Consider the following 115343-nt stretch of genomic DNA (forward strand, 5'->3'; position numbering starts at 1 on the left):
CCCGCGGCGGGGCGGACCTGGTGGCCTTCGGCGCCTCGCGCACCGTCTCGCGGGCGCTGGTCGAGCTGTTGGCCCCGGGACCGGCTGGAATGCCCGGCCACGATCGGGATACGCTCTAGGTTCGCCATGCGTGCCCGCACGGCCGCACCGCTGGCCCACTTTCCCGCACCACCTTGAAGGAACACACACATGGAAGTACTGATCGCCGCCACCGCCGAGGAAGCCGCGAAGTTCGCCGCCGAGGCGGTGCTTGACGGGCTGCGTTCGCGCACCGAAGGCAACACCGTCCTGGGCGTGGCCACCGGGTCCACCCCGCTGGGCCTGTACGGCGAACTGGCCAAGGCAGTGGCCAGCGGCGAGGTCGACTTCGGCGACACCCTGGCCTTCGCGCTGGACGAGTACGTCGGCCTGGAGGGCACCCACGAGCAGTCCTACCGACAGACCCTGGTCCGCGAATTGTGCGAGGTCATCGGCATCCGCGAGGAAAACCTGTTCACCCCCAACGGCTTCGGGGACTCCGAGGAGCAGATCCGCGCGCAGTCCGCCGCCTACGACGCGGCCATCGGTGCCGCAGGGGTCGACGTGCAGATCCTGGGCATCGGCGCCAACGGCCACATCGGCTTCAACGAGCCCGGTTCCTCGCTGCGCTCCCGCACCCGGATCAAGCGCCTGTCCTCCAAGACCCGCGAGGACAACGCGCGCTTCTTCGACGGGCTCGACGCGGTCCCCACGCACTCGGTGACCCAGGGCCTGGGCACCATCCTCGAGGCCCGCCGCGTGGTCATGGTCGCCACCGGCAGCCACAAGGCCGCCGCGGTGGCCACCGCGCTGGAGGGCCCGCTGTCCTCGGCCTGCCCCGGCTCGGTGCTGCAGCTGCACCCGGACGCCGTGGTGGTGCTCGACGAGGCCGCCGCCGCGGGCCTGAAGAACCGCGACTACTACGACGACTCGGCCGCCGGCCTGCAATTCGGCATCTAGCACTCCGCCCGGCAGCACGCGCAGGCGCCCGCCGTTCCCCGCTTTTGGGGCCCGTCGACGAAGCCCGCCACCCCCGTGGTCCAGCCACGGAGGCGGCGGGCTTTTGACTGCCCGCTGCCCGGCGGTCTCACGGGCCGCTGCGCCAGGTCCCGGCCGCTGCGCTACGTCGCCGGTTGCTCCTTGGGCAGCGCGTCGAAGTCCAGGTAGCCGGCGGCCTGCCAACCCGGGTCGGTGCGCGGGCGCAGCACCGGCAGGCCGGCCTCGGCCACGATGAGCGCACCGGCCGCCCAATCGAACTCCTGGGTGCCGTACTCCGCATACGCATCGAGCGTGCCGTCGGCGACCAGGCACAGATCCAGCGCGGCCGAGCCGATGCGCCGCACGTTGGCGAAGCCGGGCATCAGTCCCAGCAGCGCGCCGACCTGGAACTGGCGGCGGTCCGCGTCGTACCCGAAGCCGGTGGCCAGCAGGCGGCCGGCTTCTTCCTTGTCGCCGCCGGCCAGCCGCTGCGCCCGGGTCGCGCTGCCGCCGCGGCGGGCATCGGAGCCCACGTGCAGCGTCGAATCGACCAGCCAGGCACCGTCCCCGACGGCGGCGTAGTACTCGGTGCCCAGCGCCGGTGCGTTGACGGCGGCGGCCAGCCAGCCGTGCGTGCCCGCATCCATGGCCGCGGCGTCGGCGGCCAGCGAGTTGCCGCCGGGTGCGGCCGGGCTCCCGGGGTCCGCGGGTGCATCGCTCGCGGCTGCTGCTGCTGCTGCTGCCTTCCCGGCAGGCGTTGCCGCAGCGGTCTCGTCGAGCGGCCCGAAGACCGCCACCGAGGTGCAGTAGTAGACGATGCCGCGCACGAAGTTCGCGGTGCCGTCCAGCGGATCGATCGACCAGCGGTAGCCCGAGGGGTCCGCCGGCACCGTGCGCCCGTATTCCTCGCCGGTGATCGCGTCGTTGGGGCGGGCCGCGGCAATCACGTCGCGCACCGCCATCTCCGCCCGGCGGTCGAAGTCGGTGACCCAGTCGCCCGCGGCGCTCTTGGTGTCCGCGGCGACCCGGCCGCGGCCGCGTTCGGCCAGCACCGCGGCCCCGGCGGCGGCCGCCTCGCGGGCCACGGCCAACAGCTGGCGGCGCAGCAAGGGGTCCTGGCCGTCGGATGGCTCGGCGGCACCCTGTGCCGATTGCTTGTGCTTGGGGTTGGTGCTCATGTGCTGCTCCTTGGTGACGTCGGGTCCGGGCCAGGTGGACGGGGAGGCCGGGGTTGCGGGCCGGGCCGTCGTGGACCCGGTCCGCCGGGCTTGAAAGGCTTGAAAGGGATGTGGCGTTGCGTGGCTGCCGCGGGTGCCGAATCCGTGGACGCCGGGGCCGTGAAGTCCGGGGCCCCGGGGCCCCGGGGCCCGCGGCGCTAGGCCTCGGGGTTGGGCCGCCCCTCGACCGCATCGGGTCCGCCATTGAGCAGCAGCACGAAGCCCTCCTCGTCGAGCACCTGCACGCCCAGGGCGACCGCCTTGTCCAGCTTCGAGCCTGCAGCCTCGCCGGCCACCAGGTAGGCGGTGTTCTTGGAGACCGATCCCGCGGCCTTGCCGCCGCGGATGATGATCGCTTCCTTGGCCGCATCGCGGCTGTAGGTCGGCAACGTGCCGGTGACCACGATGCTCATCCCCTCCAGGTGCTTCACGATGGATTCGTCCTGCTCGTCCTTCATCAAAACCCCGGCCGCGGCCCAGGCCGCGATGATGTCCCGGTGCCAGTCGACGGCGAACCACTCGATCAGCGCGTCGGCGATGATCGTGCCGACCCCGTCGACCTCGGCCAGCGCCTCGCGGGCGCCCTCGGCCTCCAGCGCCTTGATGATCGCATCCATCGACCCGTACCGGGTGGCCAGCGAGCGCGAGGCGGTGGGCCCCACGTGCCGGATGGACAGGCCGACCAGCACCCGCCACAGCGGCTTGGTCTTGGCCTTTTCCAGCTCCTCGAAGAGCTTTTCCGTGGTCCTGGTCGGGCTCGAGGGCTTCTTGGCGGTGGCCTTGGAGTAGAAGTACGGGACCAGCGCGAATTCGCCGGTGCCCACACCCTTCTTGCGGATCTCGCGCCACACGTTGACCTCGGCGAGCGTCTCGCGCAGCGTGGAATCCGGGTTGCCGGTGGCCAAGTCGAAGATCGCTGCCTCGTTGCGCAGCGGGCCGGGGCCGGCCGGGTTGATGAGGCCGCCGTTTGCTGCAGGGTCTTCGCCGGGGCCGATGGTCAGCGCCTGCGCGGCCTCGTAGCCCAACGCCTCGATGTCGAAGGCGCCGCGTCCGCCCAGGTGGGCGACGCGTTCGGTCAGCTGCACCGGGCAGGACTCGGCGTTGGGGCAGCGGATGTCCACATCGCCCTCCTTGGCCGGGGCCAGCGGCGTCCCGCAGGAGGGACAGGTGGTGGGCATGGTGAACTCGCGTTCGGTTCCGTCGCGCAGCGGCAGGACGGGTCCGACGATTTCCGGGATCACGTCCCCGGCCTTGCGCAGGATCACGGTGTCGCCGATGAGCACGCCCTTGGCCTTGACCACGTCCTGGTTGTGCAGCGTCGCGCGCTCCACCGTGGACCCGGCGACCAGCACCGGTTCCATGATGCCGAAGGGGGTGACCCTCCCGGTGCGGCCCACCTGCACCTGGATGTCCAAAAGCCTGGTGTTGACCTCTTCGGGCGGGTACTTGTAGGCCACCGCCCAGCGCGGGACGCGGGAGGTGAAGCCGAGGTTGCGCTGGATCTCGAACGCGTCGGTCTTCACCACGATGCCGTCGATCTCGTGGAGCAAATCGTGGCGGTGCTCGCCGTTCTCCGCGATGAATGCGAGCACCTCGTCGAGGGTGTCGACGACGCGCGAGTACGGGGAGACCGGCAGGCCCCAGGAGGCCATGAGCGCGTAGGTCTCCGACTGCGTGGCTGCGGTGAGGCCCGCGCGCACGCCGAAGCCGTGGACGAACATCTGCAGCGGGCGCTTGGCGGTTTCCGCCGGGTCCTTCTGCCGGATGGAGCCGGCCGCGGCGTTGCGCGGGTTGGCCAGCGGGGCCTTGCCGGCCTCGATGAGCGCCTCGTTGTAGGCGGCGAAGTCGGCCGAGGGGATGAAGATCTCCCCGCGCACCTCGACCTCCTCGGGCCAGTTCTCCCCGGCCAGCTGCGTGGGGATCGACTTGATGGTCAGCACGTTGTGGGTGACGTCCTCCCCGGTGGTGCCGTCCCCGCGGGTGGCGGCACGCACCAGCTTGCCGTGGCGGTAGAGCAGGTTCACCGCCAACCCGTCGATCTTGACCTCGCACAGCCACTTGAGCTCGTGCCCGGCGGCGCGCAGCGCGGCATTGGCCTCGGTCTTCTCGCCCCAGGCGGTGACCTCCTCGAGGGAGAACACGTCCTCCAGGGAGTACATGCGCGAGAGGTGGACCACCTCGGCGAAGGCCGCGGAGACCTCGCCGCCGACCTCCTGGGTGGGCGAATCGTTGGCGACGATTCCGGGGTGCTGCGCCTCGAGCAGCTCGAGGCGGGAGTACAGCTTGTCGAACTCGGCGTCGGAGATCAGCGGGGCGTCGTCGTTGTAGTAGGCGGCGCGGTGCTTGCGCACCTCGTCGATGAGCTGTACGTATTCGGTGCGCAGGGCCTCGTCGGGGACCACCGCCTCGGCATCGAGGGCTTCGGCCAGCGCGTGGGCATCCTCGGTCGGGCGGGCGGCAACGGGCTGGTGCGTCTCGGGCTGGTGCGTCTCGGGCTGGTGCGTCTCGGGCTGCGGGGTCGGTTCTTCGTGGCTCACCCCTCCATTTTGCCCCAGAACGCCCCCGGGTTGGTGTCCGGGGCCGGTGCCCGTGTGGCGCGTCGTGCCCGGCGTGCGGCCGATCAGGCCGCGGGGCCCTCGATATCGACGATGACCACCGAGATGTTGTCCCGTCCGCCGCTGGCCAGGGCGGCGTCGATGAGCCGGCCCACCGCCTCGGTGCGGTCCGGGGTGTTGGCCAGGATCTGTTCCATGGCCGCGTGCTCGACCTCGCCGGTGAGCCCGTCGGTGCACAGCAGGTAGCGGTCCCCGGGGCGCGGGTGGTGGAACTGGGTGTCGGGGACCGAGTTGCCGCCGGCGCCCAGGGCCCGGGTGATCAGGTTGCGCTGCGGGTGGATGCGGGCCTCGGCCTCGGTGATGATGCCGCCGTCGATGAGTTCCTGGACCGCGGAGTGGTCGCGGGTCAGCTGCTTCAGCACTCCGGCGCGCAGCCGGTAGCCGCGCGAGTCCCCCACGTTCAGCAGCATCAGCCGGACCTCGTCGGCCTCCGCCGGGGTGCCGGCCCCCGGGAGCGGGATCTCGGTGACCTTGGCGGAGGTGGCGGCAACCGCCGGCGGCACGGAGCCTGCGGCGATTGCCGCGTCGGCCTGCGCGCGCGGGAGCACATCGGTGGTGGGCTCGGGGTCGTTCCGCGGCGCGGGGGCAGGGGGTGCGCCGGCCGGGTCGGGCCCGTCGCCCGCTTCGTTGGATTCGCGGGTGCTGGACAGGTAGCGCGGGGTGCCCAGCGCCGGAAGCGGCAGGTGCAACGCCTCGGTGGTGGCCGGGCCCTGCCCGGCGGGCCCGGTGACGGCCGGAAGCGCCGCGGTTTCGGGCGTGGCCGGGGTGCCCGCGTGATCCGAGGGCCAAGTGCCGCCGTCGTCTTCCACGCGCACCAGCGCCAGCGCACACAGCGTGGTTCCGCCGCGGGCCCCGATGGCCTGGCGGATGCGGACATCGGCCGCGGTGACCTGCGCCAGCACGTCGCGGGCGTGCGGCAGCAACGGCTGCTGGTCGCCGGCCACGCAGTCGCCGGCGGCGATCTCGTTCAGGGTCCCGATGCCCAGGCGCGAGGCCAGGTCCCCGGCCTCGTGCCCGCCCATGCCGTCGGCCACGGCAAAGATCGTTGCGGTCTCAAGCACTGCGTCCTCGTTGACCGCGCGGCGCAGCCCGATGTCGGTTGCCGCAGCGGCATGGACCTGCCCGAATCCGAAGCGCATCTAGTCCAGCACCAGCCCCGAGCCGGTGCCCGGCGCCAGGAGCACCGGGTTGATGTCGCCGAAGCCGCGCACCGAGGTGGTTTCCTGCGGTTCAAGCACAAAACGTGCATCCCCGGCCAATGTGGAGGCTGTCAGTTCGTCGGTGAGCACGGTGCCGGGCTCGGCCAGCGAGGTCAGCCTCGCGGCCAGGTTCACCGTCGGCCCGTAGATGTCGCCCAGGCGGGAAAGCACCCGGCCCCAGACAAGCGCGACACGGGTGTTGGGCAACAGCTCGTCGGCCGCGAACTCCCTGGACATGGCCAGGGCAATCTGCGCGCCGGCCTGCGGGGTCTCGGCCACGAAGAGGACCTCGTCGCCAACGGTCTTGACCAGCCGGCCGCCGCCGACGGAGATGATTTCCGCGCACTTGGATTCGAAGCGCTGCACCAGCTGGGCGAGGGTGCGTTCGTTCATCCTGCGCGAGAGCGAGGTGTAGGAGACCAGGTCCGCGAAGCCGACGGCGCGGGCCAGCGGCAGCGGGGCGTCGTCCTCGGAGCCGTCGCGGCCCTCGGCGGAGGCGGCCAGGCCGGTCTCTGCGCGCACGGCCAGGCGGTGGACCGCGGCGTTCAGCTGCCGGCGCCAGGAGTAGACCAGCAGTTCCTCGAGCGGCGAGATGAGCTCGGGCAGCAGGTTCACCAGGTTGCGCCGGGCCTCGGGGTCGCTCAGCTTCTGGTTCTGCACCATGTCCTCGACCAGCGCCTCGACCTGCCAGACCACCATGCGGTCGGTCATCTGGCCGATGGAACGGGTCAGCGAGATCGCGGTTTCCTCGGTGAGGATGCCGTCGCGGACCATGTTGAGCATCAGCTTGAGCGCGTCCTGGTCGACGGTGGTGAAGAAGACCTCTTCGTCGCCCAGGTTCGGGAAGCCCATGGCGCGCCAGATCTTGCGGGCCGAGAGCAGCGAGACCCCGGCCCCTGCGGCCATTTCGCGCCGGCGCATGGTGCGATCGGCTCCCAGCAGGCGCCGCTCCAGTTCGCGGACCGCGTCGCGTGCCGGTGCCGGGGTGGACCCGTCCACCTGGTCCGGGCGCTTCATTGCCTCGACCAGGTCGGCCAGCGGGTCATCGAGCGCCGGCTCGATCTCCGCCGCCGGGTCCCCGGTGCCGCGGTGCTTGGTGCCGTTGTCCTCGGGTGCCGGGTTCTCGGGCGCCTCGGAGGGATGGCGCTGGGCACGCGCAGCGTCGCGGGCAGCGGTGGGCGCGGCGGGTTGGGTGCCCGTCGCCGGCGACCGCTCACTCATGCTGCGTCCATTCTCTTCGTTCGTGGTGGTGTTGCTGGTCATGCTGGTGGGGCGCTTCGTTCGTCGGCTTCGCCGGCGGCCCGCTGCCGTCGGCTTCTTCCATGTTTACACCATCAACCCGTGGGAAGTGCGGCAGTGCACCGATCGCCCCGATGCAGTATCCGCGCATGCGGGCCACCGCCGGGACGTGCGGGATGTTGAAACGTTGTTCGGCCAGCACCAGGGTCAGCGTCCCGGGGGCAAGCTGCGGCGCATTGGGTCTCACCACGGCAACGATATCGTGGATTGCGTACAACCCGATGGAATGTTGCCCCGCGGCCCGGCGTCCGCGCTTGGTGACGATGCGCTCGGTGGTCAGGTAGATGAAGCTGTTGGCCCAACGGATCCACGGCCGCAGGCACCAGATGACCAGCAGCACGGCGAACACCACGGCCAGCAGGGCCAGCAACAGCGCGCGCGCCTCGATGACCCAGCCGGCCAGGTCCTCGCGCAGCAACAGTCCCAGCAGGTAGCAGGTGCCGGCGACCAGAAGCAGGAAGCGCAGCAGCGGCCCGCGCAGCACCCGGCGGTGCGCACGGGTCTTGACGAGGACTCGCTCGCGCTTCTCCAGTATCAATTTCACGTCCCGGCTCCTTCAACCCACACACCGGTTGTGCGTGCCGGTCTTGCTCCTTCCATGGTAGGGCCAGGGCACCCACGATTCGGGTCCGGGCGCCGCACCTCGTTGCGCGATGTGTCCTTCACTGGCCGCGTGGCTTCGGTGCCCGGGCGTTTGCGCCGTCAATTCGAGGCACCATCCGGCCGGAGGTTTCGCGAATGCCCGCCGGGCGGCCCCGGCGCCGGGTGCTAGGCGTAGGAGCCGTCGGAGCGGCGCAGGTGCTTCACGTCCCCGGCCATCACGCTGTGCACCGTACCGTCGTCCTCGCGCACCCTCAACGATCCGTCGGCGTCCAGGTCGATGGCGGTGCCGCGCAGCACCGTGCCGTTGGGCAGGTGCGCATCGACCCGGTGCCCGATCGTGACCATGACCGAGCGAACCACCTCGCGCAGCGTGGCTTCCGGCGCCTCGGCGACGGGGATCCCGGCGTCCGGGGTTTCGGGTGCAATCGCGTAGCGGGCCTTGCCCGACGCGTTCCCGCCGGCGGCCTCGAAGGTCCTGAAAAGACGTGCCACACGGCGCAGGTAGCCGCCCAGCAGCTCGCTGCGATCAAGCGTGGCCGCGCCCAGCATCCCCAGGCTGGCGGCGGTGGCCACCGGCAGCTCGGCGGCGGTGAGGCTCACGTTCAGGCCGGCACCCACCACGACCACCGGGCCGTCGGGCCGCATGACCAGTTGGGCGAGCACGCCGCAGACCTTCTTTCCCTCGGCCACCACGTCGTTGGGCCACTTCAGCCCGGCGGCCAGGGAGGCGTCCTCACGCAGCGTCTGCACCATGGCCGCGGCGCAGAGCATCGACAGCCAGGGAAGGCCCGAGGAGTCGAAGCCGGGGCGCGGGCGGAAGTAGATGGACGTCGCCAGGGCACTGCGCGCCGGGGTCTGCCAGCCGCGCCCGAGCCGCCCGTGCCCGGCCATTTGGTGCTCGGTGGTTTCCACCGACAGGTTGGCCAGGTCCGCGCCGTTGGCGCGTGCGGCCAGGTCGTCGTTGGTGGACCCGGTGTGCTCGGAGATCCACAGCTCCCCCATGCCGGCCGCGGCCATGCCCCGGCGCAGGGCGGCGGCATCCAGCGGCGCGCGCCCGGCCTCGGAGATCTCGAAGGCGGTGAAAGTTTCGTGCTCCGGACCGGGGCCCTGTTGGTTGCTCATGAACCCCAGACTATCCAGTCCCGGGCTGCGTCCGCCATGGTGCCGGCGGCCCGTCGCCGCCGGCGGGAACCGGCTGCGGGAGCCGGCGCGTTCCTACAGGAAGATGTCGCCGACCAGGTCGGATTCGGCCGCCCCCATGGAATATCCGGAGAAGTCGGTGGTGCCGGCGGCGGCCAGCACGGCCTCGTCGGTGAAGAAGTTCCCGCTGCAGGTGCGCGCGTCGGACGTGAGGATGGCGTGCGCCGCGTCGGCCACGATGGTTGCCGAGCGCGCGGCCCTGACCAGCTGCTCCCCGCCGGGCATGTTGCGGATCGCGGCGGTGTCGATCAGCGTCGCCGGCCACAGCGAGTTCACCCCGATTCCGGTGCCGCGCAGCTCCTGCGCCAGTCCCAGGGTGGTCATGCTCATGCCGTACTTGGCCATGGTGTAGGCCAGGTGCCTGCCCGCCCACTTGGGGTCCAGGTTCAGCGGCGGGGACAGGGTCAGGATGTGCCCGTTGGCACTGGCGCGCAGGTGCGGCAGCGCGGTCTTGGACAGCAGGAAGGTGCCGCGGACGTTGATGTCCATCATCAGGTCGTAGCGCTTCATGGACACGTCGTCGGTCTTGGACAGGTCGATCGCCGAGGCGTTGTTGACCACCACATCGATGCCGCCGAAGCGCCCGATGGTCTGCGCGACGGCGGAGATGACGTCCTCGTCGTTGCGCACGTCCCCCACGATGGCCAGCGCCGCCCCGCCGGCGGCGGTGACCTGGTCGGCGGCGGTGAACACGGTCCCGGCGAGGTTCGCCTGCGCGGTGGCGGTCTTGGCCATGATGGCCACATTCGCCCCGTCGGCGGCCGCGCGCAGCGCGATGGCCAGCCCGATGCCGCGCGACCCCCCGCTCATCAGGATGGTCTTGCCCTTCAGGGGCTTGGCGTTGGCGGCGATCTTCCCGCGGTTCAATTCACTCATGTGAGCCACATTACGGGAACCCGCGGCACTAAAGCTACTCGTGAGTAACTTGTTTTATGGACGACTTGGCCCCCAACACGACACGATTTTGTAGCTTTCCTACACACGGAAGCGCCCAGAGCCTCATTAGACTGGCCAAGGTGGCATGGTTGTTGTGCCTTTCCTACTACGTAACTACTTCAAGGGAGCCATGGGATGACCCAGAGCCGCATCGCTGACGCCACGGAATCGATCGACCTGTCGACAACTGCCGGCAAGATCGCCGATTTCCGTCGCCGCGAGGCCCTCGCCCAGGCACCCTCGGGCCAGGAAGCGATCGAGAAGCAGCACGCCCGCGGCAAGCACACCGCCCGCGAGCGCATCGAGATGCTGATGGACGAGGGCTCGTTCGTCGAGTTCGACGCCCTGGCCGTGCACCGCACCTCCGCCTTCGGGATGGACAAGAAGCGCCCGCTGGGCGATGGCCTGGTCTCCGGCTACGGCACCGTCGACGGACGCCAGGTGGCGGTCTACTCGCAGGACTTCACCGTCTACGGCGGCTCGCTGTCACAGGTCAACGGCGAGAAGATCGTCAAGGTGCAGGAATTCGCGCTGCGCAACGGCTGCCCGGTGGTCGGCATCCTCGACGGCGGCGGCGCCCGCATCCAGGAGGGCGTGGCCTCGCTGGCGATGTTCGCCGACATCTTCCGCAACAACGTCCACGCCTCGGGCGTGGTCCCGCAGATCTCGCTGATCATGGGCCCGAGCGCCGGCGGTGCCGCCTACTCCCCCGCGCTGACCGACTACGTGATCATGGTCGACAAGACCAGCCACATGTTCATCACCGGCCCCGACGTCATCAAGACCGTCACCGGCGAGGAAGTGGACATGGAGACCCTGGGCGGTGCACGCCAGCACAATGCCAACACCGGCACCGCCACCTATCTGGCCACCGACGAATCCGACGCCATCGAGTTCTGCAAGGAACTGCTCGAGTTCCTGCCCTCGAACAACATCTCCGACGCCCCGGCCACCGACTTCGACGAGGAACTCGAGCTCACCGCCGAGGACCTGGAGCTGGACGCGCTGATCCCGGATTCGGCCAACCAGCCCTACGACATGCGCAAGGTCATCGAGCACATCGTGGACGACGGGATCTTCCTGGAGATGCAGTCGCTCTACGCGCCGAACGTGATGATCGGCTACGCCCGCGTCGAGGGCGCCACCATCGGCATCGTCGCCAACCAGCCGATGCAGTTCGCCGGCACGCTCGACATCGCCGCGTCCGAGAAGGCGGCCCGCTTCGTGCGAAATTGCGATGCCTTCAACATCCCGCTGCTCACCCTGGTGGACGTCCCGGGCTTCCTGCCCGGCAAGGACCAGGAGTTCCAGGGCATCATCCGCCGCGGCGCCAAGCTGCTCTATGCCTACGCCGAGGCCACCGTGCCGAAGCTGACGGTGATCACCCGCAAGGCCTACGGCGGTGCGTACATCGTGATGGGCTCCAAGAAGCTCGGCGCGGACATCAACCTGGCCTGGCCCACGGCGCAGATCGGCGTCATGGGCGCCCAGGGGGCCGTGAACATCCTCTACCGCCGCGACCTGGCGGCCGTTGCCGCCGAAGGCGGGGACGTGGAGGCGCGCCGCACCGCGATCATCGAGGGTTACGAGGCCGAGCTGCTCAACCCGTACCAGGCCGCCGAGCTGGGCTACGTCGATGCGGTCATCGCCCCCTCGGAGACCCGCCTGCAGATCGTGCGCGGATTGCGCGCCACCCGCGACAAGCACACCTCGCTGCCCGCCAAGAAGCACGGGAACATGCCGCTGTGACCGGCGACCGGAACATGCATCCCGCCGCCCAGGCCCCCGCAGCGGCGCTGTCCATCACGCACGGGAACCCCACCGACGAGGAAGTCGCGGCCCTGGCCGCCGTCGTCTCGGCGTTGGCGTCCCAGGATTCATCCGCGTCGATGCCCTCGGGCACGGCGCTGCGCCGCGGGCGCATCCGCCGGCGCCGCGAACTGGCCGGGGCCCCGCTGCCCTGGAAGGTCGGGCGGCACTAGCCAGACACCCGGCGTCCCCACTCGAACAGGGGATCCGCCAACGGCATGGCGGGGGGCGGTGTGCGGCACGGAGGTCTTTCCTTCGCGCCGTGCACCGCCCCCTTTTTGCGTTGAATCCGGTGCACTGAGGCCGGACCCGAGGCGCCGCCCGGCGGCCCCCGGCACGACCGCGGCGCAAAATTGGTCGTGAAATATCTTCAACAACGCTTTCAGAAGCGCTTAGGCTGGTGCCATGACCAACACCACAGCCGCGCGCACACCCAGCGCCATCGATGCCGTCGCGAACGACTACTTCGCCCGCCTGCTCGAACTCGTCCCGGAGTTCGCCACCGAGCTGGGCCTGCCGGGCCAAGAGGCCGCCTACTCCGACTACTCGCCCTCCGGCGTGGCGGCCCAGACCGCCGCGGCCCGCGACGCCCTGGCCAAGCTCGCGCCCCTGGCCCCGGTGGACGCGATCGATGCGACCACGCTCGACGCGATGAACGAGCGCCTCGGGCTGGACATCGAGATCGCCGAGACCCGGCGCACCGAGCTGAACAACATTGCCTCCCCCGCCCAGGACCTGCGCGCCATCTTCGACCTGATGCCGCAGGAGACCTCCGCCGACTACGGGTTCATCGCCGAGCGGATGCACAACCTGCCCGCCGCGATGGACGGGTACATCGCCTCGCTGCGCGATTCGGCGGCGCGCGGGCTGGTCGCGGCCTCGCGGCAGGTGAAGATCGTGGTCGGCCAGGGACGGGAGTACGCCAAGGAAGGCGGCTTCTTCGACGCCCTGGCCGCCGCAGGCACAAAGGTCGACCCCGAACTCGGCGAGCGCCTGGCCGGCGGGGCCGCGGCCGCCAACGCCGCCTACCTGCGCCTGGCCAAGGCGCTCGAGTCGGAGTTGCTGCCGCTGGCGCCGGAGACGGACGCCGTGGGCCGGGAATACTATGCACTGATGTCCCGCCGCTTCCTGGGCGCCGCGGTCGACCTGGAGGAGACCTACGCCTGGGGCGTGGACGAACTGGCGAGCATCATCAAGGAGCAGGAGCGGGTGGCCGAACAGATCCGCCCCGGGGCCTCCATCGCAGAGGCCAAGGAGGTCCTGAACCAGGATCCCGCACGCCAGCTGGCGGGGACCGACGCGTTGCAGGCCTGGATGCAGGAGAAGTCCGACGCGGCGCTGGTCGCGCTGGCCGGCACGCACTTCGAGATCCCGGCGCCCATGGACCAGATCCAGTGCATGATCGCCCCCACCCAGGAAGGCGGCATCTACTACACCGGGCCCTCCGAGGACTTCAGCCGCCCGGGCCGCATGTGGTGGTCGGTGCCCGAGGGCGAGGACCAGTTCACCACCTGGTCCGAGCTGACCACCGTGTACCACGAGGGCGTGCCGGGCCACCACCTGCAGGTGGCCACCGCCGTCCTGTCCCGCGACACGCTCAACGACTGGCGCCGGCATGCCTGCTGGGTCTCGGGGCACGGCGAGGGCTGGGCGCTTTATGCCGAGCGGCTCATGCACGATCTGGGGTACCTGGCGGATCCGGGCGACTACATGGGCATGCTCGATGCCCAGCGCATGCGCGCCGCGCGCGTGGTCTTCGACATCGGCGTCCACCTGGGGCTTCAGATTCCCGAGGCCTGGGGTTCGGGGACCTGGGACAGCGAGTCAGGCTACGCGTTCCTGGAAAAGAACCTGGACATCTCGGCCGGACAGCTGGAGTTCGAGTTCACCCGCTACCTGGGTTGGCCGGGCCAGGCGCCGGCGTACAAGGTCGGGCAGCGCCTGTGGGAGCAGATCCGCGACGAGCGTGCAGCCCGCGCCGGTGACTCCTTCGACCTGAAGGCGTTCCACACCCAGGCGCTGGCGCTTGGTTCGGTGGGGCTGGACACCCTGCGCCGCGCCCTGCTGGCGTAGCCCGGGATCTTCCCTCCTCCGTTTCGGACAACCGGTGCCCGGCCGCTCCCCTCGAAGGCCGGGCACCGCTTGGCGGCACCTTGGCAGCGAAACCCGCCCAGGCGAAATATTCGAGTCTGATTAGGCATTTTGTGTGCGTCGCGGATACCCTCCCGGCCCTTTTGTCCATTTGCGTTGGCTTGAGGGTGAAGGCAAGGGTGAAACCGCGTACCGGCACTGATATCCCGCTTGATTACCTGCGATAGTTGGATTTGTTGCTGCAGAACACGCCGAGGTGACCACAACCCGGGAAACCGGAAAACTCCACTTCGCGTACAAAAGCGTTCACCGCTGGGGAAGTTCGCAGTGCGGCATGGATGCATTGCTTGGGGGCTGCATCGGTGCCGATGGGGGGAATGTTCCGAGTTGTGTTTGGTGGAAACCCTACCCCCGCCCCCGGGCATCGCATGTCCTGGGACCCTTCTGCCATAGCCATGCGGGCTTTGCGGTATCCGTTCCCTCAGACTGCCGCGGCCTAATCGACCGCTTCGACGTCCTTGCTCGGGATCAGGCCCTGCACGCGTGCCGCTTCCAGTGCGGAGGCGCGGTCGGAGACCCCCAGCTTCCGGTAGATGCTGCGCAGTTGGCTCTTGACCGTGTTCACGGAGACGAATTGCCGCTCCGCGATCTCGGCAGCGCTGCCGGTGGAAACCAGCTCCCCCAGCACCGCCAGCTCGCGGGCGCTGAGCACCGCACGGCCCAGGCCGCCGGGGATGTTCGAGACGGTGTTCGGATCGATCTTCAGCGTGATGCCCAGCTCCCTGGCTTCGGTGAGTATCCGCTCCAGGTCCGGGGCAGGCAACAGGTTCAGTGCCATCCCCAAGCCGTATTCCTCGCTCAGCGCCGCCACCATGCGAAAGGCCCCGCCGATGGCGGGACGGTTGTTCTGCTGCAGGGTTGCGGCCAGGACCAGGACCGCCTGCTGGAAACGGGTGCGCGGTTGCACGACGGCTCCCAGCGAGGTGCACAGCCGCAAGACCTCCGCGGCATCCCCCTGGGCCAGGCGCACCCGCGCCTGCAGCAAGGTCCGCGACGTTTCCGAGCCGGACCTGGCGGCGACCTTCAACGCGTTGACCGGATCCCCCGCTGCCAGATTCAGCAGGCAGGAAGCCGAAATCAGCATCTGCTTGCCGTACTTCTGTGCGACGGGTTGTTCGCGTTCGCGCACCAGGTAGCCCTGCATCCGCACCAGGGACGCCGTCGTTTCGCCGGTGACCACTGCCAGCATCGCCTCGGCCAAGCGGATGGCCGGCCAGAACTCGTTGTTGTGCTGGTCGATGCGCAACAGTTCCACCCACCGTGCGGCATCCTCGAAACGTTGTTCCTCCATGGCACACACGAAGGACGCGGCCCTGAAGGGGGTGGCGAAGTAGGCGCTGGAGGCGGGATTGGCCCAGTGCTCCGGCAAGGACTCGGCCAGCAGTGCCGACGCCTTGTGGATGTCCCCGCTGAGGGCATAAAAGTAGGCTTGGACCGTGGTTGCGTAGTGGTCGTTGTCTGCACGGTTGTGCCGTTGGTCGGCGGAGACCCCGAGCTCGGCGGCGATGAGCGCCTCGTCGTGGGCGCCGCCGGCGTGCAGGCCCAGTGCCAGCTGGATGATCATCGGGCCTTCGAACGGTCCCAGGTCGTCGCGTTGCCCGGGGTCCATGTCCCGATGCAGGGCAAGGGCGCTGCGTGCGGTCTTGACCGACAGTTCACCGATGCCGCTGAGCCTTGCGGCCACCGATTCGATCAGGACCATAACCAGTCGGTCCGCGGGCGGGGCATTGCGTCCCACGGTGCGCGCACCGGCGGCGGCCAGGGCCAGCAGTTCCAGTGTCTTGAGCTTGAACTTCCCGGTGGCGCTGTAGGCGATCGCCAGGCAGATGGCCAGCAGCGGGTACCGCGCAAGCACCGCCAGGGGCAGTTCGTCCAGCAGCACCGATCCGCGGGTGCCCAGTTCCCCCTCGAGGTATTCGTCCGCGTGCATGCGCAGGATGTCGGAGGCCAGCTGGTGGTCCGGCGCGGCCAACGCGTGTCGCAGTGCCCGGAACGCGGACCCATGGGTCATCTCGTAGCGTGCGCAAATCCGGTGCAGAGAACACAACCGGTCCTTGTCCGCGGCCAGGTAGGCGCTTGTCAGCACCCGGCGCAGCACGGGGTGCACGCAGTATTCCTCGTCGGGGTTCCGCGACGAGCGGTAGACCAGGCCCCTGCTTTCCAAATCCGGCAACCATTCCGCGGGGTGGTTCTCCGCCACCAGCGGAAGCAGCGCCCGGGGCACCGTGGTGGGCACGGCGAGCACCGCAAGGAAGTCGAGTTGTCCGGGCTCGAGTGCTTCACCCTCCAGCATCGCCTTCATGTCGCGGTCCACCGCGGCATTCACCTCGGCCAGAAACGCCCGGGCCGGCGGATCCAGTTCCAGCAGTGCGGGCGTCGGCGGACCCAGGGGCGAAGCATGCTTGCCCGGTTTGCCCCTTGCCTGGGTCGGCTCCGGAGCGCGCATGGTCTGCGCCCGGAGCTTGGCCATGCGCATGAGTTGCGGGGTGCCGCACAAATCGAGGCACAACCGCTCGGCGAAACGCTCAAGCGCGCTACCCCGGAAATAGGCCGCCGTCTCAACGGCGGTAAAGCGGAATTCATGTGGCGGAACCACGGCGACCTCGAACGAAAGCAGCGTGCGCTGGCGCTCGAGATCCAGGTACTCGTTCGTGAGAACCAGTGCGCGTCGCTCGGGATGCTCGCGGGCCATCTGCTGCACGAAGCCGGTCAGCTGGCTGTTGAACCCGGAGGTGCAGTCCTCGAGTACCACCAGGTGCGAGTCCGGGTCTTCGGCCGTCTCATAGTGCCTGGCCAGCACAAGATCCAGCGGTTCCTCGAGCTCGCTGCATTTGATCCAGCTCCAGTTCCTGGCCTGGGGATCACGCCGGGACAGCCAGTCGCGAACGGCCACGCGCTTGCCTGCTCCACGTGGTGCCCTGGCGATCACCGCCGAAGATGCCACCGCCTGGTCAAGCAAGCCATCGAGTCGGGGCCGGGACAGCGTGTCGTCGAATTTTCCCCAGATCATGCGTTCCGGCCTCCTATCCACAGCTGCGCTTCATCGGGCCCGGAGTCCAGCTCTTCCGCGGGCGCGAACGAGTAACATACAAACCGATTGGTTGAAAGCTCAGCTTAACACCGGGGCGCATCGCTATGTAATGGAACACAAATTCCCCGCAACAATCCGTTGGGGAGGACTTTTGCGTAACATTGCTCAATGTTGGCTATCCCTTGCTGGGGTCCACCGCCTAGCTTCTAATCGTGACTACCTCAAATACGACGCCCACAAGGCGCATCCCCGCTTGGGCCACGGCATTCGGCCCGCAAATCATCATCGCCCTGATCCTGGGTCTTGGCCTTGGCCTGCTGGCCAAGTACTCCGGGCACACCAAGGAAACCCCCACGGGCCTCGGCACGACCCTGGCAACCATCGGTTCCAGCTACGTTTCGCTGCTCAAGGCCGCCGTCATCCCGCTGGTCTTCTTCGCCGTGGTCGCATCGATCGCCAACCTCTCCAAGGTGACCAACGCCGCCCGCCTGGCCTGGCAGACCATCCTCTGGTTCGCCATCACCTCGCTGATCTCCGTGGTCATCGGCATGGTTCTGGGCACCGTGCTGCGCCCCGGCGCCGGCACCGGCCAGGACATACCGGCCGAGTACGACGGGCGCACCGGCGACTGGTGGGCCTTCCTCATCGGGCTGGTCCCCTCGAACTTCCTGGGCCTTGGCGCCACCTCGCAGGTCGCCGAATCCGGCGCTGTCGCCACGTCGCTGAACTTCAATGTGCTCCAGGTGCTGGTCATCGCCATCACCGTCGGCATCGCAGCGCTGAAGGTCGGCGATGCCGCCCGCCCGTTCCTGGACTGCTCCGCCGCCACGCTGGCCGTGATCCAGAAGATCCTGTGGTGGATCATCCGTCTGGCCCCGCTGGGAACCGTCGGGCTGATCGGCAACGCCGTGGCCACCTACGGCTGGGACACCATCGGCGCGCTGGGCAAGTTCTCGCTGGCCATCTACATCGGGCTGGCCGTGGTGCTCTTTGGCCTGTACCCGGTGCTGGTGCGTGCGCACGGGCTGAGCGTCAGGCAGTACTTCTCCGGCGTGTGGCCGGCCGTGCAGCTGGGCTTCGTGTCCCGCTCATCCATCGGCACCCTGCCGCTGACCCAGCGCGTGACCGAACGCAACCTGGGCGTGCCTTCGGGCTATGCCTCCTTCGCGGTGCCGTTGGGCGCCACGACCAAGATGGACGGCTGCGCCGCGATCTACCCGGCGATCTCCGCGATCTTCGTCGCCCAGTTCTTCGGCATCGACCTTTCGCTGACCGATTACCTGCTGATCGCACTGGTCTCGGTGCTCGGCTCGGCCGCCACGGCCGGGACCACCGGCGCGGTGGTCATGCTGACCCTGACGCTGTCCACCATCGGCCTGCCGCTGGCCGGCGTGGGACTGATCCTGGCCGTTGACCCGATCCTGGACATGGGCCGCACCGCGGTCAACGTCGCCGGACAGGCATTGGTGCCGACCATCGTGGCCAAGCGCGAGGGAATCCTGGATACGGAGCTGTACAACGCACCGCGCCACGGCGACCCGTTCAACGACGAATTCAAGACGGCCACCGATTCCGCCGGCCCGGGGGAAACCGAGGCGCGCGAGGTGCAGCCGGCCCCTGTCGGCTAGCGGCAACGCCGTGCGGTAGTCACGATTCTTACCAGGGCGGGTCGCCTGGTTCCCGGGATGCAAGATCCCCCGGACACCAGGCGGCCCGCCCTTTGTTGTTCCCCGGCGTCGCCCCATCCCCGGGAGTTGGCAGGGAATCGGCGTAGAAATTGCACGGCATGCAAGTTTGCACGTAGTGTAGAAAGGTGAGCTCTTCCCCCATGCCCCCGCCCTCGCGGCGTGAACTGAACAAGGCCGCCACGCGGGCGGCCATCGTGCAGGCGGCCTTCGGCCAACTGGAATCGGCCGGCTACGCCGCACTGACCGCAGAGTCCGTGGCCGACGCCGCCGGGGTCTCCCGCCGCACCTTCTTCAACTACTTCCCCTCGATCGAGGCTGCCCTGAACGAGCCGACCAAGCTCCTGCTGGAAAACGCCGTGGCAGTGCTCGACGAGCTGGACCCGGAACTGGACCTGCTCTCCGCCGCGGTGGCGACCGTCGAATCCCTCGTGGACCCGGCCCTGCTCGAGCCCATCGCCAACCTGTACCTGCTGGCCTCCGAGCACCCGCAAATGGCCCGGATGCAACTGGAGGCGTGGAACGACTGCGCCGGGGCGCTCACCGAGATCATCACCGCCCGCGCCCCGCACGGCACCCCGCTGGCCGCCACGGTCTTCGCCCACTGCGTCATCGGCGCCGGCAAGGCCGCCTTCGCCCAATGGTCCCGCGAGCTCGCAGCCGCCCCGGACCCGGCCGATCCGCGCCGCACGCAAATGCTGCGCGCCACCCTCGCCGAGGCCATCGCCCAATTGCGCGACGGCTTTCCCTCCCTGCAACAACGTGCACAGCACACACGAAAGGCCTAAGACGCCATGGCTTCCTTCCTTTACCGACTTGGTGCACTGGCCTACCGCAGGCGCTGGGCCGTCGTGGGCATCTGGGCCGTCCTGCTGCTGGTGATCGGCCTGTGCGCCGGCGCCTTCATGGGCAAGCTGTCCAACACCTTCACCATCCCCGGCACCGAAACCCAGCGCACGCTGGACCGGATGAAGGTCGAGATGCCCGAGCTGGCCGGCGGCACCGGGTCGATCGTCTTCCGTTCCCAGGACGGCGAGGCGCTGAGTGCCGCCCAACATCGGGCCATCGAATCCTCGCTGGACGATTTGGCCTCCCAGTCCGAGATCACCGAGGTCGCCAAGCCCTTCAAGCTGCAGAAACAACTCGATGAGGCCAAGCCGAAGATCGCCGAGGGGCAGGCCAAGCTCGACGACGCCGCCAAGAAACTGGCCGACGGCAAGAAGCAACTGGCCGACGGCAAGAAGCAGCTGGCCGAGGCGCAGGACGGCCTCGACTCCTGGCGCGTGCAGCTGGGTGATGCCAAGAAGGAAATCGCCGCGGGCCGCACGCAATTGGCCGCCGGGCAGGCGAAGCTCGATGCCGCCGCCAAGGAACTTGCCACCGGCGCCGCCGCGCTGAAAAGCGGGCAGGGCCAGCTGGCCGCCGGGCAGCGAAAGTGGGATGCGGGCAACCGCGAATACCAGGCCGGTGCGAAGCAGGTCGCCGAGGGCCGCAAGGCACTGGCCGCAGGGCAGGCGAAGCTCGATGCCGCCGCCCAGGACCTCGCCACCGGGCGGGCGAAGTACGACGCCGGAATGAAGGCAATCCTGAAGGGCCAGTCCCGCGCCACCGTTGAGAAGCAGCTGGCATCCGGCAAGCAGCAGGCCACGGCGGGGCTGGCCAAGCTGAAGGCGGGGATCAAGGACCTCGACGCCGGGATCACCGGGACGAAACAGCAGCTCCAAGCCGCGGAGACGGCGCTCAAGAACGCCGACACCGACGCCCGGAAGCAGGCCGCCGAGCAGGACATCGCCACCCTGGAGGGAAAGCTCAAGGCCCTGAACGGGCAAAAGGCCGAGCTGCTCAAGCAGAAGGAATCCCTGGAAGGCACGCTGTCCCGGGTCACCCGGGGCCTCGAGGGCCTGAAGGCCTTGGACGCCGCGAAGGCGAAGCTCGATGCCGGGGCCAAGGAACTGGCCACCGGGCAGGCGACGCTGAAGGCCAAGAAGGCCGAACTGGAGGCGGGTGCCGCGAAGCTTCCCGCAGCCAAGGCAAAGCTGGACGCCGGGGCCAAGGAACTGGCCGCCAACCGCTCCAAGATCCAGGCCGCAGCGGCGAAGATCTCCGCCGGCCAGGCGCAATTGCGTGCCGGGCAGGCCGAGATCGACACGAATGCCGCCAAGCTGGCCGCGGGCCAGAAGGCCATCGAGGAGAACCAGGCCAAGCTGGTCGCGGGGCAAAAGACCGTGGACGAGAAGACCGCGGCGCTGCCCGATGCCGAGGCAAAGCTTGAGGCCGGCGCCAAGGACCTGGCCGCGGGTCGCGCCGAACTGGCGTTCGCCGAGCGCCAGGCCGGTGCCTCGGCTGGCATGCGCTTCATCTCCGCGGACGGTTCCACCGCCGTGGCGCACGTGACGTTCGCCGGCTCGGCCGACGCGCTTTCCACCGCGCAGCGCGCCGACATCCAGTCCATTGCCGCCGGGCCCGAGGCCGCCGGCGTCGAGGTGCTCTTCTCCAAGGAGATCCTGCAGGACCTCTCCTCGATCTTCGGGGCCGCCGAAATCATCGGCCTGGCCGTGGCCGCCGCGGTGCTGCTGGTCATGCTCGGCACCCTGGTCGCCGCCGGGTTGCCGCTGCTCATGGCGGTGCTCGGGGTGGGCGCCGGCGTCGGCGGAACCCTCGCACTGTCCTCGCTCATCGAGATGGCCTCGATCACCCCGGCCTTGGCACTGATGCTGGGGTTGGCGGTGGGCATCGACTACTCGCTGTTCATCGTGCACCGGCACCGCCGCCAGCTGTTGGAGGGCGTGCCGCTGGGCGAATCCATCGCCCGGGCCACCGGCACCAGCGGCAACGCCGTGGTGTTTGCCGGGCTGACCGTGGTCATCGCGCTGTCCGCACTGGCCGTGCCGGGGCTCCCGTTCCTGGCCGTGCTGGGCTTCTCCGCCGCGTTCACCGTGATGATGGCGGTGCTGATCGCGATCACCCTGACCCCGGCACTGCTGGGGATCATCGGCACCCGTCTGGTCTCCAAGCGGGCCTGGGCCCGCCGGGATGCGGCCGGCGCGGCGCAGGCCCGGGCCCCGCGCAACGACGCGGGCAACCGCGGCTGGGGCGCGGTGGTCACCCGCCGCCCGTGGATCGCCGCCATCGCGTCCATCGCGGTCCTGGCCATCGTGGCGCTGCCGGCGCTGCAGCTGCGCACCGCACTGCCCGACGGCAGCGCCGAACCGGTGGACTCGGGCGCCTACAAGGCGTACGAGCAGATGAGCGACGCGTTCGGGGCGGGCTACAACGGCCCGCTGCTGGTGCTCGCCGACCTGCCGGCCGGGCTGGATGCCCGCGGTGCGGATGCGGCGAACCTCGATGTCGCCGACGCGGTGCGCAAGATCCCGGGCGTCGTGGCAGCGATCCCGGTGCAGGTCAACGACGCACGGAACCTCGGTGCGATCCAGGTGATCCCGGATGCGGGGCCGGCCAGCGCCGAAACCGAGGCACTGGTGCACGAGCTGCGCGACGCGGCGCCCGGAATCAAGGAGGCCACCGGATCGCAGATCGCGGTGACCGGGCAGGTCGCCGCGCAGGTGGATGTCTCGGAAAAGCTGGCCGAGGCGCTGCCGATGTACATCGGCATCGTCGTGGGGCTCTCGCTGGTCCTGCTGCTGCTGGTCTTCCGCTCGATCGTGGTGCCGCTGCTGGCAACCGCCGGCTTCCTGCTCTCCTTGCTGGCCGCCTTCGGCGCCACCGTGGCGGTCTACCAATTCGGCTGGCTGGGCGGCTTCTTCGACGTGAACGTGCCGGGGCCGATCATGAGCTTCCTGCCGATCCTGCTCACCGGCATCCTGTTCGGGCTGGCCATGGACTACCAGGTGTTCCTGGTGGCCGGCATGCGCGAGTCCTTCGCGCACGGTCAGCCGGCGCGCGCCGCGGTGCGCTCGGGCTTCGCCCACTCGGCCCCGGTGGTCACCGCCGCGGCGTTGATCATGACCTCGGTGTTCGCCGGGTTCGTGTTCTCGCACCTGACGATGATCCGGGCCATCGGGTTCTCGCTGGCGATCGGCGTGCTCTTTGACGCGTTCATCGTGCGCATGACACTGACCCCGGCGATCATGCACCTGCTGGGGCACCGCGCCTGGTACATCCCGCGCTGGCTCGACAAGATCCTGCCGGATGTGGACGTGGAGGGTTCGAAGATCGCCGCGCGCACCGCCGACGGGACGGACGGGGCCGAGGCACCGGATGCGGGCCACGGTGACGGACACGGACCCCAGGGGCCCTCCGCCCGGGATACGGTTGATGCATGAGCCAGAACCTGAACCCCAGCACCAACGCCACCGCCACCGATCCGCGCGGGGAAATCGAGAACCCCGAGGACCTGCCGTTGCTGGTGCTGGCCTCGGCCTCCCCGGGACGGGCCAAGGTGCTCACCGACGCCGGGATCGACTTCGCCGTCCAGGTCTCCGCGGTTGACGAGGACGCGGCACTGGCAAGCGCCGTCGAGCGCTTCGGCGAGCTGGGCCCGGCGGACACCGCGCTGCTGCTGGCCAAGTCCAAGGCCGAGGACGTCGCCTCCACCGAAGAGGCCGACGGCGCGGTGGTGCTGGGCTGCGACTCGGTCTTCGAGTTCGAGGGCGTGATCTACGGCAAGCCGTATACCGCGGAAGTCGCCACCGAACGCTGGGCGGCCATGAGCGGGAAGTCAGGAATCCTGCACACCGGCCACTGGCTCATCGACAACCGCTCCGAGGAGGACGGGGACGGCGGTTCCGGGGCGACCATCGGCGCCGTCTCCTCGACCCGCGTGGACTTCGAGCAGGTCGACGCGGAGGAGATCGCTGCCTACGTGGCCACCGGCGAACCGCTGCCGTGCGCCGGCGGGTTCACCATCGACGGGCGCGGGGCCGCTTTCATCCGCGGCATCGAGGGCAACCCGCACACCGTGATCGGGCTGAACGTGGCCACGCTGCGCGAGCTGCTGCACGAGGCCGAACTGTCGATCTCCGACGTCTGGGTCTAACCAGGCATGGCACCGCCCGAGGGCCCGCACCGAAACCCGGTGCGGGCCCTCGGTCGTGGTTGGCAGCTCGAGGGCGGGCACCTTCGCTACACGTGCCGCAGCGGCAAACTGTTGTAGGACTCCTACAAAGAAATCACGACCTACTCCCGACACAGGGGGTTTTGGGGGTGCACATCCCACAAACGCAGGTAGGCTCCACAAGAGCATATTTAAGGAGATAGCCCCTGCCATGAGTCATTTGACGAAGGTTCTCATCGCCAATCGCGGAGAAATCGCCGTACGCATCATCCGCGCCGCCCGCGATGAGGGCATTGGATCGGTTGCCGTGTACGCCGAACCGGACCGCGATGCCTTGCATTCCCGTCTGGCCGACGAGGCCTATTCCCTGGGCGGTTCCACCGCGGCGGAGTCCTACCTGGACATCAGCAAGATCCTCGAGGTCGCCAAGCGCTCCGGCGCGGACTCGGTGCACCCGGGCTACGGCTTCCTCGCGGAAAACGCCATCTTCGCCCAGGCCGTGATCGATGCCGGGCTGACCTGGATCGGTCCCCCGCCCTCGGCCATCGACCAGCTGGGCGACAAGGTCCGGGCCCGCCACCTGGCCGAAAAGGTCGGCGCCCCGCTGGTTCCCGGCACCAAGGATCCGGTCGCCTCCACCGACGAGGTGCTGGCATTCGCCGACGAGCACGGGCTCCCGCTGGCCATCAAGGCCGCCTACGGCGGCGGCGGACGCGGCATCAAGGTCGTGCGCAACCGCGAGGAAATCCCCGAGCTCTACGACTCGGCGGTCCGCGAGGCCGTTGCCGCCTTCGGGCGCGGCGAATGCTTCGTCGAACGCTTCCTGGATGCCCCGCGCCACGTGGAGACCCAGTGCCTGGCCGACGTGCACGGCAACGTCGTGGTGGTTTCCACCCGCGACTGCTCGCTGCAGCGCCGCAACCAGAAGCTCGTCGAGGAGGCCCCCGCGCCGTTCCTGACCGAGGAACAGAACACCCGCCTCTACGAGGCGTCCAAGGCCATCATGCGCGAGGCAGGCTACGTGGGAGCGGGCACCTGCGAGTTCCTCGTGGGCCAGGACGGGGTCATTTCCTTCCTGGAGGTCAACACCCGCCTGCAGGTCGAGCACACCATCTCCGAGGAGGTCACCGGCATCGACCTGGTGCGCGAGCAGTTCCGGCTGGCCCGCGGCGAGGCTCTGGGCTACACCGACCCCGAGGTGCGCGGGCACTCCTTCGAGTTCCGCATCAACGGCGAGGATGCCGGGCGCGGCTTCATGCCGGCACCGGGCACCATCACCACCATGAACCTGCCCACCGGGCCGGGCGTGCGCATCGACTCGGGCGTCGAGGCGGGGGAAACCGTCTCGGGGAACTTCGACTCGATGATCGCCAAGCTGATCGTCACCGGCGCCACCCGGGCCCAGGCCGCCGCCCGCGCCCGCCGCGCGCTGGACGAGTTCCGCATCGAGGGCATGCCCACGGTGCTGCCCTTCCACCGCGCAGTGATGGCCGATGCTGCATTCACCCCGGAATCGGGCCCGTTCTCCATCCACACCCGCTGGATCGAGACCGAGTTCTCCAACGAGATCCCCGCCTGGGACCCGGCCACCGCCGGCACCCCCGGTGAGGACGAGGGGCGCAACGCCATCACCGTCGAGGTCGGCGGCAAGCGCCTGGAGGTCGTGCTGCCCGCATCCCTGGGCACCATGTCTTCGTCGCCCAACGGCAAAACGCGGAAGAAGAAGCGTTCCTCGCGCTCCACCGCCGCAGCCGGCAGCTCCGGGACGGACCTGGTCTCCCCCATGCAGGGCACCATCGTCAAGGTCGCCGTGGCCGACGGGGACACCGTCTCCGAGGGCGACTTGATCGTGGTCCTGGAGGCCATGAAGATGGAACAGCCGCTGACCGCGCACTGCGACGGGGTGGTCTCCGGGCTCAGCGCCGTTCCGGGAGACACCGTCTCGGCCGGAACCGTGCTGGCCTCCATCGGCGAGTAGCACCGCCCGGACACCGCACCGAACAGGGCGGCCCGGTCTTCCTCGTGGAGACCGGGCCGCCCTTTCGCATTATCGTGCCACTGCTTGTCTTGTTGACGCCGGTTCGCTGAATTCCTTCCAATCCCCCGCGCGCGTTGTCTCGGAGGCGGGCGTTCGGCCATAGGCTGGTGCCCATGTCAGCAGCAGATCTGGCGGTGCCTGCGCCGGATCCGCGCACCGACCCGCCGGCGCGCGGCAGCGAGCGCGAAACCCTGACGTGATTCCTGGGCCACCAACGCCGCACCCTGGTGCTCAAGTGCGCCGGGCTCACCGCGGCTGAGCTGGGCACCCGCGCGGTGCCGCCCTCCGGGCTGTCCCTGCTGGGCCTGGTGCGGCACCTGAGCGACGTGGAGCGGTTCCGGCTCCGCGCCTGCCTGGCCGGGGCCCCGGCACCGCAGCTGTACCGGGGCCCGGACGGGAACGGCAGCGATTTCGGCTTCCCGGCACCCGATGCCCGGATGGTGGCACTGTCCCGCGCCGCGTGGAAGGCCGAGACGGCCTTTGCCGATGCCGCCCTGGACTCCGAGCCACTGGATCGTGCGGTGCCGCCGGATGCCACGGGACGGTTCCGGTGCGCTGGATCCTGGTGCACCTCATCGAGGAGTACTCCCGGCACAACGGCCATGCGGACCTGCTGCGCGAATGCCTCGACGGGAGGGTGGGCGAGTAGCCGCCCAGGCGTTAACGCACGCTGCCCGCCGTCCGTGGGGATGGCGGGCAGCGGTCGAAGCCGGTGCTAGGAGACGTTGTTCTCGAAGTCGACGTTGGTGGTGTCCTTGGTCAGGAACAGGGCAATGAGCGTGAGCACCGCGGCAGCGGCCAGGTAGACGCCCACCCAGACGGTGTTGCCGCCACCGAACTGCCACAGCGCAATGGCCACGAACGACGCGGGAGCCGCACCGATGACCGAGGACATGTTGTAGGCGATGGCCGATCCGGTGTAGCGCACGTTCGAGGGGAACAGCTCGGGCAGGTAGGCCGCCATGGGCCCGAAGGTCAGGCCCATGAGCGTGAAGCCGATGACCAGGCCGGCCATCGCCGCACCCTTGCCGGGGCCGAACATCAGGGTCCAGGTCGCGCCGAAGAGCAAGATGCCCAGGGTGACCCAGATCAGGAACTTGCGGCGGCCGAACTTCTCGGCCAGCGGGCCGGAGACGACGGTGAAGATGCCGAAGAAGACGACGCCGATGATCAGCATGGTCAGGAACTCGGGGCGCGCGATGCCCAGGCCCGGAACGAAGGCGGCCTCGGCGGCCGCGTCAAAGACCTTGCCCTTGGCCTCGGCGGCGGCGCGGGCCACTTCCACGGTGGCCGGCGAGGTGCCGTAGGTCAGCGTGAAGGAGGTGGTGAGGTAGAAGAGCACGTAGGTGGCCAGCATGATGAACGTGCCCGCCAGCGTCGGGCGCCAGTGGTATTTCATGGTGGTCTTGAACGGCGAGTTGGCAACCTTGTCCTGCGCCACGACCTTCTGGAAGGACAGTGATTCGACCAGCTTGAGCCGGACCCACAAGCCCACGGCAACCATCACGGCCGAGAGGATGAACGGCACGCGCCAGCCCCAGGCCATGAACTGCTCGGGGGTCAGGCCCAGCTGCAGGCCCACGAAGATCAGGTTGGCGATGATGAAGCCGATGGGCGCACCCAGCTGCGGGAACGTGCCGTAGATGGCGCGCTTGTTCGCCGGGGCGTTCTCGGTGGCCAGCAGCGCTGCGCCTGACCATTCCCCGCCCAGGGCCAGTCCCTGTGCGAAGCGCAGCAGCACCAGCATCAGCGGGGCCAGCACCACGAAGTTGCCCTGGGCCGCGGGCAGGAAGCCGATCAAGAAGGTGGCGATGCCCATGAGCAGCAGCGAGGCCACCAGGGTTCCCTTGCGTCCGACCTTGTCGCCGAAGTGCCCGAAGAGCACCGAACCAACGGGGCGGGCCACGAAGGCCACACCGAAGATCGCGAACGAGGACAGGATCGCGTTGACGTTCGAGGCGTTCGGGAAGAACAGCGTCGGGAAAACCAGCACCGATGCGGTGGCATAGGCGTAGAAGTCGAAAAATTCAATGGTGGTGCCGATGAGGCTGGCAAACAGCACGCGTCCGCGTGTGTTTTCCTTCGGTGCGACGACCGCGGTCTTGTTGGACATGGGCTCGTGATTCTCTTGGTGGATTCCTGCAAGTTACTACGTGACAAGTTTAGGTTGGACGTCCACTCTGCGGACAGTCCTTCCACTATTTGGACAAGTGTGCTGCGGATCTCACCCGTTCCGTGCACCAGCATGCCACGGGGCGGCACCGAATGCGGGCAAAAAAGAACGAACCGCCGCAACGGGCACCAGGGTCGGTGCACATTGCGGCGGTTCGGCCACGGTGCCGGCGTGCCGGCGGAGGGTCCTAGAGGTGGACGTGCAGGCGGCGCGCCGCCTCGGAGATGGAGCCGGAGAGCGAAGGGTAGACCGAGAAGGTCTCGGCAATGTCATCGACGTGCAGCTTGTTGTGCACCGCCAGGGCGATCGGGAAGATCAGCTCGGAGGCGCGCGGGGCGACCACGACGCCGCCGATGACGGTTCCGGAGCCGCGGCGCGCGATGATCTTCACGAAGCCCTGGGTCACGTTCATCATCTTGGCCCTGGCATTGGTCGCCAAATCCAACTTGATGATGTCGGCCTGGTACTTGCCCTCGTCGACCATCCGCTCGGTGACGCCGACCGTGGCGATTTCCGGGGAGGTGAAGATGTTGGAGGAAACCTCGTTGAGCTTCAGCGGCTTGACCGAGTCGCCCAGGAGGTGCGCCATGGCAATGCGCCCCTGCATCGCGGAGACCGAGGCCAGCGCGAACACGCCGGTGCAGTCGCCCGCGGCGTAGACGTTGGTGGCGGTGGTGCGCGAAACGCCATCGACCTGGATGTGGCCGGACTCGGAGAGCTTGATGCCCGCTTCCTCCAGCCCGATGCCTGCGGTGTTGGGGATCGATCCGACGGCCACCAGGCAGTGGCTGCCCACGATGACCCGGCCGTCGCCCAGGGTGACCTTGACGGTGTCGCCGTCGCGTTCCACGGCCTCGGCGCGGGACTTTGCCACGACGTTGACGCCGTTGAGCTTGAAGGCCTCTTCGAGGACCTCGGCGGCGTCGGCATCCTCGCCGGGAAGCACGCGGTCGCGCGAGGACACCAGGGTGACCTTGGTGCCCAAGAGATTGTAGGCCGAGGCGAACTCGGCACCCGTGACACCGGAACCGACAACGATCAGGTGCTCGGGGATTTCCTTGAGGTTGTAGACCTGGGTCCAGTTGAAGATGCGCTCCCCGTCGGGAATCGCGGTGGGCAGCTCGCGCGGGTGGGCGCCAACGGAAACCAGCAGCGCGTCGGCCTCGATGGTCTCGGTGCTGCCGTCGGCGCGGGCAACCTCGACGGTGGAGGCGTCGAGCAGCCTGCCCTCGCCGATGACCACGCGCACCCCGACGCGCTCCAGGCCCATGTGGATGTCCGAGGACTGCTCGCGGGCCAGCTCCAGCAGGCGGGAGTTCACCACGGAGAGGTCGGCGACCGCCTCGGTGTCCGCGTCGCCGACCTCGACGCCGAATTCGCGCGCGCCGGTGACCCTGCGCATGGCATCGGCCGTGGCCACCAGGGTCTTGGACGGGACGACGTCGGTCAGCACGGCGGAGCCGCCCATTCCCGCTCGTTCGACGATGGTGACCTGGGCGCCGAGCTGGGCGCCGACCATCGCGGCCTCGTAGCCACCGGGGCCACCGCCGAGTATTACCAGCCTGGGGGAATTGAAATCGCGTTGTGCACTCACGATCCCCCATTCTTCCCTACCGCGCGGTTAAGTGCACAACGCACACGCTGGGGCACGCACGGCAATCGGCCGCGCGCGGGTCGGGCGCCGGGCGCCGGGCACCGGCCACCTGACAATGCGGGGTTCCGCCGGTAGGTTTAACCCCGTGATCAACAACGAATCCGCCCCCTTTGACCTGGCCACCGCCGCCGCCGCCAAGATCGCCGAACTCACCGGCGTCCCGACCCATGACATCGCCCTGGTGCTGGGCTCCGGATGGGGCGAGGCGGCGGACCTGATCGGCGAGACCACCCACCGCATCGACGCCACCGAGTTGCCCGGCTTCCACCCCGCCGCGGTCCCGGGGCACGTCGGCACGATTTCCTCGGTGCTTGCCAATGGCGGCAAGCGCGTGCTGGTGCTTGGCGCCCGCACCCACTACTACGAGGGCAAGGGCGTGCGCGCCGTGGTCCACGGGGTGCGCACCGCCGCCGCGGCAGGGGCCAAGACCCTGGTGCTGACCAACGGCTGCGGCGGGCTGAACCCCGCCTGGACCCCGGGCACCCCGGTGCTGATTGCCGACCACATCAACCTCACCGCCGCCTCCCCGCTGGAGGGTGCGACGTTCGTGGATCTGACCGACCTGTACTCCTCGCGCATCCGTGACCTGGCCCGCGAGGTCGACCCGTCCCTGGACGAGGGCGTGTACGCGCAATTCACCGGCCCGCACTACGAGACCCCCGCCGAGGTGCGCTACGCCAAGGCGATCGGCGCCGACCTGGTGGGCATGTCCACCGCGCTGGAGGCCATCGCCGCACGCCACGCGGGCCTGGAGGTCTTCGGCATCTCCCTGGTCACCAATCTGGCCGCCGGCATCTCCGCCACCGCGCTGAGCCACGAAGAGGTCATCGAGGCAGGCCAAGCCGCCGGCCCGCGGATCTCCGCGTTGCTGGCCGACATCGTCGCCAAGCTCTAGCCGCCACCGAGCACCCCGCACCCAAGAACCCGTCGCACAAAGGAAGTCAGCCACATGAGCAGCCCCGCACCGGATACCGCCTTGCTGGATCGTGCCGCCGCCTGGGCGGACCAGGATCCCGACGCCGCCACCGCCGCGCAGCTGAGGGCACTGTGCGCGAAGGTTGCCGCCGGTGACCGGGCCGCGCACGCCGAGCTGGCGGACCGCTTCGCGGGGAACCTGGCCTTCGGCACCGCGGGGCTGCGCGCGGAGCTCGGCGCCGGGCCGAACCGGATGAACTCGATGGTGGTGCGCCGCACCGCCGCCGGCATCGGGCGCTTCCTGCTGGCCACTGCCGACGGCGCCTATATTCCGCGCGCTGTCATCGGCTACGACGCGAGGCACAACTCGGATGTCTTTGCCCGCGAGTCCGCCGCGGTGCTCACCGCCGCCGGGATCCAGGTGCAGCTGTTGCCCTCGGCCCTGCCCACCCCGGTGCTGGCCTGGGCCGTGCGCGAGCTGGGCACCGAGGCCGGGATCATGGTCACGGCCAGCCACAATCCGCGGGCCGACAACGGCTACAAGGTCTATCTGGGCGGGCGCGTCGAAACCGGGTGGGGCCAGGGCGCGCAGATCGTCGCTCCCATGGATGCGCAGATCGCCGCACGGATCAACCACGACGAACCCATGGCGAACATCGCGCTGGCCGCCGACGGCTGGGAGGTGCTGCCCGGCGCCGGGGCGCCCGGGGACGTGGAGGGCGCCTATCTGGATGCCATCGCCTCGGTGGTCCCCCGGGCAGACGGCACGGCAAGCGACTCGCTGGCGGCGGCACGGGAGTCCCTGCGGATCGTGCTGACCCCGATGCACGGGGTCGGCGGGCACACCATGGCCCAGGCCCTGGGGCAGGCGGGCTTCTCGCGGGTGCGCCTGGTGGCCGAGCAGGCCGAGCCCGACCCGGATTTCCCCACAGTCTCCTTCCCGAACCCGGAGGAACCCGGCGCCCTTGACCTCGCGCTCGCCCTGGCCGGGGCCACCGATGCCGACCTGGTCATCGCCAACGACCCCGATGCGGACCGCTGCGCCGCGGCCGTCAAGTTTGAGGGCACCGGCTGGCGGATGCTGCGCGGGGACGAGCTTGGCTGGCTGCTGGGCGACCGCGCCGCCGCGAAGGCCGCGGCGGGCACGGTGCTGGCCAACTCCATCGTCTCCTCGCGCATGCTTGCCTCCATCGCCGCGGCCCATTCCCTGGCGCACGAGAACACGCTGACCGGGTTCAAGTGGATTTCCCGCGTGCCCGCCCTGGCCTTCGGCTACGAGGAGGCGCTGGGCTATTGCGTGGCACCGGCCCTGGTGCGCGACAAGGACGGGCTCTCCGCCGCGCTGCTGCTGGCCGACTACGCCGCCGAGCTCAAGGCCGCCGGGTCCTCGCTCCCCGAGGTACTCGATTCCCTGGCGCTGGCCCACGGGCTGCACACCACCGACCAGCTCTCGGTGCGCGTGGCTGACCTGGGGCTGCTGGACACCATGATGGCCGCGTTGCGCTCGGCCCCGCCGGCCACCCTGGGCGGGGAAGAAGTCACAGGGTTCGAGGATCTGTCCCTGGGGGCGAACCTGCCGCCGACCGACGGGCTGCTCTTTGCCACCGCGGCCAACACCCGGGTGATCGTGCGCCCCTCGGGCACCGAGCCGAAGCTCAAGTGCTACCTTGAAACCATCACCGCCGTGGCCGGCCCCGCCGGGCTTCCGGCGGCCCGCGCCGCGGCCACCGGGTCGCTGGGGCGCATCAAGCAGGAACTCGCGGACCTGCTCCACGGGTGAGCCCCGCTCTCCCGCACATTCCCCTTCCCCATCACGACCAGGAGCCTGATACACACGCCATGAGCACCAACGACACCAACATCGCCTCGTACATCGACCACACGATCCTGAACGCCGACGCCACCGGCGCCGACATCGAACGCATCTGCGCCGAGGCCGCCAAGTACCGGTTCTTCTCCGTGTGCGTGAACCCGATCTGGGTTTCCACCGTGAGCGCCGCACTTGCCGGTTCCGGGGTGCTGACCTGCTCGGTGATCGGCTTCCCGTTCGGCGCGACCCCCACCGCATCCAAGGTCTTCGAGGCCCGCGGGGCCATCGCCGACGGCGCCAACGAGATCGACATGGTCATCAACATCGCCGCGGCACGGGCCGGGGACGAGGAGGCGCTGGTGGCCGACATTTCCGCCATTGCCGATGCCGTGCATGAGGGCGGGGCGATCCTGAAGGTCATCATCGAAACCTCGATGCTCAGCGACGACGAAAAGGTCCTGGCCTGCCGCGCTTCGGTGCGTGCGGGAGCCGACTTCGTGAAGACCTCCACGGGCTTTGGCGGCGGCGGCGCCACGGTCGAGGACGTGGCGTTGATGCGCGCAACCGTCGGCCCGGATCTGGGCGTCAAGGCCTCCGGCGGGGTCCGCTCGCTGGAAACCGCCCGTGCCATGATCGATGCCGGGGCCACGCGTCTTGGTTCCAGCTCGGGAGTTGCTATTGTGGAGGGTGAACAAGGCGCCGAAGGCTACTGATCACGTACCTTCGAACGCGCATTGAAACCAGACCATTTTAGGAGAATCGCTGTGTACTCGAACGGCAAGAACGTAGCCCACTCGGGCCAGGGCCGCTTGGCCGGAAACCTCATCGCCTTCGCGGTGTTCTTCATCCTGTTCCTTGGCTGCCTCTACTCGCTGTCGTTCTGGACGCTGGAAAACGCCTGGATCCCGGGCATCTCCTGCTTCGTGCTGGCCATCCTGGCCTTCGGCATCCCGCAGCACATCCTGGGCATGTCGGACAAGAACCCGTCGAAGACCGCTTCGCAGCAGGACTAGTTTCCCGCACGGCTTTCCCCGAGGAGGCCGGAGCGCCACGCAGCATCAAGACCCGCGCACCACCAGGTGCACCGGTGTTGGTGCCAGCGGCGCCCCGGCCTCCTTTTTGCATGCGGTGCGCCGGCCGCCGCCCGCGGGGCGGGTTTCCCGTGTTCCGGCAGCGCGGGGCAGCGCCACCATTCTTCTACAGCTCGTAGAAAGACACTGGTGGGCAAGGGTATGATGAGTCCAACAGGACCTCTGGGTCCCGTTGGACCAGCCTTCCCCGATTGAGGAAATGAGCATTTCACCATGGAAAACACTGTTCGCAAGATCGTTGTCGGCGTTGACGGTTCGGCGCAATCCATCTCCGCGCTGCGCTATGCCGCGTCCCTGGCAGCATCCCTGGGCCACGACCTGGTGGCCTTCTCCTCGTGGCTGCCGCGCATCGCGCTGGAGGACTACACCCCGGAGTGGGCGCCGGAGCAGGACGCCCGAGACGCCCTGGAAAAGTCGATCGCCGAGGCCTTCGGCGAGGACATCCCGGCCAACCTGGAGCGCGAGGTCATTATGGGCCCGGCGGCCCCCAACCTGATCGAGGCCTCCAAGGACGCGGCCATGCTGGTGCTGGGCACGCGCGGACGCGGCGGCTTCAAGGGCCTGGTCATGGGTTCGGTGTCCAGCTCGCTGGCCGCCCACGCCAAGTGCCCGGTGCTGATCCACCACGGCGAAACGGCCACCGCCTAGGAACCGCTCCGCAGACCCAAAGGCTCCGATGCCGGGCGGCCGCCCCGCCAGGGTGCGGGCACGCCCGGCATCGGCATCTCCGGCACCGGTCAGACCTTGGCGCGCGGCGCCTCGACCTCGAAGATGTTGGACAGCACCGATGAGACCCATTCCAGGATCTTCTCATCCACCAGGTCCCGTCCACCGACCGGCGAGGACTGCGGCTTCGGGATCACGATGGCGTTCAGTGCCGGCTTGTCGGCGGCGCCCTTGTACATCCGGGCCAGGCGCAGCTGCCGCGAGTCGGGCAAATCCGCGATGGCCGCAGGGGCGAACTTGATCGCGTTGCCCATCATCGCCACGTCGGTCAGGCCCAGGGCCCGGGCGCGGATGCGGATCCGGGCGACCTCCAGCAGGTTCGCCACCGGGGCCGGCGGCTGTCCGTACCTGTCCACCAGCTCCGCCAGGACATCGGCCAGCGCCGTGAAGTCGGTCGCCGCGGCGATCTTCCGGTAGGCCTCCAGGCGCAAACGCTCCCCGGGCACATAGTCGTGCGGCAGGTGCGCGTTGACCGGCAGCTCGATCTTCATCTCCGCGGTCTTCTCGTCGGCCTCGCCCTTGAAATCGGCCACCGCCTCGCCGACCAGGCGCAGATACAAATCGAAGCCGACCCCGGCGATGTGCCCGGACTGCTCCCCGCCGAGCAGGTTGCCCGCCCCGCGGATCTCCAGGTCCTTCATCGCCAGCTGGTAGCCCGAACCCAGCTCGTTGTGCGCCGCGACGGCCTTGAGCCGCTCCAGGGCGACCTCGCCCAGCGGCTTCTCCGCGTTCCACAGGAAGTAGGCGTACGCCCGCTCCCGGCCGCGGCCCACGCGCCCGCGCAGCTGGTGCAGCTGGGACAGCCCGTAGTTGTCCGCCCGGTCCACGATCAGCGTGTTGGCGTTGGAGATGTCCAGGCCGGTCTCGATGATGGTGGTGGAAACCAGCACGTCGAACTTCTTCTCCCAGAAGTCCTGGATGATCTTCTCCAGCCGGGACTCGCTCATCTTGCCGTGCGCCACCTCCACGCGGGCCTCGGGGACCAGCTCGCGCAGCTCGGCGGCGACCTTGTCGATGGAGGAGACGCGGTTGTGTACAAAGAAGACCTGCCCGTCGCGCATCAGCTCGCGGCGGATGGCCGCGGAGATCTGCTTGTCGGTGCGCGGGCCCACGTAGGTGAGCACCGGGTGCCGTTCCTCCGGCGGGGTCGCCAGCGTGGAGGTCTCGCGGATGCCGGTCAGCGACATCTCCAGGGTGCGCGGGATCGGGGTCGCGGACATCGAGAGCACATCCACGTTGGTGCGCATCTTCTTGAGCTGCTCCTTGTGCTCGACGCCGAAGCGCTGCTCCTCGTCGACGATCACCAATCCCAGGTCCCTGAACTGCACGGTGTCCGAAAGCAGCCGGTGGGTGCCGATGACCACGTCGACGGTGCCGTTCTTCAGCCCCTCGATGATGTCCTTGGACTCCTTGGCGCTCTGGAAGCGCGAGAGCGTCTTCACGCGCACCGGGAAGCCGGAGTAGCGCTCGGTGAAGGTCTGCTGGTGCTGGGAGGCCAGCAGCGTGGTGGGCACCAGCACCGCGACCTGCTTGGAGTCCTGCACCGCCTTGAACGCGGCACGCACGGCGATCTCCGTCTTGCCGAAGCCCACGTCCCCGGAGACCAGCCGGTCCATCGGGATCTCGCGTTCCATGTCGGCCTTGACCTCGTTGATGGTGGTCAGCTGGTCGGGAGTCTCCACGTAGGCGAAGGCCTCCTCCAGCTCCGACTGCCAGGGCGTGTCGGAGGCGAAGGCGTGGCCGCGGGAAGCCATGCGCGCGGAGTAGAGCCGGATCAAATCCCCGGCGATCTCCTTGACGGCCTTGCGCGCCTTGGACTTGGTGCTTGACCAGTCCGAGCCGCCCATCTTGGACAGGGTCGGGGCCTCCCCGCCGACGTAGCGGGTGACCTGGTCCAGCTGGTCGGTGGGGACGAAGAGCTTGTCCCCCGGCGCCCCGCGCTTCGAGGGCGCGTATTCCAGGACCAGGTATTCGCGCTTGGCATCTTTGCCGCCGGCGACCTTGCGGGCGATCAGCTCCACGAACCTGGCGATGCCGTGCTGTTCGTGGACGACGAAGTCGCCCTCGGTGAGCGTCAGCGGGTCCACGGCGTTGCGCCGCTTGGCCGCCAGCCGCTTGGCCCCGCGCGGGGCGTAGGCGCTGGAACGGCCCAAGAGGTCCGCCTCGGTGAGGAAGCCGAGCTTCAGCGAATCCAGGGCGAACCCGCGCCCGGCCTCGGCGGTGGTGATTTCGATCAGCCCATGGGTGGGCGCATCGTCCAGGGAATTGATGCGGTGGGTGGGGATGTCGGCGTCGTGGAAGAGTTCGGCCAGGCGCTGGGCGGGGCCGGGGCCGTCGGTGGCCACCACGATGGACCAGTCGTCCTTGACGCGCCCGGAGATGAACTCGAGCATCTCGGCCACATCCCCCTGGTAGCCGCGCGGTTCGCGGGCGTTGATGCGGATCGAGTCGGCCTCGGGCAGCAGCTCCGCGTCGGATCCCAGCGAGGTCAGCGACCACCAGGACACCTCGGCGGCCTGCGCGTGCGTGCGGGTGGCGGCCAGGGAGGTGAAGTTCCCGGCCTCCAGTTCGTCCACCGCGGCCTGCGCCTGGGCCTGGGACAGGTCAAGGGGTGCCGCCCCGCCGTCGGAGGCCGTGGCCCAGGCGGCGGCCAGGAATTCGGCGTTGGTGGCTTCCAGGTCGTGGGCCCGGGCCCGGACCCGTTCGGGTTCCATGACCACGGCGATGGATTCGGCCGGCAGCACCGAGAGCAGCGGGACCATGGCATCGACCAGCAGCGGGGCCAGGGACTCCATGCCCTCCACCGCGACGCCTCCGGCGATCTTGGCGAGCATGTCGCGTGCGGCGGGCATTTGGGTTTGCAGCTTCGCGGCCCGGGACATCACCGCGGGGGTGATCAGCAGTTCGCGGCAGGGCGGGGCCTGGATCCGGGTGGGTGCCTCGTGCTCCAGCGAGCGCTGGTCGGCGATGGAGAAGTAGCGCATGGCCTCGATCTCGTCCCCGAAGAAGTCGATGCGCACCGGGTGGTTGGAGGTGGGCGGGAAGACATCGAGGATGCCGCCGCGCACGGCGAATTCGCCGCGGTGCGTGACCATGTCCACCCGCGCGTAGGCGGCGTCGGCCAGGGCCCGGACGACGGCGGAGAACTCGTATTCGTCCCCCACCGCCAACTCCACGGGCTCCAGCTTGCCCAGGCCCGCGACCAGCGGCTGGATGACGGCGCGGATCGGGGCGACGATGACCTGCAGGGACGGGTCCCGGGTTTCCAGCCGGCGCAGCACGTGCAGGCGCCGGCCCACGGTGTCCGAACGCGGGGAGAGCCGCTCGTGGGGCAGGGTTTCCCAGGAGGGGAACTCCGCCACCGCGTCGGCGGGCAGGAACCCGTGCAGCCCGGCCACCAGTTCCTCGGCCTCGCGGCCGGTGGCGGTCACCGCCAGCAGCAGGCCGCCGGAGACCTTGGTGCGCAGTGCCTCGACGGCCTCGGCGGTGATGACCGCGCGCATCCCGGCGGGGGCCGCGATCTCCAGTTCGTTGGCGCGCGCGGCGTAGGTCGTGGCCGCATTGGATCTGACGCGGGAAAAGGAGATGTCTTCTCGCAGGGCGGTGCGCAGGCCGTGAAGCGCCATCGGCTGGGGTCCTTTCCGAAGACCGGGTAGGCGCACAACACAAGTACCCGAGATCCATGCCGGGTCCCGGGGTGCGCCATTCAAGCGTACCGCCGCGCTCGCCCTTGCCCGGTACGCTGGTGGGGTTGCATCAACATTGGCTCGGCCAATCTAATCTACGGAGTCCTGCCCCATGGCCCTTAACGCCACCACAGACCTGACACACGCCCCCGACGCCGTCATCGCCACGCTTGCCGATCGCGACTTCGCCGAGCACCTGACCGGCCTGGTCGGCGGCGAGCTCAAGAGCTTCGAGGTTTCCGGCGACACCGCCGCGGCCTTCACGCTGACCACCGTCCGCGCCCTGCCCACCGACCGCGCCCCGGAAATCGCCCGCAAGTTCGTGGGCCAGTCCGTGGAGGTCACCCAGATCGAGTCCTGGTCGGCCCCGGCCGCCGACGGCTCGCGCGAGGCCACCTTGAAGGTCACCGTCGGTTCGCTGCCGGTATCGGTGTCGGGCACCGAGTCGCTGAAGGCCACCGATGCGGGCTCCGCACTGGGCGTGGAGGCCACCGTGTCTTCCTCCATCCCGTTCGTGGGCGGCAAGATCGCCTCGGCCGCCGAGCCGTTCATTTCCAAGGCCCTGGCGCTGCAGGGCGCCAAGGTGTCCTCCTGGATCGAACGCGTCTAGGGAACGGACCGAACCAGTCTGCCGATTTCTTCGATGGGCTTGTTCCGTCTCCCGGGACCGGTGCGTGCGTGCCCGTTAGGGCACGTCAGGCACCGGTCCCGGCGTCTTTCACGACTTCACCGTGAAGCGGCCGGAGGCCACGGGACACCCGTTTTCGAGGTCATGCCGTTGCCTCGGTGTGCATCGGGACACGTTTAGGCGTTATTGTGGTTTCTGGTGTGCCGGGAAGTCTGGTCGGCGATAGCTTCAGCGTCCCCGAAAAGAATTGAAGATGACCATGAACCAAACGCCCACACCGAAACCCAAGACGGTTTTTGGCCCCGGCAGTTACGCCGAGTCCCTGCGCATCGGGGAGATCCTCCGCAAGGAGACCGTTGGCGGACTCGTACTAATCATCGGCGCCGTCATTGCGCTGATCTGGGCCAACTCCCCCGCGTCCGACAGCTACTTCGCACTGCGCGATTTCACCATCGGCTTCCAGGCCTTCGGCATCGATCTGAACCTGTCCCTCGGCCACTGGGCCGCAGACGGACTGCTGGCGGTGTTCTTCTTCCTGGTCGGCCTGGAGCTGAAGAAGGAATTCGTCGCCGGGGACCTGCGAGACATGAAACGCGCCATCGTCCCGGTGACTGCGGCATTTGGCGGCGTGCTGGTCCCGGCCCTGATCTTTGCCGTCCTGAATGCCTCTACCGGCGGGGAAACCCTGCGCGGCTGGGCCATCCCCACCGCCACCGACATCGCCTTTGCGGTTGCGGTGCTTGCAGTCATCGGGTCGAACCTGCCTTCCCCACTGCGCATCTTCCTGCTGACGCTCGCGGTGGTCGATGACCTGATTGCCATTGTCATCATCGCCTTCGTCTTCACCGACGACCTGCGCCCGCCGTACCTCCTGATGGCAATCGCACCCATCGGCCTCTACGCCTTCCTCACCCACATGTGGCCGAGGTTCTTCGCAGCGAATCTGTGGGCGCCCTGGGTCATCCTGCTGCCGCTGGGCATCGCGAGCTGGGCGCTGGTCTTCGGCTCGGGCATCCACTCGACCATTGCCGGCGTCGTCCTGGGCTTCTGCGTCCCGGTGCTGCGCAAGAACAAGCACGAAATCGACAAGCCGGGCCTGGCCGAACAATTCGAGCACCGCTTCCGCCCGCTCTCCAGCGGCTTCTGCGTTCCGGTCTTTGCGTTCTTCTCGGCCGGCGTGGCCGTCGGCGGCGCCGAGGGCTTCGCCTCGGCCCTGGGCGACCCCGTGCTCTGGGGAATCGTCTTCGGCCTGGTGTTCGGCAAGCCCATTGGCATCCTGGGCGCCACGTGGCTGGTTACCCGATCATCGAAGGCAAACCTGGATCCCGACACCAAGTGGGGCGACCTCCTGGGCGTGACATTCCTTGCCGGCATCGGCTTCACCGTATCGCTGCTGGTCTCCGAGCTGTCCTTCGGTCTGGCCTCGCCACACTACGACCATGCCAAGGTCGCGATCCTGACGGGTTCATTGCTGGCCGCGATCCTCGGCACGATCTGGCTGCGGCCACGCGACCGCCGCTACCGCATGGTGAACGAACGCGCCGCCCGGGACGAGAACAAGGACGGCATCCCGGATGTTTTCCAGGCTCCGGAGAACAACGCCTAGCCCGACTCCGCACAAACAAGGGCCGGGTTGGCGGGCCACAGGATTTCCTGTGGCCCGCCAACCCGGCCCTTTGCCATATGGGGGCGTACGGCCTAGCCGTTGGCGGCCAGCAGGGCGGCCTCGGCGGCCACCCAGGAGAGCATGGCGCACTTGACCCGGGCGGGGAACTTGGAGACCCCGGCAAAGGCCGCACCGTCGCCCAGGATCTCCTCGTCACCGGCACGGGTCCCGCGCGAGCGCATCAGCTCGCGGAACTCGTCCAGGATGACCATGAATTCATCGCGTTCGAGGCCTTCGGCCATCTCGCTGAGCACCGAGGCCGAGGCCATCGAGATCGAACAACCGTCCCCCTCCCAGGAAACGTTCTTCACGAGGGTGCCCTCAAGCTGGATGCGCAGGCGGATATGGTCCCCGCACACCGGGTTGTGCTGCATCGATTCGCCGCTGGCCACGCCCTCGGGCGCCTCGACCAACCCGGCGCCGTGCCGGGTCTTGGCATGGTCCAGGATGATTTGTTGGTACAGCTGGTCCAGATCGCTCATTTGCCGACTCCGAAGTATCCGCGCACATCGGACACCGCGTTGAGCAGGCGGTCGATGTCGCTGGTGGTGTTGTAAAGATAGGTGCTGGCCCGGGTGCTGGAGACGACGCCCAGCGCGCGGTGCAGCGGTTGGGCACAGTGGTGCCCGACCCGCACGGCCACGCCGCGCGAGTCCAGGAACTGGCCCACGTCGTGCGGGTGCACGCCTTCGACCACGAAGGGCGCGGTGCCGATGCGGGCTGCCCCCGGGGCCGGGCCCAGGACGCGCACGCCGGGGATGGTTCCCAGTCCGGTGAGCATGCGCTCGCCCAGCAGTTCCTCCCAGGCGGCGATGCGGTCCATGCCGACCTCTTGCAGGTAGGAAACCGCGGTGGCCAGCGCGTGGGCCTGCGAGATCCGTTGGGTGCCGGCCTCGAAGCGCATCGGGGCGGGCAGGTATTCGGCCTTCTCCATGGTCACGGACGTGATCATGGACCCTCCCGTGAGGAAGGGCGGCATGGCGTTCAGCAGCTCGGCGCGGCCGTACAGCCCGCCGATCCCGGTGGGGCCGAGCATCTTGTGCCCGGAGAACGCCATGAAGTCCACGTCGAGCTGCTTGACGTCCACCGGCAGGTGCGGGACCGACTGGCAGCCGTCCAGGACGGTCAACGCCCCGACGTTGCGGGCCAGTGCCACCAGTGCGGGGACATCGGTCACGGTGCCCAGGACGTTGGAGACGTGGGTGAAGGCGAGCACCTTGGTGGCCGGGGTGACGATCGAGCCGGCCAGGTCCATGCGCAGGGCACCGGAGTCATCGACGGGAATGTACTTCAGGGTGGCTCCGGTGCGCAGGGCCAGTTCCTGCCACGGGATCAGGTTCGCGTGGTGCTCGAGCTCGGTGACGACGATCTCGTCCCCCGCCTCCAGGGCAAAGGCCCGGGCTGCTTCTCCCCCGAGGCCGGCGCTGGCGTTGCCGAAGGAATAGGTGATCAGGTTCAGTGCCTCGGTGGCGTTGGAGGTCCAGATGACCTCGTTGTCCTTGGCACCGATGAAACCGGCAACATCCGTGCGGGCCTGCTCGAAGATGTCGGTGGCCTCGACGGCCAGGGAGTGGGCCCCGCGGTGGACCGCAGCATTGAAGTTCTCGTAGAAGTGCTGTTCGGCTTCGTATACGCAACTTGGCTTTTGCGAGGTGGCCCCGGAATCCAGGTATGTCAGCGGAACACCGTTGACGCTGCGCCCCAGGATGGGGAAGTCGGCCCGCAGGCGGGAGACCTCCACGTCATCCAGGTGCCGGGGAAGGGTATCTTGCGTCGTGGGCGAAGCACTGGACACGTTGGGATCCTCCGAAGGTTGTTCCATGCCGGATGTGCCCGCGGGTGCGTCCTCGCCCATCGGGCGGAGGTCTTCGCGGGCCGCATCGTGATTACGGCATCATTTGCTTCGCTAATTCTCCCACGTCCAGGCCGTCATGGCACATAAGTGAACCCTTACCACTGCGCAAGGGGCCCGTTCCCGGGCACAAAAAAGAGGTCGGCAGCGGGTGGGGGGTGGCCCAGTCTCGGAGGCCTCCCGCTGCCGACCCCTCGTCTTGGGGCCGAAACGGCACTAGATCAGTGTAAGAGTCGCAAGATCGTTGAACAAATCGCGGAAATCACGCAAAATGCTTCACCAAGCGATACACGTTCCCATTACGCAACATGGAACTTGCGCAGCGCCGGCTCCAGGCCGTGGTTCACCAATTCCTCCACGGCGTCCGCCGCCGTGTCGGTCAGGAACGGAAGGTCCTTCTTTTCATCCTTCGAGAAGTCCTTCAACACGTAGTCCGCGGTTTCCATGCGGCCCGGGGGCCGCCCCACGCCCACGCGCACCCGCAGGTAGTCCTTGGTGCCCAGGGCCTTGGAGATGTCGCGCAGCCCGTTGTGTCCGCCCTCGCCCCCGCCGAGCTTGAGCTTGACGGTGTCGAAGGGGATGTCGATCTCGTCGTGCACGGCAATGACGTGGGCGGAGTCGATGCCGAAGAACTTGGCAAGGTTGGCCACGGGGCCGCCCGAGAGGTTCATGTAGGTCATCGGCTTTGCCAGGACGAGACGGGGGCCGCCGATTCCCATGCGCCCCTCGAGGATCTGGGCGCGGGAAGCGTGCGTCTTGAACTTTCCCCCGATTCGGGAGGCCAGTTCGTCGAGGACCATTTGGCCAACATTGTGCCTGTTATGCGCGTAGCCGGGCCCGGGGTTGCCGAGCCCGGCTACAAGCCAGGTTTCTCTAGTCATGCGAGAACCAATATGAAGATGTTTACTCGGCGGAAGCTGCCGACGCTGCATCCTCTTCGGACTCGACTGCGGCGGAGTCGATGGTTGCAACGACGACGTCGGCTTCGATGGCCAGGGCGGTGCCCTCCGGGAGGATCAGGTCCGAGGCGAGGACCTGGGTGCCTGCCGGCAGGCCGGCGATGTTGGCAATGACGTGCTCCGGCAGGGCAACGGCTTCTGCTTCGACGGCGATGACCGGGTGGTCAAGCGACAGGGAGGAACCGGCGGTCAGGTCGCCCTGGATGAGGACGGAAACCTCAACGATGACCTTTTCGCCCTTCTTGACGATCAGCAGGTCAAGGTGGTCGACGGTCTGGCGCAGTGCGTGGCGCTGGATGTCCTTCACCAGGGTGATGGTGTCTTCGCCCTCGACGGAGATGTTCAGCAGGGCGTTGGCGCCACGAACGGCAAGGGTGGTTGCGGCGGCCGGGAGCAGGACGCGGACCGGGTCGGTGCCGTGGCCGTAGATGACTGCCGGGATCTTGCCGGCGCGGCGTGCCTGGCGTGCGGCACCCTTACCGAAGTCGGTGCGCAGTTCGCCGTCAAGCTTGATGGTGTTGGCCATGGTGTTCTCCTTGTGGAAGATGATTGATTGTTTCCTGCCCCGCTCGGGCCTAGAAGCATCATCATCCGATTCCTGCGAAGGAGAAGGACGCTAAGTGCGTTTCTAGCCTCGTCGATAACGGACCTCCATTTGCATGAAGTTCCCTCGCCTGGGCACAAGTAAACATTTTAGCAGGAGCCGGGCTCCTGAAAGAAATTGGCCGCGGTCCGTCTCGCCGGGCCGCCAACGGCAGCGGGCCCCCGGGCTGTTCCGGCAAGGGAACAGCCCAGGGGCCCGGGGACAACTTGCCGTGCATGACGGCAAGGGGATGCTGGTTAGGCGTCGCCGTCAAAGAGGCTGGTGACCGAGCCGTCCTCGAAGACTTCCTTGATGGCGCGGGCCAGCAGGGGTGCGATCGAAAGCACGGTCAGGGTCTCGAAACGCTTGGATTCCGGAATCGGCAGCGTGTTCGTGACCACGACCTCGCGGGCGCCGGACTCGGCCAGGCGCTGCGGAGCGGGGTCGGAGAACACCGCGTGCGTGGCGGCAATGATGACGTCCTTGGCACCGGCGTCCTTGAGGACCTTCACGGCACCGGCAATGGTCCCGCCGGTGTCGATCATGTCGTCGATGAGCACGCAGGTGCGATCCTTGACCTGGCCCACGACGGTCTTGGAGACTGCCTGGTTCGGGACGGTCAGGTCGCGGGACTTGTGCACGAAGGCCAGCGGGGCGCCGCCGAGGCGTTCGGCCCACTGTTCGGCCACGCGGACGCGTCCGGTATCCGGGGAAACCACGGTGACCGGGTCATCGCCGACCACGCCGCGGATGTAGTCTGCAAGCAGCGGGATGGCGAAGAGGTGGTCCACAGGGCCGTCGAAGAAGCCCTGGATCTGTGCGGTGTGCAGGTCAACGCTCATGATGCGGTCCGCGCCGGCTACCTTGAACATGTCGGCGACCAGACGGGCGGAGATCGGCTCGCGGCCGCGGCCCTTCTTGTCCTGGCGTGCGTAGGGGTAGAACGGGGCCACCACGGTGATGCGCCGGGCCGAGGCACGCTTCATGGAGTCGACCATGATCAGCTGCTCCATGAGCCAGTTGTTCAGCGGGGCCGGGTGGGCCTGGATGACAAAGATCTCCTTGCCACGGACGGATTCGCCGGAACGGACGTAGATCTCCCCGTTGGCAAAGTCGTAGGCACTGATCGGGAGCAGCTCGGTACCCAGCTCCGCGGCCACCTCTTCGGCAAGCTCCGGGTGGGCACGCCCGGAAGCCAGCACCAGCTTCTTATCGACGTTATAGCTTAGTTCGCTCATGGGATCGCTTTCTCACTCAGACGGGGATCGGAAATGATGTGGAGGGTTACTTGACCTGGTCCGCGGATTCGGCGGCGGCGCCGGAATCCAGTGCGGACCTGAATGCGGCCTCCGCGGCGGCGGAACCGGGACGCTTGGTGATCGTCCAGCCCTCCGTGTTGTGTTGCGGGGCCACGGAAAGGGCAAGGGCCCCGGCCGGAACGTTCTTGCGGACGATGGCGCCGGCCCCCGTGTAGGCGCCGTCCCCGATGGTGACCGGGGCGACAAACACGGTGTTGGAGGCGGTGCGCACGTGCGATCCGATGACGGTGCGGTGCTTGTTGACACCGTCGTAGTTGGCGGTGATGTTGCCACAGCCGATGTTGGTGTATTCACCGATTTCGGCATCCCCGGCATAGCCCAGGTGCGAGAGCTTGGACCCACGGCCGACCGTGATGTTCTTGGTCTCGTAGAAGGCGCCGATCTTGGCGTCGGGGCCGAGGTTGGTCTTGGGCCGCAGGTAGGCGAAGGGGCCAACCGACGAGCCTTCGGAAATGGATGAGTCGGTAACGTCCGAGCGAACGATCTTGGCCCCGCGGCCGACATGTGTGTTGACCAGGGTGGTGTCCGGACCGATGACCGCGTCGGTGCCGATCGCTGTGCTGCCGTGAAGCTGGGTCCCGGGTTTGATGGTCACGTCGTTGGACAGGGCAACGTCGACGTCGATCCAGGTGCTGTCCGGATCAATGATGCTCACCCCGGCGCGCATCCATTTCTCCAGGATGCGGCGGTTCATTTCCTTCCCGAGCGCAGCAAGCTGAACGCGGTCGTTGGCGCCCTCGACCTGCCAGGCATCCTCGGTCACGACGGCGGCGACGCGGCCCCCGGTGGACCGGGCAATGCCCAACACGTCGGTCAGGTACATTTCGCCCTGCGCATTGTCGGTGGTGACCTCGGCCAAGGCGGAGCGCAGCACCTGCGCATCGAAGGCGTAGATGCCGGAGTTCACTTCGCGGATGGCACGTTCCTCGTCGCTGGCATCCTTGTGCTCGCGGATGCCGGTGACGGTCCCGTCCTCTGCGCGCAGGATGCGGCCGTACCCGGTGGCATCCTCGAGCAGCGCGGTGAGCACCGTGACGGCGTTGCCTTCTCGGTCGTGGGCGGCAACGAGTTCGCCAAGGAGTTCGGTGGTCAGCAAGGGAACATCGCCGTAGGTGACCACCACGGTGCCCTCGAGTGCCGGATCCAGCTTCTCGAGGCCCTGCTGCACGGCTCGGCCGGTGCCGGGGATTTCGTCTTGGTCGGCGATGATGGCATCTGGCTTGATCTGCAGGAGATGCTCAACGACGCGTTCGCGCTCAAAGCGGACCACTGCAACGAGCGTTTGGGGTTGGAGTCCCTCTGCCGCGGCCAGCGCATGTCCCACCATGGAACGGCCGCCTAATTCGTGCAAGATCTTGGGTTTTGCCGACTTCATCCGGGTTCCTGCGCCTGCGGCAAGAACGATGACAGCGGCTGGTGCGTTGGCGTGAACGCTCAAGATTGGTACTCCCTGTACATTGGCTAGCCGGACCGGCCGGGCCAGGCCTCACCATTCTATCCCGGGAAAAGTCCCGTAATTTCAATGAGTGATCTGTTCCGCCCATAGGATTCGAACCTATACTCCACAGCTCCAAAGGCTGGGGTGCTGCCATTACACCAGGGCGGAATGTGCGTTGAGCTCGCCTCACCGGCACAGTGAACTATTCTGCCACGACTGGGGCCATGGATGCGACTTGGGCAAAGGTGCGTGTCAGTCCCCCGGTCACACGTCAGTGACCAGACACCGTTTATGCCACACCTGTGGTTACCATGATCACTATGAGCCCCACCGCACGCCCGCGCACGCGCATGACCGGAGTACAGCGCCGGTTGCAGCTGATCGACATCTCACGCCACCTCTTCTCCCTGCGAGGGGTCGACGGGACCACGATCGAGGAAATTGCCCGGGCAGCAGGTGTGTCAAAACCCGTGGTTTACGAGCACTTCGGCTCGAAGGAAGCGCTCTACATGGAAGTGGTCACCAACGAGTATCGGGAGCTGCTGGCCCGGATCACGGACTCGCTTTCCGGCGAGGAGGATTCCTCGCGCGTGCTTCTGGAAAAGGCTGCACTCGCGATGCTGACCTACATCGAGGAGTGCACGGAGGGATTCCGCATCCTGGTGCGCGATGCCCCGCCGTCCCAGCCCGAAGGCACGTATTCCACGCTCTTGAGCAAAGTGACCGAACAGGTCGAGCACATCCTGGCCGACGAATTCACCCACCGGGGATTCAGTGCCGAGGACGGCTCGATCTACGCACAGATGCTCGTCGGGATGGTCGCGATGACGGCTCAGTGGTGGCTGGATGCCAGGCATCCGGACAAGCGGACGGTCGCCGCCCACGTGGTGAACCTTGCCTGGTACGGCTTGACCGGACTGCGCAAGGAACCGGGTTTGCGCGATGGGAATACCGGGCAGGTGGGCGAGGGGCCCGAACAAAACTAAGCAGCATCATTCCCCCAATTGCTCTTGCACCCCGGCTACGTTCTGGCCCATGGTTGGAAAGAGGCAGCTCAGTCCTGCAGCGAATCAGACTTTTGGGGGAATGGAAATGATTCATGTCGAGCCAAGCGCCGATGTCGCATCGGACGCATCATTGGGTGCCGGAACCAATATTTGGCATCTGGCCCAGGTGCGCGAAAACGCCGTCCTGGGCGTCGAATGCAATGTTGGACGCGGTGCATACATCGGGCCCGGTGTTCGTCTGGGAGACCGGTGCAAGATCCAGAATTATGCCCTGGTTTATGAACCCGCGGTCCTGGCCGACGGGGTTTTCATCGGCCCGGCGGTCGTGCTGACCAACGACTTGTTCCCCCGCGCCATCAATCCGGACGGCTCCTTGAAGTCGGGGGACGACTGGGACATGGTGGGCGTCAGCATCGCGACCGGCGCATCCATCGGCGCCCGGGCGGTGTGCATCGCACCGCTTCGGATCGGGAAGTGGGCGACCATCGCCGCGGGTGCCGTCGTCACCAAGGACGTTCCCGACTACGCAATCGTCGCCGGAGTCCCCGCCAAGCAAGTGGGCTGGGTGGGCGAAGCCGGCCATCCCTTGGCTTTTGTCGACGGCCTCTGGACATGTCCGATGACCAATGCACACTACCTGGAATCCCACGGCCGGCTGCAACCGGCATGAAGTGGCCGGCTCCTTCTCGGAGATGGGTAGGCTTCCTGCTCCTGGCATATCTGCTCGTGGTGGTAATCGTTGTGTTCACCATCCGGATTGGTGACTTCCGGTTGCCGGAGCTCTTGTCCGGGGTCCTTCACACCCTGCAGCAGCACGGATTAGGTGCCGGGGTGCGATTCGGCCATGTTGAGGCCGCAGCAAATGTGCTCTTCTTCGTGCCTTTGGGGGCGCTGTTCCCGTTGTGGTTCAGGAATCGGCGCTGGCTCACTTCGTGGCTCGTCTGTGTCGGCATCTCGTTGATCGTTGAAGTGATCCAATCCGTCTTTCTCAGCAATCGTGTCGGTTCGATGCGCGATGTTGTCTGCAACGGACTCGGGGCTGCCCTGGGCGTGGTACTTACGTGGATCCTGACGGAAAGTAGAGTATGCATCGGCAGAAAGCCACCTGTTCACTACCCTGGATAAAGCATAGATTGGAGGAAATGGGGAGGGTCGGTACCTGCTACCGGTCACGTGTGAACTGCCTTGGGGGCGCAATGCAACAGGTCGATCTCGTCGGTGTCATCGTTGACCTTCTGGACCTTGAAGACGCGTTGGATCGGGTCACCGAACGGGCACGTTCCTCCGAACGGGTAGACGCCGGCCATCGACCGCTGTCAGTGGTGTCGGCCAATCTGGATCACATTGCGCAATTCGGCCGTCTCGGGCGTTGGTATGACACGCTGGACTACTCGTTGGGCATGCCGGTCCCGGATTCGGCTCCGTCGGTGCAGCACGGAACCAACGGAGATGACTGGCTTGTCCTGCTTGACGGAGCACCGCTGGTTGCCGAGGCAACCCGGTTGACCGGAAAGACCTGGCCCAGGCTCGCGGGCAGCGACATCATCGGCCCACTTCTGGATCGGGCGGAGAACGAAGGGTTAAGCGTCGGCTTCCTCGGGGGGTCCTACGTGGTTCAGCGGGTCCTCTCCCGCACCGTCACCAGAAACCGCCCCAATCTTAAGGTCAGCGGCTATTGGGCACCGGACCGCAAGGAACTCGTGGACCACCAGGCCTCGCTGGGGTTGGCGGAGTCCATCAGGTCGTCGCACACCCAGATACTGGTTGTCGGGCTGGGCAAACCGCGCCAAGAGCTCTGGATGGCCAAATACGGTCTTGCCACCGGGGCCAACGTCCTGCTGGCCTTTGGCGCAGTAGTGGATTTCCTTGCCGGAAGCATTCAACGTGCCCCGAATTGGGCAAGTGCAAACGGTTTGGAATGGGCGTGGCGCTTGGCGCTTGAACCCAGGCGGCTGGCACGCCGCTACCTGGTGGACGATCCACCCAGTCTCCTGCGGCTGAAGAAAGAGAGCCGGCTCCTGCCCGCACCGGAACCCGCGCTTCAGCCTGACTCGGACTCCCTGGAACGCAGCGTCAAGGATCCGCTCCCGCGGGCCCGGGAGAGGGAGTTTTCCGGACGATTTGCCGCACCCGGGGAACGCGCCGACGTGGCGGTTCTTGCCGTCACCTACAACAACGAAGACACGGTCGAGGACCTGGTGTCGAGTCTCCGGGAGCAAGCCAAGGACCTGAGGCTTCGCGTCGTGGTCGCCGACAACGGTTCGAACGACGCGACGCTCGAGCTGCTCTCCAAGCATGACGACGTCTTGGCCGTCTCCACGGGAGGAAACCTCGGTTATGCCGGTGGCCTCAATGCCGTGATGCAGTATGCCGGGGACTGCGAGGCCGTTCTGGTTCTCAACCCGGACCTCCGCGTTGAAACCAACGCAGTCGTATTGCTGCTGGATCGCATGCGCCGTTCGGGTGCCGGAATCGTCGTGCCTCAGCTACTGGAATCCGACGGGTCGACCTACGTGTCGCTGCGCAGGGAACCCAGTATCGCGACGGCCGTGGGTGATGCGCTTTGCGGAGCCAGGTTCACCGGCAGACCGGGTTGGGCATCCGAGCTGGACTACGATGCAGAGAGCTACCAGCATCCACACCGCATTGACTGGGCGACCGGGGCCGCGTTGCTTATTGAATCCTCGCTGGCCAAACGACTGGGTGCGTGGGATGAACAGTTCTTCCTGTATTCCGAAGAGGTCGACTACTTCCGGCGTGCCCGCGAAGGCGGTGCGAGCATCTGGTACGAACCTGCGGCGCGCATGACCCACCACATGGGTGGCTCCGGTTCCTCCGCATCCTTGAACGCGTTGATGTCGATCAACCGCATCCGCTATATCCGCAAGTACCACGGGAAGAACTACGCCAGCGGTTTCCGCTCGGCGGTCCTGCTGGCCGAAGCGTTGCGGGTCTACAAGCCCAGCCGGCGCGGGATCCTGCGAACCTTGCTGGATGAGACCAGCTGGGCCGATCTGCCTCGGCCAAGCGCCGGCGCCCAGCAGTCACCCAGCGCTGATTTCCCCTCAGGGACCGTCATCATCCCGGCCCACAACGAGGCCTCCGTCATCGCACGCACCCTGGGGTGTCTGGCCAGTCTGGCATCGACCGGGGCGGTGGAGGTCATCGTCGCCTGCAACGGGTGCTCGGACGATACATTCCGGATTGCTTCGTCTTTCGCGGGTGTCAAGGTCATCGAAGTCGATGCCGCGTCAAAGGTTGCGGCATTGAACGAAGCGGATGCGATTGCCACCAGGTGGCCTCGCATATATCTGGATGCCGACATCGAGATGAGTCCAACGGCGTTGAAGATGGTCTTGGACCGGCTCGCGAACAGCGATGTCCTGGCCGCTCGTCCTGCATTTGAATACGACGATTCGCAGGCGTCCGCCCCGGTGAAATCCTTCTACAGGGCTCGACGCAGGATTCCCGCAACGAATCAGGCCCTGTGGGGAGCCGGAGTCTACGGGCTGACCGAGGCAGGGCATGCGAGGTTTGGAAAATTCCCGGATTTGACGGCCGATGATCTCTTCGTCGACCAGCAGTTCGAACCGTGGGAGAAAGCGATTCTCAACACCCCCCCGGTTCGTGTCGTGACACCCCGTACGGTCGAAAGCCTGTTTGCAATCTTGCAACGCAATTACCGGGGGCAACAGGAGTTTGTGCGGAAGCAGGCGAATGCGGAGAACTCCGTTGGACCGGTACCCACGACTTTTCTGGGCAGCGGAGACACCGGGTCTCGGAGAACGGTACGCCAGCTCATTGGCTCCGTTCGCGGACCGGTGAGCGCATTCGATGCCATGGTCTATGCGTCGTTCGTGGTTCGCGCCAGGCTCAAGCAGAAGCGCCTGCCGACGGGTTCACCGCACACCCCCTGGGAACGCGACGAAAGCAGTCGCGGGCTCTGACGATTCGACGGCGCTCCGTGGCGGGTGAGCCGTCGCGTTGGCCCCGTCCACGACATCTGCGGAGGTTGGCACCAGGATACGTCGATTCCCGTCGACCGACCATGGGCCATGGTCCATGACGGATTCAGCTCTCAGTAGCGGAACCTGCCGGCGAGCGCGCTATCTTCGACGCGCTTCGCCTCCCCCTGATCCTGCGGATTTGGCGAAGCACACGATCAAAGATGATTGCACCGGACACAGCGACCGCGATCCCCAGCACCCCAATGACAGCCAGGGCGTATTTGGTCCTGACATCCACATATGTCACCGATGGCTTAGAGGGACTCCGCTCCGTGGCAATCTGTGATTTCTTCCAAACTCCCGACTCGTCCTGTGGCCCCTTTGCCATGGCCGTGATGTCCGTGGTGATCGAATCGGCGGTGGCAAGCACGTCCTCCGGATTCTCCTTCACAATCTCCACCGTAAGGCTCGGATTGTTGAAGTTTGTCTGCCACTGACCGCCTGCACTAGGCAGGTAAACGGCCACCGCATCCCTTAGCCCTGCGCCAAAGAGCGGGGCACGGGTAGGAAGGATGGGGGCATTGGGATGTTTTCCCTCGTACATTCTTTGGATGAGGGCTGCATAGTGGACAGTCGTGGACGCCTCGGTTCGCAATGCGTTGCCTTTGGTTGCACCGTTCGGGGCTTGGAAGTCAATACTGAACTTCGTGTAATAGACCCCGGGGACTTTCAGGGCAAGCTGCGCAGCGGGAGCCACCAGTGCCAGTAGGAGGATCGCCACGTACCATCGACGCCTCAGTGCACCGCTTACCCGGCTCAGGCCCGTGTGCTCGTCAATACCGTGGCCGTGGTTCGCAGGGTCCGCAAGTTCAGGTGAAACATCCTGGCTGATATTCCAATGTGCACCGCAGAGCCCCAGCATCAAGAAGAGCATGCCCACCGATTGCGGGAAATGGAATGCGTCAAAGAATGCGCACAGCAGTGAGCCTGCCAATACCGCTCCGCAGAGTGCAGGTCCCAGGGCCCCGATCAAAGGATCGGGTTTGCGCCGCCGCATGAAGGTGGTCAGCATGGCAACGCCGATCAACCCGAGAAACGCCAGAAGCCCCACGAGCCCGATCTCGATCAGGAGTCCGATGTACTGATTGTCGAAGATCCTGTACTCGGGGCTCATGGTTCCTAACCCACGGCCGAAAAATGGGGATGCTTCCACGTATCCCCCGACGACTGAGAAGCTGTCGGTACGAGAGTCAACACTGGGATCTGAACCTGAGAACATCCCGATAATGGTGCCGCTGAGACCGGGGACCAGGAAGTAGAGCACGACGGCACCTGCGAGACCAGCCCATACGGCCATCCGTCGCACATTCTTTTCCCAGGTTGGAACCAATATCACCAGAACAGCCACGATGCCCAAGAGTGCCGAGCGCGTGACGGACAGGAATGCCGCCATGAATATGGCGGCAACGGGGAACCAGCGAGCAATTACAGACCTTTTTGTTTCACGGATGGCAAGGGTGAGCGCGATGGGAAGAACCATCGACAGCACGGCCGCATATTCTAGGGCGTGGCGGGCGGTGGATTCCGGTCGTACAAATCCGCCTCTGGAATCAACACCGCCGGTTCCACCGGAGGACAGCCCGGGAATCGAAACTGAGTCGACGATATTCAGGCCCGTGAAGAACTGAAATAGGCCAAGCGCGGCGTAGCAGCCCCCAAGAAAAGCAATTCTTCTGAGCAGAACCAAGAACCGCTCCCGATTCGCAATCCCGTCATTCGTCACTAAAAGCACACCAGCGAACGATGCAATGTTGATCAGGTTCATGTTTGAGGAATTGCCATCAATGAAAGGTAGCGCGTGCAGGGCACCGACGACGTAGCTGGCTAGAACGCAGCCGACAAAAATGAACATCATGATGCGGACCGGCTGGACCCGCCTGAATTCGTTGGGCCGCAGCTGTCGAATGTGGTGCCAGACCCACCAGAGAAGCATCACAAGGGCAAAAAGCGATGACACCGATCCGGCGGCTCCCATCGCCGCGATTCCGCGGTCGGAGGGAATCGCAAGCAAGAGAAACAAATATATAGACAAGACCGTCGTGGCATCGGGGGACTGAAATGTCCCTGACCCGGCAGGCCTTGTGGCTTCCGAGTTGTTCATGATGAGCGTCATGTTCCTACGTCTGCTGCTGGCGGGTCGGATTCTCCCCTGTCATTCAGCCCATGGGGCGCCCTCAAGGAGCCCTTTCTCTTGCCATCCACGTTCTTGATCTCGATCTTGCCGATATTCTCGTCCCCGACCGGCGAGAGACGCGTAAACGTTTCGGCGCCAGCGGACTTTGCTTCCCGTTTGGCCTTGCTTCGGTTGATCAATCGGTCGAGGAACCCCGTTCCCAGCAAAGAAAGGCTTACCCCGCCCGCTGCGACAATCATCGTCATCTGTAATTGTTTCTTGGCAACCTTGGTTGGTTCATGGTCGGATGAAAGCTCCATGACGGTAATCAATGATGGTTTCGGGACCTGAAGTTCTTTCTGCAAGGTCGCCAGCGTCTTGGGCACCAAAGCGATAGAACCGGCAAGAAGTTCCATGGTGTCTTCGGCGTCGTCGGCGGAGACCTTGATCGCAACGATCGGCCCGGATGTTGTGTCATCCTGGGCAATCGAGAGCTCGGCCCCCGGATACTTGTCTATCAGGGACGCAGATTCGGATGGGGACGCTACCTTGACTTGCAAGACACCCAACGCCTGGTCCAAACCACCAAGGTAGAGGTATGGGTTCTCGCCGACAGTCACCGCCACCTTGGGAGGGATCAACACCATGCTGGCATTTGCCTCATACGTTGGAGAGACCATTCCGAACACCAAAAAAGTGGCCACGCCGGTCACGATCAAGCCAACCAACAGAAAATACCAGCGCTTTAGGCTGCTAAAAATAAGGTCTCGCACAAACATCAGTTAGCCCCCAAGCACTGTGCCATCACTTTTATCCACCCTAACTCGCCCATTTGGTCATTGCACTAGCTCTGCGCTCATCATTTTCGAATCAGTGCCCGCATTGGCAAGGAGGTCTTGATCCTGTCCAAGGCTTCCTTGCCGCCAATGAGCAGCGCTGTCTTCTTGGCCAAACCACGTCCCCATTCCCGCAGGTTTCGCATGGGGATCCCAACAAGGTTCTCCATAAGCATCTCCAGCGGTTTGGGTTCGGCTACTTCGACAAGCCCTCCGGCGAAGTTGCTGCGGTAGTTCCCTGCAGACACCAGTCGTCCACGGACCCTGTTGCTGACGTTCCCCGTATGAATTACCTGCAACCATCCAGGTCCGCCCGCGAGCTCCTTGACCTGCATGTGTTCGTGCAGCAAGTTGTGCCAGTCCACCCAGCACGTCTTGGGGTCGGTCCACCCCTCGCTGACGGAACAAAACGCGTTGTCAGGGTCGTGCCTCAGATACAGATTCGCATCATGTTGAATCAGCCCCACGGGTATATAGACGGCGGTTCTCGTTTCATCCACGATGGAGGCTTGCAACCGTTCTATAAAGTCCAACGACAGGCCATCATCGTTGTCGAGGTTGGTGGTCAACAGGACATTTGTCCCCGGACTACGTGTGCTTCGAACATCCGATATCAGGTCTTCGGGAGAGACCTCGTCCCGGTAGATGGGGATGAAAGTGCCGGCTGCACTCAACTCAGAGACACGCTTCTTGAGCCAGTCCGGTGACTGCGTATCGAAGTAGATAATCCATGAAAAGTTCTGGTTCGTCTGCAATTTCACGCTCGGAAGGCAGTATTTCTCGAAAAGGATCTGTCGGTCCCGAAGCCAGCCTTCCTTGGCCCGGATCAGGCTTTCCACCCCGGTTGTGGGGAGGTTGAATCGTGTGAGGATCACGTGATCAATCTTGTTGTTCATAGTTTCACCTTGTAAATGTGATAAGTGGATTCCCCTTTGAACGTGTCGGTGAACCGTCCGCCTGAGTCCACCTCCAGGTTCCTGGATTCGAAGAGGACTTCGACATTTCGTCCCGAAACCCCCTCGGGCAATGTGAATTGCCTCTTGCCAGGCTGGCTGCCGGGGCCGAGCATGGAAAAGATGTAGGCATCACCGTTGCTGACTTTCAGCATCGTGTCGAGGTCCTTTCCAAAGCCGAATTCCAGGCTTTGAGTGTTGAGAACTGGTGCCAATCGATGAATCTCGTTGTTCACCTGCTTGGCAGCATCCACCTGGGCGGCCCCACAGAAATTGGGCAGAACCTGGTCAAGCCGAAATACATTGCTCCCCTTGCAGGGCCCGGCAAAGCTCTGGTTGAAATAGAGGATCCCGCGGGCCTCGTGAATGATGGAATTCATGACGGCCCCGCGCAATTGATCCGGCTGGATATAGTTTGTGAAATCGGCCTCGTTGTCGGTTCCCCCCATATTCTCAATGAACTGCCACAGTGGCTGAAGCTTCCCATCGACAGCATCGCGCATACGCAATGCATCCATGGTCTTGCCGTAGCTTGATGAACTTCGACAGGACGCCGGGTCAACCGGAACCAGAGACACATCCCGATAGGGTTCGTTTGAACAATGAGGGATCGAGTACCAGTATTTGTCGACGGAAACCGCGTCGGTGTAATCGTTGACGTACTTCTCCGAGGCATCCGTTGGCAGGTCGTTCTCAAGGACCATGTAGGTGAAATTGGCATAGGTAAAGAGCCCGGCGGGCACCTGGTCCTTGATCTCTTGGAGATGGGCGCGGCCTTCCTTCGGTTCAAACCGACCGTCGACCTCGTCGTCCAGAATGTAGCCCACCCAGCTCTTGGTCTGCGCGGTAAAAGTTTCGTTGAGGGCACGCCCGATCCAGAAAACACCCGCCTCATCCAGCAGGGATGCGTCCAACGTGTCAGGCATCCCGATGTAGGTGTTGATTCCCAGCGATTTGTCGAATTGGACTTCCTTTTCATCCGAAACCCCGTTGTACCAAGCCACGATCGGAAAGAAACTTGGATCGGTCCATCCGCCAGCCTTGGCCTTGGGAAATTGGTTCCAATATGCGGACCCACCTTCCCAGTCGACCAACGGCAGTCCCAAGACACCAATCTCCGGGGCCTTGGCTTCGGTGGGGTACTCGCGAACCGAGAAGGTGCAGGCCGTCAACACCAGGCCAAGTACGACGCCAAGAGCCGCCCCACGAAGCGCATGTCCACGGGTTGCGGTTGCGTATGGCTTCAGAAGGGTTCTCATGTGGTTCCGCCCGCGATGAGCGCCAGCAGTTCCCGTGCCCGAGCGTCCCAGGTATGTTGGTTGGCGAAATCCCGGCGTTCCTGCGCATCCGAGAACCTGTACTCGGTGTCGATGGCATTTCTGACGCTTCGAACAAACTCTTCAGGCGAGCGGACGACCTTGATCCACTGGCTGCCCAGCCAGCGGACGGCGGGAAGGTCCGTGGCGATCACCGGCAACCCGGCGGCGAGGTAGTCCAAGGTCTTGATGGGGAAACTGGATCGATTGAAATCGTTGTCCGCATACGGAGTGATCCCTACGGAGAACTCCTCAATCTCCTGCCACAACAAAGCCTCGGGCATTTCGCCGCGCCACACGACATTCTTGGATTCCAGGAACCTATCAAGCCGCCCGCTGGTTTCGGGGTTTCTGTCACGGCGAGGCCCAATGACTTCCACTCGGACGCCGCTGTCGGCGAGCGCTTCAAGGTAATCCATGTCGAGCCGTTCATTGAGCTGTCCCACCAGTCCTGCTACCGGGCGGCGCGCGGAGGCCCTCTCCTCGGGGCGCATGCCCTGCGCGGCACACCCATTGGGAAGGACCACGACATTCTTGGTGCTTTGTCGTTCAAGGAGCTCGGCCAGATAGGGCGATACCGCACTGATCACATCCGCGTCGTTCACATTGGTTTCCAGGGTTTTCCGGACGGCATTCTTCGACAACCCCATCAGCTCGGCCCCCGCTTCCCAGTCATCGGTGACGTGCAAGATGTTGATTCCCGGTACGGTCCGTGGGAACGTTTCGCGTGGTGACAAGACAATTTTCGCGACGGAATCAATATTGAGTTCTGCCAGGGCACGGCGGATTGCGCGTGCCTGAAGCGACGTGGCAATAGACCGAATGACCGCGCGGGTAAACCCGGGTGGAACGACTACCCGCAGGCGCAGCAGATCGGGTCGCAATCCGTCGATCTCGAACCCGGGAAACAGAGCCGGTTTGCCTTCCGAGGCAGGTCCGGCGAATGGAACCGGTGGATCCACCCAAAGCACGCGCGTGCGCTTGGCCAGCGCTTCTGCCAGCCGATGATCGGTGCCACGCGTGTCCTCCCAACGGCTTCCGGCAATGACGACGACCATTGCCGGGTTCTCAGCGCTCACGTCCTTACCTCTGTCCTATTGCCGGCGGGCCTAGCGGTTACCGGGGTTGCGTTGAAGTCATCGCGGCTGACCTTTCCACCGAGCTTTGCTGCGGAGCGTCGAAGGTTGTACCCGGCAAACCCCATTGTGGCCCGAAACATTGACTCCCAGTAGCTTCCGAGGGGTACTTGTCTTTCCAACGCGGCACGGTAGAAACGGATCTGCCGTTCCGCCCCGGCCGCAAGCGAAAATCGCCCACGGACGGTGGCCAGCGAAAAGTTTGCGCACTCCGTGCGCACCTCGTCGTCCTCCAGCAACGTAGACAGCCTGTCGAACAGTCGCTGTTCACCACCCGCGGCATCGGTACCGACGCCATACCAGCCTTGCCATAGGAACTCGGGCAGTGTCTCCACTCGCAACGTCTCCCAGTAGCCCTTTTCCCCCTGCACGATCAACGGCTTTCGGAAAGCCATGGCCCGAAGCGCTGACCCTCCCATGCCCAGCACCACGTCGGCAACTTGATAGGCGGGACGGGGGTCCTCGAGCTGTCCGGTGAGCACGACCCTGTCCTTGCCCATTCGTTTGTTGGCTCGCTGGACAGCCTCGCGCACCTCATCACCGGCAGGTCCATCGCCGACAATCAGCAGCTGCAGCGGGTGTGCCTCGTTGCAGCGTTCCACGACCGCGATCGCTGCCAGGATTCCCTCCAGCTTCATTTCGTGGGCCAACCGGGAAACGATTGAAATGACTGGCACCCGCGGGTCAAGCTTCCACGTGGCGGCGAAGGCATCGGTCTCGACTTCGATTTCCGGCGTGTTCAGTATTGTGTCAACTGGCGGTTCCATCAGACCGACAAGTGACCGCCCTGAGTCTCGTTCGACGGCAGCTATTTGTTCGGTTCCGACCATCAGCGGGACGTGTCTCGGGATGAAGGGTGCCACCGACATCGAAAGGACCGTGGATACTGCCTTTGCCCGGTGTTTGTATCCCAGGGCCAGTGTCGTTTCCAGTGCCGGCGGCCACTCGTAGCCGTGGACGATGTCGATTCCGCGTTCCTCAACCAGCCGTCGCAAGGCACCAACGATCGAAGGGGTTGGACGGATCCTGGCCCTGGGGGCCTCAACGAATTCCAGTCCCAGCTCGGCCACCCGTTCTCTGAGCACACCGTCGTGTCCGAAAACGATCACCTCATGCCCCAACTTCTTGACATGGGCGGCGAGTTCGATGGCATTGAGTTGGCTTCCACCCATGTTCATGTCGTGTGGATACACCAGGATCTTCATGACGCCTTCTCCTGGCTTGTGGACAGCCCACCCATGGATTTCAAGAACCTTAGGTCATTCCGTCGCAAATACAACAGTCCGGAAATCAGGCCGATCGCCATGGATCCGCTCAGCGGCAGGGATATCCAGGGGTTCAGGATCAAGTTGGAAGCCACCCAGGCAAAGGCCCCTGCTCCGATACCTGCCAGGAACGGGACGAAAAGGCTGCGCAGGATGGTGCCAACACCGATGCCGATCCTGCGCAGTTGCCACAGATACAGCGGCAGGACCACCGCGACGCTGACCACGGCTTGGGCCATCGCCACGCCCGCCAGCCCGCCGAAATGCGCGCCCAGGAGCAATGCCGGTATCAGGACCGCCAAGCTGCAGCACTGGATCAGGAAGACCACGCCGGTGCGGCCCAGCACCACGATGTAGTCGTAGATCAACTCATTGAAGATCTTGCACAGGGCAGCAATCACCAGCCAAGCGAGGGCCGCTGCAGCGGGCAGCCAGACTTCTCCGTAGACGAGCCTGACCAGCGGGCGTGAGGCACCTGCGATGGCGAAGAACGCCGGGATGGTCGCCGCTCCCACGACGCCGAAAAGCACAAGCACCGACTGCCTCATGCGGGCCGGGTCCATCTGCACCGAGGCGAATGCTGCAGGGGCAACCCGGCGCAACGGTTGGGACACGATGCTGACCGGCCAGCTCGACAGGTTGAACGCCAAGACGTAGAAGCCCAGGACTGTCGCACCCAGGATGGATCCGGCCACCAGCTGGTCGGTGTAGCCGACGGCGAAGACAATGATGCTGGTCCCCGCCAGCGGCAAGCCGAAGCGCATCAGGGGCATGGCGAATTCCCTGGACCAGCCCAGGCGGTAGGGCAGCGGGGAAGCCTTGATGAACATGGCCCCTGATAGGAGGGCGCCCAGCAACCTGCCGATGGCCAGTGCCATGGCTCCCATTCCCGTCAGTGCCAGGCCCAATGCCACCAATGCCCCGACCCACACGTTGACCTGGTCGATCCCCATCCGGGTGCGTTCGAGAAAGTTGCGCTGCAGCAGCGCCGCAGGGCCAGCAACCGCCCCGTTGACCAGGACGCTGAGAATCAGGATCCTGACCACGGCGGTGGCCTCGGGGTTCCCCATGAGTGCGGTAAAGGCCGGCGCACCGATCCATCCGAGCGCACAAATGACGCTGCTGGATACCAGTGAGATCGTGTTGACCGTCGGTGCGATCTGCGCCGGGTCGGTGGGCCAGCGCACGATCGCCAGGCTCACGCCGAGCTCGTTGAAGCTCAGCACCGCCATGAGCGCCACCAAGGCCACGGCGAACGTGCCGAATTGCTCGGGCCCCAGCACGCGAGCCAACACGATCCCGATGCCCAGCGTGCCGAACCTCGAGGCGATGGTGTTCACCAGGCTCCACCCGAAGGCGCTCGAGGCCCCTGGCGCCGAGCCTTGGAGTTTGCGTTGGTTGGTGGCGGTCATCTCAGCCCAGTGCCTTGGCCAGCTCGTTGACGACGTGTTCCTGGATCTCGGCGGTGATGTGCGGGTACAGCGGCAACGACAGGATGCGGGTTGCCGCGAGCTCCGCGACGGGAAAGCTGCCCGCGGGCTGGCCAAGCGACGCGAATGCCTTGGTCAGGTGCAGCGGGTAGGGGTAGTGGATGCCCGCCCCGATGCCCGCCTCGTTCAGCGCCTTCAGCACCCGGTCGCGCTCGGGTACCCGGATGACATAGAGGTGCCAAACGTCCTCGTTGCCCGGGGCGCTGCGCGGAACCACGACTCCCGGAAGCTCGTGGAGCAGTTCGGCATACCGTTCGGCGGCGAGCCTGCGCTGCGCATTCCAGCCGGCAAGCCTCTTGAGCTTGGCGTTGAGCACCACGGCCTGGACGGTGTCCATGCGGGCGTTGAACCCCACGACATCGTGTTCGTACTTGGCCGCGCTTCCGTGCGCCCCGAGGATCCGTGCGCGTTCGGCGAGCGCCGGGTCGTTGGTGATCACGGCCCCGGCGTCGCCTGCCGCCCCGAGGTTTTTGCCCGGGTAGAAGCTGGTGCCCGCGGCAAGGCCGATGGTTCCGGCGGTCCGCCCGTGCCGTCTTGCGCCCTGGGCCTGGGCGGCATCTTCGATGATGGCCAGGTCGTGGGCTGCGGCGATCGGCTCGAGCGCTTCGATGAAGGCGCTCTGGCCGTAGAGGTGCACCGGCATGATGGCCCGGGTCCGCTCGGTGACGGCGTCCGCCACGGCGGCCGGGTCGATGAGCAGGTACTCGGGGTCGACGTCGACGAGCACCGGAACGGCACCGATGCGGCAGACGGCCTCGGCGGTCGCAATGAACGTGTTGGCCGGCAGAATGACCTCGTCCCCTGCCTCGATGCCCGCTGCCCGCAACGCCAGCTCCAGCGCGTCGGTTCCGTTGCTGGCCCCGAGGCAGTGCCGCGCCCCGAGGAAGTCCGCGTAGGCGTGTTCGAAGTCCGCCACCTGGTGTCCGCCGATGAACGAGGTGTTGCCAAAGACCTCGGCAAGCCCCTGGGTGACCTCGTCGTTGACTTCCGCTTGCTGCGCCCGCAGGTCCACCAGGGGGATGCTGTGCGTGGTCTGTTCGGTGTTCATAGCGTTACCCCGCTGTGGCTCCATTTTTCACGGTCTGTCGGTGCCCCGGATTTCATCGCCGCGCGGAACCGCGACACCTCGAAGGCCGAGCGCAGCAGGGAGCGGGCCCGTGTGCCTGCCGAGGTGCTGCCACGATGCGCCAGCAGGTCGAAATAGATCTTGGTCAGTTCGTTGGCGCTGCGTTCCAGGCTGTAGCGGGATTCGACCAAGGCGCGGCCGAAGGCACCCAGCCGCACACGCAGATCCGGATCGGAAAACAGGGCCAAAAGTGCGGCTTCGAGGTCCGCGACCCCGCGCCCCTCGTACCCGAACCATCCCTCGGACAGGAAGTGCTCGGCATTTTCCTCGGTGAGGGTCTTCCAGTAGCCGGCTTCCCCCTGCACGATCAGTGCCTTGGCGTGGGCCATGCCCTTGATGGCCGATGTGCCCATGCCCAGGACGATGTCGGCGGCGGCATAGGCGGGCCGCGGATCCTCCAGATAGCCGAGTGCGTCAACAGCGGTGCGCCCGTGCGCCTCGTTGACCGCGCGGGCACGTTCCCGCACCTGGTCCATGCCGTCCCCGTCCCCGGCGATCAGCAGGCGCACCGGGTGTTCTTCTGCCAGTCGGTCAACCAACGCGATGGCGCTGAGGATGCCCTGCAGTTTTTCCAGTTCGGTGCTCAGCATGGAGACCACCGAGACGACCATTTCGCCGTCCGCTATGCCAAGCTGCCTGCGGGCCGCGGCTGCGTCGCCGGTGGTGTTGGCTTGCACGTCCACGGGTGGTTCCAGCAGGAACGCGGTGCGCTGCTGCCAGGCCAGTTCGCTGGCCAGTGCCGGTGTGCCGACGATGATGGGCAGGTGCCGGGGCAGGAATTCGGGCACCTGCATGGACATGACCGAGGCCACCACGGGGGTGCTGTTGCGGATTCCCGCCGAGAAGCTTGCCGCGAGACTGGGCCCCCATTCGTAGGCGTGGACCACGTCGATGCCGTGTTCGTCAATGAGCCTGTTCAGTTCGAGGCGCCATTGCTTGGTGTTCCCGGTCTCGGGTGCCTCGGCATAGGGGATCCCCAGATCCCGGACCATGGACACCAGCACCCCGTCCGGGGCGTAGATGACCACCTCATGGCCAAGATCCCTGACCTTTCCGGCCAGTTCTATGGCATTGAGCTGGGATCCTCCCATGCCCATGTGGTGTGGACAAACCAGGATCTTCATGGCTTTCGCTCCCCCGCGGTCTCGGCCAGCGCATGGCGCTGCGTGTTCGACGTGTTGCATGGTGCCGGGCCCAGCCGGTGCGCCGGATTCCCTGCCCAGGTGCAGTTGGCCGGCTGGTCCTGGAGTAGCACTGAGCCCATGCCAAGAATCGCCCCGTCGCCGACCTCAAGGTCCTGCCGCACACTGGCGTTCATCCCCAGGTAGGCGGCGGCCCCGATCCGGGTTCCCCCGCCCAAGGCCACGCCTGCGGCCAGGGTCGCGTAGTCGCCCAATTGGTTGTCGTGGGTCAATACCACATTCGGCATGAGCACTACGTGCGCACCGATGGAGACATCGCAAGTCAGGACGCACCCCGGCAACACGATGCTCCCGCGGCCCAGCGAACACCCCGCGCCCACGCTTGCGTTGCGGCTGACATGGCTTGCATACCGGTCCGGCCCGACGCCCAGGGAACGCAGCCGGTGCACGATGCCGCGCCGGGCCTGCCCGGAGCCCGCACACACCAGCAACAATTCGCTGAGTCCTTCAGCCAGGTCGATGCCGCCCAGCACCCTGGCCCCGGCAATCCGGCCGCCGTGCAGGGCCTCGGAATCATCGAGCATGCCCACCACTTCGTGGTCTCCCGTGGCAGCGATGGAGGAAGCGGTCTCCCGCGCCAGTCCCCCGGCCGCCAGCAACAACACCCGAGCCATGGCCTACTCCCTGGGGCTCGCCAGCGCGTCGATGACGCGTTGCTGGTCGGTGTCGGAGAGCTGGTGGTACAGGGGCAGGATCAGCGTGTTTCGGGTCAGCCGTTCGGTCACCGGCAATTCGCCGGTGGCCACATGTGCATAAGCTGGTTGCTGGTGCGCGGCCATGATGCCGCGTCGGGCGGAAATCCCGAGTCTGCCCAGGTGTTCGAGCAGTCCCTCGCGATCCAGCGGGTATTCGGGCAGCACCTCGAGCCAGCAGGACTGGAAGTTGGATCTCCCGTGTTCCGGATCCCGCACCAGTTCCAGCCCGGAGATCCCCTCCAGCGCGTCCCGGTACCGTTGCACCAGTTCGCGGCGTCGGGACACCATCGCATCCAGCTTGCCCAGCTGCACCAGGCCCATGGCCGCCTGCAGGTCGGTCATGCGGAAGTTGTATCCAATCTCCGCATAGCTTTCGGCCGGGGCGACGAGCGCAGAGTGGCGTTCGGCCGCTGAGACCCCCATGGCATGCTCACGCAGGGTTCGGGCGCGGGCTGCCCACGCCTCGTTGCTGGTGGTGAGCATCCCGCCCTCGCCGGTGGTCAGCAGCTTGCGGGGGTGGAAGGACCAGACGCTGGCATCGGCCCCGCGACCGACCGGCTCTCCGCGGTAAGTGGAACCGGCGGCGCAGGCTGCATCCTCAATGAGTTTCAACCCGTGGATGTCGCACCATTGCCTGATGGGCGACAGATCAACGGGGATGCCACCCTGGTCGACGACGATGACGGCTGTCGTCGCCACGGTCAGTCCCCGCTCGAGGGTTTCAACGGTGACGTTTCCGCTGCCGGGCTCCACGTCGACGAAGACGGGGTGCGCACCCACGTAGGTCGGCGCGTTGGCCGTGGCGATGAAGGAGAAGGAGGGAACCAGGACGTCGTCTCCGGCCTTGACCCCGGCCACGAGCAATGCCAGGTGCAGCGCGGTGGTGCAACTTGAGGTGGCCACCGCGTGTGCCGCCATTTGGTGCTCGGCAAACGCCGCTTCGAAGGCTGCGGTCCTCGGGCCCTGGGCCACCCAACCTGAGGCCACAACCTCCGCGATGGCTTGGGCTTCCTCCTCGCCCAGCCATGGCTTCATGACATTGATGCGTTCAAGGGTTGCCGGTGCCGCGGTCGACGGGACGGTGTTCATTTCAGCCCCGCCCCCGCCTTGGATCCGGCCAGGCGTCCGGCGGCGACTTCCTCGCGCAGCGGTTCCCACCAGGTGACGAGCCTGCGCAGGCCTTCTTCGAGTCCGACCTTGGCAGTGAATCCGAGATCGCGTTGCGCCGCCGAGGTATCCGCCAGACGGCGTGCCACACCGTTGACGGCGCGTTCGGGTCCGTGCTCCACTTCCAGGTCCGAGCCCATGACCCTCAGCAGCGATTCGGCCAGACCCAGCAGGCTGGTCTCGGTGCCGCTGGCAATGTTGTAGGTGCCCTCGTCGATGCCACTGGCGGCAGCCAAGAGGTTGGCGCGGGCAATGTCCTGGGTGAACACGAAGTCCATGGTTTGGTCCCCGGTGCCGAAGATCAGCGGTGGCAGTCCGTCGGCGATGCGTTCCATCCAGCGAACCAGCACCTCGGTGTAGGCGCCGTGCACATCCATGCGCGGGCCGTAGACGTTGAAGTAGCGCAGCGCGACGTAGTTGGTGTCGTACATGGCCCGGAAGGATCTCAGCATCCCTTCGTTGAAGGTCTTTGCGGCCCCATAGAAGGTGTCGTTGTTGTAGGGGTGGTGGCGCTCGGTGGTGGGGAAGTTCTCGGCCTGGCCATAGACCGAGGCGCTGGAGGCCGCAACGAGCTTGGGCACCTTGGCGCGCGCCGCCGCTTCCAGGACGTTGAATGTCCCATCGACCAGCACTTCCAGGGCCAGGCGCGGTTCTTCGGCGCATTGGGTGATGCGGATGGCTGCTTGGTGGAAGACGACGTCCTTGCCCGCCACCAGGTCGACCACCAGCTTTGTGTCGGCCAGGTCCCCCTCCACGAGGGTGCAACGTCCCGTGGCCAAAGCTCCGGCCAGGTTGCTGCGCCGGCCCCGGACCAGGTTGTCCAGCACGTCCACGTGCCCGGCCCCGGCGGCCAGCAGCTGATCGACGATTTCCGAGCCGATGGTTCCCGCACCACCGGTGACCAGGTATTTCCCGCCCGCCAGGACGGCCGTGTCAACTGCCCGGCCGCCTGTGATGTCCTTGTTCATGATGCCCCCAGTTTTTCTCGTGCTTTCCTTGTGTTTATTTGGCGACTTCGAGGCGCAGCGCTTCTCCTTGCACTCGGGCCCGGCGCCCGCCCTTTGCAAGGCTGCGGCTGGTGGCTTCCAGGACCGACAGGACCCGCATCGCCGCCCGGCCGTCGGTCGGCGATGCCAGGCCCTCGCTGATGCTGGAGTGGAACTGCTTCACCATCGCCCCCAGTGGCTCGAATTCCTCAAGCGCCGGGGACCAGGTGTCGCCCAGGCGATAGGAGATCGAGGCGTTGCGCCGGTGGGCGCTGTCCTCGTTGGTCAGTTCCTGGGCCTGCAGGTCAACGCCGCGGTCGTAGATGCTCAGGCGCTGCTGCGGATTCAGGTCGTCCCATACCAAGGTCCGCTTGGACCCGCCGACGACCATGCGCCGGATCTTGGTCGGGCTAAGCCAGTTCACATGGATGTGCGCCAGTCCGCCGCCGGGAAGCGGCAGGGACAGATACCCCACGCAGGCCTTCCCGGCCCCGAGCGGGTCGGCCGACTGCGCCGTCACCGTCAAGGGGCTAAGCCCCTCGGGAAGGATGAAGTCCAGGATGGACAGGTCATGCGGGGCCAGGTCCCAGAACACGTCGACGTCGGGCTGGATCAGCCCAAGGTTGATGCGGACCGAATCGATGTAGAGGATCTCCCCCAGGTCTCCGTCGGCAATGAGTTGACGCATCTTCATCACCGCAGGGGTGTAGCAATATGTGTGGTCCGCCATCAGCACGAGCCCGCGGTCGTGTGCGGTGTCGACCATTTCCTGGCCGGCGGTCCCGCGATCGGCCAATGGCTTTTCCACCAGCACATGCTTTCCGGCCATCAGTGCGGCCATGGCAATGGTCGAGTGGGTGCGGGCGGGCGTGGCGATGGCGACGGCGTCGAGTGCATATTCCTCGAGCAGTTCGGTGACATCCGGAACCACCGCGGGGTGGCCCACCTTGGCGGACAGTGCCGTGGCACGCTCCGTGTCCAGGTCACAGATTGCCACCAGGTTCCACAACGGCGAGGCGGAAAGGTTGCGGGCCAGATTCGGTCCCCAGTAACCGGCCCCAATGACCGCGATGTTCAACGGCTGACCCATGTTCGACATTTAGTATGCACCTTCCGGTTTGATCATGACCTTCACGGTCCGCCACATGATCATGAGGTCCCCGGTCACCGACCAGTTCTCCACGTAGTACAAATCAAGGCGGATGCTTTCATCCATTGGCAGGTCCGATCGTCCGCGGGTCTGCCACAATCCCGTAACCCCTGGCTTGATGTACAAGCGCCGTTCGGTGGCTCCTTCGTACTGGGCCACTTCGCTCGCCAACGGCGGACGGGGGCCCACCAAGGACATGTCGCCCTTGAGGACGTTGAAAAGCTGGGGCAATTCATCGAGCGAATACTTGCGCATCCATCTACCCGCGCCGGTGATCCGCGGGTCGGCCTTGTGCTTGAAGAGGTAACCGTTTCCCTCGTTTTGGCTTCGGAGGCTTTCCAGCTGGTCCTCGGCATCAACCACCATCGAGCGGAACTTGTACATCCTGAACGGTTCCCCGCTGCGGCCAACCCGATGCTGGGAGAAGAAGGCCGGGCCGTCGCTGTCTTTCCTGACGATGATTGCCAGGACGGCCAGGACCGGGGCGAGCAGGATCAGCGCGGTCCCCGACAAAACGATATCCATGGCACGTTTGACCACGTGGTGCCCGCCGTCGAAGTTGGGCAGGTCCACATGCATCAGGGGCAGGCCCTCGACCGGGCGCATCCTGATGCGGGGGCCGGCGACATTCGTCAGGCTCGAGACCAGGATGATCTGGGTGCGCGATTCTTCCAAACGCCATCCCAGCTTGCGGATCTCTTCATTGCCGGCACGCAGCGAACCGGCGACGATGACGGCATCGGCCCCCGTACTGGCCACCACGTTTTCCAGGTTGGCCAGGCCCGCGCGTTGCAGGTAGGCCGCGCCGTGCCCGGGCACCACCTCTTCGTCATAAACCGCGCCCACGACCTTGTAGGCCGCACCGGAGTGCTGGGCGAGCCGTTCGGTGACATATCGGATATCCGGGTTCTGGCCGACGACCACGACGTGGGACAGGAAGTGCCCGGACTTGGTGCTTTGCCGCGTCAACCATTGGCGCCAGAGCCACCTTTCCAGCAGCAGCGCCAGCAGCCCGACGGGGTAGACGGCCATGAGGATCCAGCGGTTCTCCAGTGAATTGGTGAGGATGATGGCCATGGCTGTCCAGCCGGCGGCGACTGCCGTGGCATCGACAACGCGCTTGTATTCCATGGCGCCTGCACCGATGCGCTGCAACGAGCGGGTTCGATAGAGCGCGAGCAGAAGCATCCAGAACATGGCCGCGACGGTTATCTCCAGCTTCCCCGTGCTCGCGACTCCGGGAAAGGCCATCGAACCGATGGCGGATACCAACACGATGGTTGCTACATCCGTTGCGGTTAGTCGCCACGTGAATCTTCGTCGCCACGCCAGAGCGGGTGCTTCGACCGTAATCGCTTCGGTGCGGGCCCGAACATTGGTGCGCACCGGCCACCAATGCGAGGCCGCATCGAATGACTCGTTGATGTTGGTCATGTGAGTGGTCCTTCGCCATGAAACGGGCTCATGGAAATTGCCCGCACACGCGAATAAAATGCGCTGTACATTGTTCCCCAAGTCCCCAAGTTTTGTCCTACAGGTTTTATCAATTCCCCAATGTCGATCTGTGTCGAGCCTAGTTCCGGCTCGTTCCGGGTACACGCGTAAACCACTACTCGATTCGGTTCCGGGAGGAGCCAAGTAGACACTCGGGTCTTACGTGCGTACCGAACCCGAAGGGGCAAACCGGTGGATCCCGGACAAGGAAAAACCCCGGCAGAACTCACCGGGGTGGTTTTTTGCGGAAGGAGCCGGCGGTTGCTGGGGGGTCGATCACGCCCGAAAGCGGATCGCCAACCGCCGACTCCAGTCCTCATGATCAAGTGGTGCCCAACTCTTGGGGACCACTTGCCCCCTTGCCCTGTCCCGGCCCTGGAACCGTGTTTCAGGCGGGGGCACCTGACAAGGTCTCTGCCGGGAACAGGATTCCTCGGGGTAACTCAAATACTAGGCAGAGGCCGTCGCCGGCTCACGCGTACGCCCTACCTGATTGTCGGCCGGCCACTACGCGGATTCCGCCTCATGGCTACTCGGTGAAATTCGCGGCTTGGCGACGGCGGTGCCGGCGGTGGGGCGAGGACGGAAACTCAGGTATCCGTCGCACCCAGTTCTTCCCGGCCGCTGATGCCGAGCTTGGCAAAAACCCTATACAAATGACCTTCCACGGTCCGCTGGGACACCGTGAGTGTACGAGCAATCTCCTTGTTGCTTTTTCCTTCCCGCACCAACGAGATGATTTCTTCCTCGCGTCTGGTCAAACTCCGCTCATGCAACACCCGTCGCAGCGGTCCCCAGGCAGTCCCACCCAACTCCTGGATCCACGTGGCCAAGCGGCGAAGAACGAGCCCACGCCGACGTTCATTGCCTTCTGCGGCGAGCCCGCGCAGAGACGATGCCAATAGTTCCGCGCCCAATCCCGTTTCGCCCACCGAGAAGAGTTCCTCGGCCACCTGGTCGACTTCTTCCGTCCCTGCCGACGACGTCAGCTCGAGCGCAGCCGCCAGGGCATTGCTTCTTTGCGAGACACCCTTGACGCTCAACTGCCGCAGCCGTTCGCACCCGGTGGCTCCATCGGCGGCGGAAAGCCGCATTTGCCAGCGCATCACCAGCAATTGGTGCTCGGTGTGCCCGTACCGTTCTTGCCTGGCACGATCAATGAGTTGGTTCAGCCGGTCGGTGTTGGCCGGGGTCGAGACCAGGGCCAGATAGCCTTCGGCGAGGAGCTTCGCATCCACGTTTCCAAGCCCGTGGTAGCCACTTCGTAGTGAGGTTTCCCGGTATTCGGGTGTCTGCCGGTCCTCGACCTCGTGAAGCTGCGCGGATTCGAATGCCCCCAGGGCCTCGGCCAATTCGTACAGCTGGTTCGGGTCGTTGATGGCGAGCTCCGCGCGGGCTTCGGACAGCAGCCGTCCGGCGCGTTGCCAGCGTCCCTGCTGTACGGCGGCGAAGCCTGCCCAAAGATGCAAGGTTCCGCTCCAGTGCAGCTGCAGGCTCGGATGGGCGCCCTCCCGATATGACGCAATTATTCCGACGGAATCGTAATCCCCCACGGCGATCAATGCACGCAGGGCAGTCGTCATGAATTGGTAGCCGTCCATCGACTCAACTTCCGAATTTGCGCGAAGCAGGTCCAACGCCTCAAGCGCGGCATCTGCCGCTTCAACGAACCGGCCCAGGCCCAAAAGCACCCGGCACCGCACGTCACGGCAGTTCAGGAATTCCACACTCCCGGCGATGCTCCGTCGTTCGCATTCCAGGGCATGGTTCAGGACGGCGGGAAGATCTTCCCGTGCCCGGAACTCCAGCCAAAGGTTCAGGACCTCAATCCCGAACCGGGACTTTTCGAGGGCCCCCGCTTCCTGCCTCGATCCACCGGAGGCAATTGTCTCGGTGCGCTGCGCCCAATCGCTGACCAGCGAACCGATGTCGTTGGTGGAATCACCTTCCTGCCACAGTGAGCTTGCCTCCACCGACTTGAGCTCACTGATCAACGCAAGATCCGTCGTCTGTGTCAGAGCGTGCCTGATGGTTTCCGTGAGCAGTTGGTGTTGTCCCATGCCCAGCATGGAACGCGCAGCAAGCAGGGCCAGAAAGGGATCCTCTTCCCAAGCCCCCGTGAGCTGGCAAAGTTCCCACGCCTCGATGAAATCCAGGTTCTTGTTGGCAAGGTCAATGGCGTCCACGAATCTCTCGTAGGAAACGATCTCACCGCTTTCGCAGGCCCACAGCAACGTCTTCGGGGAGGAAACCAGTTCGGAGACCTGGGCCGAAAAGCGTTTCCACAAGGCCGTGCTGCGCCCGGGCGGAACAAGATCGCGCAACGCGTGCGAGTAGATCGGCGCAGATATTTCGATTCTTGTATCATCGGCAAAGCGGACAAGACCTGTGCCTACGAGCCTCCCCACGTCGGTGCCCGAAAAATGCTGAAGTGTCTTCGCCTCGGCGGGTCCCCCCAGTGCCAGGATTTCCAGCGCCTCGGCATCATCAGCGTTAAGTCGCTTTTGGATTTCCGACACCACGGAACTCAGATGAACCCGATCGCTCACCTGCGGTCCGGTCAGCACCAACCAGTCGGTCGACTCCACGACGAGTCCCTGTTCGATCGCTGCCCGAAGGAACGCATCAATCATCAGCGGGTTTCCACCGCATATTGATGCAATCGCCCTGGCGGAAGTGCTGGTGGGTGGCTTTCCGAAGACTCGCTGCACGTGCTCGGCCACTTCACTGGGTGTAAGCGCACCCAGTGAAAGGTGACCCAATCTTGCGCCAAGCTGGGTACTTGCCACCACCGTTTCAATGTGACCATCTCCCACGGCCAACAGAATGAGTTTGATGGTACCGGCCAAGGCCAATTGCGAGAGCACGAAGGCGCTCGCGGCGTCGAGGAATTGGGCTTCTTCCACTACAACCAATTGCTTGGAGCCCGAAGTCGATTCGAGGCGCAGCGTCAGGTAGCGCAGTAGCGCCAGCTCCCCCAGGGGTGCATCGAATTCTATGAGCAAAGGCGAAAGTGCGCCAAAGGCGCCTTCACCCAGTACGGGGGAACACAGCAAATGCACCGCACTCGCCAGTTCCTCTCCCAATACTTCCAGGAGCAGCTGTCTCTTTCTGCTTCCGATCGGCCCGGAAATGACAACGCCCGTGGATCCGGGTCGGTCCAGCAACTCGCGCAGTTCCTGGCGAAGATCTCGCGCAGGAGATTGGTCGGACTTGAGTCCGGGATTTCTCATGGGGCAACTCGGTCATCGACCCGCAGTGTCGCGACGAGGGTGCTCAGTTCCCTCCGTCCTCCCAATGCCAGCTTGGAGTATATTTGGTAAAGGTGCCCTTCCACGGTGCGAATCGAAACACCGGCGTCGCGTGCGATCTGCTGGTTGTTCATCCCTTGGGCCGCAGCACTCGCGACGAACTTTTCCCGCTTGGTCAGGACCTCCAGCACGGGGTTGTCCTGCATCATGCGCTCCATGTCTTCGGTGCCCGTACGCACCGCATTTCCCTTTCTTCGCTGCTTCAACCAGCCCGCAACGGCCAATTTCCCCGCGACCGACATGTCGGCAAGGATCTGGTTGGACCGGGGCAAGGCAAAAATTGACAGGTCGTCGCCGACCAGCAGGTCCAGTGCATCCAGAACGCGCTGCTCCCGGTTCCCGTCGGTTCCGGTGAGCAGCAGTTCCATGGCTTTTTCCAGGGGCGACCGGTCTTCGGCATGCGCGTGGCCGGTGGCTGGCCAGTCGACCGTCGCGCCATGATGCAGCGCAACCAGTGCGTCCATCGTTTCGCGCCGTGTGTGCGATCGAAGCGGCAAGTCAATAAGGGAAGCCCGCGAGGCATTGGCATCAGCGGAGGCCAGAAGCTCACTGAACCACCAGCGAGCGCCACTCCAACGCTCCTGGAAGTCGAGGGCATTACTGGAAGCCGGCTCGTCCTTCGTGCGCAAGTGGAACAGCATCGATTTCACAAGCCAACGGTCATAGCCCGCATTGTCCCGTTCAATTTGCGCGAGCACCGATTCCAGTACCTGTCGGTCGTTCCCGGGCCTGTCACCGACGACATTCAAGATGCAGTTGACCATGGCGAGGATTTCGAAGATCGCAGGGGGGATATTGTCCAGGAATTCGTTGACAATGCATTTGAGATACGTTCTTGCCCGCTGCATCTCCCCGCAAATCAGACACTGCCGAAGTTGTCCCAGCAGCAGGCCAAGGTTCCGGGTGAAACCTTCCGGGCTGCTGGAAAGTTCATCCACCAGGCGAGACTCCCCGGCGATGAAGTCATGGAAGATCCCTTCGACAGGCACTGCCTCCAGGTTCGACTCATGGCTGTCGATGCGCGGCTCCGGATGAAGAACTCCCGCAAGGAGCGCGGAACTGAGCACCACCAGTTGTCGTTGCCCCCGCTGCCGCTGGGCAAAACCCCAGCCGATGAGGTGGTCGAGGTCCATGAGTTCGTCATTCAGCAGTCCACGGATGTGCATCGGTTGCCCAACTGCGATCCGCGCCAACAGGTTCCTCTGCGACACGCTCAGAATCGCAATTTGCGAAAGTGCCATGGACTCCAATTGCCCATCCCTGGGCCAAGGCCCCGGGCCCAGCACCAAATATCCTTCGTGGAGAAGAAGCTTCCCACAGGCAATCGCGTCTTGCCCCAAGGCATGCAACCAACCTGGATTTCCTTGGCTCTGGTGCCACACGGCCGCCGTCACCGTGGGCGTGGGAATGGCGTCGAATTCCTTCTGCAGGGCTGCATGGACTTCGTCAATGCGAAGCGCCCCGAGCCGAATTTCGCGGTGTCCACGACCGCTGCTGACGGGCGCGAACTCAGGCGGCAGGAACTCGGCTTGTTCGGCCATGACAACCAGGAGAATGCTTCTGTTGTGGGTCATCTGGGCGAGAACCGCCCGGGACGGAGCATCCAATAGGCGCGGATATTGCACCACGACCACCGGACGTTGGCCGTGGATGGTGGCGTGCTTCGAAATCACCCGCATGACACTGGTCGGGCTTATTTCTTCGTTGGACCCCAGCTGGGCAAGCAGGAAAGCCAATGCCCCATAGGTCAGGTGCTGCGCATATGGCGTCCCGATGACGTGGATTGGCTCGGCCAGGCCGACAACCATTCGCTGGACCGCGCTCACCAAGGCCGCCCGATCATCGCCGTGCTCCCCAAGGAAGACGATCGAGTTGGTCTCGGCATCACCAAGTGCCGACTGCAGCTCCCGCAGGCACTGCCTTCGTGGTGAGTCCCCAAGTAGTTCGGCAAAAACCGATTGTCCAGATACCTCGGCATTATTCGAAATTTCTGCATGCCAAGAGAGTTCCATCATGCTGTTCACCCGTTCCCCAATTCCGGTTAAACCTGCCATGGACCTTCCCCAAGTAAGTCCATGACAGCCCTGTGGCCATCCTACGGCGCTTCGCCCGGCCACGCATCAGTAGCGAATACACTTAGTCCACTCGTTCGCTTTGCCCCCGGTACTTAAGTACTCCTCCCCCCAATGTCGGATTCCATGCCGGAACCGGAAGTCGCGTCCAGAAAAATTTGAATCAGCGCTTCGCGGGAACCCACGTTGAGCCGTTGGTATATCTGGTAAAGATGGCCCTCGACGGTCCGAATCTTCAGCTGCAACCTGTCAGATATCTCGCGGTTGCTGGCACCGGTGGCAGCTTCCGCCACAATCATGCGCTGCCGTCGGGTCAGCAATGAAAGCACACTGTTTGCCGAGCTCCTACCGGACACACCCATGGGCGCGCCCCGACTCTCCGAGGTTGTCGTCCGCGGTGTCGAAGTGATGCCGGATCCGGATCGGGCAAACATTACCTCAATTGAATCGGCAAATGAGGGATGGCCCAACCCGCGAAGTGCACTCAGTACTTCCCGCTGTAGATCGCTGTTGCTTCCCTCAAAGCTTCGCACCAATGCGGCAACAAGCTCCGCCACCGGGCCATCGATTCGTTTCGCACAGTCAAGCAGTTGCGGGTCATCTTTTCGGTGGCCCATTCGCAGCAACGACATGCGCTGGGCAAGCTCAAGGCTGAGGTCGCCGTGCGCGGCACTCTCGGTTGCGCCGGCAAGCAGACTGGCAATTGCTTCGTCCACATTGCCAAGGTGGAAGAGGGCGTCGGCTCGCAACATGGCAACCGCCTGCCCGGACTCCCAATCGGCCGCCGTGGGCAGGACGTCCAGCTCGGCGAGATACCGCTCGGCAGTTTCCCGATCCAGGTACGAGGCCGCCACTGCGGCCGCCGCAATCGCCAATGGCAAGTTCCCTGCGGTATCCATGGTTCGCAATTGTTCGATCTCGACAGCTATCAGCTCCAACGCCTCCCGAGGGCGCCCGCCCAATACGCTGTTGAGCGAGGAGTACAGTCCATTGACATCGGTGATCCGTGGAGATTCCTCGCCGCCAACCCACGCCGCATCAATGAGTTCGACGGCACTTTTCCATTCACCGGAGAGCAGGTACAGATTAACGAGATGCAGCTTGATGCTCTGTCCAACGGCTGACGGGAGCGACTCCTGTCGCAGCGAGAAGAGCAGTTCGCGTCCACGCCTGACACCTTCCCTGACCTCGCCACGGCGCACCGAGTGCAGGTTCTGGAAGCACTGCCATCTCAGCTGGTCCTGCTTCCCCAATAGTGGGTGGATGTAGGTTGCCCCGTCGAGGGCAAATCGTTCACCCAGGCGGAAGTTGGTTTCGACTTCCATGAGATCAAGCTTTCCCCGCAGTGCCAGAAGATCCGTCCGGTTTCCCGGCTCGCTGGAGTACCGCGCATCGATTTCGGCCCGGACGCGCTCCATTCCCTGTCGGAAGGCGTCGTTTGGTGAACCGCGCCGCAGCGAGTCGAGCTCCAGCGAAGCCAGTTCCAGGCGGATCAGGTCAATTGGGCCGTTCGAATGGTCCAGGACGCCGGGAGCCGGGAGCCCCTCGCCCAGCTCATGCAGCAAAAGCGAACGCATTTCCCGGGCCCGTTCAAGTTGGCCACCGCGGACCGCCGCCTCCAGCGCCAACAGCCGCGCCTCAAGCGGAGGGTCATCGAGCGCCGCCAGTATTTGGAGGCACAGCTCTACTTGTCCCTCGGCGACGGCTTGCTCCGCAGCTTGCAACCGGAGCCGGGCGCCGGAGTCGATCCCGGAAGCCTGCTCCCACTTCAGCAGAACCAGGGGTGTAAGTACCCCGTCGGCCCCCGGAGTGTTTCGCATTTGCCCGAGGAGTTCCAGTGCGAGGCCAGGCGCAGTGTCCTCGGCAATGCACTGGCCACTCAGTCCCCCGCGCAGCCGCACCTTGCGCGCATACTTCCCGCGGATTTCGAGTATGCCCTCGGAATAGACTGAGTCCACAGCCTGGCCGGGGTTGAGCGCAACCAGAAGGCTGAGTGGGATTTCCTCGGAGAATGCCAAGATGCGCAATACCCGTTGTTCCGGCATCGAGAGTCTTCTCAGCTTTTGAACCACCAGACCGCGGCTGCGCGGTCCCGGCGGACCGGCAACGCCGTGGACCACCCACGATTTTTCCGCGAATTCAAGATAACCCTGTTCGCGCCAGTCGTGGGCTACCGCAGCGAGCATGTGTATCTGTCCTGCCGAGGCGCACCACAGTTGGTAGGTGGCCGTCCGGCTGATCTCTGCTCCCAGGGACTTGGCCAGCAGGTCGTGCGCCATGCCCAAGGTCATCGGATACAGCCTGACCGGATGCAGGTCGACAGTGGAGCCAAGGTCATTACCTGTCCCGGGCTCCGCCCCGTCTTGCCCACCGGCGATGCACAGCAGCGAGATGCTGCTCGCCAACGTCAGCGATGACAGGAATGAAATGCTTGACGTTCCAAGCCGCAAGCCGGCGGGGATGAAGATCACCACATGCCGGCCACCGGCCCTCGAATCCAGGAGCGTCTTGACCACGCCGAGTTCCCGGTACCGCGATTCTTCGCCCAGTCCCTCCATCCGGCGCAGTTTGCCGGCGAGTTCCATGGAGGTCTGGTGGCGTTCGGGATGCTCGAGGTCGACAATGAACGCCCTGTCCTGCAGTTTGCGCATCACGGCTTTGGCAAGGGTCCGTTTGCCGACTCCGCTGGGTCCCTCGAGCAAAGCGCCGGGACCATTGAGTACCGCCCCAATGGTCTCTTCCAGCAATTCGTAATGCGCGAAAACATCCCAATCAAAATCATGATCCGGCGTTGTCGCCTGATCATGATTCGCTGGTGATGCTGATGTCGCGGTCCCCAAACCGTTGATCTGCACTGCCCAATCACCTTTGCTCCCGTGGATTATTCTGTCACGGCCGGGATCTGATTGGTAGAGCGCGTCCCACGGATCCGTGGTGCGATCTCGCTTGGGGATTTCCCGACGTCTCCCGGGGGACTGTAGCTGGCCAAACTAGCTGGTCCGCTGTTACTACTGGTAGGACGCTACGTATGCTCCGCTGGACGCATCAAAGATCGCGTATTCGACACCCTTTACCGTTTCGATTACGAAATCGATCGCTTCGCCTTTGTAGCGGATCCCGGTTAAGGCACCTTCAAAGGATTTTGTGGGCAGCATGGATTTGAGCATTCCGTGGGTATTTGGGTCGATGTTCAGCGCGAATGACAATTCACCCTCGTGCCAATTCGATGATTCGAAGTTCGAGGCATTCCGGGCATCGGTCCAGTTCAGGAGTTGCTTGGCAGAAACCATGGGAATGGAATTGCGGATGGCGATCTCCATGAGCTCGGAATCAAAACCTGTACTGAAATCAAAGTGGGTGCCGAAGGCTCCATAGAATCCTTCGGAACCGGTAGCCCGGTCCAAGAGGCGTTCCACTGCCTCGGGATGCCCTGCGAAGACCTCATCAACCAGGTGTGTTTCTTGTTGGTATACATTGATGAGATCGTCGTTCGAGTCGCTAAAACGCATCGGCAGTCCGGAGCCCGTCATGAAGCCAGCACGCTCACGGATCCAGTCACCGGGCCAGTAATAGTAATTCATGTCCAGTCGAATGCCCCAGCTTCGTTCAATGCTCGCTTGCGTTGACCACTCGCTCCAAGCGATGCAATGCAACCTGTTCCCGGTCTGGGGTGGAAGGTTACGGTACTTTCTCCGGAATTCGCCCATGGATTGTGAGAAGGCCAGCGTCAGGGATTTGGCATCCCAGTCCGCACATCCGGTGGAGACATGGGCACCGATATCGAACCCGAGGTCGGCGTAGCTCTTGGCTGCATCAGGGGCGAGCCCCGATTCCGGATACAGCCACGACGTCGCCCGAAAGCATTCCCACCGTTCGACGGAACAACCGTCGGGACTGAGTTCATTCAGACGACCAAACATCGTGGCAGTTCCTTTGGCAGTTCCATGGTCGTCCGCGGACATGATCAACACGGCCTTGGAGAAATTCGGGAAGTACCAGAATTTGTGCATCGGTCCATTGCCTTGGTTCACGTAAACGATCAAGTTGGAAAATAACCGCAGGTGTTCGTCGGCCTGGGGAATATGGACCTTCGCCAGATCCAGATAGTCGCGATCCGCGGCCCCAAAAAATAGGTCGTTCGGGCGGATGGGCGCAATGCCGTCGCGTTCGATTCCTGCCCACGCGGGATTTCCTTGCCGTGTAAGAACTGTGGACTTGGCGAGGTTGAATGCGTATGCTGCCACGTTTCCGCGCCCGTTTGACCCCGGTTTCAACGTGACTGCCGGCGACCCCGGCGATCCCGACGCGGTGCTACGCAGCGTAGCGATGGCCCGCGTGTCTCTCTCCATCTCCAGCCGGGACGACTCACCGTGGAATTGAATGGAATCGGCGACGATGCCTTTGCCCGGGGCCTGCGACGTGTCGACTTGAAGGTATCCGTTGGAGATATCCGTGCCGTGGTTTTTCACGCCCGCGAGCTCGGCAATGGGCCCCATCGGATTCATGGCGATGAGGTTGCCGTTATCGTTCTTGACCCACTCCGAGATCATTCCGGCTGCGCTCGATCCCACGGAGCCAGCGCTTAGGATCGCCAGATCGTGGGCTTGGAGGATCTGTGGTGTTAGCTTATCGATGGAGATGGTTTCGAAATTGTTCAATCCTTCCACGCGAAGCATTTCGGCATATTGCGAAGCAAATTCACTGGCTTTATCAATGACCAGCAGGATCGATCCGCCCGGGCCAAGTTCGAGGGACTTTTTTTCGGGAACGGAAAAAGTCCATGTGCTCAAATTGCTTCGGCTGTTGTCTGCTGCGGCGTCGCCCTGCACCGAGGCAACATAGTTTCCAGGGGCCAATTTCCTCGAGGGCTCAAAAATAATGGATCGGCGATCGACCCCGTATTCGAGTTGGCCATTGACAGAGTTTCCCTGCTGGTCACGTAGCAGCAGACCCAGCCGGCTGGATTTTTCGTTGATTGGGCGATCCAACCAAGCGACCACGGCGGCCTCACGAGAAACGGAATTTGCACCGTCGCGCGGAAAAAGAGAAACGATTTGAGCTTCACTGGGCATGTGCTTGTAGCCCATGGTGCTAGTAACAAATACCAGCAACCCCAAGAACGCGATTGTTATCAGCACTACTCGATACGTGTTTCCACGCAAATGACTCATGACGCAATTTCCCCAAATTCACGTTGAGCCCCGTCCCCCCAATGGTCCGAGTCTGATCGAGATTACCGACAGGAATAACATTAATCAACACTTCGGCGAGACTCATGAGAAGTGCTGGCGAAATGGGGACCGTCTTTTGCGAGCGTCTTGACGGCACTGCGCATTTCGAGGGAACCCGTCGGATCGGGGGCAGCGGCCCGGCTTCGAACAGGTGTCCGTTCCGGCCCGACGCTCCCCCTTGCCGCCCGGGGACTACTCCCCGAGCGTCTCCGCGGCCTCCAGCCAGGCCATCTCCAGCTCGTCCTTCTCGCCCTGGGCACCCTGCAGGGTGGCGTTGAGCGTGGCGACCTGGTCGAACTTCATCGCCTCGGATGCCACCGCCATCTCGGTGTGGAGCTTCTTGATCAGGGATTCGAGCTTGCCCATCTGGCGCTCGACGCGGTTCAGTTCCTTGCGTGCCTCGCGCTTTTCGGCCTCGGTCGGTCCGGTTGCCTCCGGGGTCGCGGCGGGACCGGTCTTGTCCGTGGGCGCCCCGGTGTTGGACGTGCCGTGCACCCCGGCGCGCAGTTCCAGGTACTGGTCCACGCCGCCGGGCAGCCCGCGCAGCTTGCCGTCGCCCAGCAGCGCCAGCTGGTGGTCGGTGACGCGCTCGAGCAGGTAGCGGTCGTGGCTGACCACCACAAGGGTGCCGGGCCAGCCGTCGAGCATGTCCTCGATGGCGGCCAGGGTGTCGGTGTCCAGGTCGTTGGTGGGCTCATCGAGCATCAACACGTTGGGCTCGCCGATGAGCAGGCGCAGCAGCTGCAACCGGCGGCGCTCACCGCCCGAGAGCTCCTTGACCGTGGTCCACTGCTTGTCGGTGCCGAATCCCAGCTGCTCGGCGAGCTGACCGGCGGATACTTCCTTGCCACCGACCTCGAAGGACATCCGCTCGGCCTTGATGACCTCGATCAGGCGCATGTCCTTGATCTCGTCGAGCTCCTTGACCTCCTGGGTCAGGATCGCGGTCTTCACGGTCTTGCCCCGCTTGATCACCCCGGAGGTGGGTTCGATCTGCCCGTTGAGCAATTGCAGCAGCGTGGACTTGCCGGCGCCGTTGACCCCCACGATGCCCAGGCGTTCGCCCGGGGCCAGGCGCAGGGTGATGTTGTTGAACAGCGGCTTGCCGGTTCCGAAGTCCAGGGAGACGTTCTCCAGGTCAAGGACGTCCTTGCCCAGACGCGCGGTGGCCATCTTGTTCAGTTCCACGGTGTCGCGGGCGGCCGGCACGTCTGCGATGAGCGTGTTGGCTGCCTCGATGCGGAACTTGGGCTTGGCGGTGCGGGCCGGGGCGCCGCGGCGCAGCCAGGCCAGTTCCTTCTTGACCAGCTGCTGGCGCTTGTTCTCGACCACGGAGGCGGTCTTGTCGCGCTCGGCACGGGCCAGTACGTAGGCGGCGTAGCCGCCGTCGAACGGATCCACGGTGCCGTCGTGCACTTCCCAGGTGCGCGTGCAGATCTCATCCAGGAACCAGCGGTCGTGGGTGACCACGAGCAGGCCGTTGGAGTTGGCGCGCCAGCGGTTTTTCAGGTGCTTGGCCAGCCAGGCGACGCCCTCGACGTCCAGGTGGTTGGTGGGCTCGTCGAGCATGATGACCTCGTGCTCGCCGATGAGCAGCTTGGCCAGGGCGACGCGGCGCTTCTGGCCGCCGGAGAGCGAGTTGACCTCGGCGTGCCAGTCGACCTCGCCGACCAGCCCGCCCATGACCTCGCGCACCAGCGGGTTCGAGGCCCACTCGTGGTCCGCGGCCTCCCCCACGATGGCCTCGCCGACGCTGAGCGCCCCGTCGAGCACGTCGGTCTGGTCCAGGTAGGCCACCCGCACGTCCCCGCGCTTGGTCACCCGGCCCTCGTCGGGGCTCATGCGGCCGGCCAGCAGGCGCATCAGGGTGGACTTGCCATCTCCGTTGCGTCCGACCATGCCGATGCGGTCCCCGTCCTCGAGTCCCAGGGAGAGCGAGTCAAGGACGGTACGGGTGCCGAAGGACATCGAGACGTTTTCGGCGCCGAGCAGGTGGGCCACGGTGTGGTGCTCCTTTTGTTAAGGGGTTTCGATGACGGCGGGCAGGATGCCGGCGCCGGGGACCGGGCCGTGGACGGACAGCGTTGCCACGCCCGCCTCATCCGAAAGCTGGGTGATGATTTGGGCTGCATGGCCCGGGTTGCGGGCAAGCAGTGCCAGGGTGGGGCCGGAGCCGGAGACCAGTGCGTGCAGCGCGCCTGCGGCCTCGCCCAGGTCGCGCACCACGCCAAGCTCCGGGGCCAGGGCCAGGGCGGCGCGGGTCATGTCGTTGGCCAGCAACGGCGCCAATGCGTCCAGGTCCCCGTCAAGCAGCGCCCCCACCATGGCCGGGTCGACCTCTCTCGGGGTGGTGACCTCCTCGTTGGCGCGCAGCCGGTCGAGCATGCCGTAGACCCTGGGGGTGGACAACCCGTAGGAAGCCGGGACCAGCACCCAGTCGGTGCGGGTGCGCAGCAGCAGCGGGGCCAGCTCGTCGCCGACGCCAAGGCCGACGGCGGCGCCCCCGTGCATGGCGAAGGGCACATCCGCGCCCAGGCGTGCGCCCAGGCGGGAGAGTTCCTCGCGGTTCAGCCCAGTGCCCCAGAGCGCATTGCAGGCCACCAGCGTGGCCGCGGCGTCGGCCGAGCCCCCGCCCATGCCCCCGGCGATCGGCACGCGCTTGGTGATGCACAAATCGACCCCGGCGTAGTGCCCGGTGTGTTCGCGCAGCATCATTGCGGCCTTGACCACCAGGTTGTCCGGGCCCAGCGGAAAGGATTCGGGGTCCGCGACCGCGGTGGAATCGGGGTGCAGCGAGACCTGGATTTCCTCGTCGGCACGTGCGGTGGCCGAGACATCCTCGTAGAGCGAGACGGCCAGGTACAGGCTGGCCACCGAATGGTAGCCGTCCGGCCGGGGCGGTCCGACCCTGAAGTAGCAGTTGATCTTTCCCGGGGCCCGGGCAACGACGGTATGGGTCATGGGGTGCCGGGTACGGATGCGACCTTGGCCTCGGCAATCGCGGCGAATTCGGCGATGCCGAGCTTTTCGCCGCGGGCCTGCGGGTCGACGCCTGCGGCCAGGAGCGCGGCCTCGGCCAGGGCCGGGGATCCGGCCCAGCCGGCCAGGGCGGCGCGCAGCGTCTTGCGGCGCTGGGCGAAGGCCGCGTCGATGACTGCGAAGACCTCTTGGCGGGTGGCGGTGGTCTGTGGCGGGTTGCCGCGTTCGAAGCCGACCAGCCCGGAGTTGATCTTCGGGGCGGGCCAGAACACGTTCATGCCAATGACGCCGGCCTTGCGCATGGTGCCGTACCAGGCGCCCTTGACGGACGGCACGCCGTAGGTCTTGTTGCCCGGGCCCGCGGCCATGCGGTCTGCGACCTCGTCCTGGACCATGACCAGGCCGTGTCGCAACGAGGGGAAGTGCTCGAGCAGGTGCAGCACCACGGGCACCGCGACGTTGTAGGGCAGGTTGGCCACCAGCGCGGTGGGCGCGTGGGGCAGCTCGGTGACCTTCATGGCGTCGGAGAGGATCACCGTGAGGTTCTCCGCCTTCGCCGGGCGCATTTCGGCAACGGTCCGCGGCAGCCGGGCGGCGAGCTTCGGGTCGATTTCCACCGCGACGACGCGGGCGGCGGCATCCAGCAGGCCCAGGGTCAGCGAGCCGAGGCCGGGTCCGACCTCCAGCACCGTCTCGGTCGGGTCCAGCTTGGCGGTGGCCACGATGCGCCGGATGGTGTTTCCGTCGATGACGAAGTTCTGCCCCAGCGTCTTGGTGGGGCGCACGTCGAGTTCGCCGGCGAGGCGGCGGATCTCGGTGGCGCCGAGCAGTGGTGGCGGGGTCGATTCTACGGAAGTCACGGTTCAATCTTAGTTCAGGGCCCGGCACCCGCGGACCGGGGCGTTTGCCCGGGCGGGCGAGGGGTCGATTGGCACAAATGGCCAATGGGCCCCGCCCGGTATCGGGGGAACCCATTGGTCAAGGTGTTCTTGTGTGCACCGGAGCAACCGGTGTCCCGGGCCTGGGGCCCGGGTGTTGGTGTTAGCGCAGGCCCAGCTTGCTGGAGCAGGCCGGCCAGTGGCCCCAGCCGCCGCTGCGGCGCAGCACCTCGGCGGTGGCGACCTGCTCGGCGGGGGTGGCCTGGTGCGGCAGGGCGGCGTACTTGGTGCCGCCGGCCCCGCGCCAGCTGCTGGCGGAGAACTGCAGCCCGCCGTAGTAGCCGTTGCCGGAGTTGATGGACCAGTTGCCGCCGGACTCGCACTTGGCCAGCGCGGACCAGGCGCCCGAAACGCTGCCGGGGGTGCTGGTGGACTTGGGCTTCGGCTTGGGCTTGGTGCCCACGGAAACCTCTGCGTCAACGGCCTTGGTGGTGAGCTTGTCGCTGTCGAGCTTGCGGTCGGTTTCCTTGCCGTCGCGCAGTGTCACGGTGTAGGTGAGGGTGCGTTCGCCGTCCTTGCCCTTGACCAGGGTCTTCTTGGAGCCAACCAGGGCGTCGGAGTCCTTGGTGGTGTCGGTGCCGTGGGCAACGACCTTGGTCTTGGTGACGGTCTTGGTCTCGACGCGCACGATCTTGAGCTTCATCTCGTCGGTGACGACGTCGGTGGCCTTGGCGTTGAGTTCGTCGTCCTTGCCCAGCTGCAGCTTGGCTTCATCGAGCACCGCCTCAACGGTCTCGGCGGTGGTGTTCAGCTTCTTGGTCTTGCCGTCGACCTTGATCGAGACGTCCTTGGGAGTGGAGATGTCGATCGCGGTGGACAGGGAGGCCAGGGCGAGTGCCGGGCCCTGGCCGATCTGTGCCTTTTCCGAAACATTCAGCTGGTCCACGACATCGGCGACGGTCAGTCCGGTGGTGTGCACGACGCGGTCCACGCCATCGATGCTCACGTTCACGGCCTTGTTGCGCTTGATCTCGATCAGCGCGCCGTCGGCGACCGGTGCTTCCAGTGCCGGGGTGACCACGTCGCGGTCCCCCACGGGGATTGCGGAGTCCTTCAAGACATCGCCAACGGTGGCGGCGCGCGTGGAGACGGACTGGCTTTGGCCGTCGATGGCCACGGCAATGGTCTTGCCGGCACCGACGAACATGACCAGGCCGAGGATCAACGCGGTCAAAACGGCTGCTTGCGCGCCGACTTTCACCCAGCGATTCTTAAGGGCATTCTGCACAGGATTCCAAACTTCGGTATATCCCGGGCACGGGGGCAACAATGACACACGGCGGGTGAACGGTTGCCCCGGCAGAAACCGGGCGCAGCCCACCATGTGCTCATTGGTTGGTGCGAGCACAATCCAATTCTTTTTCATCTCATCGATGTTGCGGCGGGGCGCTTGCGAACTCGCCCCGTGCAGAATCAAATGCACCCGGGAACCTTCCCCGATCCCGGCTACTAAAGACCAACCGTAACCGAATCGTAATAAGGCCGCAAGGACTTCGTGCTTGCCTTGTGCACAAAAGCGGCTAGAAGTCCCCGTAGACGCGCCGGGTGTTTGCGGCCAGGGTGCGGCAATAATCTTCGAGGTCCGACCCCGTTGTCTCGGCCATGAAGCGCACGGTTTGCGGGATCAGGTAGCTGGCGTTCGGCCGGCCCCGGTAGGGGTGCGGGGTGAGGAACGGGGCATCGGTCTCCACCAGCACCAATTCCGGCCTGGCCACCAACAATGCCGCACGCAGGTCGTGCGAGTTCTTGAATGTCACGGTCCCGGAAAAGGAGAGGTACCAGCCGTTTTCGTTGCAGATCCCGGCCAGCTGCGCGTCACCGGAAAAGCAGTGGAAGACCACGCGCTCGGGAAGAGATTCATCCCGCAGGACACGCACCACATCGAGATGTGCGTCACGATCGTGGATTTGCAGGGCCTTGGAATGCTCGCGGGCAATGCGGATGTGCTCGCGGAAGGAGTGCTCCTGGGCCGGGCGGCCGGGCTCCCGGGTGCGGAAATAATCGAGTCCGGTCTCCCCCACGGCCCGCACCCGCTCGTGGGCGGCGAGTTCCTCGATGCGCGCAATGGCCGCGTCAAGGTCCCCGGTGGCAGCCAGGCGCGCGGCGTCGTTGGGGTGGATCGCCACGGCGGCCAGCACCCGGGAATCCTCGGTGGCCGCGCGCACCGCGAACTCGGAGGATTCCACGTCGCAGCCGACCTGGATGACCCCGGGCACTCCGACCGAGTTGGCCGCATCGAGGGCCTGGGCGACGGTGACATGGATCGAGCCGTCTCGGAAGTCCAGGTGGGTGTGGTTGTCGGGGACGCCGAAGGGCAGCGGTTCGGGTGCCGGAGGGTAGGAGAGGTTGCGCTTCTTGCCGTGCTCGTCCTGGGCGCTGCGGTTCGGGGCGCCCGGTTCATGGCCGGCATCGGGCCGAAGGTAGGCGGCCGGCACGCCCAGGGTGGCGCCGATGGCCGATTGCTGTTTTGAAGCAGGCATTGGTGCCTTTTCCCCTTCGTTTGGTGTCCCGGTTTTACGGGCCAATGGCCGTTGGCCAATCCAGCGTACGCGGCCCGGCACACCGGTGCGCCCCAGCGTGACGCAGCACACGCCAATGACGGTATCGTTGGAAAGGAGATTTACATACCTTCCACCGTACGGATGCGTTCCAGGAGGACCTTGCATGTCGCTTTCCACCGAGTCCCAGATTCTTCCGGCCGATGAATTCGGCCGGGTCTGCGAAGAAGTGCTGGCCGGTATCGCCACGGTGATCGACGGCAAGGCGGAGGTGGCACGCACCGCGCTGATCGTCCTGCTGGCCCAGGGCCACCTGCTGCTGGAGGACGTGCCGGGGGTCGGCAAGACCATGCTGGCCAAGACCCTGGCCAAGTCGGTGGACTGCACGGTGCACCGCATCCAGTTCACCCCGGACCTGTTGCCCTCGGACGTGACAGGGGTGTCGATCTTCAACCAGAACACCCACGAGTTCCAGTTCCGGCCCGGCCCGGTGTTTGCGCACATCGTGATCGGCGACGAGATCAACCGGGCCAACGCCAAGACGCAGTCGGCGTTGCTTGAATGCATGGAAGAGGGACAGGTCACCGTCGACGGGACCACCCACATCCTTGAAAGCCCGTTCATGGTGATCGCCACGCAGAACCCCATCGAGCTGGAGGGCACCTTCCCGCTGCCCGAGGCACAGCGCGACAGGTTCATGGCCAAGATCTCCATGGGCTATCCGGACGCCGCCGCCGAGATGGCGATGCTCGAGACCCACCAGTCCACCTCGCCGTTGGATAACCTGCGCCCGGTCCTTGACCTGTCCTCGCTGCACAACCTGATCAACACCGTGGCAGCGGTCTACGTTTCCGACCCGGTGAAGGAATACGTCGTGGCCCTGGGCCGGGCGACCCGCGAGCACGCGGACATCCGGCTGGGTGCCTCCCCGCGTTCCCTGCTGCAGCTGCTGCGCGCCGCCAAGGCCGAGGCCGCACTGAACGCCCGGGATTACGTGTTGCCCGAGGACGTGCGCAACATCGCCGCCAAGGTCCTGGGGCACCGGCTGATCCTGCACCGGCGGGCCGAGGCCGCCGGCTCGAACGCCGAATCGATCCTGGTCTCCATCCTCAACGCGATACCGGTGCGCGCCGGGGCCCGCGGCTAGTCCGCCCGGTAGACCACAGGCCAAGGCAGCAACTTCCATGAGCATCCCGTCGGCGGAACCCAACGAGTTCCGCGAATCCCCGTCCGGCAACCGCTGGACCACCGCAGAAAAACCTGCAACGCTGCGCGAAAAAGTCCACCTCGGGTTCCTTACCGCGCGCGGCTGGGGGCTCTTTGCCGCCGGGGCGATCGCCCTGCTGCTGGCCTTCCTGATGGGCCGGCGCGAGCTGCTGGCCATCTCCCTGTTCCTGCTGCTCACCCCGCTGCTGGCGGCCTTCCTGCTGCGCTTTGGCAATTCCGAGCTGGCCGTCACCAGGACCTTCAACCCGCAGCAGGCCACCACCGACGCCGGGGTGCGGGTGCGGCTGCACATCACCCACCGGGGCGGCGGGGCCGGGCCCCTCACGCTGCGCGACACCTTGCCGGAGGATTTCGGGGCGGGCCCGGAATTCCGCTACCCCTCGCGCACCGCCACCTCGGGCCCCGAGGGCTCGGGCAGCTGGTACGAATACCGGCTGCGCCTGGCCACCCGCGGCATCTACTCCATCGGGCCGGTCCGCGCCCAGGTCTCGGACGTCTTCGGGCTGGCTTCCCGGCCCTCGGCCCTGGATGTGCCCAGCGCGCTGCTGGCGCTGCCGGTGTGCGAGATGCTCGAACCCACCGGCATCCCCGGCGAGCACGGCTCCCACGGGCAGGCCGCCTCGAACCGCCGGCTGACCCCGGATTCCTTCGAGGTGATGACCCGTGAATACCGCCCCGGGGACACCGTGCGCCGCATCCACTGGCCGGCCACGGCCAGGAAGGGAACGCTGATGGTGCGCCAGGAGGACTACCGGGCCACCCCGCGTGCGGTACTGATGCTGGACCGCTCGCGCACCGCATTCCTCGCCCAGGGCGTGGGCGCCGAACCGGTGCTGAAGATCCCGCAATTCACCTCCACCCCCAAGGACTCGAGCCGCCGCTTCGAATGGGGGCTGCACGCGGCCCTGGGCATCGGCGCCTACCTGGCCCAGACCGGGTTCGGCATCGACTTGATCGACCACCGCGGCACCTCGATCAACGCGGTCTCGGCCTCGGGCACCGAGGACTCCGCAGAGCTCTTTGCCGGGCCCCACGCCACCGCGAGGATGCAGCAGGCACTGGCCGCCCTGGGACTGGAGGACGCCACCGGGGAACGCCGCGAACCGGCCCGGGCCACGCTGGCCGCGGCCCTGAAGGAACGCATGCGCGAGCGCGGGGACCGGCTGGTGTTGATCCTGGGCGAGATCACCGAGGCGCAGGCCGACACCTGGCTCGAGGTGGTTGGCGCCCGCAGCAAGGTCACGGTGCTGTGCGTGGCCAACCGCGAGGGACACCTCGCCCCGGTCATCTCCCGCTTCCGGCAGGCCGGCTGGGCGGCCGTTGCCGTCAACCCGAAATCCACGCTCGCCGGGGCCTGGGCGGAATTGGGGCGGACCTCATGAGCACACCGACCCTGGACAAACCCCGGGTCCCGAACCCGGACCCGCCGGCCCCCCGTCGCCGGGCACCTGCACGGAACCTGTCGGCCGCGGCCTTCTCCGCCTGCGCCGTGCTGGTGGCCGTGCTGGGGGCCGCCGCCTCGCTGCACGGGGTCGTCAGCGACTGGGGCTGGATGCTGCAGGTCACCGCGGTGGTCGGTGCCATCGTGCTGGCCGCCAACCTGGTCCGGGCCTTCGGCGCCCGCCGCTACCTGGGCACTGCGGCCGGCGCCGTGGTGGCGGTACTGGTGCTGACCTTCCTGTTTTTCGCCAACACCGCCTGGCTGGGCGTGGTGCCCACGGCCTCGACCTACCGCGCACTGCTGCGGGTGTGGGCGCTGGCCAACGACCAAATGGGCTCCCAGGTGCCCCCGGTGCAGAGCACCGGGGTGATCGTCTTTTCCGTGTGCGTGTGGGCAGCCGCGGTGGCCCTCGCGGTGGATGCCCTGGCCTTCGAGATCCGGGCCGCGGCCCTGGCCGGGCTGCCGCTGGCCATGCTGCTGTCGATTTCCTCGCTCTTCGAGGCGAACGGGGCGGGCATCGGCACGGTGTCGGTCACCGCGGTGGGCTACCTGCTGGTCCTGGCAGCTTCCCGCTGGCAGGACGGTTCCGGTTCCGGGCGCCGGGCCATGGAGCTGCCGGATCCGGGCACCGGCGGGCGGGGAACCCCGGGACCCAGGACGCGTTCGGCACTGCTGCAGGGCACCGCGATCATCGCCGGGGCGCTGGCCACGCTGCTGGTGCTGCCCTCGGCCATTCCCGGCTTCTCCAAGGGCATGCTCACCGAGGGCACCCGGCCCTCCTGGGGCCAGCTGGCCACCAACATCGACCCGATGATCGTCCTGGGCAACGACCTGCGCAACAGGTCCTCGGGCACCGTGCTGCACTACTTCACCGATTCGCGCACCCCCGTCTACCTGCGCACCTCGGTCATCGGGGACCTCACCGCCGATCGCTGGGAACCGGATCCGGACATCTACCGGGTCCCGGCCACCGAGAACCTGGTGACCCGTGCCTTCCCGACGGTCTTCGAGTCGGCCCAGCCGGCCTTCACCCGCGTGGTCACCGACAAGTACCGGGGGCTGTGGATGCCCCTTCCGGCCAACGCCATCACCCTGAACGGGCTGGGCGGTTCCTGGGGATGGAGCCCCGACACCGGGACGCTGCGCGCCGCCCAGGGCTCCCCCCCGGCGGCCGAGGACTACACCGTGATGAGCGTGAACCCCGAGATCACCGCGAAGTCGCTGCGGGAGCTGTCGGCCTCGATGCCCGGCGGCTTCTTCGCCGAGGTCGACCAGGAGTTCCTGGCGCTGCCCCAGGACACCCCCGATTCGCTGGCCGAGGCCACCCGGGACGCGGTGGCCAAGGCCGGGGACGAGGCGTACGAGCAGGCCGTCGCCATCCAGGACTACCTGCGCTCCACGGTGTTCACCTATTCGGAAAAGACCCCCGTGCAGGACGGCTACGACGGCAGCGGGATGAAGGTCATTGATGCGTTCCTGCAGGAAAAGGCCGGGTACTGCATCCACTTCGCCTCCACCATGGCGCTGATGGCCCGCGAGCTGGGCATCCCCAGCCGCCTGGTCACCGGCTACTCCCCCGGCACCCCCACCGGGGTGAAGATCACCGGGCAGAACGGCGCGGAACTGAACGAATACATCGTGAACTCGCGCAACGCCCACCTCTGGCCGGAACTCTACTTCCCCGGCGCCGGCTGGGTCGCCTTCGAGCCGACACCCGGGCGCGGGGTTCCGCCGGCCTACGCGCCGGCGCTTCCGGCAACCACCGCCGGCTCCGCCGACGACCCGCGTCTGGCCAACCCGTCCAACTCGGCCTCCGGTCCGTCGGCCGCCGAGTCCTCCTCGAGCGCCCCGGCCGCGGCCGCGGGCTCCGACCCCGACGCCGGGACCCCCTTCTCCGGCCTGCTGCCGCTGGTGCTGATCGTGCTGCTGGCCGGTGCCGGTCCGTGGGCGGCCCGCCGCATCCAGCGCACCGGACGGCTGGCGCGGATGCGCCGCCCGGGCGAAATCGACCAGGAATACGGCAGGGAAACCGGTGCCGCGGCGGCATGGGCCGAACTGGTGGCCCTGGGCCTGGACCATTCGACGCCCATGCGCCACGACGAATCGGCCGGGGACTACTCCCGCCGGCTGGCCCGCATCCTGCCGAACGCTGCCGGACCCCTGTCGGTCCTGGCCGGGGCCTACGAGCGGATGCGCTACGCGCCGGGGCACGGGCAGCCGGACACCGCGGTGTTGGCCGAGGCGCTGTCCGAGGTGAAGCACGCCCTGGCCGCCGGCATGGGCCCCGGCGAGCGGCTGGGCCGGGCACTGTGGCCGCGTTCACTCTTTGCCCCGCGCCCGCTGGAGCCCTTCGGCTATGCCTCGGGCAGGTAGGCGGCCAGGTAGTCGGCCAGGGCCTCGAACTGGTCGGGCGGGATGAATCCGGTGCCCTTGATCTTGGACAGCTCCAGGGTGCTGTGCACCGGGCGCGGGGCCATTGCGGGGTGCCCGGCCCGGTAGGCATCGGTGCTCGTGGCGGTGATGCGGCCCGGGTCGTGGCCCAGGGCCGCAAAGACCTCGGCTGCGATGCGCGCCCAGGAGACCGCATCACCCTCGTTGGTCAGGTTGTAGGTCCCGTAGGGGGCCTGCGAGTCGAGCAGGTGCAGGATGCCGGCGGCCAGGTCTCTCGCGAAGCCGAGGCGGCCGTATTGGTCGTCGATGACGTTCGGGTTCACCGACGTGCGGGCCAGTTGCGCCATGGTGGACACGAAGTTCTGCCCGTCCCCCACCACCCAGCTGGTGCGCACCAGGTAGTGCCGCGGCACCTGGGCCACCACGGCGTCCCCGGCGGCCTTGGTCTGCCCGTAGACCCCCAGCGGGCAGGGGGCGTCGAACTCGGTGTAGCCGGGCTTGCGCCCGTCAAAGACGTAGTCGCTGGAAAGGTGCACCAGGGTGGTCCCGTGTGCGGTGCAGGCGGCGGCCAGCTGCCCCACGGCGGTGACGTTGGCTGCCCAGGCGGCCCGGCGACCGGCCGGGGTTTCGGCCTCGTCGACCAAGGTGTAGGCGGCTGCATTGATGAGAGTCCGGTACCCGGAGAGGTCAAGGGCAGCCAGCTGGTGGGCATCGGTGATGTCCAGTTGCCCGCGGGCGGCGAATTCGAAGCTGCCGTCGGCAGGTGCCAGGGCGGCCAGGGCACGGCCCAGCTGCCCGTTCGCGCCGAGCACCAGGGTCTTGCGCGGGCCCACCGGGGTGAGCGCTTCCAGCATCGGGTGGGTCCGATCGGCATCCGAGACGGTGGCCTTGGCCAGCGGGATCGGCCAGGGGATGCCGGCGGACGGATCCGCCAGGTTCAGGAAGGTGTATCCGGAACGGGCCTTTTCCGACCAGTGCTCGGTGACCAGGTAGCTGTATCCGGTGTCCGGTTTCAGGGTCTGGAAGCCGTTGCCGACCCCGCGCGGCACGAAGACCGCCTGCCCGGGGCCGAGCGTGGCGCTGAAGCTCTTGCCGAAACCCTCCCCGGCGCGCAGGTCCACCCAGGCTCCGAAGACGGATCCGCCGATGACCGCCACGTACTTGTCCCAGGGCTCGGCGTGGATGCCGCGGGTGGTCCCGGCCAGGCGGTTGAAGGAGACGTTGTTTTGCACGGGGCGGAAATCGGGCAGCCCGGCGGCCACCATCTTTTCGCGTTGCCAATTTTCCTTGAACCAGCCGCGGGCGTCCTCGTGGACCGGCAGGTGGACCAGCAGCAGGCCGGCGATCCCGGTTTCCTGCACGATCGGTGCGTTGTTCATTCCCCCGTCCCGTTCTCCGGGGCCGCGATGCCTTGCGCCGCGTGGGCAGCTTCCTGGAGCAGGTAGCGCTGCTCGGTCCCGGCCTTGGTGCCCTCCCACCACCACGCGTTCTCGCGGTACCAGGAAATGGTTTGGCCCAGGCCGGCGGACAGGTCCCGGTGTACCGGGCGCCAGCCCAGTTCGGTGCGCAGCACCGAGGCATCGATCCCGTAGCGCAGGTCGTGGCCCGGCCGGTCGGTGACGGTGTCAAAGGCTTCGGGGTCCTGGCCCATGAGCCCCAGGATCGATTGGAGGACCTCGCGGTTGGACTTTTCCCCGTCGGCGCCGATGAGGTAGGTCCTGCCCACCGTGCCGCGGTTCAGGATTTCCCACACCGCCGAGGAGTGGTCCTGGACATGGATCCAATCCCGGACGTTGGCCCCGGTGCCGTAGAGCTTGGGCCGCACCCCGGCCAAGATGTTGGTGATCTGTCGCGGGATGAACTTCTCCACGTGCTGGTAGGGGCCGTAGTTGTTGGAGCAATTGCTGATGGTCGCCCGCACCCCGAAGGAACGCACCCATGCCCGCACCAGCATGTCCGAGGCGGCCTTGGTGGCCGAGTACGGGCTGGAGGGGTTGTAGGGGGTGGTGTCGGTGAACCGGTTCGGGTCATCGAGTTCCAGATCCCCGTAGACCTCGTCGGTGGAGATGTGGTGGAAACGCACCTCGTGGCGGCGCACCGCCTCGAGCAGCGTGTAGGTGCCCACCACGTTGGTGTCCAGGAACGGCCTGGGGTCGAAGAGCGAGTTGTCGTTGTGGGATTCGGCGGCAAAATGCACCACGGCGTCACAGGCGGCGACGAGTTCGTCGACCAGTGGCGCTTCGGTGATGTCGCCGATGGCCACGGTGAGCCGCGGCCCGGGGATTCCCTGCAGCGAGGCCAGGTTTCCGGCATAGGTCAGCGAGTCAAGGACGGTCAGATGCGTGTCGGAGTGCTCGATCAAGTAGTGCACGAAGTTGGCCCCAATGAATCCCGCACCCCCGGTAACCAGGATTCTTTTCATGATTGCAAGGCTAGCTCCCCTCCCCATCCGTGACTAGGTGTGCCTAGGATGGGGCCATGAAGGGGATCATACTTGCCGGGGGAACGGGATCGCGCTTGCATCCGATCACGCACGGGATTTCAAAGCAGCTGGTGCCTGTCTATGACAAGCCCATGATCTACTACCCGCTGAGCACGCTGATGCTCGCGGGGATCACCGAGGTGCTGGTGATCACGACCCCTGCCGATGCGCACCAGTTCCGCGGGCTGCTGGGCGACGGATCGCAGTTCGGGATCACCATCGACTACGCCATCCAGCCCTCGCCCGACGGGCTGGCCCAGGCCTTCATCATCGGCGCCGGGCACATCGGGGACGGTCCGGCGGCCCTGGTGCTGGGCGACAACATCTTCTACGGTCCGGGCTTCGGTTCGCAGCTTGCCGATTTCCATGCCGATGGCGGGGCGTCGATCTTCGGGTACTGGGTCAAGGACCCGGGTGCCTACGGCGTGGTGGAATTCGATGCAGCCGGCACCGCGGTGTCGCTGGAGGAAAAACCGGCCAGGCCGCGCAGCAACTATGCGGTGCCCGGGCTGTATTTCTATGACAACTCGGTGATCGACCGGGCGCGGGACCTGGCGCCCTCGGCTCGCGGGGAACTGGAAATCACCGACATCAACCGCCAATACCTGGATGAGGGCTCGTTGCGCGTGCACGTGCTGGCCCGCGGCACCGCGTGGCTGGACACCGGGACCTTCGATTCGCTCAACGACGCCTCGAACTTCATCCGCACCATCGAGGCCCGGCAGGGGCTGAAGATCGGGGTTCCCGAGGAGGTCGCCTGGCGCCGGGGGTTGATCGACGATGAGGCGCTGGAGGCCTGTGCGGCGAAGCTGGGCAAGAGCGGCTACGGTGCCTACCTGCGCACGCTGTTGGCCCACGACTTCGAGGACCCGTACCACTAGGGAACGTCGGCCCGGGGGACGTCCCGGGCAACAGGCAAACGGCGGCGCCCCCTGGTCCCGCCTTGCGCAACCGGTGGTTGGGCGAAGAAAGGTCAGGAAGCGCCGCCGTCGGCGTGCCGGTGGGTTGCTTAGCGTGCCGCGTACGGGTCGGCGATGCCGATGTACTGGGTGGTCGTGTACTCGGCCAGGCCCTCGGCGCCGCCCTCGCGGCCCAGACCCGACTGCTTCACGCCGCCGAAGGGTGCCGCGGCGTTGGAGATGACCCCGGCATTGAAGCCGACCAGGCCGAACTCGATCTGCTCCGCCACGCGGAAGAGGCGGTTGTGGTCGCGGCTGTAGATGTAGGAGGCCAGGCCGTACTCGGAGGCGTTGGCCAGCTCGATGGCGTGCGCCTCGTCGCGGAAGGTCGTCACCGGGGCCACGGGCCCGAAGATCTCCTGGCCCAGGATGGCCGCGTCGTTGGCGACGTTGGCCAGCACGGTCGGCGGGTAGAAGTAGCCCGGGCCCTCGACCGGGACACCGCCGGTCACCGCAACGGCGCCGGCCTCGACGGCGGCCGCCACCAGCGCGTGGACATCGTCGCGGGCGCTCGAATCGATCAGCGGGCCGACGTTGGTTTCCGGGTCGGTGCCGCGTCCCACCTTCAGCGCGCCCATGGCCGCGGCAAACTTGGCGGTGAACTCCTCGGCCACGGACTCGTGGACCAGGAAGCGGTTGGCCGCGGTGCAGGCCTCGCCCATGTTGCGCATCTTCGCCGCCATGGCGCCCTCGACGGCGGCGTCAAGGTCGGCGTCCTCGAAGACCAGGAACGGAGCGTTGCCGCCCAACTCCATGGAGGTGCGCAGGACCTTGTCGGCGGCGTCCTTCATGAGCATCTTGCCCACGGCGGTGGAACCGGTGAAGGAGACCTTGCGCAGGCGGTCGTCCTGCATCAGCGGTCCGGAGATCTTCGAGGCGCTGGCCGAGGAAACGACGTTCAGCACGCCGGCCGGCAGCCCGGCTTCCAGCATGACCTGGGCGAAGAGCTGGGACGTCAGCGGGGTGAGCTTGGCGGGCTTGAGCACCATGGTGCAGCCCGCGGCGATCGCCGGGGCGACCTTGCGGGTGGCCATGGCCAGCGGGAAGTTCCACGGGGTGATCAACAGGCACGGGCCAACCGGCTTGCGCTGCACGATGATCTTGTTCTTGCCCTCGGGGGTGGTGAGGTAACGGCCGTAGTCGCGCACCGTCTCCTCGGAGAACCAGCGCAGGAATTCGGCGCCGTAGGTGACCTCGCCGCGGGCCTCGGGGACCGGCTTGCCCATTTCCAGGCTCATCAGCAGCGCGAAGTCGTCCGCACGCGCGGTGACCAGGTCGAAGGCGCGGCGCAGGATCTCGGCGCGGGTCCGCGGTGCGGTGCGTGCCCACGTCCCCTGGACGGCGTCGGCGGCGTCGAGGGCCGCCATGGCGTCCTCGGAGGTGGCCGAGGCCAGGGTGGCAAGCTTCTGTCCGGTGGCCGGGTCCAGGACGTCGAAGGTGCCGCCGTCCGAGGCATCGCGCCATTGCCCATTGATCAGCAGGCCGGTGGGGATGGTGGCAAGTAGTTCGGATTCACGCGTTGAGGTAATGGTCATGGCGGCGGTCTCCCTTGATCGCTAGGGGGTGTACGGGAACGGTTCTGCTCTTCCCTGCCCACGCTAGTGCCGCAGCAGGTGGCTGTAAATTTCAATCTGCACTATGACGCGCACCATGTGTTGTGCAGGTATCCCAAGGCCCGCCCGCCCGGCCCGCCCGCCCGGCTTGGCCGCCGGGCACGTCCGGCGGCGCATACCGGCGGGTTCTTAGCCGCGCGCCTGGAGCACCGCGGCGTACAGTTCGCGCTTGGAGACCCGTTCGGTCTCGGCCACCGCCGCCACGGCTTCCTTCAACCGCAGCCCCTCGGTGACCAGTTGCTGCACCTGGGCCACGTGGTCGGTGGCCCGGGCCGGTTCCCCGGCCGGTGCCCCGGCGATCACCACGGCGATTTCCCCGCGGACCTCGCCCTCGGCCCAGAGCAGCAATTCGTCAAGGTTCCCGCGGATGACCTCTTCGTACATCTTGGTCAGTTCCCGGGCGATGGCACCCTTGCGGTCCGCCCCGAAGGCATCGCGCAGCGCGCGGATCATCGCGTCCAGCCGGTGCGGTGCCTCGAAGAAGACCATGGTGCGCTGCTCGGAGGCCAGGTCCTCGAGGCGTTTGGCTCGCTCCCCGGCCTTGCGGGGCAAAAAGCCCTCGAAGGTGAAACGGTCCGTGGGCAGCCCGGACAGGGCCAGCGCCGTCAGCACGGCCGAAGGCCCGGGGACCGCCGTGACGGTGACGCCCGCGGCCACTGCGGCCTCGACCAGCTTGAACCCGGGGTCCGAGACCGCGGGCATGCCGGCGTCGGAGACCACCAGGACGGTGGCCCCGCCGGCCACCAGCTCGAGCAACTCGGCGAGGCGATGGGTTTCGTTGTGTTCGTGGTAGCTGATCAGCCTTCCGGGCACGCGGACGCCAAGCCCGGTGGCCAGGTGCAGGAAGCGCCGGGTGTCCTCGGCCGCCACGATGTCCGCGCTCTTCATGAGTTCGATCAGGCGTGGGGACGCGTCGGAAAGGTTGCCGATGGGGGTTGCCGCGAGGACGATCTGGCCCGGGGTTTCTTGAGTTTCCACGTCCCAAGCCTACTGCCCGCGTGTGCCTCCGGTTCCCGCAGGGGGCCGCCGGTACAGTGTTGAAGGTGACTACCGCTTCCATGCAGAGAACGCGCCGCTGGGTCGAGTCCCCGCAGGGCGCCTTCGGGATCCAGGCCCTGGGGGACCGCTTGTCCGGCCCCCTGCATCGGGCCGGGGCCTGGGGCTGGATCGTTCCGCTGGCCATGGCGATGCTCGGGGCGGTGCTGCGTTTCACCAACCTCCAGCATCCCCACCTGCTGATCTTTGACGAGACCTATTACGTCAAGGACGCCTACACCATGATGCACGCGGGTTACGAGCTGGAGTGGGGCGAGAATCCCAATCCCGCGTTCATCTCCGGGCACCCGGATCCCAAGGAATCGGCTTCCTTCGTGGTCCATCCCCCGTTGGGCAAGTGGCTGATTGCCGCAGGGATGTGGCTGTTCGGGACCGACAACGGGCTGGGCTGGCGTTTTTCCGCGGCGCTTTTTGGCACGCTGGCGGTGCTGCTGTGCGCATTGGTGGCCCAGAAGCTGTTCTCCTCGGTGCTCCTGGGCGGGGTTGCCGGCCTGCTGGCCGCGGTGGACGGCCACCAGATCGTCATGTCCCGCACCGGGCTGCTGGACATCTTCTTGATGTTCTTCATCCTGGCCGGGTTCTACGCGCTGCTCCTTGACCGTTTCCACGGGCGGGCGAAGCTGGCCCGGGCGTTGTCCACCGCAGACGGTTCTCGGCCCGCCGACAGGTTGCTGGCCTACGGGCCATGGCTGTGGTGGCGCCCGTGGCGGCTGGTTGCCGGGGTGATGCTGGGGGCCGCGGCCGGGGTGAAGTGGTCCGCGCTGTCCTTCATTGCCGTCTTCGGTCTGATGACGGTGCTCTGGGACCTGTCGGCACGACGCCGCGCCGGGATCCGGCACTGGGTCCTGGCCGGGCTGTTGCGCGACGGGATCCCCGCGTTCTTGCTGATCATTCCCACGGCCGGGGCGGTGTACCTGGCGACCTGGACCGGTTGGCTGCTGTCCACCGATGGCCGCTACCGCCAGTGGGCGGTTCAGAACCCCTCCGAAACCTGGGGCTGGGTGCCGGATGTGTTCCGTTCCCTGGCCGAGTACCACCGGGCCGCCTATGCGTTCCACCAGGGGCTGAGTTCGCCGCACGGGTGGGAATCCTCGCCGTGGAGCTGGCTCTTTGCCGGTCGCCCGGTGCTGTTCTTTTACGAGTCGCGCAGCAACGGCGAATTCGGGTGCACCAGCGCCAATTGCGTCCAGGCGATCACCGATTTGCCCAATCCGATCATGTGGTGGTCCGCGACCCTGGCCCTGCTGCTGGTGCTGTTCTACTGGATCGGGGCGCGCGATTGGCGTGCCGGGGCGATCCTTGCCGCCGTTGCCGCCGGGTTCCTGCCGTGGTTTGCCTACCCGGATCGCACCATGTTCTTCTTCTACACCCTGCCCTTCGCACCGTTCATGGTCCTGGCCCTGTCGTACGTCCTGGGCAGGTTCCTGCCCACCGACAAGCAGGTCCCCTGGCACCGGCGGCGCGTGCTGTGGGGCGTGGGAATCTTCCTGGCGCTGGTGGTGGCGGTGTCCGCGTTCTTCCTGCCGGTGTGGACCGGGGGAATGACCACGTACGAGGATTGGCGCATCCACATCTGGATGCCCAGCTGGGGATGACCCCCTTTGTTACTTCTCAGTAACATAGACTATGGTCCACACCACACAACGACCACCCATGGGAACACAGCACACCATGCGCGAAGCAAGCACCGGACTCATCATCGACCTTCCAGCGCATTCAAACACCACGGACCTGCTGCTGGCGCGCCTGGCCCGCAAGGATGCCACACCGCTGTTCAGCGTCAAGCGCGGCGCATCCTGGATCGACGTGTCCACCGCGGACTTCACGGCCTCCGTCCGGTCCCTGGCCAGGACGCTGATCGCCCACGGTGTCGCCCCGGGCGACACCGTGGCAATCATGTCCTCCACCCGCTACGAATGGGCACTGGCCGAGCAGGCCATCTGGTTTGCCGGCGCGGTGTCGGTGCCCATCTACGAAACCAGCTCCCCGTTCCAGGTCGAGTGGATCCTCAAGGATTCCGGGGCACGGCTCGCCTTTGCCGAGGATCCCCGCCGCGCGCAGGTGATCGAACAGGCCGCCGCAGCCCTTGGCGAGCAGGTCATGGTGCTCGTCTTCGAGGACGGCGCGGGTGTGGATCCGGCGGGCATTCCGTCATCGGGGCTGAAGGAGCTGGTGGATGCCGGCTCCTGCAGCGCCGTCACCGACGAGCAGCTCGAGGCCGCACGGACCTCGGCCGGCCTGCAGGATTTGGCGACCTTGGTCTACACCTCCGGAACCACCGGCCGGCCCAAGGGCTGCATGATGACCCACGCGAATTTTTCCCTGATCGCCGTGAACCTGGCCCCGCACATGGCCCCGGTGCTGGGCCCCGGTGCTGGGCACCGGTGAGCGCACCTTGATGTTCCTGCCGCTGGCCCACGTGCTGGCCCGCGCCGTGCAGCAGGTCTGCGTGCACGCCGGCTCCACCATCGCCCACACCTCCAGCGCTTCCACCCTCGTGGCGGACATGGCCGCGGTGAAGCCCGGTTTCCTGCTGGCCGTTCCCCGGATCTTTGAAAAGATCCGCACCACCGCGTCCAACACCGCCCAGGCAGCCGGCAGGGGCGCGGTCTTCGCCCAGGCCGAGTCGGTGGCCATCGAATACTCCCGCGCCGCCGATGCCCGCGCCCGCGGGATTCACACCCGCCGCTCCCCCGTGCTGCTGGCCAAACACGCCCTGTTCAACAAGGTGCTCTACCCCAAGCTGCGGGCAGTGCTTGGCGGCCGGGCCCGCTACGCGATCTGCGGCGCCAGCGCATTGAACACCGACCTGGCGCACTTCTTCCGCGGCGCAGGTGTCGGCCTGCTGGAGGGCTACGGGCTCACCGAGACCACGGCCCCGGCCACCGTGAACATGGCCCGGGACGTGCGCGTGGGGTCCGTGGGCATCCCCGTGCCGGGCACCGTGATCCGTATCGCCGAGGACGGCGAGATCCGCATCAAGGGCATCGGCGTCTTTGCCGGATACCACCGCAATGCCCGGGCCACGGCCGAGGCCTTCGACGAGGACGGGTTCTTCAAGACCGGAGACACCGGGATCCTGGACGATTGCGGGTTCCTGGGCATCACCGGCCGCAAGAAGGACATCCTGGTCACCGCCGGGGGCAAGAACGTGGCCCCGGGCCCGCTGGAGGAAATCATCCGGGCCTCGCGCCTGGTCAACCAGGTCATCGTGGTCGGTGAGAACCGCCCGTTCGTCGCGGCCTTGGTGACGCTGGATACGGACGAGCTCGGCCCGTGGTGCCGCGCCAATTCGCTCGGGGGGCTCTCGCTGGGGCAGGCCGCGGTGCACCCGCGGGTGCTGGCCGAGATCCAGGCGGCAGTGGATGCGGCCAATGAAACGGTGTCCCAGGCCGAAGGCATCCGCAAGTTCACGGTCCTGGATTCCGAGCTCACCGAGGAGTCCGGGCACCTGACCCCGTCCCTGAAACTCAAGCGGGCCAGCGTCATCACGGACTACTCCGCGGTGATCGACTCACTCTACGAGCGCTAGCAAGCGCCGCGGATACATCGATCCCCTCGGTGGTACCGCAAGGCGCCACCGAGGGGATCTTGGCGTGCCCCGCCGTGCCGACAGCTACAGCCCGAAGACGCGCTTTTCCTGGCGCAGGCGTGCGGCCTCGCGGCGCTTGGCCGTGGGCCAGGTGCGCATCAGCGTGATGAGCGCAGTGAGCACGACCAGCCCTGCAATGCCGATCGCGGCGTCCACCCAGAACTGCGGCGGATACAGGCGGATCAACGTGTCGGAGTAGTTGAACGTCCAGTTGCCCTGGGCGAAGAAGATCTCGTGGAACGTGGTGAAGAAGCTGTCCCAGCCCAGGATCGCCAGGGTGGTCAGCCCGGCCAACAGCGCCAGGGTCACCACGGATCCGGCAAAGAGCCCACGGCGGATGCCGCCGGCATAGCGTTTGCCCAGGTAGGCCAGCGCAATGATCGCAATGACTCCCAGGGCGATTCCGCCCAGGTAGGTGAAGGACATCACGTTCTTGACGTCGGCCATGTGCTGGACCTCGGTGCCCAGGAAGAGCGGGTTGCCGTTGGGGAACCGCAATTCACCCAGGTACCGGTTGTCGGCGACGTTGTTCAGGAAGTCCACGCCGTAGGACCCGTAGGTCAGCCTATCGGCGGTGGTGAACCCGAACCCGTCGGCCGGGAAGCCCGGTCGCTGGTAGGCGATCCAGAGGAAGATCGGGCTGGCGATCAGCCGGATGGCGAGGATCAGCAAGATGAAGGGGTAGGCAATGGCCAGCAGCACCTGCAGGGTGCGGGCCAGCGGCGGCTTGGAATCCAGGGCGGCCTCGCGGGCGGCACGGCGTTCGCGCGCGGCCGGGGTCGGCTCGGGCACCGGGGTGTAGGCGCCGAAGACCCGGTTGCGGGCCTCGGCGATCGCGGAGGCCGTTTCCGGGGGCGTGCCGGCACCGGGTGCCGCGGCGTTTGGGCGCGGCAGCGTCTGGGTCTTGTCGTCGCCCACCGGTGCGGGTGCTGCTGTTGCGGGTGCCGCAGACACCGAGACCTTGGTGGTTTCGGGCAGTGGTTCCACCGGGATCTTGGCAATGATGTCCTCGATCTCCTCGGGCTCCTCCTGCTTTGGCTTGGCCACCGGCTTCGCTGCGGGTTTCAGCGGTGCGGCCGCCGTGCCGACCGTGGGCTTGGCTGCGGCGGCCGGGGCCTGTGCAGGCTTGGCCGGTGCGGCAGCGGGGGAAGATGCGGCGGGCTTCGTCGCGGCCGCGGGTGCGGCAGCTGCCTGCGGGACGGCGGCAGGCTTCGCGGCGGACTTCTGCGCGGCGGCGGCGCGCGATGCCACCAGCGAGGCCTCGATCTTTGCGGCGGCGGCCTCGGCCGCCGCGCTCAACGAGCCGGAAGCTGGCTTCGCCTCGGCCTTGGCGCCGAGACCGGGCACTGCCGGTGCGGTCGCCGGCGTACCCGGCTTGCCGGTCTGCGGTTCGTCCTGCTCAGCCATGCTTCTCCCTCAAAACTCCGACATGCATTGCGCGTGCGGTGCACGGCAGCACCGGACACTTTCCGCCCACTGCCAAACACACAGTCCCAAGACTATCGAGCCAACGGTTCCCCCGGGGCCCACTGGCGGCTTTGGCCCCCGCGTGTCGGCAAGGTGACAGGCCCTGCCCCGGCCCGGCCAAGGCAGGTTGACGGCCGCAATCAGGGTGCCCAGGGCTGCGTGTGGCAGCCGCCGGCGGCCCCGCGTGGTGACCGCACGCGGGTATCCAGGAGGGCACGGGCCGACGTCGGTTCGGCTGCCCGAAGGCACCGCTCAGTAGCGGTACGCTTCGGGTTTGTACGGCCCGGAAGCCCCGAGGCCAAGGTACGCGGCCTGGTCCTCGGTCAGGGTGGTCAGTTCCACGCCCAGCGCGGCCAGGTGCAGGCGGGCCACCTTCTCGTCGAGGATCTTGGGCAGCACGTAGACGGCGTTGGCGTATTCCCCGTTGCCGGCCTTGGTGAACAGCTCGATCTGGGCGATCACCTGGTTGGTGAAGGAGTTGGACATCACGAACGACGGGTGCCCGGTGGCGTTGCCCAGGTTCAGCAGCCGGCCCTCGGAAAGCACGATGACCGAGCGCTCCGCCGCGGTCCCGGCCTCGAAGGTCCACTCGTGCACCTGGGCCTTGATCTCGACTTTCCGCACGCCCGGCACTTCTGCGAGCCCGCCCATGTCGATCTCGTCGTCGAAGTGGCCCACGTTGCCCACGATGGCCTTGTTCTTCATGCCCTGCAGGTGGGCGGCGGTGATGATGTCCCTGCCGCCGGTGGTGGTCACGAAGATGTCGCCCCGGGCGAGCACCGTTTCGAGCCTCGCCACCTGGTAGCCGTCCATGGCCGCCTGCAGCGCGCAGATCGGGTCGATCTCGGTGACGACGACCCGGGCGCCCTGGCCGCGCATGGCCTCGGCGGCCCCCTTGCCCACGTCCCCGTAGCCGCAGATGACCACGAGCTTGCCGCCGATGAGCACGTCGGTGGCGCGCATGATCCCGTCGGGCAGCGAGTGGCGGATGCCGTACCTGTTGTCGAACTTGGACTTGGTCACCGAGCCGTTGACGTTGATCGCCGGGAAGAGCAGCGTGCCGGCGGATGCCTTCTGGTTCAGGCGCATCACCCCGGTGGTGGTTTCCTCGCTGACGCCCAGGATACCTGCGGCGATGCGGGTGAACCTGGCCGGGTCCCTGGCCAGGGAGGCGCGCAGGGTGTCGAGCACGATGGCGTGTTCACGGCTTGTCGCGGACCCGGGTCCGGGCACCGCGCCGGCGGCCTCGTACTGCGCACCCAGGTGCACCAGCATGGTGGCGTCCCCGCCGTCATCCAGGATCAGGTTCGGGCCAAGCTCCGGGTTTTGCCCGGCTCCGGGCCAGGAAAGGATCTGTTCGGTGGTCCACCAGTAGTCTTCCGGGGATTCACCCTTCCAGGCGAAGACCGGCACTCCGGCCGGCTCCTGCGGGGTCCCGACGCCCACGACCACCGCGGCGGCGGCCTCGTCCTGGGTGGAGAAGATGTTGCAGGAGGCCCAGCGGACCTGCGCGCCCAGGGCGACGAGGGTTTCGATGAGCACGGCCGTCTGCACCGTCATGTGCAGGGAGCCGGCGATGCGGGCACCGGCCAGCGGCCGGGACGCCGAGTACTCGGCGCGCAGGGACATCAACCCGGGCATCTCGTGTTCGGCCAGACGGATCTGGTGGCGTCCCGCCTCGTGCAGGGACAGGTCGGCGACCTTGTGCTCGAGTCCCATCACGCCACTGCCCTAGCCTTGGCCCTTGGCCGGGATGGTCGTGGCCTCGGAAGCCAGCATGACCGGGATGCCCTCGATGATGTCGTAGCTGAAGGTTTCGCCGTTGGCACCGGTGCCCGTGGAGACCAGGATGTCCCCGTGCTGCACCAGGGTGGAGCCGGTGATGGGGCAACGGAGCTGGGCGGTGAGTTGCGCTGAGAGATTCGACATGGAACCCAGTTTAGGGCTCCAGGTTCCCTTCGCGCAGTACCCGCAGGTGGCGCCGGGTCAGGGATTGGGAATCGCCAGGCTCGATGGCCGGCGGGGCACTGCGCGGGGACGGGGCTTCGAGGGGCGGGGCAGCGACCGCGTGTGCCTCGTCCTCCCGCACCGCATTGGCCAGGGCGTAGAGGTCGTCGTTGCGCAGCCGTCCCTGCTCGGGCAGTGCCAGGCGCAGGACCTGCCACCCCAGCGGCGCGGTCAGGCGCTGCGCATGGAGGTCGCACAGGTCGTAGCAATGCGGTTCCGCATAGGTCGCCAAGGGACCGAGCACCGCCGTCGAGTCGGCGTACACATACGTCAAGGTGGCGATGGCCGGCTGGCGGCATGCCGAACGTGAACAAAGTCTTGATGATCCCACGGTTACACAGACTACCGCAGCGCGGTGCCCTCCACGGCCGCGCACCTCCGTGCGCGCCAACTGATCCACAGCGGGCTTCGGGTGGCCTACGCTAAAGACATGTCCGGAAAACTGTCGATCGATTTGGACGGGCGCGATCCCGCCTCGTTGAGCAGCGGCTCGACCCGCCGGTTCGCCGACCGCAAGCGCAACCGGCACGGACGCGGCCACCGCGGTCCGATGCTCCTGGCACCGATGCCCGGTGCACGCACCCGGGCCGAACGCTTCGAGGACCTTTTGATCGAATCCGCCGAGCGCCTGGCCGACCGCTGGGGCGAACGGGTGACCTCGATCGATTTCCGCATCCTGATGGTCCCCAACCCCAAGGTGCTCGAGCGGGCCGGGGCCGAAGGCACCCGGGTGCCCTGGGCGACCAACCGCTCCGCGCGACCCGGGCGACCCGAACGCATCACGCTTTACCGCCGTCCCATCGAGGAGGCGTGCGTCCACGGACCCGAGCTGCTGCCCGAGCTGGTGCATTTCTCCATTGTGGAGCAGCTGGCCGACCTGTGGGCCATGGACCCGCAGGCAATCGATCCCGAATACGGGATCTGGGGCGCCGGCCCGGGCACCTGAGCGGACCCTAGTCGCGCAGCACGACCTGGACGCCCTCGCGGCCCAGCGGCGCATCGCTGACCGGAAGCGCGGCAATCCCGTAGGCCCCGTCCGTGAGAACGGCCGCGGCGTAGCTTGGCGCGCCGGTGGCCGAGAGCACCAGGGCCGCCGCGCCGGAACCGAAGTCTTTCTCCCCCAGGGCCACGGACCTGGAACCCGACAATTCGATGGTGCGGCTGGCCGAGAGCTTCCCGTCGGCGCCCAGCGAACGCACCGACACCGTGGCGGTGTCCTCCGGGGCGTTCAGCACCACGGTGGCCTTGCCCGCCGCCGGCAGCACCATCAGGTGTTCGCTGCCCAGCCGGCTGGCCGCACCGGCCCAGGCCAGGTCGATGGGTTCGTTGGCCTTGGTGCCGCGGACCATTTTCACGCTCGCGCTCACCGCGGAGTCGCCCTCGACGACGATGGTGTAGTTTCCGGCCGGAAGCCCGCCCAGGGGCATGCGCGCGGTGGCGTTGGAGGCGATGACCACCTCGCCGCCGCCGGGGATGGCAACCTCGCCGTTGGGGCCCAGGGCCCGGACCTGCACGGTGGCGCCCTCGGCCGAGGTGGCGGCGAGCACAAGTTCGGCCACGGCGTCGGCGTTGGCAGCCGGCTTGCCCAGTTCGCCGGCCAGCTTCGGGTCCAGGATCTGGACCCCGGGGACCACCTGGGTGTTGTTGGCGGGGGCCGCGGAGCCCAGGTAGTCAAGGCCGCCGGGTACCAGTCCGCGCAGCGTGGACTGCTGGATGGTCGCGTTGACGCGTCCGCCGCTGGAGACGACCTTGGCCGAGAGGGCCTTTTCGTTGGGGGCGTACCCGGCCAGGACGATGGACTTGGATTCGCCCGGGGCCACGGCCAGTGCGGAGAGGTTGGGGGCCTGGATCATGCCGTCGGCGCCGCGCAGGTCCACGCGCACCTGGGCCACGGAGGCTGTGGGGTTCACCAGGTTCAGCACCGCGGTGGACCCGGGGGTGGTGACAGCGCCGGTCAGCCAGGTCTCGGCCGCCGGTGCCGTGCAGGCCGCGGCGGCGAGCCCCGCCAGGTCGCCGTCGGTCGCGCGGTAGGAGCGCACGGCCGAGACCAGGGACTGGACCCCGCCCAGCGGCTGGGCGTGCACCGTGAGCGGCTCGGAGTACTTGCTGGCAGGACCCAGGGCTCCCTTGCGCTGGTTGGTGCCGTCGGCTCCGGCGCCGGTCAGCTTTTCGGCCTCCTGCGCCGGCAGGCGCGGGGCAATGGTCTTTTCGACCGAGAGATCGTTCTTGAGCATCCGGGCGCCGGGAATGCGGCCGGCCGAGTCGGAGAGAACCGCGGCGCGGATGGAGGTCTGGGCGTCCTTGGAGGCCGGGGCGAATTCCGGGTCGACCCCGGTTCCGGCGCCGGTGAACAGCTTCATGGTTGACGGGCAGGAAGCCAGTGCATCACCCGCGGGCAGCGAGGTCACCGGGACCTCGGAGCCCGGCGCGGCGCTGGCCGGCGGGAAGACGGAACCCGCGGCGATGGCGGCGGCTCCCAGGCACAGCACGCCCACCGAGCCCAATACGCCAAGGGTCCGGCCGCGGGTCTTGGAGCGTTGCCCGCGTGCCCCGGCCTTGGCGGCCGGTTCCTTCGAATCAGGCAATGAGTCTGGTGTTTCGGTGTTCTTGGCCGGTTCCGCGGTGCCGGCCGGAGCGGTCTGCACGGGCCCCTCGCCGGTTGCCGGGGCCTCGAGTGGCTGCGCGCCGGCGGTGGCGGTCGCAGCCACTGGTGCCGGGGACGGCATCGCTGCAGGCTCCTTGCCCGGGGCATTGTCCTCGGGAAGCTTCGAGCCGGGAGCGAGTCCCGCGGCCTCGCGGGCGGCCTGGGCTAAGCGTTCGGCCTCGCGCCGTGCCCTGCGGGAATCGTTTTTCACTTCTTCTCCTTGGCCCCCGCGGCACGGTGTCCGCGATCGAGTTCGTCAATGCTTTCGGCGTTGCCGCGGGTGCGGTATTCGTCCAGGCGGCGGGCGGCAAAGCGGCGGCTGCGCGGGATCGGGATGACCAGCAACAGGGCCAGAAGCAGCACGACGAGCTGGGCGATGGCCACGGGCACCTGGTAGTGGCTCTGGTAACGCAGTTCCAGGGTGCCGCCGTCGGCGCCCAGCTCAAAGCCCTGGGCCCACTTCGCGGTTTCGGCGCCCGTGCCTGTGGCATCGGCACCCCTGCCGGTGGCGGCGGCAACCGTGGTGGGTTTCAGTTCCACCCCGTCAAGGGTTGCCTTCCATCCCGGGTCGGCGCGATCGGCCATGACCAGCATCCGGTTGGCCTCCCCGGCAGGGAGTGTCGCCCCGGAGACGGCTCCGCGGTGCGAGGGCAGCAGGGAGACGGTCTTGCCATCGGCCATGATGCGCACCCGGGCGGTCGAGTCGGTGGCGTTGTCCACGCCGGAGATCTTTTCCCTCGGTTCCACGCGCCACAGCCAGCCGGACTCGGTTTGCCCCACGGCAACCAGGCCCGGCACGGCGTCGAGGCGTGCCACCAGGGCCGAGGCGGTCTGTCGCTGGTCCTGCAGCACCACAAAGCCGGTGCCCAGGGCAGCCAGTTCCGTCCGCGGATCCAGCGCCGAATCGGATACCAGGGTCGCCACGGCCTGTTCGACCAGGCGTCCGGCGTCGTCGGATTCACGCAGCGCCGGGTCGATCAGCCCGCCCACCAAGCGGTTTGCGGACGCCGTCTGTGACAGGGCGTCGGCGGTGGTGCCGGCCCCGTTCATCAACGCGGCGCTGATGGCGCCGTCGCCGTTTTGCGCCAGCACCAGGGTGCGGTCCTCGTAGGCGCCCAGCCCGCGGTCGGCCGCGGTGGCCGGCAGCGTGCGCGGGGCGACCGGCTGCAGCAGGCTTGCGGCACCGAGCTCGGTGAAGGTGGCGGTGCCGCCCTCGGCCGTGGCCGAAACCGGGTTCTGCGCCACGATCCAGTTGGCCCCGGACACCAGGACGGAAATGCCCAGCAGGGCCGAGGCCCATGCCAGGGCCCCGGTGGCGATGCGGGGCGCACGATCCGCGGATGCGGCCGGAACGTGGGTGCGCTCGCCGCGGAAGACGGAGATCCCCAGACCCGCGGCGAAGAGCAATCCCAGGATGAAGAAGGAGACGAAGGGCCCGTTGAATGCGGTGACGAAGGTGTCCCCCGCCACGGCGGAGGGCACCAGGGAGGCACCGTATCCGGCGGCGAGCATCAGCACCGCCAGGGCCCACAGTGCGCGGGACAGCGGCAGCGAGGCGTTCCTGCCTCCGGCAAAGAGGCCCATGACGGCAAAGACGAGCAGTGGCGCCCCGACGAGCAGGACCAGGACCAGTGCCCAGGGTCCGGCGGGCATGAAGTCGAATCCTGCCGGGATTCCGCGGAAGTCAAAGGCGCTCGGGAAGCCAAGGGCCTGGGCCCACAGCGGGGCCGCGTCGTGGGGCAGGGCCAGTCCCGGGTCGGTGAGCAGCACGCGCGGGTTGCCCAGGGCGGCAACCACCAGCGGCAGGTGGAAGACCAGCATCGGCAGCGGCACCCACCACAGGGTCTTGGCCCGCGAGCGCAACACGATGGCGGTCAGCACAATGAGCACCAGCAGGGCGAGGCCTGCGGCCGGGGATCCGGCGGCGACCGGAACCAGCAGCAGCGCGGCGGCCGCGGCGGCGGTCCACGAGGGGACGCCGCCGACACCGGGATGCGAGGCGTTGTGCGTCTCGGGGCCGCGGCGGGAGCCGAAGTCGACCCCGGCGCCCACGGAGCGCAGCAGGGCCAGCAGCAGCAGCGGCGCGAGCACGTGCACCAATACGGCACCGGCGCGCCCGGAACCCAGGGAAACCTGCAACACCGGGGCCAGGCCCCAGAGCAATCCGCCGACCATGCGGGCGGCACGCGAGCGGGTGACCGCGCCCAGGCCCAGCCAGGCGCTCAGCGCCGCCAGCGGCATGGCGGCAAGGCTCAGCACCACGGCCGCGGCATTGGCGTTGCCGCCGCCGGCCAGCGCCAACAGCCAATGGAAGTAGTCGATCGGGTCCCCGCCCGCGGGACTGCCGGATCCGAGGTTGGCCCACCAGCCGGTGGCGTTGGCAAAGATCTCGGAGGCCTTGGTGGAAATCGGCAGCAGTGCACCGCCGGCCACGGCATCGGCACCCAGCAGGGCGCGCAGCCCGACGAGGGACACCGCGAGGGTGGCCAGCACGGCGATGACTGCGCTGACGAAGGCGGAGGTGCGGTTGGGTGCGGCCATTGCCGCGAAGTCGTTGCGGTTGTCTCCGCTGGGGTCCTGCGAGGTCATGGCCCCGGTGCCGTCGCCGTAGACCGTTGCCCCGTCCAGGGAGTCGATCATGTGCTTGCGGTGTTCGCGCACCAGTGCCTGGTCGGTGAGCAGGCGGGAGATCGAGTTGCGCGGGACCTTGCGGGTGGCTGCCGCCGCTGCACGGGAGCGGGAAAGTTTCACCGGGGTGCCCACGGCACGGAACGTGGCACCGAGCTGGCCAAAGGCGTACGCGGGGTCCTTGGCGAGCACCGAAAGCAGGAAGCGATGGATCCCGCCGAGCACCGCGCCGAGCACCAGGAACGGGATGGCCCATCCCGGGGAGTGCTTGAGGCGCATGAAGAGTTCGGCGCGGCGGGTTTCGGCCGGCCCGGCCAGGGCGCGGACGACCGCTGCCTTGTGGTGGATCTTGGCCGCGGGCACGATGACAACGCGGTTGCCCATGAGGCGGTTGCGCCAGCACAAGTCCATGTCGTCGCCCAGCCCGGGAAGCGCGGGGTCGAAGCCGCCCAGCGCCTCGAAGACGTCGCGGCGGATCAGCATTCCGGCGCTGGTCACCGCGAAGGAGTCGGTGCGCGCGTCGTACTGGCCCTGGTCGACCTCGTCGATCTCGATGAGGGTCAGCCGCTCGGCGTACTTGTTCACGCCCAGGCCCACGTCCAGCAGGCGGCGCGGGGAATCCAGGTCAAGTTGCTTGCAGCCGGCAATCGTCACCGATTCGGTGGCCTCGACGACGTTCACCAGCTTTTCCAGGGCGTTCAGCTCCGGCACCGAGTCGTCGTGGATCAGCCAGAGCCACTCGGTGCGCCCGGCCCGCGGGGCCCCGAGTGACTGGACGGCGGCCATCACCGAGTGCCCGAAGCTGTGTTCCGGCACGTTCAGGATCGTGGCATCGGAGGGCAGGTGCTGGCGCAACAGGTCCACCGAGCCATCGGTGGAGGACGCGTCGACCCCGACGAAGCGGTCGACCAGGCGCGTCTGGGCGCGCAGCGCGGCCAGGGTCCGTGGCAGGAAATCTGCGCCGTTGTGGGCAGCCACAATGGCGGTGACGTGGATCGTGGGGAGAATTAGACTGCTCGCTTCCGCAAGCGCCGACGTTCGCGCTCCGACAGCCCGCCCCAAATCCCAAAGCGTTCATCGTTGGTCAGTGCGTATTCCAGGCATTCGGAGCGCACGTTGCAGGCGCCGCACACGCGCTTGGCGTCCCGGGTGGATCCGCCCTTTTCGGGGAAGAATGCCTCGGGGTCGGTCTGTGCGCACAGTGCCTCGGACTGCCAGCCCAGCTCGCCTTCCTCGTCCTCGGACCCCAATCCGATCCAGATGGCCTGGGCCGGGCTCTTGCCGTCGGCCGACGCATCCAGGCTTGGCGCCCAGGAAGGGGTCGGTTCGGTGACCAGGTCGTTGGCTGCATCATGCGCCGCGAGGAAGGCAGCGGTTTCCTCGGCCGGGGTCAGGACCCTCGAACCGTTGGATGCCTGTTCCGGGCCGGGAGCCGCAGGGTCCACGAACCAGTCCGCCGGCACACCCCGGCCGCCGTTGAAGTTGGGCGCAATTCCCGTCGTTGCGGCTTCGTTGAAGCTTCGATCCACGTTCCCCATGGTTTACCAACCTTCCGCCGTTACGAACTAGACACAAAAATGACCGTAAAATGAGCGACATCGACGGCCTTCAATAAAAAGCCGTCGAGGGACAATTTCGCTCCCCCAGACGGTGCACTATCTAATTACACTGGTGTAACTCCGGTTGCGTCAAGTGCGGCCGTCGATTTTAGCCACACATGTCGTAGATTTAGAGCCACGCCACGCCCGAGACTTCGGCGGGATCGCACAGCAATACGCCTGCCCGCGGATTCCCGGGGAATTCACAGGCTTGACAAGGAGCAATACATGCCCATTGATACCAACTCGTTATCTCCCGTCGAATCACTGCTGGCCCCGGTGCGCCATTCGACCCACCCGTACCTCACCTGGTACTCGCGGTCCGGGGAGCGCGTCGAGCTCAGCGGACGGGTCTTTGACAACTGGGTTGCCAAGAGCGCGAACCTTTTGCACGAAGAATTTGATTTAGCCCCGGGCAGCGTTGTCGCCACCGACATGCCCGGCCACTGGAAATCCGCGGCACTGGCCCTGGCCTGCTGGCATTTGGGTGCCGAAGTGCGCTGCGTGGCCCCCGGAACGGATCCCGGGAATGTCGATGTTTTTATTACCGCCGATCCGCAAACCCTAGCAGTCAACGGCTCGGTCGAGGTCATCGCTGTCCCCTTGCCCTCGCTGGCCATGGCCTTCGACGGCCCGCTGCCGGTCGGCGCCACGGACTATGCCTCCGAGGTCCGTTCCTACGCGGACTCTTTTTTCCCCTCCCCCATCGACACCGCCTCCACCGCGCTGGTCTCCGAAGCCGGGACACTGGCCTTCACCCAGCTCTTCGCCACCGGCACGGATCCGGTGGCCGCCGGGACCACCCTGGTGAGCACCGCGTGGCCGCTGGAGCGGATCCTGCCGGCGCTTGTGGCCCAGTGGATGGGCGGGAACCCGGTGGTCATGGTCGAGGACGGGGTCGACATCACCGATTCCCTGCTCGGTGGCGAACGCGTCGTCACGCGCCTGGACGCGCAGGCCTAGGAAGCCACGCCCGGTACCGGCACCCGGGCCCCGCGGCGGATGGCTGTAGCGGGGCCCGGGCATGGAAAAGCCCCGGTACGTTTCCTTCCCGGTTTCCCCCCGGGCCCGGTGGCGGGCGGTGGATTGCGTGAAGGTTGCGTGCCGGGGCACAAGCGGTTCCGGGATGGGCCGAAGCTATCCGGCGGAGCCGCCGGATGTCCGCTGCGTACGGTGGTCGCCGGCGGCACCGTGCTCCAGCGCACCGGTCTCGGGGCCCACGCCAATGAGTTCGCGGTCGTGGGCGAATTCCTCTTCGTCGTCCATTGCGGCGCCAAAGACCCAGAAGCGGTAGGCGAAGAAACGGAAGATGGTGCCCAGCACCAGGCCGACCACGGAGCCGGCAATGAACAGGCTGGTGGTGTCGGTCAGGCCCATCCAGTACTTGGTGACGAACACGCAGGCCGCGGCGATTCCCAGGCCGATGGCGTTCATGATGAGGAACATCACCAGCTCGCGCACGACGTTGGCCTGTCGGCGGTGGCGGAAGGTCCAGAAGCGGTTGGCGACCCAGGAGAACATCGTGGCCACGACGCCGGCAACGATCTTTGCCTTGACCTCGGAGTCATGCATGGGGCCTTCGAGCATCCACAGGTAGATGCCGGAGTCAATGACGAAGGCAACACCCCCGACGACGCCGAACTTGGCGACTTCCCGCCACATCATGGACACCAGGCCCATGAGCTTGTCCCAGATCCTCGTCAGCATGATCCTCCATGTATTCGTTTCCATGCGTTTCGCCGCCCCACAAGGACGGAGATCCAGGTCGCGGCGATGGCGCTGATCCGCGACTTCTTGACCCGGTCAACCACGCCATTCTAATGCGATTCGCTGAAAGTTCACCGACAAAGGTGTCCAAACTCCCTTTGCCAGCAATCCGCGAGCGCGTAGGTTGGGTAGGCTAGGCGGGTGACGTTTCCAGTGATTGGCGTTGTTGGCGGAGGCCAACTCGCACGAATGATGGCCCCCGAGGCATTGAACCTCGGCTTCGAACTACGCATCCTGGCCGAAGGCCCTGATGTCTCAGCCGCGCGCTGCGTTGCCGACGCACCGGTGGGTGATTACAAGGACTTGGCAACGCTTCGGGAGTTTGCACGCGGACTCGACGTGCTGACCTTCGACCACGAGCACGTGCCCAACGGACACCTGCAGACCCTGATTTCCGAGGGCGTGAACGTGCAGCCGCGACCCGCCGCGCTGATCCATGCCCAGGACAAGCTGGTCATGCGTGCGGCCATTGCGCAGCTCGGCCTGCCCAACCCGGCCTGGGCCGCGGTGGAGACCGTTGAGGAGCTGGTGGCATTCGGCGAGCGGATCGGCTGGCCGATCGTGCTCAAGACCCCGCGCGGCGGCTACGACGGCAAGGGCGTGCGCATGCTCGATTCCGCCGGCGAGGCCCGCGCCGCGGCCGACTGGTTCGGCAACGGCGCCCTGCTGGCCGAGGACAAGGTCGCTTTCACCCGCGAGCTGTCCGCCCTGGTGGCCCGCACCCCCGGCGGCGAGGAAAAGGGCTGGGACGTGGTGCACACCATCCAGGTCGACGGCGTGTGTGACGAGGTCATCGCCCCGGCCAAGGACCTGCCCGAGGAAGTCGCCCGGGCCGCGAAGGACGCAGCCCTGAAGATCGCCGACGCCTTCGGCGTCACCGGCGTGATGGCTGCGGAGCTCTTCGAGACCCCCGGCATCGGTGCCGGGTTCGTGATCAACGAACTGGCCATGCGCCCGCACAACACCGGGCACTGGACCATGAACGGCTCGATCACCAGCCAGTTCGAGCAGCACCTGCGCGCGGTCCTTGACCTGCCGCTGGGCGCCACCGACGCGCTGGCCGAGACCACCGTGATGAAGAACTACCTCGGCGGGGCCAACCAGGACCTGTTCACCGCGTTCAACGCCGCACTGGCCGCCGAACCACGCGTGAAGGTCCACGCCTACGGCAAGTCCGTGCGCCCGGGACGCAAGATCGGCCACGTCAATGTGGTTTCCGAGCCCGGCGAGTCGGTTGATTCGCTGCGCGCCCGGGCCAACGCCGTGGCCTCCCTGATCCGTGACGGCGTGCCCTTGGCGGCACCCGCAACCGCCACCTCCGTCGAAGGACACATATCTTGAGCACCCCCGCACCCCTGGTAGGCCTGGTCATGGGCTCGGACTCGGACTGGCCAGTGATGAAGCTGGCAGCCGAGGCCCTGCGCGAGTTCAACATCCCCTTCGAGGCCGATGTCGTCTCCGCACACCGCATGCCCGAGGACATGATCGCCTACGGCAAGGCCGCCCACACGCGCGGCATCCGGGTGGTCATCGCCGGCGCCGGTGGCGCCGCCCACCTGCCGGGCATGCTCGCCTCGGTCACCCCGCTGCCGGTCATCGGCGTGCCGGTGCCGCTGAAGACCCTGGACGGCATGGACTCCCTGCTGTCGATCGTGCAGATGCCCGCGGGCGTTCCCGTGGCCACCGTGTCCATCGGAGGTGCGCGCAACGCCGGCCTGCTGGCCGTGCGCATGCTCGCCGCCGGCACCGACGAGTTCGCCGCCCGGCTCCAGGAACAACTCATCGACTTCGCAGGGACCCTGCGGCAGGTCGCCGCCGACAAGGGTGCCGCGCTGCGGGCCGCCGTCGCCGCCGAAACCCCCGGCAGCTAAGGACCCCTATGTCATCGACCCGCCACAGTCCCCGCAGCCAGGACCTGCTTCCGGACGCCGTCTCGGCTCCGGCGCCGGTGCGTTCCAAGCGCGCACTGTTCCTGCTGCTGCTGACAGTGTTCTTCCCCGGCAGCGCCCAATGGGTCTCGGGCAAGCGCGCCCTGGGCGGGTTCGTCATGCGCATCACCCTGGTCTGCTGGGCGCTGGTGCTGCTGGTGCTGGCGCTCGCGCTGTTCAAGCGCGACTGGCTGCTGGGCTTCTTCGCCCAGTCCTGGGTGCAGCTGGGGGCCTCGGTGCTGCTGGTGGTGCTGGCCGCAGGCTGGCTGTTGATGTTCCTGAACACCCTGGCAATCATCCGGCCCAGGTACCTGGCCCCGGGGGCCCGCATCGGGCTCACCGCCACGCTGTTGGTGTTGGCCCTGGCCATCACCGGGTCGCTGGGCTACGGCGCGTTCGTGCTCAACAAGGGCCGCGAGACCATTTCCAACGTCTTCTCCGCCGGGCCGGCGTTCAAGCCCGTGGACGGGCGCTACAACATCGCGGTGTTCGGCGCCGACTCGGCCGGGAACCGCGATGGCGTACGCACCGACTCGATGTCGCTGCTGAGTGTCGATGCCAAGACCGGCAAGTCGCTGTTGATCTCGATCCCGCGCAACTTCCAGAACGCACAGTTCTCCAAGGACTCCCCCATGCGCCAGGTGTACCCCGACGGGTACAACTGCGGCAACGAGTGCCTGTTCAACGCGATCTACCGCAACGCCACAGACAACCACGCCGATCTCTACCCGGGTGTCGCAAACCCCGGGGCGCAGGCAACCATGGAGGCCATCGAGGGCACCACGGGCCTGAAGGTCCAGGCCTACGTGATGATTGACATGGCCGGGTTCGCCGGGTTCATCGACGCGATGGGCGGGGTCACCGTGGATTCGGGCGGCTGGGTGCCCTACAACGGCAAACACTGGCCAAACTCCTCGGTGAACACCCACTGGTTCTCCCCCGGCGAGCACCACTTCACCGGCAAGCAGGCCCTGTGGTTTGCCCGCTCCCGCGACTTCACCACCGACTACCACCGCATCGCCCGCCAGCAGTGCCTGCAGCAGGCCATGATTTCCCAATTCAGCCCCAAGACCATCCTCACGCGTTTCACCTCGCTCATGGATGCCGGCAAGCAGCTGGTGGAAACCGACATCCCGCAGCAGCAGCTCGGTTCGTTCCTGAACCTGGCCGACAAGGCCCGCGCCACCCCGTTCAAGCGCCTGACCCTGGGTGCTCCGGACTTCGGGTCGGCCGCGGACAAGTTCTCCACGTACCCGAACTTCGAGGCGATCCACACCC

86 protein-coding genes, 1 tRNA gene and 1 pseudogene (2 of these 88 only partly in view) are annotated in these 115343 nt (G+C 66.5%); 35 read left to right on the forward strand and 53 right to left on the reverse strand.

Annotated elements, in window-relative coordinates; all coding sequences use genetic code 11:
• Positions 1–119: the 3' end of a glycoside hydrolase family 3 N-terminal domain-containing protein gene (locus tag DQ353_RS03660; RefSeq protein ID WP_113761424.1), read on the forward strand. Its footprint begins 1423 nt before the window's first position; only the last 119 of its 1542 coding nucleotides appear in the window; its start codon lies off the left edge, out of view; the stop codon is at positions 117–119.
• Between the two features lie 70 nt (positions 120–189).
• Positions 190–978 (forward strand): glucosamine-6-phosphate deaminase, encoded by a 789-nt coding sequence (locus tag DQ353_RS03665; RefSeq protein WP_113761425.1) that lies wholly within the window; start codon positions 190–192, stop codon positions 976–978.
• 161 nt (positions 979–1139) lie between these two features.
• Here DQ353_RS03665 and DQ353_RS03670 read toward each other — a convergent pair whose 3' ends face one another.
• The 7 genes from DQ353_RS03670 to DQ353_RS03700 all read right to left on the reverse strand — a co-directional run bounded on the left by DQ353_RS03670 (position 1140) and on the right by DQ353_RS03700 (position 10005).
• Entirely contained in the window at positions 1140–2174 is a 1035-nt protein-coding gene (locus tag DQ353_RS03670; protein ID WP_113761426.1) for an inositol monophosphatase family protein, read from the reverse strand.
• A 197-nt stretch (positions 2175–2371) separates the two neighbouring features.
• Entirely contained in the window at positions 2372–4642 is a 2271-nt protein-coding gene (gene ligA, locus DQ353_RS03675) for an NAD-dependent DNA ligase LigA (RefSeq protein WP_113761578.1), read from the reverse strand.
• A gap of 191 nt (positions 4643–4833) precedes the next feature.
• A complete protein-coding gene (locus DQ353_RS03680; RefSeq protein ID WP_113761427.1) occupies positions 4834–5967 on the reverse strand; it encodes a PP2C family protein-serine/threonine phosphatase in 1134 nt (377 codons plus the stop codon).
• Positions 5968–7248, reverse strand: a complete 1281-nt coding sequence (locus DQ353_RS03685; RefSeq protein ID WP_113761428.1) for an adenylate/guanylate cyclase domain-containing protein — start codon at positions 7246–7248, stop codon at positions 5968–5970.
• On the reverse strand, positions 7241–7870 hold the full coding sequence (locus tag DQ353_RS03690) for a hypothetical protein (RefSeq protein ID WP_113761429.1): 630 nt from the start codon (positions 7868–7870) through the stop codon (positions 7241–7243). The genes DQ353_RS03685 and DQ353_RS03690 overlap by 8 nt, the downstream gene beginning before the upstream one ends.
• Before the next feature lie 224 nt (positions 7871–8094).
• A complete protein-coding gene (locus DQ353_RS03695; protein WP_113761430.1) occupies positions 8095–9051 on the reverse strand; it encodes a biotin--[acetyl-CoA-carboxylase] ligase in 957 nt (318 codons plus the stop codon).
• Positions 9052–9144: 93 nt separating this feature from the next.
• Positions 9145–10005 carry an SDR family oxidoreductase gene (locus DQ353_RS03700; RefSeq protein ID WP_113761431.1) on the reverse strand — a complete coding sequence of 287 codons (861 nt, stop codon included), beginning with the start codon at positions 10003–10005 and terminating at the stop codon, positions 9145–9147.
• A gap of 195 nt (positions 10006–10200) precedes the next feature.
• On the opposite strand from DQ353_RS03700, the gene DQ353_RS03705 reads away from it, so the two are divergent.
• The 3 genes from DQ353_RS03705 to DQ353_RS03715 all read left to right on the forward strand — a co-directional run bounded on the left by DQ353_RS03705 (position 10201) and on the right by DQ353_RS03715 (position 13947).
• Positions 10201–11814: an acyl-CoA carboxylase subunit beta gene (locus DQ353_RS03705; protein ID WP_113761432.1), complete on the forward strand. Its 1614-nt coding sequence runs from the start codon at positions 10201–10203 to the stop codon at positions 11812–11814.
• A complete protein-coding gene (locus DQ353_RS03710; RefSeq protein WP_113761433.1) occupies positions 11811–12047 on the forward strand; it encodes an acyl-CoA carboxylase epsilon subunit in 237 nt (78 codons plus the stop codon). The genes DQ353_RS03705 and DQ353_RS03710 overlap by 4 nt, the downstream gene beginning before the upstream one ends.
• A 232-nt stretch (positions 12048–12279) precedes the next feature.
• Positions 12280–13947: a DUF885 domain-containing protein gene (locus tag DQ353_RS03715; protein WP_113761434.1), complete on the forward strand. Its 1668-nt coding sequence runs from the start codon at positions 12280–12282 to the stop codon at positions 13945–13947.
• Between the two features lie 514 nt (positions 13948–14461).
• Here DQ353_RS03715 and DQ353_RS03720 read toward each other — a convergent pair.
• Positions 14462–17035 (reverse strand): helix-turn-helix transcriptional regulator, encoded by a 2574-nt coding sequence (locus DQ353_RS03720; protein WP_113761435.1) that lies wholly within the window; start codon positions 17033–17035, stop codon positions 14462–14464.
• A 233-nt stretch (positions 17036–17268) separates the two neighbouring features.
• On the opposite strand from DQ353_RS03720, the gene DQ353_RS03725 reads away from it, so the two are divergent.
• The 7 genes and pseudogenes from DQ353_RS03725 to DQ353_RS21965 all read left to right on the forward strand — a co-directional run bounded on the left by DQ353_RS03725 (position 17269) and on the right by DQ353_RS21965 (position 26442).
• Positions 17269–18684, forward strand: coding sequence for a dicarboxylate/amino acid:cation symporter (locus tag DQ353_RS03725; protein WP_502696368.1), 1416 nt, complete (start codon positions 17269–17271; stop codon positions 18682–18684).
• A 185-nt stretch (positions 18685–18869) separates the two neighbouring features.
• On the forward strand, positions 18870–19529 hold the full coding sequence (locus tag DQ353_RS03730; protein ID WP_181578224.1) for a TetR/AcrR family transcriptional regulator: 660 nt from the start codon (positions 18870–18872) through the stop codon (positions 19527–19529).
• 6 nt (positions 19530–19535) lie between these two features.
• Complete coding sequence (locus tag DQ353_RS03735; protein WP_113761438.1) at positions 19536–23024, forward strand: MMPL family transporter; 3489 nt, start codon at positions 19536–19538, stop codon at positions 23022–23024.
• A gap of 71 nt (positions 23025–23095) precedes the next feature.
• The gene (locus DQ353_RS03740; RefSeq protein ID WP_113761579.1) at positions 23096–23737 is read left to right on the forward strand and encodes a Maf family protein; all 642 of its coding nucleotides are present in this window, start codon (positions 23096–23098) and stop codon (positions 23735–23737) included.
• Positions 23738–23966: 229 nt separating this feature from the next.
• A complete protein-coding gene (locus DQ353_RS03745; protein WP_113761439.1) occupies positions 23967–25733 on the forward strand; it encodes an acetyl/propionyl/methylcrotonyl-CoA carboxylase subunit alpha in 1767 nt (588 codons plus the stop codon).
• Positions 25734–26020: 287 nt separating this feature from the next.
• Positions 26021–26263, forward strand: a pseudogene (locus DQ353_RS22505) (mycothiol transferase); the annotation flags it as partial.
• A gap of 80 nt (positions 26264–26343) precedes the next feature.
• Positions 26344–26442: a mycothiol transferase gene (locus DQ353_RS21965; protein WP_286166587.1), complete on the forward strand. Its 99-nt coding sequence runs from the start codon at positions 26344–26346 to the stop codon at positions 26440–26442.
• A gap of 66 nt (positions 26443–26508) precedes the next feature.
• On the opposite strand, the gene DQ353_RS03755 is transcribed toward DQ353_RS21965, so the two are convergent.
• Both DQ353_RS03755 and DQ353_RS03760 read right to left on the reverse strand, forming a co-directional pair.
• Positions 26509–27906: an MFS transporter gene (locus tag DQ353_RS03755; RefSeq protein ID WP_113761440.1), complete on the reverse strand. Its 1398-nt coding sequence runs from the start codon at positions 27904–27906 to the stop codon at positions 26509–26511.
• Positions 27907–28153: 247 nt separating this feature from the next.
• Entirely contained in the window at positions 28154–29560 is a 1407-nt protein-coding gene (locus DQ353_RS03760) for an NAD(P)H-quinone dehydrogenase (RefSeq protein WP_113761441.1), read from the reverse strand.
• A gap of 115 nt (positions 29561–29675) precedes the next feature.
• Here DQ353_RS03760 and DQ353_RS03765 point away from each other — a divergent pair, with 115 nt between their 5' ends.
• The 5 genes from DQ353_RS03765 (at position 29676) to DQ353_RS03785 (ending at position 34084) form a co-directional block, all read left to right on the forward strand.
• Positions 29676–30515 carry a purine-nucleoside phosphorylase gene (locus DQ353_RS03765; RefSeq protein WP_113761442.1) on the forward strand — a complete coding sequence of 280 codons (840 nt, stop codon included), beginning with the start codon at positions 29676–29678 and terminating at the stop codon, positions 30513–30515.
• Between the two features lie 54 nt (positions 30516–30569).
• Positions 30570–32315, forward strand: coding sequence for a phospho-sugar mutase (locus DQ353_RS03770; protein WP_113761443.1), 1746 nt, complete (start codon positions 30570–30572; stop codon positions 32313–32315).
• A gap of 59 nt (positions 32316–32374) precedes the next feature.
• Positions 32375–33058: a deoxyribose-phosphate aldolase gene (gene deoC / locus DQ353_RS03775; protein WP_113761444.1), complete on the forward strand. Its 684-nt coding sequence runs from the start codon at positions 32375–32377 to the stop codon at positions 33056–33058.
• Positions 33059–33109: 51 nt separating this feature from the next.
• Entirely contained in the window at positions 33110–33358 is a 249-nt protein-coding gene (locus tag DQ353_RS03780) for a hypothetical protein (protein ID WP_113761445.1), read from the forward strand.
• A 291-nt stretch (positions 33359–33649) separates the two neighbouring features.
• Entirely contained in the window at positions 33650–34084 is a 435-nt protein-coding gene (locus tag DQ353_RS03785; RefSeq protein WP_113761446.1) for a universal stress protein, read from the forward strand.
• Positions 34085–34173: 89 nt separating this feature from the next.
• Here DQ353_RS03785 and mfd read toward each other — a convergent pair whose 3' ends face one another.
• Positions 34174–37788 (reverse strand): transcription-repair coupling factor, encoded by a 3615-nt coding sequence (gene mfd, locus DQ353_RS03790; RefSeq protein WP_113761447.1) that lies wholly within the window; start codon positions 37786–37788, stop codon positions 34174–34176.
• Between the two features lie 172 nt (positions 37789–37960).
• Here mfd and DQ353_RS03795 point away from each other — a divergent pair, with 172 nt between their 5' ends.
• Together DQ353_RS03795 and nhaA are read left to right on the forward strand one after the other, a co-directional pair.
• Positions 37961–38458, forward strand: coding sequence for a DUF2505 domain-containing protein (locus tag DQ353_RS03795; protein ID WP_113761448.1), 498 nt, complete (start codon positions 37961–37963; stop codon positions 38456–38458).
• 277 nt (positions 38459–38735) lie between these two features.
• A complete protein-coding gene (gene nhaA / locus DQ353_RS03800; protein ID WP_502696369.1) occupies positions 38736–40082 on the forward strand; it encodes a Na+/H+ antiporter NhaA in 1347 nt (448 codons plus the stop codon).
• A gap of 92 nt (positions 40083–40174) precedes the next feature.
• Here the strand turns inward: nhaA and sufU are convergent, their stop codons facing one another.
• The 7 genes from sufU to DQ353_RS03835 all read right to left on the reverse strand — a co-directional run bounded on the left by sufU (position 40175) and on the right by DQ353_RS03835 (position 46461).
• A complete protein-coding gene (gene sufU, locus DQ353_RS03805; RefSeq protein WP_113761450.1) occupies positions 40175–40624 on the reverse strand; it encodes a Fe-S cluster assembly sulfur transfer protein SufU in 450 nt (149 codons plus the stop codon).
• Entirely contained in the window at positions 40621–41964 is a 1344-nt protein-coding gene (locus tag DQ353_RS03810; protein WP_113761580.1) for a SufS family cysteine desulfurase, read from the reverse strand. The genes sufU and DQ353_RS03810 overlap by 4 nt, the downstream gene beginning before the upstream one ends.
• Before the next feature lie 329 nt (positions 41965–42293).
• Positions 42294–42875, reverse strand: a complete 582-nt coding sequence (gene pth / locus DQ353_RS03815; RefSeq protein ID WP_113761451.1) for an aminoacyl-tRNA hydrolase — start codon at positions 42873–42875, stop codon at positions 42294–42296.
• 22 nt (positions 42876–42897) lie between these two features.
• Positions 42898–43479 carry a 50S ribosomal protein L25/general stress protein Ctc gene (locus DQ353_RS03820; protein ID WP_113761452.1) on the reverse strand — a complete coding sequence of 194 codons (582 nt, stop codon included), beginning with the start codon at positions 43477–43479 and terminating at the stop codon, positions 42898–42900.
• A 314-nt stretch (positions 43480–43793) separates the two neighbouring features.
• The gene (locus DQ353_RS03825; RefSeq protein ID WP_113761453.1) at positions 43794–44774 is read right to left on the reverse strand and encodes a ribose-phosphate diphosphokinase; all 981 of its coding nucleotides are present in this window, start codon (positions 44772–44774) and stop codon (positions 43794–43796) included.
• Positions 44775–44820: 46 nt separating this feature from the next.
• Positions 44821–46293 (reverse strand): bifunctional UDP-N-acetylglucosamine diphosphorylase/glucosamine-1-phosphate N-acetyltransferase GlmU, encoded by a 1473-nt coding sequence (glmU, locus tag DQ353_RS03830; protein WP_113761454.1) that lies wholly within the window; start codon positions 46291–46293, stop codon positions 44821–44823.
• A gap of 96 nt (positions 46294–46389) precedes the next feature.
• Positions 46390–46461: transfer RNA gene (locus DQ353_RS03835), tRNA-Gln, on the reverse strand.
• 152 nt (positions 46462–46613) lie between these two features.
• Here DQ353_RS03835 and DQ353_RS03840 point away from each other — a divergent pair.
• From DQ353_RS03840 to DQ353_RS03855, 4 genes are all read left to right on the forward strand, one after another.
• The gene (locus DQ353_RS03840) at positions 46614–47279 is read left to right on the forward strand and encodes a TetR/AcrR family transcriptional regulator (protein WP_286166588.1); all 666 of its coding nucleotides are present in this window, start codon (positions 46614–46616) and stop codon (positions 47277–47279) included.
• Between the two features lie 106 nt (positions 47280–47385).
• A complete protein-coding gene (locus tag DQ353_RS03845; protein ID WP_113761455.1) occupies positions 47386–47970 on the forward strand; it encodes an acyltransferase in 585 nt (194 codons plus the stop codon).
• Between the two features lie 56 nt (positions 47971–48026).
• Positions 48027–48425 (forward strand): VanZ family protein, encoded by a 399-nt coding sequence (locus DQ353_RS03850; RefSeq protein ID WP_181578227.1) that lies wholly within the window; start codon positions 48027–48029, stop codon positions 48423–48425.
• Positions 48426–48496: 71 nt separating this feature from the next.
• The gene (locus DQ353_RS03855; protein WP_181578228.1) at positions 48497–51247 is read left to right on the forward strand and encodes a WecB/TagA/CpsF family glycosyltransferase; all 2751 of its coding nucleotides are present in this window, start codon (positions 48497–48499) and stop codon (positions 51245–51247) included.
• Between the two features lie 124 nt (positions 51248–51371).
• Here the strand turns inward: DQ353_RS03855 and DQ353_RS03860 are convergent, their stop codons facing one another.
• The 23 genes from DQ353_RS03860 to DQ353_RS03970 all read right to left on the reverse strand — a co-directional run bounded on the left by DQ353_RS03860 (position 51372) and on the right by DQ353_RS03970 (position 85247).
• Positions 51372–53420 (reverse strand): O-antigen ligase family protein, encoded by a 2049-nt coding sequence (locus DQ353_RS03860; protein WP_113761458.1) that lies wholly within the window; start codon positions 53418–53420, stop codon positions 51372–51374.
• On the reverse strand, positions 53417–54199 hold the full coding sequence (locus DQ353_RS03865) for a hypothetical protein (protein WP_113761459.1): 783 nt from the start codon (positions 54197–54199) through the stop codon (positions 53417–53419). The genes DQ353_RS03860 and DQ353_RS03865 overlap by 4 nt, the downstream gene beginning before the upstream one ends.
• 80 nt (positions 54200–54279) lie before the next feature.
• Positions 54280–55152 (reverse strand): glycosyltransferase, encoded by an 873-nt coding sequence (locus tag DQ353_RS03870; RefSeq protein ID WP_113761460.1) that lies wholly within the window; start codon positions 55150–55152, stop codon positions 54280–54282.
• Positions 55149–56468: a hypothetical protein gene (locus DQ353_RS03875; RefSeq protein ID WP_146755190.1), complete on the reverse strand. Its 1320-nt coding sequence runs from the start codon at positions 56466–56468 to the stop codon at positions 55149–55151. The genes DQ353_RS03870 and DQ353_RS03875 overlap by 4 nt, the downstream gene beginning before the upstream one ends.
• On the reverse strand, positions 56465–57604 hold the full coding sequence (locus tag DQ353_RS03880) for a glycosyltransferase family protein (protein ID WP_146755191.1): 1140 nt from the start codon (positions 57602–57604) through the stop codon (positions 56465–56467). The genes DQ353_RS03875 and DQ353_RS03880 overlap by 4 nt, the downstream gene beginning before the upstream one ends.
• Entirely contained in the window at positions 57601–58866 is a 1266-nt protein-coding gene (locus tag DQ353_RS03885) for a glycosyltransferase (protein WP_113761463.1), read from the reverse strand. Before DQ353_RS03885 ends, DQ353_RS03880 begins: the two co-directional genes overlap by 4 nt.
• Positions 58863–60338, reverse strand: a complete 1476-nt coding sequence (locus DQ353_RS03890; protein ID WP_286166589.1) for an oligosaccharide flippase family protein — start codon at positions 60336–60338, stop codon at positions 58863–58865. The genes DQ353_RS03885 and DQ353_RS03890 overlap by 4 nt, the downstream gene beginning before the upstream one ends.
• Before the next feature lies 1 nt (position 60339).
• Positions 60340–61464: a DegT/DnrJ/EryC1/StrS family aminotransferase gene (locus tag DQ353_RS03895; RefSeq protein ID WP_113761464.1), complete on the reverse strand. Its 1125-nt coding sequence runs from the start codon at positions 61462–61464 to the stop codon at positions 60340–60342.
• Positions 61461–62666: a glycosyltransferase gene (locus tag DQ353_RS03900; RefSeq protein ID WP_181578229.1), complete on the reverse strand. Its 1206-nt coding sequence runs from the start codon at positions 62664–62666 to the stop codon at positions 61461–61463. Before DQ353_RS03900 ends, DQ353_RS03895 begins: the two co-directional genes overlap by 4 nt.
• Positions 62663–63358, reverse strand: coding sequence for an acetyltransferase (locus DQ353_RS03905; RefSeq protein ID WP_113761466.1), 696 nt, complete (start codon positions 63356–63358; stop codon positions 62663–62665). The genes DQ353_RS03900 and DQ353_RS03905 overlap by 4 nt, the downstream gene beginning before the upstream one ends.
• 3 nt (positions 63359–63361) lie before the next feature.
• Positions 63362–64528, reverse strand: coding sequence for a DegT/DnrJ/EryC1/StrS family aminotransferase (locus tag DQ353_RS03910; RefSeq protein WP_286166590.1), 1167 nt, complete (start codon positions 64526–64528; stop codon positions 63362–63364).
• A complete protein-coding gene (locus DQ353_RS03915; RefSeq protein ID WP_113761467.1) occupies positions 64525–65574 on the reverse strand; it encodes an NAD-dependent epimerase/dehydratase family protein in 1050 nt (349 codons plus the stop codon). Before DQ353_RS03915 ends, DQ353_RS03910 begins: the two co-directional genes overlap by 4 nt.
• Before the next feature lie 34 nt (positions 65575–65608).
• On the reverse strand, positions 65609–66682 hold the full coding sequence (locus tag DQ353_RS03920) for a Gfo/Idh/MocA family protein (RefSeq protein WP_113761584.1): 1074 nt from the start codon (positions 66680–66682) through the stop codon (positions 65609–65611).
• 9 nt (positions 66683–66691) lie between these two features.
• The gene (locus DQ353_RS03925; RefSeq protein ID WP_113761468.1) at positions 66692–68176 is read right to left on the reverse strand and encodes a sugar transferase; all 1485 of its coding nucleotides are present in this window, start codon (positions 68174–68176) and stop codon (positions 66692–66694) included.
• 650 nt (positions 68177–68826) lie between these two features.
• Positions 68827–71469: a LuxR C-terminal-related transcriptional regulator gene (locus DQ353_RS03930; protein WP_113761469.1), complete on the reverse strand. Its 2643-nt coding sequence runs from the start codon at positions 71467–71469 to the stop codon at positions 68827–68829.
• Positions 71466–73601: a helix-turn-helix transcriptional regulator gene (locus DQ353_RS03935; RefSeq protein ID WP_113761470.1), complete on the reverse strand. Its 2136-nt coding sequence runs from the start codon at positions 73599–73601 to the stop codon at positions 71466–71468. The genes DQ353_RS03930 and DQ353_RS03935 overlap by 4 nt, the downstream gene beginning before the upstream one ends.
• A gap of 113 nt (positions 73602–73714) precedes the next feature.
• Complete coding sequence (locus DQ353_RS03940) at positions 73715–76474, reverse strand: response regulator transcription factor (RefSeq protein ID WP_146755192.1); 2760 nt, start codon at positions 76472–76474, stop codon at positions 73715–73717.
• Between the two features lie 153 nt (positions 76475–76627).
• Positions 76628–78736: an Ig-like domain-containing domain gene (locus DQ353_RS03945; protein ID WP_181578231.1), complete on the reverse strand. Its 2109-nt coding sequence runs from the start codon at positions 78734–78736 to the stop codon at positions 76628–76630.
• Between the two features lie 306 nt (positions 78737–79042).
• On the reverse strand, positions 79043–80851 hold the full coding sequence (locus tag DQ353_RS03950) for an ABC-F family ATP-binding cassette domain-containing protein (protein WP_113761473.1): 1809 nt from the start codon (positions 80849–80851) through the stop codon (positions 79043–79045).
• 18 nt (positions 80852–80869) lie between these two features.
• Entirely contained in the window at positions 80870–81811 is a 942-nt protein-coding gene (locus DQ353_RS03955; RefSeq protein ID WP_113761474.1) for a 4-(cytidine 5'-diphospho)-2-C-methyl-D-erythritol kinase, read from the reverse strand.
• Entirely contained in the window at positions 81808–82689 is an 882-nt protein-coding gene (rsmA, locus tag DQ353_RS03960; RefSeq protein WP_113761475.1) for a 16S rRNA (adenine(1518)-N(6)/adenine(1519)-N(6))-dimethyltransferase RsmA, read from the reverse strand. The genes DQ353_RS03955 and rsmA overlap by 4 nt, the downstream gene beginning before the upstream one ends.
• A gap of 181 nt (positions 82690–82870) precedes the next feature.
• On the reverse strand, positions 82871–83968 hold the full coding sequence (locus tag DQ353_RS03965; RefSeq protein ID WP_286166591.1) for a resuscitation-promoting factor: 1098 nt from the start codon (positions 83966–83968) through the stop codon (positions 82871–82873).
• A gap of 319 nt (positions 83969–84287) precedes the next feature.
• The gene (locus tag DQ353_RS03970) at positions 84288–85247 is read right to left on the reverse strand and encodes a TatD family hydrolase (protein ID WP_286166592.1); all 960 of its coding nucleotides are present in this window, start codon (positions 85245–85247) and stop codon (positions 84288–84290) included.
• A 184-nt stretch (positions 85248–85431) separates the two neighbouring features.
• Here DQ353_RS03970 and DQ353_RS03975 point away from each other — a divergent pair, with 184 nt between their 5' ends.
• Genes DQ353_RS03975 through DQ353_RS03985 form a run of 3 tightly spaced genes read left to right on the forward strand, consistent with a single transcriptional unit; the run spans position 85432 to position 90306 of the window.
• On the forward strand, positions 85432–86412 hold the full coding sequence (locus DQ353_RS03975) for an AAA family ATPase (protein WP_113761478.1): 981 nt from the start codon (positions 85432–85434) through the stop codon (positions 86410–86412).
• Between the two features lie 37 nt (positions 86413–86449).
• On the forward strand, positions 86450–87874 hold the full coding sequence (locus DQ353_RS03980) for a DUF58 domain-containing protein (RefSeq protein WP_113761479.1): 1425 nt from the start codon (positions 86450–86452) through the stop codon (positions 87872–87874).
• A complete protein-coding gene (locus DQ353_RS03985; protein ID WP_181578232.1) occupies positions 87871–90306 on the forward strand; it encodes a transglutaminase TgpA family protein in 2436 nt (811 codons plus the stop codon). Before DQ353_RS03980 ends, DQ353_RS03985 begins: the two co-directional genes overlap by 4 nt.
• Here the strand turns inward: DQ353_RS03985 and DQ353_RS03990 are convergent.
• Both DQ353_RS03990 and rfbB read right to left on the reverse strand, forming a co-directional pair.
• A complete protein-coding gene (locus tag DQ353_RS03990; RefSeq protein WP_113761481.1) occupies positions 90288–91703 on the reverse strand; it encodes a sugar nucleotide-binding protein in 1416 nt (471 codons plus the stop codon). The genes DQ353_RS03985 and DQ353_RS03990 overlap by 19 nt on opposite strands.
• Positions 91700–92746, reverse strand: coding sequence for a dTDP-glucose 4,6-dehydratase (rfbB, locus tag DQ353_RS03995; RefSeq protein ID WP_113761482.1), 1047 nt, complete (start codon positions 92744–92746; stop codon positions 91700–91702). Before rfbB ends, DQ353_RS03990 begins: the two co-directional genes overlap by 4 nt.
• A 56-nt stretch (positions 92747–92802) precedes the next feature.
• On the opposite strand from rfbB, the gene rfbA reads away from it, so the two are divergent.
• Positions 92803–93687, forward strand: coding sequence for a glucose-1-phosphate thymidylyltransferase RfbA (rfbA, locus tag DQ353_RS04000; RefSeq protein ID WP_113761483.1), 885 nt, complete (start codon positions 92803–92805; stop codon positions 93685–93687).
• Positions 93688–93815: 128 nt separating this feature from the next.
• On the opposite strand, the gene DQ353_RS04005 is transcribed toward rfbA, so the two are convergent.
• Complete coding sequence (locus DQ353_RS04005; protein WP_113761484.1) at positions 93816–95300, reverse strand: NAD-dependent succinate-semialdehyde dehydrogenase; 1485 nt, start codon at positions 95298–95300, stop codon at positions 93816–93818.
• 207 nt (positions 95301–95507) lie between these two features.
• Positions 95508–96356: a 16S rRNA (cytidine(1402)-2'-O)-methyltransferase gene (gene rsmI / locus DQ353_RS04010; protein ID WP_113761485.1), complete on the reverse strand. Its 849-nt coding sequence runs from the start codon at positions 96354–96356 to the stop codon at positions 95508–95510.
• An 80-nt stretch (positions 96357–96436) separates the two neighbouring features.
• On the opposite strand from rsmI, the gene DQ353_RS04015 reads away from it, so the two are divergent.
• The 3 genes from DQ353_RS04015 to DQ353_RS22515 are packed head-to-tail and all read left to right on the forward strand — an operon-like array spanning position 96437 to position 99966.
• Positions 96437–98029: a dolichyl-phosphate-mannose--protein mannosyltransferase gene (locus DQ353_RS04015; RefSeq protein ID WP_286166593.1), complete on the forward strand. Its 1593-nt coding sequence runs from the start codon at positions 96437–96439 to the stop codon at positions 98027–98029.
• 58 nt (positions 98030–98087) lie between these two features.
• Positions 98088–98822, forward strand: coding sequence for an AMP-binding protein (locus tag DQ353_RS22510; RefSeq protein ID WP_353616659.1), 735 nt, complete (start codon positions 98088–98090; stop codon positions 98820–98822).
• Positions 98806–99966, forward strand: coding sequence for an AMP-dependent synthetase/ligase (locus DQ353_RS22515; protein WP_353616660.1), 1161 nt, complete (start codon positions 98806–98808; stop codon positions 99964–99966). The genes DQ353_RS22510 and DQ353_RS22515 overlap by 17 nt, the downstream gene beginning before the upstream one ends.
• Before the next feature lie 84 nt (positions 99967–100050).
• Here the strand turns inward: DQ353_RS22515 and DQ353_RS04025 are convergent, their stop codons facing one another.
• From DQ353_RS04025 to DQ353_RS04040, 4 genes are all read right to left on the reverse strand, one after another.
• Entirely contained in the window at positions 100051–101433 is a 1383-nt protein-coding gene (locus DQ353_RS04025) for a TIGR01906 family membrane protein (RefSeq protein ID WP_113761486.1), read from the reverse strand.
• A gap of 312 nt (positions 101434–101745) precedes the next feature.
• Positions 101746–103212: an adenosylhomocysteinase gene (ahcY, locus tag DQ353_RS04030; RefSeq protein ID WP_113761487.1), complete on the reverse strand. Its 1467-nt coding sequence runs from the start codon at positions 103210–103212 to the stop codon at positions 101746–101748.
• 12 nt (positions 103213–103224) lie between these two features.
• The gene (locus tag DQ353_RS04035; RefSeq protein WP_113761488.1) at positions 103225–103422 is read right to left on the reverse strand and encodes a Trm112 family protein; all 198 of its coding nucleotides are present in this window, start codon (positions 103420–103422) and stop codon (positions 103225–103227) included.
• Between the two features lie 10 nt (positions 103423–103432).
• On the reverse strand, positions 103433–103831 hold the full coding sequence (locus tag DQ353_RS04040) for a DUF3499 domain-containing protein (protein WP_113761489.1): 399 nt from the start codon (positions 103829–103831) through the stop codon (positions 103433–103435).
• A 99-nt stretch (positions 103832–103930) separates the two neighbouring features.
• Here DQ353_RS04040 and DQ353_RS04045 point away from each other — a divergent pair, with 99 nt between their 5' ends.
• Entirely contained in the window at positions 103931–104446 is a 516-nt protein-coding gene (locus DQ353_RS04045; RefSeq protein ID WP_113761490.1) for a metallopeptidase family protein, read from the forward strand.
• Positions 104447–104453: 7 nt separating this feature from the next.
• Here the strand turns inward: DQ353_RS04045 and DQ353_RS04050 are convergent, their stop codons facing one another.
• From DQ353_RS04050 to DQ353_RS22135, 3 genes are read right to left on the reverse strand one after another with little or no spacing between them, the layout of a single operon-like run.
• A complete protein-coding gene (locus DQ353_RS04050) occupies positions 104454–106355 on the reverse strand; it encodes a DUF5719 family protein (protein ID WP_113761491.1) in 1902 nt (633 codons plus the stop codon).
• On the reverse strand, positions 106352–109750 hold the full coding sequence (locus DQ353_RS04055; RefSeq protein WP_181578233.1) for a glycosyltransferase family 2 protein: 3399 nt from the start codon (positions 109748–109750) through the stop codon (positions 106352–106354). The genes DQ353_RS04050 and DQ353_RS04055 overlap by 4 nt, the downstream gene beginning before the upstream one ends.
• A 29-nt stretch (positions 109751–109779) precedes the next feature.
• The gene (locus DQ353_RS22135) at positions 109780–110310 is read right to left on the reverse strand and encodes a WhiB family transcriptional regulator (protein ID WP_113761493.1); all 531 of its coding nucleotides are present in this window, start codon (positions 110308–110310) and stop codon (positions 109780–109782) included.
• Positions 110311–110598: 288 nt separating this feature from the next.
• Between DQ353_RS22135 and DQ353_RS04065 the strand changes: the two genes are divergently transcribed.
• Entirely contained in the window at positions 110599–111333 is a 735-nt protein-coding gene (locus DQ353_RS04065) for a TIGR03089 family protein (RefSeq protein ID WP_113761494.1), read from the forward strand.
• A gap of 174 nt (positions 111334–111507) precedes the next feature.
• On the opposite strand, the gene DQ353_RS04070 is transcribed toward DQ353_RS04065, so the two are convergent.
• The gene (locus DQ353_RS04070) at positions 111508–112077 is read right to left on the reverse strand and encodes a GtrA family protein (RefSeq protein WP_113761495.1); all 570 of its coding nucleotides are present in this window, start codon (positions 112075–112077) and stop codon (positions 111508–111510) included.
• 201 nt (positions 112078–112278) lie between these two features.
• Between DQ353_RS04070 and DQ353_RS04075 the strand changes: the two genes are divergently transcribed.
• The 3 genes in view from DQ353_RS04075 to DQ353_RS04085 are tightly spaced (at most 29 nt apart) and all read left to right on the forward strand, a layout consistent with a single transcriptional unit that may run on beyond the window.
• Entirely contained in the window at positions 112279–113478 is a 1200-nt protein-coding gene (locus tag DQ353_RS04075) for a 5-(carboxyamino)imidazole ribonucleotide synthase (protein WP_113761496.1), read from the forward strand.
• Positions 113479–113507: 29 nt separating this feature from the next.
• Entirely contained in the window at positions 113508–114008 is a 501-nt protein-coding gene (gene purE, locus DQ353_RS04080; protein ID WP_113761586.1) for a 5-(carboxyamino)imidazole ribonucleotide mutase, read from the forward strand.
• Positions 114009–114016: 8 nt separating this feature from the next.
• A protein-coding gene (locus tag DQ353_RS04085; RefSeq protein ID WP_286166594.1) for an LCP family protein crosses the window boundary here: on the forward strand, positions 114017–115343 show its 5' portion. It continues 302 nt past the right edge of the window; the window shows 1327 of its 1629 coding nt (coding positions 1–1327); it begins with the start codon at positions 114017–114019; the stop codon falls past the right edge of the window.

This window comes from Arthrobacter sp. AQ5-05 (genome assembly GCF_003287975.1).
Classification (GTDB): domain Bacteria; phylum Actinomycetota; class Actinomycetes; order Actinomycetales; family Micrococcaceae; genus Paeniglutamicibacter.

Excerpts from the sequence above, each read along its gene's own strand:
- DQ353_RS22510 (WP_353616659.1), top strand. The coding sequence starts at position 98,088 with ATGGGAACACAGCACACCATGCGCGAAGCAAGCACCGGACTCATCATC.
- purE (WP_113761586.1), top strand. The coding sequence starts at position 113,508 with ATGGGCTCGGACTCGGACTGGCCAGTGATGAAGCTGGCAGCCGAGGCC.
- DQ353_RS03860 (WP_113761458.1), bottom strand. The coding sequence starts at position 53,420 with ATGACGCTCATCATGAACAACTCGGAAGCCACAAGGCCTGCCGGGTCA.
- DQ353_RS03700 (WP_113761431.1), bottom strand. The coding sequence starts at position 10,005 with ATGAGTGAATTGAACCGCGGGAAGATCGCCGCCAACGCCAAGCCCCTG.
- DQ353_RS03920 (WP_113761584.1), bottom strand. The coding sequence starts at position 66,682 with ATGGGTCAGCCGTTGAACATCGCGGTCATTGGGGCCGGTTACTGGGGA.
- DQ353_RS03905 (WP_113761466.1), bottom strand. The coding sequence starts at position 63,358 with ATGGCTCGGGTGTTGTTGCTGGCGGCCGGGGGACTGGCGCGGGAGACC.
- DQ353_RS03770 (WP_113761443.1), top strand. The coding sequence starts at position 30,570 with ATGAGCAGCCCCGCACCGGATACCGCCTTGCTGGATCGTGCCGCCGCC.
- DQ353_RS03785 (WP_113761446.1), top strand. The coding sequence starts at position 33,650 with ATGGAAAACACTGTTCGCAAGATCGTTGTCGGCGTTGACGGTTCGGCG.
- DQ353_RS03685 (WP_113761428.1), bottom strand. The coding sequence starts at position 7,248 with ATGAGTGAGCGGTCGCCGGCGACGGGCACCCAACCCGCCGCGCCCACC.
- DQ353_RS04070 (WP_113761495.1), bottom strand. The coding sequence starts at position 112,077 with ATGCTGACGAGGATCTGGGACAAGCTCATGGGCCTGGTGTCCATGATG.
- rfbA (WP_113761483.1), top strand. The coding sequence starts at position 92,803 with ATGAAGGGGATCATACTTGCCGGGGGAACGGGATCGCGCTTGCATCCG.
- DQ353_RS03865 (WP_113761459.1), bottom strand. The coding sequence starts at position 54,199 with ATGTTTGTGCGAGACCTTATTTTTAGCAGCCTAAAGCGCTGGTATTTT.
- DQ353_RS03820 (WP_113761452.1), bottom strand. The coding sequence starts at position 43,479 with ATGGCCAACACCATCAAGCTTGACGGCGAACTGCGCACCGACTTCGGT.
- rfbB (WP_113761482.1), bottom strand. The coding sequence starts at position 92,746 with ATGAAAAGAATCCTGGTTACCGGGGGTGCGGGATTCATTGGGGCCAAC.
- sufU (WP_113761450.1), bottom strand. The coding sequence starts at position 40,624 with ATGAGCGATCTGGACCAGCTGTACCAACAAATCATCCTGGACCATGCC.
- DQ353_RS03720 (WP_113761435.1), bottom strand. The coding sequence starts at position 17,035 with ATGATCTGGGGAAAATTCGACGACACGCTGTCCCGGCCCCGACTCGAT.
- DQ353_RS03755 (WP_113761440.1), bottom strand. The coding sequence starts at position 27,906 with ATGTCCAACAAGACCGCGGTCGTCGCACCGAAGGAAAACACACGCGGA.
- mfd (WP_113761447.1), bottom strand. The coding sequence starts at position 37,788 with ATGGCGCTTCACGGCCTGCGCACCGCCCTGCGAGAAGACATCTCCTTT.
- DQ353_RS03665 (WP_113761425.1), top strand. The coding sequence starts at position 190 with ATGGAAGTACTGATCGCCGCCACCGCCGAGGAAGCCGCGAAGTTCGCC.
- DQ353_RS03985 (WP_181578232.1), top strand. The coding sequence starts at position 87,871 with ATGAGCACACCGACCCTGGACAAACCCCGGGTCCCGAACCCGGACCCG.
- DQ353_RS03680 (WP_113761427.1), bottom strand. The coding sequence starts at position 5,967 with ATGCGCTTCGGATTCGGGCAGGTCCATGCCGCTGCGGCAACCGACATC.
- pth (WP_113761451.1), bottom strand. The coding sequence starts at position 42,875 with ATGACTAGAGAAACCTGGCTTGTAGCCGGGCTCGGCAACCCCGGGCCC.
- ahcY (WP_113761487.1), bottom strand. The coding sequence starts at position 103,212 with ATGGGACTCGAGCACAAGGTCGCCGACCTGTCCCTGCACGAGGCGGGA.
- DQ353_RS03970 (WP_286166592.1), bottom strand. The coding sequence starts at position 85,247 with ATGCCTGCTTCAAAACAGCAATCGGCCATCGGCGCCACCCTGGGCGTG.
- DQ353_RS03695 (WP_113761430.1), bottom strand. The coding sequence starts at position 9,051 with ATGAGCAACCAACAGGGCCCCGGTCCGGAGCACGAAACTTTCACCGCC.
- DQ353_RS04065 (WP_113761494.1), top strand. The coding sequence starts at position 110,599 with ATGCCCATTGATACCAACTCGTTATCTCCCGTCGAATCACTGCTGGCC.
- DQ353_RS04045 (WP_113761490.1), top strand. The coding sequence starts at position 103,931 with ATGTCCGGAAAACTGTCGATCGATTTGGACGGGCGCGATCCCGCCTCG.
- DQ353_RS03795 (WP_113761448.1), top strand. The coding sequence starts at position 37,961 with ATGGCCCTTAACGCCACCACAGACCTGACACACGCCCCCGACGCCGTC.
- DQ353_RS03845 (WP_113761455.1), top strand. The coding sequence starts at position 47,386 with ATGATTCATGTCGAGCCAAGCGCCGATGTCGCATCGGACGCATCATTG.
- DQ353_RS03705 (WP_113761432.1), top strand. The coding sequence starts at position 10,201 with ATGACCCAGAGCCGCATCGCTGACGCCACGGAATCGATCGACCTGTCG.
- DQ353_RS03840 (WP_286166588.1), top strand. The coding sequence starts at position 46,614 with ATGAGCCCCACCGCACGCCCGCGCACGCGCATGACCGGAGTACAGCGC.
- DQ353_RS03980 (WP_113761479.1), top strand. The coding sequence starts at position 86,450 with ATGAGCATCCCGTCGGCGGAACCCAACGAGTTCCGCGAATCCCCGTCC.
- DQ353_RS03930 (WP_113761469.1), bottom strand. The coding sequence starts at position 71,469 with ATGAGAAATCCCGGACTCAAGTCCGACCAATCTCCTGCGCGAGATCTT.
- DQ353_RS04005 (WP_113761484.1), bottom strand. The coding sequence starts at position 95,300 with ATGACCATTACCTCAACGCGTGAATCCGAACTACTTGCCACCATCCCC.
- DQ353_RS03870 (WP_113761460.1), bottom strand. The coding sequence starts at position 55,152 with ATGAACAACAAGATTGATCACGTGATCCTCACACGATTCAACCTCCCC.
- nhaA (WP_502696369.1), top strand. The coding sequence starts at position 38,736 with ATGAACCAAACGCCCACACCGAAACCCAAGACGGTTTTTGGCCCCGGC.
- DQ353_RS03745 (WP_113761439.1), top strand. The coding sequence starts at position 23,967 with ATGAGTCATTTGACGAAGGTTCTCATCGCCAATCGCGGAGAAATCGCC.
- deoC (WP_113761444.1), top strand. The coding sequence starts at position 32,375 with ATGAGCACCAACGACACCAACATCGCCTCGTACATCGACCACACGATC.
- DQ353_RS03715 (WP_113761434.1), top strand. The coding sequence starts at position 12,280 with ATGACCAACACCACAGCCGCGCGCACACCCAGCGCCATCGATGCCGTC.
- DQ353_RS03895 (WP_113761464.1), bottom strand. The coding sequence starts at position 61,464 with ATGAACACCGAACAGACCACGCACAGCATCCCCCTGGTGGACCTGCGG.
- DQ353_RS04015 (WP_286166593.1), top strand. The coding sequence starts at position 96,437 with ATGCAGAGAACGCGCCGCTGGGTCGAGTCCCCGCAGGGCGCCTTCGGG.
- DQ353_RS03935 (WP_113761470.1), bottom strand. The coding sequence starts at position 73,601 with ATGGCAGGTTTAACCGGAATTGGGGAACGGGTGAACAGCATGATGGAA.
- DQ353_RS03955 (WP_113761474.1), bottom strand. The coding sequence starts at position 81,811 with ATGACCCATACCGTCGTTGCCCGGGCCCCGGGAAAGATCAACTGCTAC.
- DQ353_RS03855 (WP_181578228.1), top strand. The coding sequence starts at position 48,497 with ATGCAACAGGTCGATCTCGTCGGTGTCATCGTTGACCTTCTGGACCTT.
- DQ353_RS04035 (WP_113761488.1), bottom strand. The coding sequence starts at position 103,422 with ATGTCGAATCTCTCAGCGCAACTCACCGCCCAGCTCCGTTGCCCCATC.
- DQ353_RS03825 (WP_113761453.1), bottom strand. The coding sequence starts at position 44,774 with ATGAGCGAACTAAGCTATAACGTCGATAAGAAGCTGGTGCTGGCTTCC.
- DQ353_RS03915 (WP_113761467.1), bottom strand. The coding sequence starts at position 65,574 with ATGAACAAGGACATCACAGGCGGCCGGGCAGTTGACACGGCCGTCCTG.
- DQ353_RS03990 (WP_113761481.1), bottom strand. The coding sequence starts at position 91,703 with ATGAACAACGCACCGATCGTGCAGGAAACCGGGATCGCCGGCCTGCTG.
- DQ353_RS03735 (WP_113761438.1), top strand. The coding sequence starts at position 19,536 with ATGGCTTCCTTCCTTTACCGACTTGGTGCACTGGCCTACCGCAGGCGC.
- DQ353_RS03975 (WP_113761478.1), top strand. The coding sequence starts at position 85,432 with ATGTCGCTTTCCACCGAGTCCCAGATTCTTCCGGCCGATGAATTCGGC.
- DQ353_RS03875 (WP_146755190.1), bottom strand. The coding sequence starts at position 56,468 with ATGAGAACCCTTCTGAAGCCATACGCAACCGCAACCCGTGGACATGCG.
- DQ353_RS22135 (WP_113761493.1), bottom strand. The coding sequence starts at position 110,310 with ATGGGGAACGTGGATCGAAGCTTCAACGAAGCCGCAACGACGGGAATT.
- DQ353_RS03925 (WP_113761468.1), bottom strand. The coding sequence starts at position 68,176 with ATGACCAACATCAACGAGTCATTCGATGCGGCCTCGCATTGGTGGCCG.
- DQ353_RS03765 (WP_113761442.1), top strand. The coding sequence starts at position 29,676 with ATGCGGGGTTCCGCCGGTAGGTTTAACCCCGTGATCAACAACGAATCC.
- DQ353_RS03885 (WP_113761463.1), bottom strand. The coding sequence starts at position 58,866 with ATGAAGATCCTGGTGTATCCACACGACATGAACATGGGTGGAAGCCAA.
- DQ353_RS03910 (WP_286166590.1), bottom strand. The coding sequence starts at position 64,528 with ATGAACACCGTCCCGTCGACCGCGGCACCGGCAACCCTTGAACGCATC.
- DQ353_RS04025 (WP_113761486.1), bottom strand. The coding sequence starts at position 101,433 with ATGGCTGAGCAGGACGAACCGCAGACCGGCAAGCCGGGTACGCCGGCG.
- DQ353_RS03670 (WP_113761426.1), bottom strand. The coding sequence starts at position 2,174 with ATGAGCACCAACCCCAAGCACAAGCAATCGGCACAGGGTGCCGCCGAG.
- DQ353_RS03810 (WP_113761580.1), bottom strand. The coding sequence starts at position 41,964 with ATGGAACAACCTTCGGAGGATCCCAACGTGTCCAGTGCTTCGCCCACG.
- DQ353_RS03890 (WP_286166589.1), bottom strand. The coding sequence starts at position 60,338 with ATGACCGCCACCAACCAACGCAAACTCCAAGGCTCGGCGCCAGGGGCC.
- DQ353_RS03900 (WP_181578229.1), bottom strand. The coding sequence starts at position 62,666 with ATGAAGATCCTGGTTTGTCCACACCACATGGGCATGGGAGGATCCCAG.